109 protein-coding genes, 1 other RNA gene and 1 pseudogene (2 of these 111 running past the window's edge) are annotated in these 114,281 nt (G+C 53.2%); 43 read left to right on the forward strand and 68 right to left on the reverse strand.

Features of this window, described 5'->3' with window-relative positions; genetic code table 11:
* From ribH to nrdR, 3 genes are all read right to left on the reverse strand, one after another.
* A protein-coding gene (gene ribH / locus O1V65_RS14370; RefSeq protein WP_017489829.1) for a 6,7-dimethyl-8-ribityllumazine synthase crosses the window boundary here: on the reverse strand, positions 1-185 show its 5' portion. Its footprint begins 286 nt before the window's first position; only the first 185 of its 471 coding nucleotides appear in the window; it begins with the start codon at positions 183-185; its stop codon lies beyond the left edge, outside the window.
* A 179-nt stretch (positions 186-364) separates the two neighbouring features.
* On the reverse strand, positions 365-1,492 hold the full coding sequence (gene ribD, locus O1V65_RS14375; protein ID WP_017489830.1) for a bifunctional diaminohydroxyphosphoribosylaminopyrimidine deaminase/5-amino-6-(5-phosphoribosylamino)uracil reductase RibD: 1,128 nt from the start codon (positions 1,490-1,492) through the stop codon (positions 365-367).
* Positions 1,493-1,533: 41 nt separating this feature from the next.
* Positions 1,534-1,983 (reverse strand): transcriptional regulator NrdR, encoded by a 450-nt coding sequence (nrdR, locus tag O1V65_RS14380; protein WP_009638660.1) that lies wholly within the window; start codon positions 1,981-1,983, stop codon positions 1,534-1,536.
* Positions 1,984-2,133: 150 nt separating this feature from the next.
* Between nrdR and O1V65_RS14385 the strand changes: the two genes are divergently transcribed.
* On the forward strand, positions 2,134-2,697 hold the full coding sequence (locus O1V65_RS14385; protein WP_017489831.1) for a DUF3251 domain-containing protein: 564 nt from the start codon (positions 2,134-2,136) through the stop codon (positions 2,695-2,697).
* Between the two features lie 95 nt (positions 2,698-2,792).
* Here O1V65_RS14385 and secF read toward each other — a convergent pair whose 3' ends face one another.
* The 5 genes from secF to queA form a co-directional block, all read right to left on the reverse strand.
* Positions 2,793-3,707 (reverse strand): protein translocase subunit SecF, encoded by a 915-nt coding sequence (secF, locus tag O1V65_RS14390; protein ID WP_051040038.1) that lies wholly within the window; start codon positions 3,705-3,707, stop codon positions 2,793-2,795.
* 70 nt (positions 3,708-3,777) lie between these two features.
* Complete coding sequence (secD, locus tag O1V65_RS14395) at positions 3,778-5,625, reverse strand: protein translocase subunit SecD (RefSeq protein WP_165429745.1); 1,848 nt, start codon at positions 5,623-5,625, stop codon at positions 3,778-3,780.
* A gap of 27 nt (positions 5,626-5,652) precedes the next feature.
* Positions 5,653-5,985, reverse strand: coding sequence for a preprotein translocase subunit YajC (gene yajC, locus O1V65_RS14400; RefSeq protein ID WP_017489833.1), 333 nt, complete (start codon positions 5,983-5,985; stop codon positions 5,653-5,655).
* Positions 5,986-6,102: 117 nt separating this feature from the next.
* Entirely contained in the window at positions 6,103-7,227 is a 1,125-nt protein-coding gene (gene tgt / locus O1V65_RS14405; RefSeq protein WP_017489834.1) for a tRNA guanosine(34) transglycosylase Tgt, read from the reverse strand.
* 147 nt (positions 7,228-7,374) lie between these two features.
* The gene (gene queA, locus O1V65_RS14410; RefSeq protein ID WP_017489835.1) at positions 7,375-8,445 is read right to left on the reverse strand and encodes a tRNA preQ1(34) S-adenosylmethionine ribosyltransferase-isomerase QueA; all 1,071 of its coding nucleotides are present in this window, start codon (positions 8,443-8,445) and stop codon (positions 7,375-7,377) included.
* 268 nt (positions 8,446-8,713) lie between these two features.
* Here queA and O1V65_RS14415 point away from each other — a divergent pair, with 268 nt between their 5' ends.
* The 3 genes from O1V65_RS14415 (at position 8,714) to ggt (ending at position 12,034) form a co-directional block, all read left to right on the forward strand.
* Positions 8,714-9,295, forward strand: coding sequence for an ACP phosphodiesterase (locus tag O1V65_RS14415; protein ID WP_017489836.1), 582 nt, complete (start codon positions 8,714-8,716; stop codon positions 9,293-9,295).
* A 129-nt stretch (positions 9,296-9,424) separates the two neighbouring features.
* Entirely contained in the window at positions 9,425-10,027 is a 603-nt protein-coding gene (locus O1V65_RS14420) for a peroxiredoxin C (protein ID WP_017489837.1), read from the forward strand.
* A gap of 231 nt (positions 10,028-10,258) precedes the next feature.
* Positions 10,259-12,034, forward strand: coding sequence for a gamma-glutamyltransferase (gene ggt, locus O1V65_RS14425; protein WP_269129824.1), 1,776 nt, complete (start codon positions 10,259-10,261; stop codon positions 12,032-12,034).
* 122 nt (positions 12,035-12,156) lie between these two features.
* Here ggt and proY read toward each other — a convergent pair whose 3' ends face one another.
* The 5 genes from proY to phoB form a co-directional block, all read right to left on the reverse strand.
* Positions 12,157-13,545: a proline-specific permease ProY gene (gene proY / locus O1V65_RS14430; RefSeq protein WP_026110246.1), complete on the reverse strand. Its 1,389-nt coding sequence runs from the start codon at positions 13,543-13,545 to the stop codon at positions 12,157-12,159.
* Between the two features lie 163 nt (positions 13,546-13,708).
* Complete coding sequence (gene brnQ / locus O1V65_RS14435) at positions 13,709-15,028, reverse strand: branched-chain amino acid transport system II carrier protein (protein WP_269129825.1); 1,320 nt, start codon at positions 15,026-15,028, stop codon at positions 13,709-13,711.
* A 730-nt stretch (positions 15,029-15,758) separates the two neighbouring features.
* Entirely contained in the window at positions 15,759-16,859 is a 1,101-nt protein-coding gene (locus tag O1V65_RS14440; protein WP_269129826.1) for a cobalamin-independent methionine synthase II family protein, read from the reverse strand.
* Between the two features lie 308 nt (positions 16,860-17,167).
* On the reverse strand, positions 17,168-18,487 hold the full coding sequence (gene phoR, locus O1V65_RS14445) for a phosphate regulon sensor histidine kinase PhoR (RefSeq protein ID WP_084911962.1): 1,320 nt from the start codon (positions 18,485-18,487) through the stop codon (positions 17,168-17,170).
* 86 nt (positions 18,488-18,573) lie between these two features.
* Positions 18,574-19,263 carry a phosphate response regulator transcription factor PhoB gene (phoB, locus tag O1V65_RS14450; protein WP_017489843.1) on the reverse strand — a complete coding sequence of 230 codons (690 nt, stop codon included), beginning with the start codon at positions 19,261-19,263 and terminating at the stop codon, positions 18,574-18,576.
* 220 nt (positions 19,264-19,483) lie between these two features.
* On the opposite strand from phoB, the gene sbcD reads away from it, so the two are divergent.
* Complete coding sequence (sbcD, locus tag O1V65_RS14455) at positions 19,484-20,722, forward strand: exonuclease subunit SbcD (RefSeq protein ID WP_017489844.1); 1,239 nt, start codon at positions 19,484-19,486, stop codon at positions 20,720-20,722.
* Positions 20,719-23,973, forward strand: a complete 3,255-nt coding sequence (gene sbcC, locus O1V65_RS14460; RefSeq protein ID WP_269129827.1) for an exonuclease subunit SbcC — start codon at positions 20,719-20,721, stop codon at positions 23,971-23,973. The genes sbcD and sbcC overlap by 4 nt, the downstream gene beginning before the upstream one ends.
* Positions 23,974-24,018: 45 nt before the next feature.
* On the opposite strand, the gene O1V65_RS14465 is transcribed toward sbcC, so the two are convergent.
* The 3 genes from O1V65_RS14465 to O1V65_RS14475 form a co-directional block, all read right to left on the reverse strand.
* On the reverse strand, positions 24,019-25,083 hold the full coding sequence (locus tag O1V65_RS14465) for an O-antigen ligase family protein (RefSeq protein ID WP_227952583.1): 1,065 nt from the start codon (positions 25,081-25,083) through the stop codon (positions 24,019-24,021).
* Positions 25,084-25,502: 419 nt separating this feature from the next.
* Positions 25,503-26,516: an AraC-like transcriptional regulator QhpR gene (gene qhpR / locus O1V65_RS14470; protein WP_225741561.1), complete on the reverse strand. Its 1,014-nt coding sequence runs from the start codon at positions 26,514-26,516 to the stop codon at positions 25,503-25,505.
* Positions 26,517-26,764: 248 nt separating this feature from the next.
* Positions 26,765-27,775, reverse strand: coding sequence for a phosphotransferase enzyme family protein (locus tag O1V65_RS14475; protein ID WP_269129828.1), 1,011 nt, complete (start codon positions 27,773-27,775; stop codon positions 26,765-26,767).
* Positions 27,776-28,046: 271 nt separating this feature from the next.
* Between O1V65_RS14475 and O1V65_RS14480 the strand changes: the two genes are divergently transcribed.
* Together O1V65_RS14480 and eat are read left to right on the forward strand one after the other, a co-directional pair.
* Positions 28,047-29,360: an aspartate aminotransferase family protein gene (locus tag O1V65_RS14480; protein WP_084911976.1), complete on the forward strand. Its 1,314-nt coding sequence runs from the start codon at positions 28,047-28,049 to the stop codon at positions 29,358-29,360.
* 55 nt (positions 29,361-29,415) lie between these two features.
* Complete coding sequence (gene eat / locus O1V65_RS14485) at positions 29,416-30,780, forward strand: ethanolamine permease (protein WP_192503390.1); 1,365 nt, start codon at positions 29,416-29,418, stop codon at positions 30,778-30,780.
* 61 nt (positions 30,781-30,841) lie between these two features.
* Here eat and mak read toward each other — a convergent pair whose 3' ends face one another.
* A complete protein-coding gene (gene mak / locus O1V65_RS14490; RefSeq protein ID WP_017489851.1) occupies positions 30,842-31,762 on the reverse strand; it encodes a fructokinase in 921 nt (306 codons plus the stop codon).
* Between the two features lie 209 nt (positions 31,763-31,971).
* Here mak and rdgC point away from each other — a divergent pair, with 209 nt between their 5' ends.
* Positions 31,972-32,886 carry a recombination-associated protein RdgC gene (rdgC, locus tag O1V65_RS14495; protein ID WP_017489852.1) on the forward strand — a complete coding sequence of 305 codons (915 nt, stop codon included), beginning with the start codon at positions 31,972-31,974 and terminating at the stop codon, positions 32,884-32,886.
* An 82-nt stretch (positions 32,887-32,968) separates the two neighbouring features.
* Here the strand turns inward: rdgC and ppnP are convergent, their stop codons facing one another.
* The 9 genes from ppnP to O1V65_RS14540 all read right to left on the reverse strand — a co-directional run bounded on the left by ppnP (position 32,969) and on the right by O1V65_RS14540 (position 40,256).
* A complete protein-coding gene (gene ppnP, locus O1V65_RS14500) occupies positions 32,969-33,259 on the reverse strand; it encodes a pyrimidine/purine nucleoside phosphorylase (RefSeq protein ID WP_017489853.1) in 291 nt (96 codons plus the stop codon).
* A gap of 179 nt (positions 33,260-33,438) precedes the next feature.
* On the reverse strand, positions 33,439-34,116 hold the full coding sequence (locus tag O1V65_RS14505) for an AroM family protein (RefSeq protein ID WP_017489854.1): 678 nt from the start codon (positions 34,114-34,116) through the stop codon (positions 33,439-33,441).
* 4 nt (positions 34,117-34,120) lie between these two features.
* Positions 34,121-35,050: a DUF1177 domain-containing protein gene (locus O1V65_RS14510; protein WP_017489855.1), complete on the reverse strand. Its 930-nt coding sequence runs from the start codon at positions 35,048-35,050 to the stop codon at positions 34,121-34,123.
* A 147-nt stretch (positions 35,051-35,197) separates the two neighbouring features.
* Complete coding sequence (locus O1V65_RS14515) at positions 35,198-36,793, reverse strand: OPT/YSL family transporter (protein ID WP_017489856.1); 1,596 nt, start codon at positions 36,791-36,793, stop codon at positions 35,198-35,200.
* A gap of 119 nt (positions 36,794-36,912) precedes the next feature.
* Positions 36,913-37,677, reverse strand: coding sequence for an IclR family transcriptional regulator (locus O1V65_RS14520; protein WP_026110250.1), 765 nt, complete (start codon positions 37,675-37,677; stop codon positions 36,913-36,915).
* Between the two features lie 337 nt (positions 37,678-38,014).
* Complete coding sequence (locus tag O1V65_RS14525; RefSeq protein ID WP_017489859.1) at positions 38,015-38,206, reverse strand: YaiA family protein; 192 nt, start codon at positions 38,204-38,206, stop codon at positions 38,015-38,017.
* A gap of 102 nt (positions 38,207-38,308) precedes the next feature.
* Positions 38,309-38,833, reverse strand: coding sequence for a shikimate kinase AroL (gene aroL, locus O1V65_RS14530; RefSeq protein ID WP_017489860.1), 525 nt, complete (start codon positions 38,831-38,833; stop codon positions 38,309-38,311).
* A 119-nt stretch (positions 38,834-38,952) separates the two neighbouring features.
* Positions 38,953-39,531 carry a class I SAM-dependent methyltransferase gene (locus tag O1V65_RS14535; RefSeq protein WP_017489861.1) on the reverse strand — a complete coding sequence of 193 codons (579 nt, stop codon included), beginning with the start codon at positions 39,529-39,531 and terminating at the stop codon, positions 38,953-38,955.
* A gap of 449 nt (positions 39,532-39,980) precedes the next feature.
* Positions 39,981-40,256, reverse strand: a complete 276-nt coding sequence (locus O1V65_RS14540; RefSeq protein ID WP_017489862.1) for a YdgH/BhsA/McbA family protein — start codon at positions 40,254-40,256, stop codon at positions 39,981-39,983.
* A 375-nt stretch (positions 40,257-40,631) separates the two neighbouring features.
* Between O1V65_RS14540 and O1V65_RS14545 the strand changes: the two genes are divergently transcribed.
* Positions 40,632-41,555: a DUF808 domain-containing protein gene (locus O1V65_RS14545; protein ID WP_017489863.1), complete on the forward strand. Its 924-nt coding sequence runs from the start codon at positions 40,632-40,634 to the stop codon at positions 41,553-41,555.
* A 44-nt stretch (positions 41,556-41,599) separates the two neighbouring features.
* On the opposite strand, the gene O1V65_RS14550 is transcribed toward O1V65_RS14545, so the two are convergent.
* Positions 41,600-42,370, reverse strand: a complete 771-nt coding sequence (locus O1V65_RS14550) for a class I SAM-dependent methyltransferase (RefSeq protein WP_165429747.1) — start codon at positions 42,368-42,370, stop codon at positions 41,600-41,602.
* Between the two features lie 124 nt (positions 42,371-42,494).
* On the opposite strand from O1V65_RS14550, the gene O1V65_RS14555 reads away from it, so the two are divergent.
* From O1V65_RS14555 to sseA, 3 genes are all read left to right on the forward strand, one after another.
* Positions 42,495-43,292 carry a helix-turn-helix transcriptional regulator gene (locus O1V65_RS14555; RefSeq protein WP_017489865.1) on the forward strand — a complete coding sequence of 266 codons (798 nt, stop codon included), beginning with the start codon at positions 42,495-42,497 and terminating at the stop codon, positions 43,290-43,292.
* A gap of 100 nt (positions 43,293-43,392) precedes the next feature.
* Positions 43,393-43,944 (forward strand): GNAT family N-acetyltransferase, encoded by a 552-nt coding sequence (locus O1V65_RS14560; RefSeq protein WP_017489866.1) that lies wholly within the window; start codon positions 43,393-43,395, stop codon positions 43,942-43,944.
* Between the two features lie 38 nt (positions 43,945-43,982).
* Positions 43,983-44,822 carry a 3-mercaptopyruvate sulfurtransferase gene (gene sseA / locus O1V65_RS14565; protein WP_017489867.1) on the forward strand — a complete coding sequence of 280 codons (840 nt, stop codon included), beginning with the start codon at positions 43,983-43,985 and terminating at the stop codon, positions 44,820-44,822.
* Positions 44,823-45,080: 258 nt separating this feature from the next.
* On the opposite strand, the gene agp is transcribed toward sseA, so the two are convergent.
* The 6 genes from agp to purL all read right to left on the reverse strand — a co-directional run bounded on the left by agp (position 45,081) and on the right by purL (position 53,810).
* Positions 45,081-46,376 (reverse strand): bifunctional glucose-1-phosphatase/inositol phosphatase, encoded by a 1,296-nt coding sequence (gene agp, locus O1V65_RS14570; RefSeq protein WP_017489868.1) that lies wholly within the window; start codon positions 46,374-46,376, stop codon positions 45,081-45,083.
* Between the two features lie 141 nt (positions 46,377-46,517).
* The gene (gene pagP, locus O1V65_RS14575; RefSeq protein ID WP_165429748.1) at positions 46,518-47,129 is read right to left on the reverse strand and encodes a lipid IV(A) palmitoyltransferase PagP; all 612 of its coding nucleotides are present in this window, start codon (positions 47,127-47,129) and stop codon (positions 46,518-46,520) included.
* 270 nt (positions 47,130-47,399) lie between these two features.
* Complete coding sequence (locus tag O1V65_RS14580) at positions 47,400-48,167, reverse strand: molybdate ABC transporter permease subunit (protein ID WP_017489871.1); 768 nt, start codon at positions 48,165-48,167, stop codon at positions 47,400-47,402.
* Between the two features lie 29 nt (positions 48,168-48,196).
* Positions 48,197-49,153, reverse strand: coding sequence for an extracellular solute-binding protein (locus O1V65_RS14585; RefSeq protein ID WP_017489872.1), 957 nt, complete (start codon positions 49,151-49,153; stop codon positions 48,197-48,199).
* Between the two features lie 484 nt (positions 49,154-49,637).
* Positions 49,638-49,865 carry a hypothetical protein gene (locus O1V65_RS14590; RefSeq protein ID WP_269129829.1) on the reverse strand — a complete coding sequence of 76 codons (228 nt, stop codon included), beginning with the start codon at positions 49,863-49,865 and terminating at the stop codon, positions 49,638-49,640.
* Positions 49,866-49,919: 54 nt separating this feature from the next.
* Complete coding sequence (gene purL / locus O1V65_RS14595) at positions 49,920-53,810, reverse strand: phosphoribosylformylglycinamidine synthase (RefSeq protein WP_017489874.1); 3,891 nt, start codon at positions 53,808-53,810, stop codon at positions 49,920-49,922.
* A gap of 280 nt (positions 53,811-54,090) precedes the next feature.
* On the opposite strand from purL, the gene mltF reads away from it, so the two are divergent.
* Positions 54,091-55,557, forward strand: coding sequence for a membrane-bound lytic murein transglycosylase MltF (gene mltF, locus O1V65_RS14600; RefSeq protein ID WP_269129830.1), 1,467 nt, complete (start codon positions 54,091-54,093; stop codon positions 55,555-55,557).
* A 12-nt stretch (positions 55,558-55,569) separates the two neighbouring features.
* Here the strand turns inward: mltF and tadA are convergent, their stop codons facing one another.
* The 4 genes from tadA to murQ form a co-directional block, all read right to left on the reverse strand.
* Positions 55,570-56,130, reverse strand: coding sequence for a tRNA adenosine(34) deaminase TadA (gene tadA / locus O1V65_RS14605; RefSeq protein ID WP_017489876.1), 561 nt, complete (start codon positions 56,128-56,130; stop codon positions 55,570-55,572).
* 89 nt (positions 56,131-56,219) lie between these two features.
* The gene (yfhb, locus tag O1V65_RS14610) at positions 56,220-56,858 is read right to left on the reverse strand and encodes a phosphatidylglycerophosphatase C (RefSeq protein ID WP_026110254.1); all 639 of its coding nucleotides are present in this window, start codon (positions 56,856-56,858) and stop codon (positions 56,220-56,222) included.
* 4 nt (positions 56,859-56,862) lie between these two features.
* Positions 56,863-58,230, reverse strand: a complete 1,368-nt coding sequence (locus tag O1V65_RS14615) for a PTS transporter subunit EIIC (RefSeq protein WP_017489878.1) — start codon at positions 58,228-58,230, stop codon at positions 56,863-56,865.
* A gap of 51 nt (positions 58,231-58,281) precedes the next feature.
* Positions 58,282-59,175 (reverse strand): N-acetylmuramic acid 6-phosphate etherase, encoded by an 894-nt coding sequence (gene murQ, locus O1V65_RS14620; RefSeq protein ID WP_017489879.1) that lies wholly within the window; start codon positions 59,173-59,175, stop codon positions 58,282-58,284.
* A gap of 125 nt (positions 59,176-59,300) precedes the next feature.
* On the opposite strand from murQ, the gene O1V65_RS14625 reads away from it, so the two are divergent.
* Positions 59,301-60,149, forward strand: a complete 849-nt coding sequence (locus O1V65_RS14625; protein WP_017489880.1) for a MurR/RpiR family transcriptional regulator — start codon at positions 59,301-59,303, stop codon at positions 60,147-60,149.
* Positions 60,150-60,248: 99 nt separating this feature from the next.
* Entirely contained in the window at positions 60,249-60,509 is a 261-nt protein-coding gene (locus O1V65_RS14630) for a YfhL family 4Fe-4S dicluster ferredoxin (RefSeq protein WP_017489881.1), read from the forward strand.
* Between the two features lie 40 nt (positions 60,510-60,549).
* On the opposite strand, the gene acpS is transcribed toward O1V65_RS14630, so the two are convergent.
* The 8 genes from acpS to O1V65_RS14670 all read right to left on the reverse strand — a co-directional run bounded on the left by acpS (position 60,550) and on the right by O1V65_RS14670 (position 67,497).
* Positions 60,550-60,930, reverse strand: coding sequence for a holo-ACP synthase (gene acpS / locus O1V65_RS14635; RefSeq protein WP_017489882.1), 381 nt, complete (start codon positions 60,928-60,930; stop codon positions 60,550-60,552).
* Entirely contained in the window at positions 60,930-61,661 is a 732-nt protein-coding gene (gene pdxJ, locus O1V65_RS14640) for a pyridoxine 5'-phosphate synthase (protein ID WP_017489883.1), read from the reverse strand. Before pdxJ ends, acpS begins: the two co-directional genes overlap by 1 nt.
* 100 nt (positions 61,662-61,761) lie before the next feature.
* Entirely contained in the window at positions 61,762-62,499 is a 738-nt protein-coding gene (recO, locus tag O1V65_RS14645) for a DNA repair protein RecO (protein WP_017489884.1), read from the reverse strand.
* An 11-nt stretch (positions 62,500-62,510) separates the two neighbouring features.
* Complete coding sequence (gene era / locus O1V65_RS14650) at positions 62,511-63,416, reverse strand: GTPase Era (RefSeq protein ID WP_017489885.1); 906 nt, start codon at positions 63,414-63,416, stop codon at positions 62,511-62,513.
* The gene (rnc, locus tag O1V65_RS14655; protein ID WP_026110255.1) at positions 63,413-64,093 is read right to left on the reverse strand and encodes a ribonuclease III; all 681 of its coding nucleotides are present in this window, start codon (positions 64,091-64,093) and stop codon (positions 63,413-63,415) included. Before rnc ends, era begins: the two co-directional genes overlap by 4 nt.
* Before the next feature lie 213 nt (positions 64,094-64,306).
* On the reverse strand, positions 64,307-65,284 hold the full coding sequence (gene lepB / locus O1V65_RS14660) for a signal peptidase I (RefSeq protein WP_017489887.1): 978 nt from the start codon (positions 65,282-65,284) through the stop codon (positions 64,307-64,309).
* A 30-nt stretch (positions 65,285-65,314) separates the two neighbouring features.
* Positions 65,315-67,114, reverse strand: a complete 1,800-nt coding sequence (lepA, locus tag O1V65_RS14665; protein ID WP_017489888.1) for a translation elongation factor 4 — start codon at positions 67,112-67,114, stop codon at positions 65,315-65,317.
* Between the two features lie 137 nt (positions 67,115-67,251).
* Positions 67,252-67,497, reverse strand: a complete 246-nt coding sequence (locus O1V65_RS14670) for a LysR substrate-binding domain-containing protein (protein WP_269129833.1) — start codon at positions 67,495-67,497, stop codon at positions 67,252-67,254.
* Positions 67,498-67,679: 182 nt separating this feature from the next.
* On the opposite strand from O1V65_RS14670, the pseudogene O1V65_RS14675 reads away from it, so the two are divergent.
* Positions 67,680-67,934 (forward strand): annotated as a pseudogene (locus O1V65_RS14675) (carboxymuconolactone decarboxylase family protein); the annotation flags it as partial.
* A gap of 213 nt (positions 67,935-68,147) precedes the next feature.
* On the forward strand, positions 68,148-68,969 hold the full coding sequence (locus O1V65_RS14680; RefSeq protein WP_017489891.1) for a DUF6585 family protein: 822 nt from the start codon (positions 68,148-68,150) through the stop codon (positions 68,967-68,969).
* Positions 68,970-69,116: 147 nt separating this feature from the next.
* Here O1V65_RS14680 and rseC read toward each other — a convergent pair whose 3' ends face one another.
* Genes rseC through rpoE form a run of 4 tightly spaced genes read right to left on the reverse strand, consistent with a single transcriptional unit; the run spans position 69,117 to position 71,830 of the window.
* A complete protein-coding gene (rseC, locus tag O1V65_RS14685; RefSeq protein WP_192503382.1) occupies positions 69,117-69,584 on the reverse strand; it encodes a SoxR-reducing system protein RseC in 468 nt (155 codons plus the stop codon).
* Between the two features lie 36 nt (positions 69,585-69,620).
* Positions 69,621-70,577 (reverse strand): sigma-E factor regulatory protein RseB, encoded by a 957-nt coding sequence (rseB, locus tag O1V65_RS14690; protein WP_017489893.1) that lies wholly within the window; start codon positions 70,575-70,577, stop codon positions 69,621-69,623.
* Positions 70,577-71,224: an anti-sigma-E factor RseA gene (rseA, locus tag O1V65_RS14695; protein WP_017489894.1), complete on the reverse strand. Its 648-nt coding sequence runs from the start codon at positions 71,222-71,224 to the stop codon at positions 70,577-70,579. Before rseA ends, rseB begins: the two co-directional genes overlap by 1 nt.
* Positions 71,225-71,254: 30 nt before the next feature.
* On the reverse strand, positions 71,255-71,830 hold the full coding sequence (gene rpoE, locus O1V65_RS14700) for an RNA polymerase sigma factor RpoE (RefSeq protein WP_009636997.1): 576 nt from the start codon (positions 71,828-71,830) through the stop codon (positions 71,255-71,257).
* Positions 71,831-72,043: 213 nt separating this feature from the next.
* On the opposite strand from rpoE, the gene nadB reads away from it, so the two are divergent.
* Positions 72,044-73,645: an L-aspartate oxidase gene (gene nadB, locus O1V65_RS14705; RefSeq protein WP_192503381.1), complete on the forward strand. Its 1,602-nt coding sequence runs from the start codon at positions 72,044-72,046 to the stop codon at positions 73,643-73,645.
* A 13-nt stretch (positions 73,646-73,658) separates the two neighbouring features.
* On the opposite strand, the gene trmN is transcribed toward nadB, so the two are convergent.
* Positions 73,659-74,402 (reverse strand): tRNA(1)(Val) (adenine(37)-N(6))-methyltransferase TrmN, encoded by a 744-nt coding sequence (trmN, locus tag O1V65_RS14710; RefSeq protein ID WP_269129834.1) that lies wholly within the window; start codon positions 74,400-74,402, stop codon positions 73,659-73,661.
* 159 nt (positions 74,403-74,561) lie between these two features.
* Here trmN and srmB point away from each other — a divergent pair, with 159 nt between their 5' ends.
* A complete protein-coding gene (gene srmB / locus O1V65_RS14715; protein WP_017489897.1) occupies positions 74,562-75,878 on the forward strand; it encodes an ATP-dependent RNA helicase SrmB in 1,317 nt (438 codons plus the stop codon).
* Positions 75,879-75,929: 51 nt separating this feature from the next.
* Here srmB and grcA read toward each other — a convergent pair whose 3' ends face one another.
* Complete coding sequence (gene grcA, locus O1V65_RS14720; protein WP_269129835.1) at positions 75,930-76,313, reverse strand: autonomous glycyl radical cofactor GrcA; 384 nt, start codon at positions 76,311-76,313, stop codon at positions 75,930-75,932.
* Between the two features lie 205 nt (positions 76,314-76,518).
* Between grcA and ung the strand changes: the two genes are divergently transcribed.
* Positions 76,519-77,199 (forward strand): uracil-DNA glycosylase, encoded by a 681-nt coding sequence (gene ung / locus O1V65_RS14725; protein ID WP_017489899.1) that lies wholly within the window; start codon positions 76,519-76,521, stop codon positions 77,197-77,199.
* 76 nt (positions 77,200-77,275) lie between these two features.
* Here the strand turns inward: ung and grpE are convergent, their stop codons facing one another.
* Entirely contained in the window at positions 77,276-77,863 is a 588-nt protein-coding gene (grpE, locus tag O1V65_RS14730) for a nucleotide exchange factor GrpE (protein ID WP_017489900.1), read from the reverse strand.
* Positions 77,864-78,000: 137 nt separating this feature from the next.
* Between grpE and nadK the strand changes: the two genes are divergently transcribed.
* The 3 genes from nadK to bamE all read left to right on the forward strand — a co-directional run bounded on the left by nadK (position 78,001) and on the right by bamE (position 81,100).
* Complete coding sequence (gene nadK, locus O1V65_RS14735; RefSeq protein WP_017489901.1) at positions 78,001-78,879, forward strand: NAD(+) kinase; 879 nt, start codon at positions 78,001-78,003, stop codon at positions 78,877-78,879.
* Positions 78,880-78,977: 98 nt separating this feature from the next.
* Entirely contained in the window at positions 78,978-80,639 is a 1,662-nt protein-coding gene (recN, locus tag O1V65_RS14740) for a DNA repair protein RecN (RefSeq protein WP_017489902.1), read from the forward strand.
* Between the two features lie 113 nt (positions 80,640-80,752).
* Positions 80,753-81,100 carry an outer membrane protein assembly factor BamE gene (bamE, locus tag O1V65_RS14745; protein ID WP_026110257.1) on the forward strand — a complete coding sequence of 116 codons (348 nt, stop codon included), beginning with the start codon at positions 80,753-80,755 and terminating at the stop codon, positions 81,098-81,100.
* A 76-nt stretch (positions 81,101-81,176) separates the two neighbouring features.
* Here bamE and O1V65_RS14750 read toward each other — a convergent pair whose 3' ends face one another.
* Positions 81,177-81,461 (reverse strand): RnfH family protein, encoded by a 285-nt coding sequence (locus O1V65_RS14750; protein WP_017489904.1) that lies wholly within the window; start codon positions 81,459-81,461, stop codon positions 81,177-81,179.
* Positions 81,454-81,888, reverse strand: coding sequence for a type II toxin-antitoxin system RatA family toxin (locus O1V65_RS14755; RefSeq protein WP_017489905.1), 435 nt, complete (start codon positions 81,886-81,888; stop codon positions 81,454-81,456). Before O1V65_RS14755 ends, O1V65_RS14750 begins: the two co-directional genes overlap by 8 nt.
* A 157-nt stretch (positions 81,889-82,045) precedes the next feature.
* Here O1V65_RS14755 and smpB point away from each other — a divergent pair, with 157 nt between their 5' ends.
* Both smpB and ssrA read left to right on the forward strand, forming a co-directional pair.
* Complete coding sequence (gene smpB, locus O1V65_RS14760; RefSeq protein WP_017489906.1) at positions 82,046-82,528, forward strand: SsrA-binding protein SmpB; 483 nt, start codon at positions 82,046-82,048, stop codon at positions 82,526-82,528.
* 49 nt (positions 82,529-82,577) lie between these two features.
* Positions 82,578-82,958, forward strand: a transfer-messenger RNA (tmRNA) gene (ssrA, locus tag O1V65_RS14765).
* A 163-nt stretch (positions 82,959-83,121) separates the two neighbouring features.
* On the opposite strand, the gene bhsA is transcribed toward ssrA, so the two are convergent.
* Together bhsA and O1V65_RS14775 are read right to left on the reverse strand one after the other, a co-directional pair.
* On the reverse strand, positions 83,122-83,382 hold the full coding sequence (bhsA, locus tag O1V65_RS14770) for a multiple stress resistance protein BhsA (protein WP_084912873.1): 261 nt from the start codon (positions 83,380-83,382) through the stop codon (positions 83,122-83,124).
* Between the two features lie 543 nt (positions 83,383-83,925).
* The gene (locus tag O1V65_RS14775) at positions 83,926-84,840 is read right to left on the reverse strand and encodes an HNH endonuclease (protein ID WP_192503378.1); all 915 of its coding nucleotides are present in this window, start codon (positions 84,838-84,840) and stop codon (positions 83,926-83,928) included.
* A 475-nt stretch (positions 84,841-85,315) separates the two neighbouring features.
* On the opposite strand from O1V65_RS14775, the gene O1V65_RS14780 reads away from it, so the two are divergent.
* The 3 genes from O1V65_RS14780 to O1V65_RS14790 all read left to right on the forward strand — a co-directional run bounded on the left by O1V65_RS14780 (position 85,316) and on the right by O1V65_RS14790 (position 89,019).
* The gene (locus O1V65_RS14780; RefSeq protein ID WP_165429766.1) at positions 85,316-87,058 is read left to right on the forward strand and encodes a cytochrome c biogenesis protein DipZ; all 1,743 of its coding nucleotides are present in this window, start codon (positions 85,316-85,318) and stop codon (positions 87,056-87,058) included.
* Positions 87,059-87,198: 140 nt separating this feature from the next.
* Entirely contained in the window at positions 87,199-87,633 is a 435-nt protein-coding gene (locus O1V65_RS14785) for a GNAT family N-acetyltransferase (protein WP_017491401.1), read from the forward strand.
* A 63-nt stretch (positions 87,634-87,696) separates the two neighbouring features.
* Positions 87,697-89,019, forward strand: coding sequence for a histidine-type phosphatase (locus O1V65_RS14790; protein ID WP_269129837.1), 1,323 nt, complete (start codon positions 87,697-87,699; stop codon positions 89,017-89,019).
* A gap of 25 nt (positions 89,020-89,044) precedes the next feature.
* Here O1V65_RS14790 and O1V65_RS14795 read toward each other — a convergent pair whose 3' ends face one another.
* Complete coding sequence (locus O1V65_RS14795) at positions 89,045-89,524, reverse strand: GNAT family N-acetyltransferase (RefSeq protein ID WP_084912870.1); 480 nt, start codon at positions 89,522-89,524, stop codon at positions 89,045-89,047.
* Positions 89,525-89,743: 219 nt separating this feature from the next.
* Between O1V65_RS14795 and O1V65_RS14800 the strand changes: the two genes are divergently transcribed.
* Together O1V65_RS14800 and O1V65_RS14805 are read left to right on the forward strand one after the other, a co-directional pair.
* Positions 89,744-90,523: an ABC transporter substrate-binding protein gene (locus O1V65_RS14800; RefSeq protein WP_017491404.1), complete on the forward strand. Its 780-nt coding sequence runs from the start codon at positions 89,744-89,746 to the stop codon at positions 90,521-90,523.
* Between the two features lie 57 nt (positions 90,524-90,580).
* Positions 90,581-91,684, forward strand: coding sequence for a M14 family metallopeptidase (locus O1V65_RS14805; protein ID WP_017491405.1), 1,104 nt, complete (start codon positions 90,581-90,583; stop codon positions 91,682-91,684).
* Between the two features lie 44 nt (positions 91,685-91,728).
* Here the strand turns inward: O1V65_RS14805 and O1V65_RS14810 are convergent, their stop codons facing one another.
* A complete protein-coding gene (locus O1V65_RS14810; RefSeq protein ID WP_269129838.1) occupies positions 91,729-92,508 on the reverse strand; it encodes a HalD/BesD family halogenase in 780 nt (259 codons plus the stop codon).
* Between the two features lie 179 nt (positions 92,509-92,687).
* Here O1V65_RS14810 and O1V65_RS14815 point away from each other — a divergent pair, with 179 nt between their 5' ends.
* Entirely contained in the window at positions 92,688-93,407 is a 720-nt protein-coding gene (locus tag O1V65_RS14815; RefSeq protein ID WP_017491407.1) for a GNAT family N-acetyltransferase, read from the forward strand.
* 41 nt (positions 93,408-93,448) lie between these two features.
* Here O1V65_RS14815 and ada read toward each other — a convergent pair whose 3' ends face one another.
* Both ada and O1V65_RS14825 read right to left on the reverse strand, forming a co-directional pair.
* Positions 93,449-94,537 carry a bifunctional DNA-binding transcriptional regulator/O6-methylguanine-DNA methyltransferase Ada gene (gene ada / locus O1V65_RS14820; protein WP_165429770.1) on the reverse strand — a complete coding sequence of 363 codons (1,089 nt, stop codon included), beginning with the start codon at positions 94,535-94,537 and terminating at the stop codon, positions 93,449-93,451.
* Between the two features lie 77 nt (positions 94,538-94,614).
* Positions 94,615-95,136: a GNAT family N-acetyltransferase gene (locus O1V65_RS14825; protein WP_017491409.1), complete on the reverse strand. Its 522-nt coding sequence runs from the start codon at positions 95,134-95,136 to the stop codon at positions 94,615-94,617.
* Positions 95,137-95,210: 74 nt separating this feature from the next.
* On the opposite strand from O1V65_RS14825, the gene O1V65_RS14830 reads away from it, so the two are divergent.
* Together O1V65_RS14830 and O1V65_RS14835 are read left to right on the forward strand one after the other, a co-directional pair.
* A complete protein-coding gene (locus tag O1V65_RS14830) occupies positions 95,211-95,765 on the forward strand; it encodes a helix-turn-helix domain-containing protein (protein WP_269129839.1) in 555 nt (184 codons plus the stop codon).
* A 4-nt stretch (positions 95,766-95,769) separates the two neighbouring features.
* Positions 95,770-96,246, forward strand: a complete 477-nt coding sequence (locus O1V65_RS14835) for a GNAT family N-acetyltransferase (RefSeq protein WP_017491411.1) — start codon at positions 95,770-95,772, stop codon at positions 96,244-96,246.
* A gap of 1 nt (position 96,247) precedes the next feature.
* On the opposite strand, the gene O1V65_RS14840 is transcribed toward O1V65_RS14835, so the two are convergent.
* The 3 genes from O1V65_RS14840 to O1V65_RS14850 form a co-directional block, all read right to left on the reverse strand.
* On the reverse strand, positions 96,248-97,945 hold the full coding sequence (locus tag O1V65_RS14840) for a M28 family peptidase (protein WP_084912866.1): 1,698 nt from the start codon (positions 97,943-97,945) through the stop codon (positions 96,248-96,250).
* On the reverse strand, positions 97,945-98,748 hold the full coding sequence (locus O1V65_RS14845; RefSeq protein ID WP_017491413.1) for a transporter substrate-binding domain-containing protein: 804 nt from the start codon (positions 98,746-98,748) through the stop codon (positions 97,945-97,947). Before O1V65_RS14845 ends, O1V65_RS14840 begins: the two co-directional genes overlap by 1 nt.
* A 78-nt stretch (positions 98,749-98,826) precedes the next feature.
* Positions 98,827-100,014, reverse strand: coding sequence for a M20 family metallopeptidase (locus O1V65_RS14850; protein WP_017491414.1), 1,188 nt, complete (start codon positions 100,012-100,014; stop codon positions 98,827-98,829).
* Between the two features lie 186 nt (positions 100,015-100,200).
* Here O1V65_RS14850 and O1V65_RS14855 point away from each other — a divergent pair, with 186 nt between their 5' ends.
* The gene (locus tag O1V65_RS14855; protein WP_192503373.1) at positions 100,201-101,055 is read left to right on the forward strand and encodes a LysR family transcriptional regulator; all 855 of its coding nucleotides are present in this window, start codon (positions 100,201-100,203) and stop codon (positions 101,053-101,055) included.
* Between the two features lie 66 nt (positions 101,056-101,121).
* The gene (locus O1V65_RS14860; protein ID WP_017491416.1) at positions 101,122-102,399 is read left to right on the forward strand and encodes a lysine N(6)-hydroxylase/L-ornithine N(5)-oxygenase family protein; all 1,278 of its coding nucleotides are present in this window, start codon (positions 101,122-101,124) and stop codon (positions 102,397-102,399) included.
* Positions 102,400-102,403: 4 nt separating this feature from the next.
* Here O1V65_RS14860 and O1V65_RS14865 read toward each other — a convergent pair whose 3' ends face one another.
* Together O1V65_RS14865 and O1V65_RS14870 are read right to left on the reverse strand one after the other, a co-directional pair.
* A complete protein-coding gene (locus O1V65_RS14865) occupies positions 102,404-103,285 on the reverse strand; it encodes a PhzF family phenazine biosynthesis protein (protein ID WP_192503372.1) in 882 nt (293 codons plus the stop codon).
* Positions 103,286-103,338: 53 nt separating this feature from the next.
* Positions 103,339-103,863, reverse strand: a complete 525-nt coding sequence (locus O1V65_RS14870) for a class IV adenylate cyclase (protein WP_017491418.1) — start codon at positions 103,861-103,863, stop codon at positions 103,339-103,341.
* Positions 103,864-104,010: 147 nt separating this feature from the next.
* Between O1V65_RS14870 and O1V65_RS14875 the strand changes: the two genes are divergently transcribed.
* Positions 104,011-104,451 carry a DUF1198 domain-containing protein gene (locus O1V65_RS14875; protein ID WP_026110465.1) on the forward strand — a complete coding sequence of 147 codons (441 nt, stop codon included), beginning with the start codon at positions 104,011-104,013 and terminating at the stop codon, positions 104,449-104,451.
* Positions 104,452-104,504: 53 nt separating this feature from the next.
* Here O1V65_RS14875 and O1V65_RS14880 read toward each other — a convergent pair whose 3' ends face one another.
* Together O1V65_RS14880 and O1V65_RS14885 are read right to left on the reverse strand one after the other, a co-directional pair.
* On the reverse strand, positions 104,505-104,840 hold the full coding sequence (locus O1V65_RS14880) for a DUF2002 family protein (RefSeq protein WP_017491420.1): 336 nt from the start codon (positions 104,838-104,840) through the stop codon (positions 104,505-104,507).
* A gap of 169 nt (positions 104,841-105,009) precedes the next feature.
* Positions 105,010-106,206, reverse strand: coding sequence for an MFS transporter (locus tag O1V65_RS14885; protein ID WP_017491421.1), 1,197 nt, complete (start codon positions 106,204-106,206; stop codon positions 105,010-105,012).
* A 333-nt stretch (positions 106,207-106,539) separates the two neighbouring features.
* Here O1V65_RS14885 and O1V65_RS14890 point away from each other — a divergent pair, with 333 nt between their 5' ends.
* The 5 genes from O1V65_RS14890 to nrdF all read left to right on the forward strand — a co-directional run bounded on the left by O1V65_RS14890 (position 106,540) and on the right by nrdF (position 111,024).
* Positions 106,540-106,848: a DUF883 family protein gene (locus O1V65_RS14890; protein WP_017491422.1), complete on the forward strand. Its 309-nt coding sequence runs from the start codon at positions 106,540-106,542 to the stop codon at positions 106,846-106,848.
* A 383-nt stretch (positions 106,849-107,231) separates the two neighbouring features.
* Positions 107,232-107,471, forward strand: a complete 240-nt coding sequence (nrdH, locus tag O1V65_RS14895; RefSeq protein WP_017491423.1) for a glutaredoxin-like protein NrdH — start codon at positions 107,232-107,234, stop codon at positions 107,469-107,471.
* Between the two features lie 8 nt (positions 107,472-107,479).
* Positions 107,480-107,884 carry a class Ib ribonucleoside-diphosphate reductase assembly flavoprotein NrdI gene (nrdI, locus tag O1V65_RS14900; RefSeq protein ID WP_017491424.1) on the forward strand — a complete coding sequence of 135 codons (405 nt, stop codon included), beginning with the start codon at positions 107,480-107,482 and terminating at the stop codon, positions 107,882-107,884.
* Positions 107,866-110,016, forward strand: a complete 2,151-nt coding sequence (gene nrdE, locus O1V65_RS14905) for a class 1b ribonucleoside-diphosphate reductase subunit alpha (protein ID WP_017491425.1) — start codon at positions 107,866-107,868, stop codon at positions 110,014-110,016. Before nrdI ends, nrdE begins: the two co-directional genes overlap by 19 nt.
* 24 nt (positions 110,017-110,040) lie before the next feature.
* Complete coding sequence (gene nrdF, locus O1V65_RS14910) at positions 110,041-111,024, forward strand: class 1b ribonucleoside-diphosphate reductase subunit beta (protein WP_017491426.1); 984 nt, start codon at positions 110,041-110,043, stop codon at positions 111,022-111,024.
* Positions 111,025-111,282: 258 nt separating this feature from the next.
* On the opposite strand, the gene O1V65_RS14915 is transcribed toward nrdF, so the two are convergent.
* Entirely contained in the window at positions 111,283-112,674 is a 1,392-nt protein-coding gene (locus O1V65_RS14915) for a 2-hydroxycarboxylate transporter family protein (protein ID WP_017491427.1), read from the reverse strand.
* Positions 112,675-112,877: 203 nt separating this feature from the next.
* On the opposite strand from O1V65_RS14915, the gene O1V65_RS14920 reads away from it, so the two are divergent.
* On the forward strand, positions 112,878-114,281 hold the 5' portion of the coding sequence (locus O1V65_RS14920; RefSeq protein WP_269129842.1) for an ATP-binding protein. It continues 249 nt past the right edge of the window; only the first 1,404 of its 1,653 coding nucleotides appear in the window; the start codon lies at positions 112,878-112,880; the stop codon falls past the right edge of the window.

Raw genomic sequence — 114,281 nt, forward strand, 5'->3', positions numbered from 1 at the left:
AGCGGCAGTTCATAAGCACCTGGAACCCATACAACGGTGATGTTGTCGTCTGCAACTTGGCCAATACGTTTCAACGCATCAATCGCGCCAGAAAGCAGGCTGTCGTTGATGAAATTGTTAAAACGGGCAATCGCGATGGCTATTTTCGCGTTAGGAGTTGCTACAACACCTTCAATAACGTTCATAGAGTTTCCTTAGGATGGGTTAAATCATTATGTTTTTATTAAAAACTTAATACTAATAGCGTCGACCCAGCCCATGCTTAGCCGCAGGGGGGCGGATTCTATCATATTATTCCCCTGCCTGGACACACGGTTTTGTAAACCTGCTCAGACAGTGACAAATATGGGTCACGCGTCAAGCCTTAATAGACCGGTTTCATGCGTAAACGCAGATCGGGTCCTACCTGACGAACGTCGCTAAATTCGAAGGTGGGCGCATCGGCCAGTTTTTCGAGTCCCGGCAGCACGCACAGTCCGCGAGCGCTGTCGCCCAACAGTTTCGGCGCCATATAAACAATCAGCTCATCGACCAGTCCGGCCTGCAACAGCGCGCCAGCCAGCTCGGCACCGGCCTCGACCCACACCGAATTCACCTGACGCTTCGCCAGTTGCATCATCAGAATCACCAGATCGACGCGGTTGCTCGACGTCGCAGGCACCAGCAACTGCTGGGTGGATTCAGGCCAGACGTGGTCATCGGCCTGCAAGCGCGCCAGCAGCGTTTCACCGGGTTGCTGCACCAGCTTATGCTGAGGCGTCACGCGGTTTTGGCTGTCGACAATGACGCGCAGCGGCTGACGCACGCCCTCGGTGGAGGCAAACTCTGACGGATACTGGCGCTGCGTCTCTTCGCCCAGCTCGCTCCAGCGCACGGTCAGCGACGGATCGTCGGCCAGCACCGTCGCACTTGAACTCAGAATGGCCGAACTCTCCGCGCGAAAACGCTGCACGTCCTGACGCGCCGCTGCCGAGGTGATCCATTGGCTTTCGCCAGAGGCCATAGCGGTTCTACCGTCAATCGAAGCAGCCATTTTCAATTGGACGTAAGGGAAACCGGTGCGCATACGCTTGAGGAACCCGAGATTCACGCTTTCGGCCTGACTCAACATCAAACCATTGCTTACCTCGACGCCCGCCTCTTTGAGGCGATAGAGGCCGCGACCGGCAACCTCGGGGTTAGGGTCCTGCATGGCGGCCACCACGCGAGACACGCCCGCCGCAAGCAGCGCGTCGGCGCACGGCGGCGTGCGGCCATGGTGGCTACAGGGTTCTAGCGTGACATAGGCGGTCGCGCCACGAGCACGCTCACCGGCCATGCGCAGCGCGTGGACCTCGGCGTGTGGGCCACCGGCCTTAAGGTGGAAGCCTTCTCCAACGATTTCACCGTCGCGCACGATAACGCAGCCGACGTTAGGGTTTGGCGTTGTGGTAAAGCGCCCTTTGCGCGCAAGTTCAAAGGCGCGCGCCATATAGAAATCGTCGTTAAACATAGCCTTCCCTGTTGTGGTGAACGGAGTCGTAAGTAGCGGGATTAATCCTGAAGTCGCGCGATCTCTTCGCCGAACTCACGGATGTCTTCAAAGCTGCGATAAACGGACGCAAAGCGGATATAGGCCACTTTATCGAGGCCTTTCAACGCGTCCATCACCAGATTACCAATCATTTTGGCAGGCACTTCACGCTCGCCGGTGGCGCGAAGCTGAGATTTGATATGGCTGATCGCCATTTCAACGTCGTCCGAGCTGACCGGCCGCTTCTCGAGCGCCTTGAGGAAACCGCTACGAAGTTTATCTTCATTAAACGGTTCACGGACCTCGTTACTCTTGATAACCCGCGGCATCACGAGCTCTGCCACCTCAAAGGTGGTGAAGCGCTCGCTGCATACCAGACACTGGCGACGGCGGCGGACCTGTGATCCATCGCCCACCAGGCGTGAATCTATAACTTTCGTGTCAACGGCGGCACAAAATGGACAATGCATAGAACTTCCTGCTCGGATATTATCTGGACAGTAGTTTACCCCGAAGTGCCGCGACAACAAAGGCTGTCGCAACGTCGGCGCACTATCGTGATAAACTTTGGCACTAACTCTTGTATCAGTATAGAAATCTGAATAAAGGACATCAGGTCAATGACTCCCTCTTATCGTGCCATTCTCGCCTTAACCGCCCTGTTCAGTTTGGCTGGATGTGCGGCGCAAAATCCTGAAGTATCGACCCTGACGACCGAAGTTAATCAGCTGAATCAGAAACTTGATCGTCTGACCGATCTCGCGGGTGCGCTTGAGCATCAGACTACGCTCAATCGCCAGTCTACCAACGGTGTCTATTTGCTGCCGCAGGCCAAAACACCTGCCCTGCTGAACACCGATTTTGCCCAACTGAGCCTTTCACTGGACTCGATTGCGCAAGACAGTACCGGCACCAGCGCAGTATTAAAAATTAAGTCTACCTCGGGCAAAGCGCTGCCTGCCTTCAGCGCCGTCGTCGACTGGGGTCAGATTGACCAGGTGACCGGCAAGCCGCTGACCGTCGATATGCAGTCTCAGGTTATTACCGTTACTCCGAGACTGCTGCCGTCGAGCGAGCAGACCACCGAAGTACGCTTTAGCAATATCACACCAGAAACGCTGGGATTCGTTCACCTGCATCACCTGACGCTGATTCCAGAAGGCAATGCGGACGCCAAACCCTAACGCCGCTTTTGCCCAATAAAAAAGCCTCGCAGCGAACTGCGAGGCTTTTTTTTACATCAAATCAATCGACCCCTCCTGCGAGGGGCCTGCCGTGCTTAAGGAAGAAGTGAGGGCTGATCCGCCCCTTCCTTCTCGACCTTCTGCTGCAGCATATGTTCACGCTTCATGCCCAGCTTCAGAGCCAGCGCAGAGGCAACATAGATTGAAGAAACGGTACCGATGGTCACACCAATCAACATCGTCAGTGAGAAGCCTGCAAGCAGAGGACCCCCGAAGATGTAAAGCATCAGCACAACCATCAGCGTGGTCGCCGAGGTCATGATGGTGCGGCTTAGCGTTTGGGTCAGGGACACGTTCATGATTTCGTAAGAGTTACCGCGGCGGATCTTGCGGAAGTTCTCACGAATACGGTCCGATACCACGATACTGTCGTTCAGAGAGTAACCGATGACCGACATCAGAGATGCCACGATGGTCAGGTCAATTTCAATCTTAAACAGCGACAGCACGCCCATAGTAATGACGACGTCGTGCGCCAGTGCGATAACCGCCCCCAACGCCAGTCGCCATTCAAAACGGAAACCGACGTAAATCAGGATACAGATCAACGCAAGCAGCAGCGCCATGCCACCGGCCTGCGCCAGATCACTCCCGACGCTTGGGCCGACAAACTCGATACGTTTAACGGTCGCGGTTTTGTCAACATCGGCGTTAATCAGGCTGATGACCTTGTTACCCAGTTCCTGACCGGCACTGTCGGAAGACAGCGGTGGTAAACGAACTACCACGTCACGGCTGCTGCCGAAGTTCTGCACGATCGGGTCTTTGAAACCGGCCGTCGCCAGCGAATCTCGCATAGTGTCGAGATTAGCGGGCTGAGACAGGGTGATTTCAATGACCGTACCACCGGTAAAGTCCAGACCCCAGTTAAACCCGCGAACACCCATAATCGCGATAGAGGCGATTAACAACAGGCCTGAGATACAGAAAGCCACGTTGTCCCAGCGCATGAAGTCGATGACTTTACGGCCGTAGTTTAGTTGTTCAACAGTATATTCTTGCTGTGCCACAACGCACTCCTCAGATAGACAGCTTTTTGATGCGTTTGCCGCCGTAAAGCATGTTGACGATGGCACGTGTACCGACGATCGACGTAAACATAGAGGTTGCAACACCGATAGCGGTGGTGATTGCAAAGCCCTTAATCGATCCCGTACCGACCGCATACAGAATAATTGCCGTGATCAACGTCGTGACGTTTGCATCGACGATACTGGAGAACGCACCGCTGTAGCCCTCATGGATGGCCTGCTGAACGGAACGCCCGTTACGCAGTTCTTCCTTGATACGCTCGTTAATCAGTACGTTGGCGTCAACCGCCACCGCCAGCGTCAGTACGATACCCGCAATACCCGGCATGGTCAGCGTCGCGCCCGGCAGCAGGGACATGATCCCGACAATCAGCACCAGGTTGACGATAAGCGCGGTTGTCGCAATCACACCAAACTTACGGTAGAACACCACCATGAACAGGATTGATGCCAGCAGGCCCCACAGACAAGCTTCCAGACCCTGAGTAATGTTTTGCGCACCCATGGTTGGACCGATGGTCCGCTCTTCAACAATCTGAATTGGCGCAATCAACGCACCGGCGCGCAGCAGCAGTGACAGCTGACGAGCCTGATTTGGATCGTTCACACCGGTGATACGGAAGCTGTTACCCAGGCGTGACTGAATGGTCGCGACGTTAATAACTTCTTCCTGCTTCGCCAGAATGGCACGACCGTTAGCGTCTTTCTTGCCGCTGTCCTTGTACTCCACAAACAGGGTCGCCATCGGCTTGCCGATGTTGTCCTTAGTGAAGTTGGACATGATGTTACCGCCCGCGCTGTCGAGGGAAATATTAACCTGGGGTTGGTTATATTCGTCCTGACTTGAGGTGGAGTCGGTGATGTGGTCACCGGTCAAAATCACGCGCTTGTACAGCACAACCGGCTGGCCGTCCTGCATCTGCTTGACTTCGCTGTCGCCAGGGACACGTCCGCTGGCCGCTGCAGTAGCGTCAACGTTGGTGTTAACCAGACGGAACTCAAGCGTTGCGGTCGCACCCAGAATCTCTTTGGCACGCGCCGTGTCCTGAATACCCGGCAGCTCGACGACGATACGGTCAGAACCCTGACGCTGTACCAACGGCTCGGCAACACCCAGCTGGTTCACACGGTTACGCAGAATGTTGATGTTCTGCTGTACGGCGTACTCTTTGGCTTCGCTCAGGCGGTCATCGGTCATCACGATACGGATATCGTTGTCACCGCTGTTGGTGAATACCAGGTCACGATGGCGAGGCGCCAGATAGCCTGCAGCTTTGTCGCGGGTCGCGGAATCACGGAAGGTCAGCACCACGCCGTAGTTGTCGGCCTTACGAACCGTGGCATAAGGAATGCTCTGGTCACGCAGGTCGCTACGCATGTTGTCCATGGTCTGCTCTTGCAGTTTGCCCAGTGCAGTATCCATGTCGACTTCCATCAGGAAGTGCACGCCGCCGCGCAGGTCGAGGCCCAGTTTCATAGGCTCGGCACCCAGCATGGTCAGCCAAGAAGGCGTCGCAGGAGCCAGGTTCAGTGCAATAACAAATTTGTCACCCAGCGCCGCGGTGAGGGCATCGCGGGCACGCAGCTGAACGTCGGTGTCATTGAATCGCGCAAGGATTGAGCCGTTTTCTAGCGCAATAGACTTGCTGACGAGTTTATCTTTATTCAGTACATCTCTGACTTGGTCCAGCGTTGCAACACTGGCGTCGGAACCCCGAGCGCCAGTAATTTGAACAGCCGGATCCTCACCATAAAGGTTGGGAAGCGCATAAAGCAGTCCGACGATAATCACGAAGATCAGCATCAGATACTTCCACAAAGGATAACGGTTTAACACGGCAGTTCCCTTCGGGAAAATCAAAAATTAAAGCGCCTTCATCGTACCTTTCGGCAGAACGGCAGCCACGAAGTCACGCTTGATCATCACTTCCGTGGTGTCGTTCAGCGCGATAACAACGTAACCGGTTTCGGCTACTTTGCTTACGCGACCGATCAGACCGCCGGTTGTCATGACTTCATCACCTTTACCGATGGAGTCCATCAGTTTTTTGTGCTCTTTAGAACGTTTTTGCTGCGGGCGCAGGATCATGAAATAGAAAATCAGACCAAATACCACCAGCATGATGACCAGAGAGTAAGGACTTCCCTGTGACGGTGCGCCAGTAGCTGCGACGGCATCAGAAATGAAAAGACTCATTTAAATTCCCTCATTGTTGTTATAAAACAAGTTGTTAATAAAATACTAAAAAAAATCTTTGCCGCCGAACAGTCAAATCCTCTTACTCTAAGGAGAAAGAGGATCTCTTGCTCGACCTCAGAAGTTTAAAGGCGGAACCGGCTTGCCTTGTCGCTCGTAAAATTCAGTCACAAACTGCTCTAATTTACCTTCTTCGATAGCCTGGCGTAAACCGGCCATCAGACGCTGATAATAACGCAGGTTGTGGATGGTATTTAAGCGCGCACCCAGTATTTCGTTGCAACGGTCGAGATGATGCAAGTAGGCACGGCTATAATTGCGACACGTATAGCAATCACAGTGTTCATCTAGGGTCGAGGTGTCATCTTTATGCTTGGCATTGCGGATTTTCACCACCCCGTCGGTCACAAACAGGTGTCCGTTACGGGCGTTACGCGTTGGCATCACGCAGTCGAACATATCAACACCGCGACGCACGCCTTCGACCAAGTCCTGCGGCTTGCCCACGCCCATCAGGTAGCGCGGTTTGTCTTCAGGAATCTGCGGACAAACGTGCTCAAGGATACGGTGCATGTCCTCTTTTGGCTCGCCGACAGCCAAACCGCCCACAGCGTAACCATCAAAGCCGATATCTACCAGCCCTTTTATCGATACATCTCGTAAATCTTCGTAAACGCTGCCCTGAATAATTCCGAATAACGCATTGTTATTTTTCAGTTCGTCGTGGCGATCGCGACTACGTTTTGCCCAACGCAGGGACATTTCCATCGAACGTTTGGCGTAATCCCAGTCAGCAGGATACGGCGTACATTCGTCGAAGATCATCACGATGTCAGAACCGAGATCGTTCTGAATCTCCATCGACTTTTCAGGACTGAGGAACACCGGATCGCCGTTGATCGGGTTGCGGAAGTGCACGCCCTCTTCTTTAATCTTGCGCATTGCGCCCAGGCTGAACACCTGGAAGCCGCCGGAATCGGTCAGGATTGGGCCATGCCAGTTCATGAAATCATGCAGGTCGCCGTGAAGCTTCATGATTTCCTGACCCGGGCGCAGCCACAGGTGGAAGGTGTTACCGAGCAGGATCTGTGCGCCGGTGTCTTTGACTTCTTCCGGCGTCATGCCTTTTACCGTGCCGTAGGTGCCCACAGGCATAAAGGCTGGCGTTTCAACCACGCCACGTTCAAACACCAGACGACCACGACGCGCGCGGCCATCGGTAGTTTGTAATTCGTACTTCATTTTCACGTTCTTCTCCACACCGGAAAAACAGTCCGATAGCTTTATCCTCTATCTTTCAACACGCTGCGCGGTGGGCTGCATGTTGAAATATTTTGGATAATTTTGGGGATGTTCCCAAAGATAGCCCACCAATGGGCAGATAAAAAACTACTCGCCGACCACTTCTTGTGGTGCCAGCGGGTTACGGTGGATGAACATAGCATCACCATAACTAAAGAAACGGTACTCTTCCGCTACCGCCTGATGATAGGCGTTAATGGTATTTTTATAGCCTGCAAACGCGGAAACCAGCATGATCAGCGTCGATTCTGGCAGGTGGAAATTGGTGATCAGCACATCAATGACCTGGTATTCATAACCTGGGAAAATAAAGATACTGGTATCACCGTAGAAAGGGGCGATAAGACCGTCTTTGCAGGCGTTGGCCGCACTCTCGAGCGAACGTACCGAGGTGGTGCCTACGGCCACCACGCGATTACCGCGCGCCTTACAGGCAAGAACGGCATCGACGACTTCCTGAGGAACCTCGGCGTACTCGGCGTGCATCACATGCTTTTCAATGGTCTCGACGCGCACCGGCTGGAAGGTGCCTGCCCCAACGTGCAGCGTAACGAACGCCAGCTCGACGCCTTTCTCTTTCAGCGCGTCCATCAGCGGCCGATCAAAGTGCAGTCCAGCGGTCGGCGCCGCCACGGCGCCTAAACGCTCGCTGTAAACCGTTTGATAAAGCTCACGGTCGGCGTCTTCGTCCGGGCGATCGATATAAGGTGGCAGCGGCATATGGCCGATTTCATCGAGCAGAGTAAAGACATCTTTATCTTCATTAAATTCCAACTCGAACAGCGTGTCGTGGCGCGCGACCATGGTCGCCTTGATGTTTTCGGCGTCGCCCAGCAGCAGTTCTGCGCCCGGCTTGGGTGCTTTGGAGGCACGAACGTGTGCCAGCACGCGGTGTGAATCGAGAACGCGCTCGACCAGCACCTCAATCTTGCCGCCGCTCGCCTTGCGACCGAATACGCGCGCAGGAATAACGCGGGTATTGTTGAAAACCAGCAGGTCGCCCGGGTTCAGTTTATCCAGCACATCTGTAAAGATACCGTGCGTCAGTTCTCCGGTCGGTCCGTCCAGAGACAGTAAACGACACCCGCTGCGCTGACTTTGCGGGTAGCGAGCAATCAGGGACTCAGGAAGTTCGAACGTAAAATCGGCAACGCGCATAGCTGATATTTCCACATTAACTTAAGATATTAATCTTTTATCCAGACAGCTCGCGTTGCAAGAAGGCGGCAGGCTCGCCCCTCCCCAAGAGGTGACTCAAGTCAGTGACCAGGGTGAGCGGGCGTGGCCAACGCATCTGCTGCATGAGAGTTGCAGGATAAAACAGGCGGCTTAGTCTAGAGCTAGCGGGTTGCCCCTGCAAGCTTTCACCGGAATAAATCAGGAAACCCTGGGGTAATTTTCAGGATAAAGACGTTATACTGCCGGAATGAATTTTCTCGCACACCTTCATCTGGCCAAATTGGCCGACAGTTCGCTATTGGGAAACCTGATGGCCGACTTCGTTCGCGGCAACCCCGAGGGGCTTTACGCCAGCGCGGTGACTGACGGTATCCGCATGCATCGTCGCGTTGACGTGATGACCGACTCCCTGCCGGAAGTCAAAGTTGCCCGCGAGTTTTTCAGTGCCGATTACCGCCGCGTCGCGCCCATCACGCTCGACGTCGTATGGGACCATTTCCTGTCGCTGCACTGGGACAAACTGTGCCCTGACACGCCGCTGCCGCTCTTTATCAACCAGTGTCGGCAGCAAATCGAGCCAAACCTGGCCGAGACCCCAGAGCGTTTTCGTAACCTTAACCTCTACCTCTGGCCGCAGCGCTGGATGGAGCGCTATGCTGACTTATCCTTTATTAAGGATGTATTACAAGGCATGGCCAATCGACGCCCGAGGCTCGCAGCCTTAGCGGGCTCTTTTTATGACGTAGAGCGCGAATATGCCCAGCTAGAGCGACAGTTCTGGCAGTTTTATCCGCAAATGATGCAACAGGCGCGCGAGAAGCAGATCTAGATCACAGTTGATAGCCGAGTGCTATCTGATCGATTGGTCCCATGGGGTTTATTCCCCTACTCGTTGCCCTTATACTGACCGCTGATTTCATCACCCCTCTTCATTTACCTATACTAGAAAGGAGTTTTTATGGTTCTGGTAACGCGTCCGGCCCCAGATTTTACCGCAGCAGCTGTACTTGGCAGCGGCGAAGTTGTTGAAAACTTCAACTTTAAAAAACATACCGCGGGTAAAGCCACCGTTGTGTTCTTTTGGCCAATGGACTTCACTTTCGTGTGCCCATCCGAGCTGATCGCTTTCGACAAGCGTTACGAAGAATTCCAGTCTAAAGGCGTTGAAGTTGTTGGCGTTTCTTTCGACTCTGAGTTTGTTCACAACGCATGGCGTAACACCCCGGTTGAGAATGGCGGCATCGGCAAAGTGAAATACGCGATGGTTGCTGACATCAAACGTGAAATCCAGAAAGCCTACGGCATCGAACACCCAGAAGCGGGCGTTGCACTGCGTGGTTCTTTCCTGATCGATGATAAAGGTATCGTGCGTCACCAGGTTGTTAACGACCTGCCGCTGGGCCGTAACATCGACGAAATGCTGCGTATGGTTGACGCACTGCAATTCCACGAAGAGCACGGTGAAGTTTGCCCGGCTCAGTGGGAAAAAGGTAAAAAAGGTATGGACGCTTCTCCAACTGGCGTTGCTGCTTACCTGTCTGAGAACGCTGTTAACCTGTAATCGTTTCGATTATCGGCATCAGCCAATCCCCTTTTACCGAAACGGTCAGCCTTGCTGGCCGTTTTTTTATGCCCGGATAATTTTCGCCCCGCCACACTTTTGCCTTTCTGCTGATACTCCTGCTTGCCTTTATTCCTTAAATGTTAAATAACATAAGAGCTTACCGATGTTATTTCATTGGATCCGTTTTTTTCAAAAAAACACACTGACAGGGTATAAACAGGAGTTGTTATGTCTTTAAAGCTCTGGGCAAGGCCGTTAGCCGTACCATTAACCGTAGGCGCACTGCTGGTGAGTGGCGCTCTGCACGCGGCGTCAGCCCCGGCAGTTGAAGCCAAAAATGGTATGGTCGTTACTTCGCAATACCTGGCCTCGCAGGTTGGCGTTGATATCCTCAAAAAAGGCGGTAATGCTATTGATGCCGCAGTAGCCGTTGGCTATGCCGAAGCGGTGGTTAACCCGTGCTGCGGCAATATTGGCGGCGGCGGCTTTATGACCGTCCATCTGGCCGATGGAAAAGATACTTTCATTAACTTCCGTGAAATGGCACCTGCGGCTGCCAGCGCCAATATGTACCTCGACGCACAGGGGAATATCAAAAAAGGCGCCAGCCTGTACGGTTATCTCGCCGTCGGCGTGCCGGGCACGGTGATGGGTCTGGATCACGCCCAGCGTGAATACGGTAAACTCACGCGCGCCCAGGTAATGGCTCCGGCCATCAAGCTCGCGCGTCAAGGATTTGTGCTGACCCGCGCCGATACCGACATCCTCGACACCAAAACGGCCAAGTTCAAAGACCAGCCTGACGTGGCGAAAATCTTCCTGAGAAAAGACGGCACGCCTTTGCAGCCGGGCGATCGACTGGTTCAGAAAGACCTCGCCAACACGCTGGAAGCAATTTCAAAACGTGGCCCCGACGCTTTCTACAAAGGCAAAATCCCGGCCGCGGTCGAGGCAGCCTCCAAAAAAGGCGGCGGTATTATCACCGCCGCCGACTTTGCCAACTACAAGGTCACTGAAACCGCACCGGTCACCTGTAGCTATCGCGGCTACAAGTTTGTCTCTGCACCACCGCCGAGCTCAGGCGGCGTCACGTTGTGTGAAACTTTGAATATTCTTGAAGGTTACGACCTGAAGAGCATGGGCTTCAACTCGGCGGCGTCGATTCACTATTTGACTGAAGCAATGCGTCATGCCTACATGGACCGCAACACCTTCCTCGGCGATCCGGCGTTCGTGAAGAACCCGGTCGACCGTCTGCTGAGCAAGAGCTACGCGGCAGATATTCGCAAGAAGATTGAGGCCGATAAGGCAACGCCTTCTTCTCAGGTGCAGCCTGGCATGGAACCGCACGAGAAGCCTGAGACCACGCATTACTCGATTGTAGATAAAGACGGCAATGCGGTTTCAACCACTTACACCATTAATGGTCTGTTTGGTTCAATAGAGATTGCACCGGGTACCGGCTTCTTCCTTAACGACGAGATGGACGATTTCACCAGCAAGGTCGGTGAGAAAAACATGTATGGTCTGGTGCAGGGCAGCAAGAACGCCATTGCCCCCGGTAAGCGCCCACTATCATCGATGAGCCCGAGTTTAATCACTAAAGACGGCAAAACCTTTATGGTTCTCGGTTCACCGGGCGGGTCTCGCATCATCACCATCACGCTGGAAACGGCGCTTAACGTGATTGACTACGGCATGCCTCCACAGGAAGCGGTCAACGCCCCGCGCATTCACCACCAGTGGCTGCCTGACGAGGTCTATTACGAGCAGCGCGGGGTGTCGGCCGACAGCCTCAACCTGCTGCAGAAGATGGGCTACAAGATGGTCGAGCAGACCCCTTGGGGAGCAGCGGAGCTGATTATGGTCGGGTTGCCGGGTGCGGCGGGCGTGACCCCGCAGAGTTCGGGTAATGATGCGGCGGTATCGGGAAAAGTGCGCGAAGGCTATCTGTACGGTGCCAACGACGTACGTCGTCCGGCGGGCGCGGCGATCGGTTACTGATTGGCCGCGCGCGCTATGGGGTGCGCTCCCTAATCACAGCAACATAGATGACCCGATAAGCCATGTTAAAAAGGGAGGTAAGCACTTGCTTACCTCCCTTTCTTATTGCCGTGTTAGCGCCGTTATCCGGCTTTGTTGCGCGATTTAATCCAGTAGCTCACCAGCAGCGCCAGAACCCAAACACCGCCCGCGTAGAGCGACATACGGGTATCTGGGAAGTAACCAATCAGTCCGATGATGAAGAACAGGAAGATGATGGCCACAATCGAGGTGAAGATACCGCCGCGCATCGGGAATTCCAGCTCGGCAATCTGCTGACGGCTCAGCTTGAGGCGGAAGCCAATCTGCGAGAACAGAATCATTATCCATACCCACACGGTGGCAAAGGTAGCCAACGAGGCAATCACCAGGAACACGCTTTCCGGCATGATGTAGTTCAAGTACACCGCAACCAGCAGTGCAGCCATCATCACGATAACCGTCATAAACGGCGTACCGCGGCGGGAAACTTTGCTGAACACCTGAGGCGCCTGCCCCTGTACCGCCATGCCGTGCAGCATTCGGCCCACGCCAAAGATATCGGCGTTAATTGCCGATAGCGACGCGGTGATGACCACAAAGTTAAGAATCGTCGCGGCGGCAGCGATGCCCATATGCTGGAAGGTCAGTACGAACGGACTGCCCTGCGTCCCGACCAGGTTCCATGGGAAGATGGACATGATAACAAACAGTGTTCCCATGTAGAAAACCAAAATACGCCATGGCACGGAGTTGATGGCTTTAGGAATGGTTTTCTTTGGGTCTTCCGCTTCACCGGCGGTGATACCGATGATTTCGATACCGCCGTAGGCAAACATCACCATTTGTAATGACAGTATGGTCCCCATGATACCGTGGCTAAAGAATCCACCGTGGCTCCACAGGTTGCTGATGCCGGTCGGGTGACCGCCGTTGCCAATACCCCAGATAATGATGCCCAGACCGGCTGCAATCATCACGATGATGGTCAGAACTTTGAAGAACGAGAACCAGAACTCCAGCTCACCGAACACCTTGACGCTCATCATGTTGATACCGCCGATGATGAGCACTACGCTGAGCACCCACATCCAGTGCGGTACGTCGGGGAACCAGACCCCCATGTAGATGCCGAAGGCCGTCACGTCGGCGATGCCGACAATCAGAATTTCGAAGCAGTAAGTCCAGCCGGTGATGTAGCCAGCCAGCGGCCCCAGGTAATCCTGTGCATAGCGTGAAAACGAGCCGGTCTGGGGGTTATTCACCGACATCTCGCCCAGCGCGCGCATAATGATAAAAGCAATAATCCCGCCGACCAGATAAGCCAGCAGCACGCTTGGGCCTGCCATTTTAATAGCGTCAGCCGAGCCGTAGAACAGGCCAGTACCGATAGCCGACCCCAACGCCATAAAGCGAATATGTCGGGTGCTCAGTCCGCGTTTAAGCGAAGTTGAGGGTGTCTCAGCCGACTGTGTATCTAGAGAGTGTTGCATTCAAAAATTCCAAATCATAAAGCGCGGTCTAAAAACGAGATGATGGAGAAATTCCATCCCCCTGTGCCAACGAAAAAGCCACGGAAACAATTCCGTGGCCTAAATTGGCGAAAGCTTAATCAACGCTGTTGCCACTGATTATATGGCAGACAGTTAGCGCTCATTACTGATGCGCTGTCACTTTACGCTCACCGCACACCTTGTCGTAAACCGCAACCAGCACCAGCATCAGAATGGACGGCGGTAACCACGCCAGTCCCTGCTCTGCCAGTGGCAATTTCGTGGCCCATGCAGGCAGCATGGTGGCAAACGTTGAAGTCTTGATGCCGTCGATGATACCGAAAATCAGACTCACCAGCATTACCGGCGCGATAATACGCGACGAGCTATTCCACCAGCGCAGTGTAAAGCTCAGGACAATCAGAGCAATACACGGCGGATAAATGGCGGTCAGCACCGGAATAGAAATCTGGATCAGGTGGCTCAGACCCAGGTTTGAAACCAGCATAGAGAACAGGCCCAGAATAAATACCAGCGTCTTGTAAGACAGCGGCAGATACTGTGAGAAGAACTCGGCGCAGGCACAGGTCAGGCCAACAGCAGTGACCATACAGGCGATAAAGATAAGCGCCGCCAGGAAGAAGCTGCCGATGCCACCAAAGGTTTGCTGAACGTAGCTGTGCAGAATAACCGCACCGTTCTGCGCCTGAGGCACCAGGGAGGCGGTATTCTCACCCATTTTGAACAGGCTGAGGTATACCAGCAGCAGGCCCACACCGGCAATCAGGCCCGCCCAGATGGTGTAACGGGTCAGCAGTTTGGCGTCTTTCACGCCGCGAGAACGCGCCGCGTTAACGATAACAATGCCGAATACCAGCGCACCCAGGGTGTCCATGGTCAGATAACCGTTCACGAAACCGTTTGAGAACGGCTGGGTCTGGTAGGCTTCGGTGGCAGGCAGTGGCTGACCGGCAGGCCACAGGACGGCGGCAATACCCAGAACAGCCAGAGCAGCAATTTTCAGCGGTGCCAGAACGTGCCCAACGGTATCGAGCAGACGACCCGGATAGAGGGAGATGCCGATGACCAGCACAAAGTAAATCAGGCTGTAAACCAGCAGAGGGGTTGCACCGTCACCGGTCAGTGGAGCGATACCGACTTCAAAAGAAACGGTCGCGGTGCGCGGCGTGGCAAACAACGGCCCGACGGCCAGATAGCAGACGGTGGCCAGTAGCAGACCGGCTTTACGGCCAATTGGCGTACTCAGCGCGTCGATACCGCCACCCACGCGAGCCAGCGCGACCACGGTCATGACCGGTAGGCCCACGGCAGTAATCATAAAGCCGAATGCCGCCCACCAAACGTGGTGGCCAGCCTGCAAACCGACCATCGGTGGGAAAATGATGTTCCCCGCGCCGACGAATAAGGCAAAGGTCATAAAGCCCAGTGCCAGAATATCTTTGGTTGTTAAACGATGACTCATGATGGATGTCGTGATGCCTGTGCAAAATGAATAAAAGTGTCCGATGCTGACACTCGGCTCAAATTCCGAGGAGAATCCCTGAACCCTGGATGGCGCAAGTGGCCCAATCCAACGTACGAGAGTGAGCTGAAAACGCCTGACGATATGTTAAAAAACGACGTTATTATGCAGGGGTTGTGCGAGTGGCAGCGGCGCTAAGGTACGCTTTTATAGTGCATGAAGGCAAGTCTTGATCCCAAAAGCAGAGTCATCAACTGGATTTAAAAGGCACAACAGAGAGATTAACTGGATATAGACACAAAATCACCACATGATGCGTATGTTTTTTGAGCGACAAATGACTATTTTAAGCTTTAATGAAATGAAAAGTGCGTGAAACAACCAATTTATAGCCAATTCACGCACAATTATGCGGTGCATTCTTAACCATTACGCAACAACTCAATTTGCAATAGCCAAGTTTTTGATCTCCCTGCACTATTAAAGCGTAGACAAAGCGCAGAGATTTCGAGCTACAGCAAGGCAGCGACTAAGCTCATCCCCAGGAACTTACATCAGTAAGTGACTGGGGTGAGCGAAGGAAGCGAACGCCGCTGTAGTCCTCGCTTAAAGCGCAGAGATTTCGAGCTACAGCAAGGCAGCGACTAAGCTCATCCCCAAGAACTTACATCAGTAAGTGACTGGGGTGAGCGAAGGAAGCGAACGCCGCTGTAGCTCGAAAGATCAAGCTTTACCAAATCTTAGCGGCTAAATCGACCACTAGCTTCAGCTTATCCCACTGTTGCTTCTCGCTCAGACTGTTACCTTCTTCGGTAGAAGCGAAGCCACACTGCGGGCTCAGGCAGATCTGGTTGATGTCTAGATATTCGCTCGCTTCCTTGATACGTGCTTCCACGTCTTTCGCCTGCTCTAGCTCACCGGTTTTGGTGGTAATCAGGCCCAGTACTGCCTGCTGGTGACCCGGCTTGATGAAGCGTAGAGGCTCGAAGCCGCCTGCACGTTCGTTGTCGTATTCCAGGAAGAAACGGTCGATGTTTACGGTACCGAATAAGATTTCGGCTACCGGCTCATAACCGCCTTCGGAAATCCAGGTTGAGCGGAAGTTGCCGCGACACACATGCAGACCAATGATCAGGTCGTCAGGCTTGCCTTCAATCGCCTTGTTTAATACGCGCGCATAAGTTTTGGCCAGCACCTGCGGGTCATCACCGCGTGCCACAATCTGCTTCTTCTGATCTTCAGAGCACAGGTAGGCCCAGACGGTGTCGTCCAGCTGCAGGTAACGGCAGCCTGCGTCATAGAAGGCTTTAATCGCGTCACGGTAAACCTGCGCCAGATCTTCAAAGTAGTCTTCCAGGTTTGGATATACGTTTTTTACCGCATCGCGGTTATAACGAAAGTGCATCACGCTTGGGCTAGGAATGGTCATCTTCGCTACCGCGTCGCCGCTGATGCTTTTCAGGAAATGAAAATGCTCCAGCATTGGGTGGTCGCCAAAGGCAATCTTATCGACCACTTTGATACTGCGTGATTTAGTCTGCACGCCGTTGAACTGAATCCCCTGCTCTGCATCATAACCTTCAACGCCCTGCAGGCCTTCGAAGAAGTCAAAGTGCCACCACGCACGGCGGAATTCGCCGTCAGTGACCACTTGCAGACCGGCTTCGCGCTGCTGTTCTACCACACGACGGATTTCGGTGTCTTCCACCGCACGCAGCTGCTGCGCATCGATTTCACCGTCTTTGAACTGCTGACGGGCTTTTTTCAGTGCTTCCGGACGCAGGAAGCTACCAACAACTTCGGCACGATAGACTGGGTTTGGCTGTGACATTTTCAACTCCTGACAAACGCCTCGGCGCGTTACGCCGCTGCAATTAATTAAAGGGTAGCCCAAGGTCAAAGCGAGTTAGTTCACAATGTGAATAGTTACTTTGAGTGATATATAGACTTCTGGATGTCTAAACGGCTTAAAGGCTATGCTGCCATGAATAGTCTTCATCACAAAACGAGTAATTTTCACATCACTTGAAAAATATTCATGATCACGTGTGATGATTTCATTTTGAATGAAATCGACGAGGCATTTTGCGGGAGAGTGAAAAAGAAAACGGGCCATCAAAGGACCGTTTAAGGGAAGCGTCAGTGCTTAACACGCTGGTTCTCAGCGGGTGCGTTAGTGACTATCAGCCGGTTAGGCAGCGTGAACATAAAGCGGGTACCGACACCGACCTCACTGTCAATATCCAGACGGGAATGATGATGGCTCAGTGCGTGCTTCACGATAGCCAGCCCGAGGCCGCTGCCACCGGTCTGACGCGAACGCGCCTTGTCTACCCGATAGAATCGCTCGGTGAGACGCGGAATATGCTGCGGAGCAATGCCCGGCCCGTTGTCACTGACCTGAAACTGTGCGCCCTGCGCCGTCTGCTGCCAGCTCACCTCAATGCGCGTGCCGGGCGGCGTATGGTTCACCGAGTTATACACCAGATTCGATACCGCACTGCGCAGCTGCTCGTCGTTGCCAAACACCTTGAGATGTTCGTTAATCTTGAACACGATTTCGTGGCGTCCAGCGCTCAGCGCAGCAACCTCGTGCTCCAGCATGCCCAGCATGCCCGGGATATCGACTTTTTCCTGTAGATCGATATTAGTGGCAGCCTCGATGCGCGACAGCGTCAGCAGCTGTTTGACCAAACCGTCCATCCGCCGCGTCTGCTCCTGCATGGTGTCCAGTGCCTTGCTGCGGAAAGGCTCCTCCAGCGTGGAATCGTCCATCATCTCCAGATAGCCCTGCAAGACGGTCAACGGTGTGCGCAGCTCGTGGCTCACGTTGGCGAAGAAGTTGCGTCGGGCCCCTTCAAGCTGGCGCATTTGCGTCACGTCGCGAGCCACCATTAGCAGTTGTCCTTCCGAATACGGCATGATTCGAAACTCGACGTAGTGCTCATTATTAAGGTGCAGCGTCAGCGGGCGGGTAAAATCTCGACTCTGCACCCAAACACGCAGTTCAGGATAGCGCAGCAGGTTAAACAGGTGCTGGCCGTTGTCTTCCGGCCAGCGGAAGCCCAGAAGCTCCTGAGCCAGGCCGTTACACCAGAAAATATTGCCCTCTTCGGTGGTCAATACCACGGCATCAGGGAGCGATTCCGCCCCGCTGCGAAAACGTTTAATCAACAGCGCCAGCTCGCGTCGCCGGCGGCGATTTCGCATCTGCATCTGATTAAGGCCATAGAACAGCGGTTCCCAGCTCCATAGTCCACTAGGAGGGGTAATGCTGCGATCGAGCCACAGCCAGTGGGAAAGCTTTAGTTGGTTAAAATAGTTCCAACCCAGCGCCGCCAGCACGGAAGCCAGCAGCAGCCAGGGCAGATAACCAATAAAAATGGCGAGGATAAGCGCAGGACAGCAGAACATAAATAGTTCACCAGCCAGACGCCTCCAGGATAATCGTTCTAACACACAGTATCTCCGCTGTGAGTGATAGAGATGCCTACCCAATATCTTTCATGTTGCCTGCGCATCTGCAACATGAAAGATGAAGGGTATTAGTAGCGAGTCGAGAACCTGTAGCCTGTTCCGCGAACCGTCTGGATCATGCGGTCGTGCCCACTGGTTTCCAACGCTTTACGCAGGCGACGGATATGCACATCAACCGTGCGATCCTCTACATAAACGTTAGTGCCCCAGACGTTATTGAGCAACTGTTCACGGCTATAGACGCGCTCAGAGTGCGTCATGAAGAAGTGCAGCAGTTTGAATTCGGTTGGGCCCATGTCCAACGCCAGCTCGTTCGCCATAACGCGATGCGAGGATGGGTCAAGGCTAAGGCCTTGCATATCAATGACTTCCTCGACCGCCATCGGAGAGATGCGGCGCATAACGGCCTTAATACGGGCCACCAGCTCTTTGGGAGAGAAGGGTTTGGTAATGTAATCATCGGCGCCGACTTCGAGCCCACGCACACGGTCTTCCTCTTCACCTCTTGCTGTGAGCATCATCACCGGAATATCTCGGGTCAGCGCTTCGCGTTTAAGGTGTTTGATAAACTGAATGCCTGACCCACCGGGCAACATCCAATCCAGCAAAATTAACTCAGGGTAAGGTTCAATCAGACGATTGACCGCCGAGTCGAAATCTTCAGCTTCAATGGCCTGATAACCATTCTGCTCAAGCACAAAACAAACCATTTCACGGATCGGTGCTTCGTCTTCCACAACTAATATGCGTCTAGCCATTTTGATAGCCTGCCAAATAAGTTAGCGAACTTAATTTTGATTTCGGGCGTCATTATGCGTCACTTTTGTGACAGATTTATGAAAAGAATTTACGCTGCGTTTAAGTGTAGCCAAGGCGTTATTTTTGACCCAGGCATTTGTCATTGAAAAGGTTTTTCGGCGACAGCCACTACCCTCGGCGTTTATACTTATCGCCTGTTACCGCCACCGCGAGCCCCCCATGCGACTCATTCATACCTCTGACTGGCACCTCGGTCAGTACTTCTTTACCAAAAGCCGCGCTCCCGAACATCAGGCCTTTCTCAACTGGCTGATTGAACAGGTTGAACAACATCAAATAGATGCGGTGGTGGTCGCGGGGGATATTTTCGATACCGGCTCGCCGCCAAGCTACGCGCGCGAGTTGTATAACCGCTTTGTGGTCGACCTTCAGCGCACAGGCTGTCAGCTCATCGTCCTGGCAGGGAATCACGATTCCGTCGCCACCTTAAATGAATCGCGCGAGCTGCTTTCCTGCCTGAATACCCAGGTGATTGCCACCGTCGGCGAAGATCTGTCGCGTCAGGTGCTGACCCTGAAAAATCGCCAGGGGCAACCGGGGGCGATACTTTGCGCTATCCCGTTCCTGCGCCCGCGTGACCTGCTTTCAAGCCAGGCCGGACAGTCCGGCAACGAGAAACAGCTGGCGTTGCAGGAGGCCATCGCCGCGCACTATGCCTCGCTTTATCAGGCGGCCTGTGACAGGCGCGATGAGCTCGGCGGCGCCCTGCCGATTATCGCCACCGGGCACCTGACTACCGTGGGCGTCAGCACCTCCGACTCGGTGCGCGACATTTACATCGGTACGCTCGATGCATTCCCCGCGCAGGCCTTCCCGCCGGTCGACTACGTTGCGCTCGGGCACATCCACAAGGCGCAAAAAATTGCCAAAACTGAGCATATTCGCTACAGCGGCTCACCGATTCCGCTCAGTTTCGATGAAGCCAGCAATGAAAAGAGCGTTTACCTGCTCGATTTCACCGCCGAGAAGCTCAACGCCGTCGAGACGCTGGTTATTCCTCGCTCACAGCCGATGGAAATTATCAAAGGGACGCTGGCCGAAATCGAAAAACAGCTGCTGCCGTATGCCGGCCTCGAGAACGGGAAAGTGGTCTGGCTGGATATCGAGGTCGCGACACAGGACTATCTCAGCGACATTCAGCGGCGGGTGCAGCAGCTTACCGACCCGCTGCCGGTCGAAGTCGTACTGCTGCGGCGCAGCAAGGAGCAGCGCTTGCTGGGCCTGCAACAACAAGAGAAAGAGACCTTGAAAGAGTTGAGCGTTACCGAAGTCTTTGAACGGCGTCTGGCGCAGGAAAATGCTCCCGAAGAGGGTCGCCAGCAGCGCATCCGCACGCTGTTTTCTCAGGTGCTTGAACAGGTTGAGAGCGGTCATTCTGCGGAGGACGTCGCGCCGTGAAAATCCTCAGTCTGCGCCTAAAAAACCTCAACTCGCTGGAAGGTGAGTGGAAAATCGATTTCACCGCCGAACCCTTTGCCAGCAACGGTCTGTTTGCTATTACCGGCCCGACCGGGGCGGGGAAAACCACCCTGCTCGACGCCATCTGTCTGGCACTTTACCACCAGACGCCGCGCCTTGACGTCTCGCCGAGCCAAAATGAGCTGATGACCCGCCACACCGCCGAATCGCTGGCGGAGGTGGAGTTTGAGGTCAAGGGCGTTGGCTATCGGGCGTTCTGGAGCCAGCGCCGCGCGGGGAATTCTCCGACCGGCAACCTACAGGCCCCCAAGGTCGAACTCGCGCAGTTGGCCGACGGCAAGATATTGGCTGATAAGGTCCGCGACAAGCTGCCGGCTATCGCCGAATTGACCGGCCTCGACTTCGGCCGTTTCACCAAATCAATGATGCTCTCGCAGGGTCAGTTCGCCGCGTTTCTTAATGCCAAGGCCAACGAGCGCGCAGAACTGCTTGAAGAGCTGACCGGCACCGAGATTTACGGACGCCTGTCGGCTCAGGTTTTCGAGCGTCACAAGCAGGCAAAAGTCGAGCTAGACCTGCTGCACCAACGCGCCGCAGGTATCGAACTGTTGAACGACGAGCAGCGCCAGCAGCGGGAGCAGGAACTCGCGCAGTTGGGCCTGCAGGAAACCGAATTGAGTCAGCAAACGGCACTGCAACAGCACGGCCTGAACTGGTTGCAGCAATGGCAAAGTAACCAGCAAAAGCAGCAACAGTACCGCCAGCATGTTGCCGACGTGGCGCAGCAAAAACAGCAGGCACAGCCGCAGCTCGAGCAGCTTGCCCGCAGTGAACCGGCCGAAAAGCTCCGCCCGTTGCTCAACGAACGGTCGCGCTGTCAACAGCAGCAGACCGAGTTACAGCGTCAGATAACGCAGCTGAGTGAACGGCAACAACAGCTGCAACAGGCGAAAAACCCGCTCACTCAGGCGCTGGGTCAGGCGCTAGAGAACCAGCAACAGCAGGCCGCCGAGAAGCAGCGTCAGGAAGAGCTGATTGAGCAACAGGTTCAACCGCTGGACGTCAAAATAGAGGCTTTACAGGCGAAGCTAAACGAGGACCGCGAGTCTCATCTTAAGCAGCAAAATCAGCTGCATGCGTTGAACGAGTCGCGGAAAAAGTGGGTGTCCGAGCAGGCGGCGTCGGCGGAAAAAACCCGTCAGTTTCAGGCCACTGAAGAAGCACTCAAGGCCGCGTTAAACACCCAGACTCAGCAGCACAGCGTGCTCGAGGCTCAGTCTCCACAGGCCACTTTGCGCAGCCAACAGGCAGAGCTTGCCAGGCTGCGTCCGGTGCGCCTGCAACTTTCAACCCTACAGCCACTCTATCAACAACTGTCGCAGCGTATCGAAAGGCAGCGGCAGGAGTACGCGGCGCGCCAGAACGAACTGACCGAGTCAGAAAAGCAGCTTAGCGATGCACGCGAACAGTATAAAAAGCAGAAACAGCATCTCAACGATGTAGAAAAACTGCTGGCACAGGAGCAGCTGATTGTTAGCCTTGAAGCGGAACGCGCACGGCTACAAACCGGCTGTCCGTGCCCGCTGTGTGGCTCGACGACGCATCCGGCCATCGAGGCCTATCAGGCAGTCAGTCCCTCCGAAACTGCGCTGCGCGTACAGAAAATGCGTGAAGAAACCGACAGACTGCAGACCACCGGCACACAGCTGCGCACGCGCACCGAAGGACTGCTTGAGCAGCAAAAACGGCTACAAAGCGCCCTGCAACAGGACGAAAAACAGCAGGCTGAATATCTCGAACAGTGGCAGCAGGCCTGCGGATCACTGATCCTTGGCTTTACCCTGCAAGACGGCGAGGCGCTGCAACACTGGCTCAGGGAATGTGAAGAAAAAGAACAGCAGTGCCAGCAGTTGATCCGTCAGCATGATGACGTCGTGCAGGCCGTTCAACGCGCGAAGGAAGCGTTGTACGCAGCGCAGGCCGAACAGGCTCAGGTTAAAGAACAGGCCGTGGTTCAAAACGAACGTGCTCTGACGCTGCACAAGCAGCATGCCGAGGTTCAGCAGCAGGTCGAGCAGTTAGCCAAGACACTGGCCGAAAGTGAGCAGTTACTCACGCAACTGCGCAGCCAGCGCCATAGCCTGTTTGGCGAGCAACAGGTTAAACAGGTCCGCGAACACCTGCGCCAACAGCAACAGGCAGCAGAACGGGCGCGCCATCAGGCTCATGAGCAATTGCAGGCGGTGCAGCAACAGCTCGACCAGCTCGGCGGCCAAGTGCTCAGCCTGCAGCAGAGTCAGCGCCAGTGCGAGACCGACCTGCTACGGGCGCAAACTCAGTGGCAGCAGGCGCTGGCGTCCAGCGCGTTTGACGATGAAGAGGCCGTTAATGCGGCACTGATTGACGAGTCTTTACGCCAGCAGCTTCAGGCGCTGAAAGACCGGCTCAGCCAGCAGCAAGTCCAGAGTGAGGCGTTGTTGCAGCAGGCCAGCGAGCAGTTGGAACAGCATCTTCAGTCGCGCCCAGCCGGTATCGATCAACATACCAGCCGGGCCGATGCCCTGGCGGAACGGATAGCCGCGTTGAACGCCCAGCTGCGAACGATGCAGCAGCGTCAGGGCGAACTGCGCAGCCAGCTTGAGAGCGACAGCCAGCGCCAGGCCGGGCAACGGGCGCTGTTTACGCAGATTGCCCAGTCGCAGGAGCTGTATGACGACTGGAGCTACCTCAATCAGATTCTTGGCTCAAGCGACGGTGCCAAGTTCCGCAGGTTTGCACAGGGATTAACGCTGGAGCATCTGGTTTATCTGGCCAACAGGCAGATGGACAAACTGCACGGTCGCTACCTGCTGCAGCGCAAAACCAGCGATGCACTCGAGCTTGAAGTGGTCGATACCTGGCAGGCCGACGCAGTGCGCGATACCCGCACGCTCTCCGGCGGTGAGAGCTTCCTGGTGAGTCTGGCGCTAGCGTTGGCGCTGTCGGATCTGGTCAGCGACAAAACGCGCATCGACTCGCTGTTCCTCGACGAAGGCTTCGGCACGCTCGACGCCGACACGCTCGACACCGCGCTGGACGCACTCGACAGCCTGAACGCCAGTGGAAAAACCATCGGCGTAATTAGCCACGTCGAGGCGATGAAAGACCGTATTCCGGTGCAGATAAAAGTGAAGAAAGTAAATGGATTAGGGATCAGTCGGCTGGACAATGCGTTCAAGGTAAACGACTAGCTCATTGCGGGGGCCGCCGAATTCTCCTCGGCGGCCCCCCTTTCATCAGGCGTTTTCTTTCTCTGTTCGGCAACTCAGCGCCGACAGCAGAATCAGCGTTGAAAATAGCACAATGTACTCTTCAGAAATCAGCAGCACGTCGGTCAATCCATAAAGGAAGGCCGACAATGCCACCATAGACACCGGATTCAGCAGCAGCCCCGAAATGCCGTTACGGAAAATCAGCATACCGAAGAAGAACAACAGGGTCGCGATACCAAAAATCCCCGACAGAGAGGCAGTCTGAATAAACTCGTTGTGCAGGTGAACCTGGATGTAACGCAGCGCCCAAGAATTTGGCTGATTATGGCTCAGCAAATACTGTTCGATCCGCTGGTTACGCCCGGTCTCGGTTTGCCCGAACGGATGCTGTTCAAAGGTTATCAGCCCCATTTTCCACATCGTAAAGCGCGACCCCAAGGAGGTTTGATCATCGCCCTTCTCGTAGAGATGATACTCGCTCATCGTGACGTCAAAGCGTGACTGTACAATCGACCAGCGCGACCCTACCCCCACGACGGCTACCACTAATATAATCAGTATACTCAGTGATTTAGCGGTGAGTTTCTTGTCCTTCCACAGCATCGCCAGCACCAGCAGGACCACCAGCAGCAGATGTAATACCATCGCTGAACGCGTCTCGGTGAGGAAAATAACGTACAACGACACCAGCGACATCAGCAGAATAGCGAGATATTTTTTCGACGAGGTGCAGCTGCGGCCAATCAGCGTCATGACCGACAGCGCGAGCGCACTATAGGCATAGGCGGTCATCGTGGCGCGGTTGATGCCGAGGATGATGCGTTCGGGGTCAGTGAAATGTTGCCAGATGCCATAAACGCTGGCGGCGGCAAAGGCCACAAATAGCGACGCCAAGGCGCAACGTTGCAGCGTAGCCGCCGAAAGTCGCTGCTTTCGCGCGCCCCAACAGATATAAAGGGCTATCAGCCCGCTCAAAAACCAGCGTTTGGCCGAAGTGAACAACAGCCATTCGTTCGCTTTGTCAGTGGTGACATAAACCGCAAAAAGTGACCAGACGGCATACAGCGCTGCGAGGGCAAAAAGCGGCAAGGCGTAACGTGAAGAGAGGAATATTCCTTTGAATTCTTTATAATTTATAACGATGCCGGTTATTGATAAATAGCTGCAGAGGTAGAAAATCTCTCTGCTGGTTTTTTCATGTGTATAGCCGGAGGGTAAAATACAGATTAAAAGCGCTACTACGACAATAAAGAGATAGTGGTTAAATCTATCCCGCCCAATTAAGCCTGACGCCATGCTAATTTCCCATATTGCTCACAAAGATTTGCTATAAATTTAATGCTGTCAAGCGTAGCAGACTGCCATATTCGAGGGGTTTAATCGATTTTTATTGTTCCGAATTTATAATCTCGTAGCCCTACAGTTTAGGTTTAGTGCCGGCGCGCAAACTTCAGCCGTGAATGCGAAGAGCATCACGCAGCCTAGCGGACTGCGCCATGAGAGAGAATTTAGTGCTGCCTTTCCTGACGCCACTGCCGCGGACTGAGGCCAAACCAGCGGCGAAACGCCCGCGAAAAGGCACTGACCTCGGAGTAACCTAACAGCAGTGCCATCTCTGAAATCGGCAGCTGCTGTTGCTGAAGATAGTGCGTTGCCAGCTCGCAGCGCACCTTGTCCACCAGCAGGGTAAACGTCAGGTTTTGTTCACGCAGCCGGCGTTGCAGCGAGCTGGGTGACATGCCCATCTTGTCGGCCACGTCGTCGAGCACCGGCTCGCCGAGGGTCAAATTCTGTCTGACCTGCGATCTCGCGCGATCGACCACCGACTGCTGCGTCAGATTGTCGGCGTTCAAACGGCGGATAGCATCCTGCATCACCAACAGCAACGTTTGATCCTGCTCGGGCATCGATCGCTGAAGATCCCGCTTGGCGATGATCAGCGAGTTATAGGGTTGATCAAAATAGACTGGCGCGTCGAAGATCTTGCAGTGCTCGTGCCACTGCTCCGGCCTTGGATGCTCGAAATGCACCTCGCGCGGTGCCCAGTTTCTGCCTAAACCGTGGCGCAGCAGATTCAGGATCATCCCCAGCGTCAACTCGGCGTCCTGACGTTTACACAGGATGCCGCCGTGGCGAACCTGATAATCAAAGCGATAATACTCGCCCTTGTCGACCAAACGGGTCAGCGTATTGTGCTGATGAAACGGAAAGGCGTTCACCACGTTTTGCAACGCGGTTTCGGCCGAAGACGAACAAAGACCAATGTAACCAATCAAGCCTAATGACTGTGGTTTGAATTGCCTGCCGTAATGCAAACCGAAGTTATCACAACCCGACTGCCTGGCCGCCTCCTCCAGAACCTGACAATAGTTGGTCAGGCCGAGACTCAAGGTGGGACGCTGCAAAAGCTCGGGATCGATATGGCAGATCCCCAGCACGCGATCCACGTCGGCCCCTTTAGTAATAATAAAATCGCTCAGCCCACTGGCCGCCGCCGCCAATACGCCGCGATTGCTGTTCATCTCAGCCTCTGTGTAGCCTGACAAGGTTGACTGCCGCAATACGTCAATCTGCATACGCGTTTCCACTGTGGTTAATTTGTCTAGACGAGTTGCTGCAATTTTCATACCAGAGAAAGAATTATCAGGAAAAAATCAGGGGCTTTAAGGTCAGGCACTTAGCCGGTGCGGTGGTTTAAGGGGAGTTTGCTGGCATATCAAGGGAAAGTGCACACTGCACGCAAACCGTGCAGTGTGTCGTTAAATTACGCTTAACTCACCGCCAGCGCGCACTGCTCGGTTGCGAGGTAGGCTTGGCAAAGTTTCAAACTGTCGGCGACCCAATTATCGCCCAGACTCAGCGCCATCTCGGTCGTCGCGTGCGATCCCACCCAGGCCAGCAGCTGAATACGGCGCTGGATAATCATCGTCGGGATCACCGCCAAACAGTCCTCACTGAGGGCACAGACGCGCTGATACCCCGCCAGCCAGTGCTCCACCCACTCTGACGCACGGGGATGATGTTCGACGAAACTAATCGCCGCCGCCGCGTCGTGCATGTACCAGCCCATGCCGCAGTCGTCGAAGTCGATCACCCGCGTCTCTCCTTTGTGCAGCAGCAGGTTGGTGAGGCGCAGATCGGCATGGATCAGGCCATAGCGCTGACTGCTCTTGCCGTATTTTTCCAGAATGCGGCTAACGCGGCGCAGGGTCTCCTCGACGATCGGATGGTCTTTCGGCTGGAGACCCGGTGCATCCTGCCAGCGTCCCCAGTGGCCTTTTTCGCCGGTCATGGTCTGGTGGTCCCAGACGATACGTTTAAACCCGCTCGGTTTCTGCCAGCGCTGGCTGTGCTGATGCAGGCGTGCCGTCACTTCGCCGAGCTGAGCAAAGGCGCGCGGATCGATCTCTGTGGTGGGCATCTCCCCTTCAATCCATTTAAACAGCACCACGTGGCGGCTGGCACCTTCGCCCAGTGACAAAGTCTGCACACGCTCGCCGTCTTGCGTTACCAGCGCTTCTGGCACCTGAATGCCGGTTTCGCGCAGCGCGTCGAGCCACGCCAGCTCACTCTCTATCTCGTTACGCTGGTGATAGTCGTCGCGGTGCACGCGCAGCGCCAGACGATTGCCGTCGGCAAGCTTCACGACAAAGGTGGCATTTTCTGAACGGCAGATCAGGGTGAGTTCACCCTGTAGCGCATCGGGATAACGGGTTAACGCCTTGGCAGCGAGCTGTTGCAGGCTGGCGTTGTCCAGGGTATCAGACTGTTTTGCATTCATCAGGGTTCACTCCGGGCAGCTCAAATAGGGGGTTGTGCTATCAGAATGCGAGCGACAACGGTTCTTCGCTTGACCCGGGACGGCCAATTGTTGACTTCAGCACACCAAATTCGGCGTCGAGCGGTCAACTTGACTCTGGCGTGCAGGACTGAGCGCGCTGCGGTCAAGTTTTGTGAGGTAACGCGGTGCATTATCGAAACAACTTCACTCGCCGGATGACAGGGGTCAGCCGGAGAAAAATCGAATCGTACCCGTCAGGAGAGAACCTACCATGCTGAAAACTAATGCCTTTGATGCCGCATCCAGCTCAAACGTTTCACCCGAAGCGCTGGAGATGATCGAACGTCGCCGCCGCCTGCTCGGTCCTGCCTATCAGCTGTTCTACAAAAATCCGGTGCATCTGGTGCGCGGTGAAGGTGTGTGGGTATTTGACGCGGCGGGCAGACGGTATCTCGACGTTTACAACAACGTACCTTCCGTCGGCCACTGCCACCCTTACGTACTCGAGGCGCTGATTCGTCAGGCTTCTACTCTGAACACACACACGCGCTACTTACACGATAACGTGCTTAACTTCGCCGAAAAGCTGGTTTCGACCATGCCATCTGAACTGAGCCAGGTGATGTTTACCTGTACCGGCAGCGAAGCCAATGACCTGGCGCTGCGCATCGCCGAAGATTTCACCGGCGGGACCGGCGTGATCGTCACCGAATTTAGCTATCACGGCATGACCAAGGCGATCGCCGGCCTTTCAGCCTCGATGGGTCCTTACGTCAAGGTGAACGGCGATGCCCGCGTTATCCCTGCGCCGATTCATAACCCAGCCAACCCGGCAGAGGTAGGCAAGAAGTTTGCCGCCGACGTTCGCGCGGCGCTGGCCGATATGCACCGCCACGGCATCAAACCGGCGGCATTGATGATTGATACCTTCTTCACCAGCGACGGCGGCTTCTTTGACCCGGCCGGTTTCCTGAAAGAAGCGATCGACGAGATTCACAAGGCAGGCGCGCTGTATATCGCCGATGAAGTGCAGCCTGGCTACGGTCGTTCCGGTGAACACATGTGGGGCTTCCAGCGTCACGGCGTACTGCCGGACATCGTCAGCCTCGGCAAGCCGATGGGCAACGGACACCCGATGGCCGGCATCACTATCAAACCGCATATCCTCGAGCGCTTCGGCAGCGAGTCGAGCTATTTCAATACCTTCGGCGGCAACACCGTGTCATCGGCAGTTGGCCTGGCGGTGCTGGAAGTGATTGAACAGGAAGAGCTTATTCCAAGCGTCGGCCGTGCAGGCAAGGCTATCCTCGACGGCATCAGCGAACTGGCGACCCGTTTCCCGGCCATCGGCAGCGTGCGCGGCGCGGGGCTGTTTGTCAGCGTTGACTTCACCACGCCGGACGGCAAACCAGACTCAGAAACCGCGCTCGCCGTGGTCAATGGACTGCGTGAGGAGGGCGTACTGATCGGCGCTTCTGGCCCACACGCCAATATCCTGAAAATCCGCCCGCCGCTGGTGTTCACCGCCGAGCACAGCCTGATCCTGGTCGAAAGCCTGGAGAAAGTGCTGCGCAAAATGTACTGATTTTTTTCCGCCTGATTGGGCGGGCGTGCCGTTCATTTATCTTCAGGAGAGCAACATGACAACACAGCTTAAACCGACGCTAGGCACCCTGCACCTGTGGGCGATAGCCGTTGGACTGGTCATTTCTGGCGAATATTTTGGCTGGAGCTATGGCTGGGGCGTAGCCGGAACGCTCGGCTTTTTGGTGACCACGCTGTTGGTCGCCACCATGTATACCTGCTTTATCTTTAGCTTTACCGAATTGACTACCGCCATTCCGCACGCCGGCGGTCCGTTCGCCTACAGTCGCCGCGCCTTTGGCGAGACCGGCGGCCTGGTAGCCGGGATGGCGACGCTGATTGAATTCGTGTTTGCACCACCGGCAATTGCACTGGCGATTGGCGCCTATCTGAACGTGCAGTTCCCACACCTCAACCCAAAAGTTGCGGCACTGGGCGCTTACGTGCTGTTCATGGCGCTAAATATTCTGGGCGTCAAGCTCGCGGCTCTGTTTGAACTGGTGGTTACCGTGCTGGCAGTGCTTGAGCTGCTGGTGTTTATGGGGGTGGTGGCTCCCGGCTTTAGCATCAGCAATTTCGTGCTCAACGGCTGGTCCGGCGGCGAACACTTCGGACTGCCTGCGGTGTCGGGTATTTTCGCAGCGATCCCGTTTGCCATCTGGTTCTTCCTGGCTATCGAAGGCGCTGCTATGGCCGCCGAGGAAGCGAAAGATCCGAAACGTACGATCCCGAAAGCTTACGTCAGCGGGATCCTTACTCTGGTTGTGTTAGCGATCGGCGTGATGATCATGGCCGGTGGTGCAGGTGACTGGAGCAAACTTGCCAACATCAACGATCCTCTGCCTCAGGCGATGAAGATGGTGGTCGGTGAACATTCAAGCTGGATGCACATGCTGGTATGGATTGGGCTGTTCGGGCTGGTAGCCAGCTTCCACGGCATTATTCTCGGCTATTCGCGCCAGTTCTTTGCGCTGGCTCGTGCAGGCTATCTGCCGGCCGGACTGGCGACACTGTCGCGCTTTCAGACGCCACATCGCGCCATTATTCTTGGCGGTGTAATTGGTATCGCGGCAATATTTAGCGACGGCGTGGTGAATTTACAGGGCATGTCGCTGACGGCGGCGATGATAACTATGGCCGTGTTTGGCGCTATCGTAATGTATATCATGAGCATGCTCAGCCTGTTTAAGCTGCGCAGAACCGCCCCGGATCTGGCCCGCAGCTTCCTCGCACCGGGCTATCCTGTTGTGCCAGCCATTGCGCTTTGTCTGGCGGTGGTATGCCTGATTGCGATGGTATGGTTCAATCTGGAGATTGCCGGTATCTTCTTGGTCTTTATGCTGGTCGCCTACCTCTACTTCGGGGCGACCAAGGCACAGCGCAACGCGGCGGCACCGGATGCGATGCTTTCAGGGGATTAATCTGCGTTGAAATTTAAAAGGCCTGCGAACGTGGCAGGCCTTTTGGTTTTTGCAGGAAACGTTACAGGGAGAAGCGCCCTTCCGGCCATAGCCAGGCCGCACCGCGCACGCCACTTGAATCACCGTGAACCGCTTTAAGGATTGGCGTTTCACACTCACCGCCGAATACCCACTGTTTGAGCAGCAGAGGCAACGTGTGGTAGAGCCTGTCGACGTTACTCATCCCGCCGCCGAGCACGATGACGTCGGGATCGAGAATATTCACCACGTTGGCCAACGCTTTTGCCAGCCGGCGTTCGTAGCGGCCGAGAGCGAGATCGGCCACAGGATCGTCCTGCTCGACCAGCTCGATGATTTCAGAACCTTTGAGGCGCTGGCCGGAAAGGCGGAAATAGTCCTCGGCAAAACCGGTGCCAGAGACAAAGGTCTCCACGCAGCCCGATTTGCCGCAGTAGCACGGCACTTCCTGCTGGAAGCGGATTTCATCTTCGTCCTGCCACGGCAGAGGATTATGCCCCCACTCTCCCGCGATACCGTTGCCGCCCGCGTGGGCTTCGCCGTTCAACGCAATGCCTGAACCGCAGCCAGTGCCGATGATCACGGCGAATACCGTTTTCTTACCCGCGCCAGCGCCGTCGGTAGCTTCGGAAACTGCCAGGCAGTTAGCGTCGTTGGCGATACGCACTTCACGCCCCAGCAGCAGCGCCAAATCCTCATCCAGTTTCTGGCCGTTTAACCACACCGAGTTAGCATTTTTCACTTTGCCGGTGAACGGGGAAAGCGTGCCCGGAATGCCCAACCCGACGCTGCCACGGTGGCCGGTCGCCTTTTCGGCGTCGTTAATCAGTCCCTGAATCGCGTGCAGCGTTTTTTCGTAGTCGTTGCGAGGGGTATCCACACGTTTGCGGTACAACTCATGGCCTTCATCTGACAACGCGATGACTTCAATTTTGGTGCCACCGAGATCGATTCCTATACGCAAAATATTTCTCCATTGCAGGTTTTTTTATTTCTTCAGTTTATAACAAACTCATCACACTGCGGGGGGTAAGTGCTCTTAAAAGGCTCGGGATGCTCAACCTCACAGGCTACGAATTTTTCTTAGGGACTGATGCCGCTCAATTGGTTATCATGCCGCCCTGCTTACCATTTAATAGCACGCTGCGAGCGTGACAAGACAGGGATAACATCATGTTATGGTTTAAAAATTTACTGGTTTATCGCCTAAGCCGTGAAATCTCACTGTCTGCCGACGAGATGGAAAAACAGCTTAGCGCATTTACCTTTACCCCGTGCGGCAGCCAGGATATGGCGAAAACCGGCTGGGTTTCGCCGATGGGTTCTCAGGGCGGCGATGCCCTGACCCACGTTAGCGGCGGCCAGATCCTTATCTGTGCGCGCACCGAAGCCAAGATCCTGCCTTCTTCAGTGGTCAAGCAAGAGCTGAATGCAAAGATCGATCAGATAGAAGGTGAACAGCACCGTAAACTGAAAAAGACCGAGAAAGACTCGCTGAAAGATGAAGTGCTGCACACGCTGATGCCGCGCGCCTTCAGCCGCTTCAGCCAGACCTTTATGTGGCTCGATACCGTTAACGGCCTGATTATCGTGGATGCAGGCAGTGCCAAGAAAGCCGAAGACATGCTGGCGCTGCTGCGTAAGAGCCTCGGCTCGCTGCCGGTAGTCCCGCTGACCATGGAAAGCCCTATTGAACTGACGCTGACCGAATGGGTACGTTCAGGCGAACCTCCGGCCGGTTTTGCCCTGCAGGACGAAGCTGAGCTGAAAGCGATTCTGGAAGAAGGTGGAGTGATCCGCTGCAAGAAGCAGGCGCTGGTCAGCGACGAGATTGCCAACCACATCGAAAGCGGCAAGTTGGTCACCAAGCTGGCTGTCGATTGGCAGGAGCGTATTCAGGTGGTGTTGGCCGATGACGGCAGCATCAAGCGCCTGAAGTTTGCCGATACAATCCGCGAACAGAATGACGATATCGATCGTGAAGACTTTGCAGCGCGTTTTGATGCCGACTTTATTCTAATGACCGGCGAATTGGCGGCACTGATTGCGAATCTGATTGAGGCTTTAGGCGGAGAAGCGCAGCGTTAATTTTGACGCTCACACGATGAGTTGCGCGAGATGATTGGCGCGCAACTCATTCAAGTAAAAAGGTTAGCCGGAGCGAAGCCTTTTATTTAGACAGGTATTTGCAGAGGTAAGAGCTGGTCTCAGGCACTTGCAGATTGAATTCGCTGTTGCCCGGCACATAAAAAGTTTCACCCGCGGTGAAGGTTTGCCAGCCTTCTGAACCCGGCAGCAGAACGGTCAATGAACCGCTCACGACGGTCATCTCTTCCGGCTTGCCGGTCCCGAACGTGTACTCACCCTTCACCATAACGCCTACGCTAAGCGCGCCGAGGCTGTCGCTGTCGAAACCAATCGACTTAACTTTCCCGTCAAAATACTCATTATTTTTCAACATAAAGATGGGTCCTTCGCGATAAATATTCAAAAACTTAGAAACTCCATATTATGGGCAGAGGCAAGCTTCTGTCACTGATTTTTATCGCGGCGTAAGCGTCTGTCGAGCCAGCCCGCAAAGCGGCAACGGGCTGATTGATTTTGCGGTCTGCAGGTGCGACTCTGTGAAATTGTGCGATATCAATAAAGCAATTCGGCGGCGAGCTTTACCACCAGCGAATTAGACAGCACGACCGGCACGTCGAGCTGCTTCTGAATAATATCGCAGTGCGAACGCTGATAACCGATGCAGTCGAGCAGCACGACCTGTGCCCCTTGCTCTTTTAGAGACAGCGCAGCCTCGATAAGCGTCTGCTCGTCGGCCACATAAGGACTGGCGGTCGCGTAGCACGGCTTTTTGCTAAGCTTGCTCCACTTGCCTGCCTGATGTTCTATTTGCTCAACCACCGGCACCACTATCCCCACCTGATGCGTACCGACAATGCCGTTGATCAGCGGAGGAATGATCCTGTCGGGCTCAAGCAGCATCGCCTCTTTCGCACGCAGGTTATGGAACACGCCGGTGCAGAGCAGCAAAATGGTGTTGCATCCTTCGCTTTCCAGCCAGTCAATCTTCTGCTGCAACGCCTGCTCAACGCGCGGAGAGGCGAGCCTGACCTGAGTGCCGTCCAACAGGCGAGACACGAGCACGTCCTCTCCCGGCCCTGGGGAAAAACGTTGCTCGATTTGTGCCAGCGTCAGTCCGTCCAACAGTCCGGTATGGGTGACCATGTCAGGCGGCAGGTATTCGTCCAGCAGCGGCATTATGTCGCTGCGCGGTGCCTGGCCAATGGTCAGGGTAGCGAAGGAGGTCATCATCTTCTTAGTCTCTGCTTTGCAGGTGACGCAAGCTTCCGTACAGCGACAACAACAGTTGATATTCGTCGGCATCGTAGAAATGACAGGTGCCGCGTCCAAACTCTTTGGCCACTTCAACGGCGAATTTCACCGCTAGAGCGATGTCTGTTTCATGGCTGGCACCGGTACCGCAACCGGGTACGACGGATTCAGCGGTAATCGCTACGCCAACCACCGGCACGGTGGTCGCCGTCGAGGGTTGCAGAATGCTGTTCAGGTGATGAACGCCGTTGCCGTAAGGCGTGATGTCCTGCGTAGTAATAGGGAAGGTCACCGCCGGACGGCCACTGGTCATCTCCATAATGCGCAGCAGGTCTTCAGACACACGCAGGATATAGCCTTCTTTCACCGTAGGAGAAAGCGCATAACCTTTATGGTTGATGATACGGTTACCCTTGGTGGTATCGATAGAAAGGATGGCATCCACGCCGTCGACCACTTCGTTGTCGTTCATGGTCACATCATCGATAGGTGAGTCCATAAAGTCGACCGGATCGTGCGGACGCGTCGGCGCATTGGGACAGATGTGAGTCGTCACAATCACGTCACCGGCCAGCACATCGCCTTTACGTTGCATATCGGCAAGCTTCAGTGCACTGCTGATGGCAGCGATGGCGCCGTCACCGTCAGAAACCAGACCAATGCGCGTTGGGCGTGCACCGATGCCGCCAAGACGACCGATGATACCCAGCGTAGGCGCATCGCCCCCCAGGCTTTTACCGGCGCTGCCCGGAATGGTAATGCGGATAAAATCGGTTGCGCCCTTGGCACCAGACGCGCGATGCGTGCTGGCGGTCACGGAAGGATAGTCGGCAAACAGGTCGACGATATCCTGGCCGCTGACGTGCGCATTGTCGATCAGTTCAAATACGGTAAGGGTCTGTAGCAAACTCATGACATCTTCCTCAGCAACAACGCGGTTGACGCAACGCTGCGCAATAACCAAAACAACCGCGTTAATCTGACCTTCTTAGAAGGCCAGTTTATTTATCAATAATGGCTCATGGGAGCCCTGGTGTTAGCACAATATCTTTGGGTCTGATTACTTGCCTTTACTGCTGAAAACAGAGCTGAAGAAGCTGTAGAGTGCGTCTCCTGCGATAAATCCTGCGGCCAGAATTTCCATCGGCGTACGCCCCTTCTCACCCCAGATACGGATGATAAGGATACGCAGCACGATCCCCAGCACGACCGCATAACCCGCCATTACGCTGTTGATCAACAGGCCGGTTGCCAGCAGTACGCCAAGCTGACGTTTAGGTCCGCCCATCAGCTGGATAATTGCGCCCGGAATCGCCCAAATCAGCAGGCTGTGAGCGATACCCGGCTGTGCACCGGCCTGAATAGTTTTGGCATACACGCGTGCAACCGGCGGTACCAAGTCCTGCGCGAAATAGCCGATGTGGGCGAACCACACCACCGGAATCGCGATAAGGAAGGCAATCAATGCGGCGAAAAGCTGAATACGGCGACCGGCAAGCTCGACCTGCAAGTCTTTGCCATAGCCGCGAAGAATAAAGCCGGCTTTAAGGTCAAAGCCCATGTCGGCAAAGGCCGGCCCCGTCGCGGCGGTAAAGCCGGTGAGGATGCACAGTGCGACCGGCGGAAAACCAATCAGGATGCCGACAATCAGTGTGATAAGCGCGACGGCAAAGGCCGGGAACCAGCCTGAGTGCATCGCGGCGATACCGACGATAAGCTCGTGGAAGAACGCGGCGAAGGCGGCATAGATGATGAAACCAATCAACATACTCACCGTCATCTCGGTATAAATACCGCCCGCCAGCGCCAGCGCCGCGGCAATCGCGATATAGCCCACTGCGCCGAGTCCCAGCGCCTTACGAACTTCATTACCGGGCTGGGTAAAGGTGGCTTTGGCATCCGCACGTTTTTGGCGAATGACCTGAATAACCTGGAACAGCGACACCAGGCCCGCGCCGACCATCATGCCGTGTGGAATATACAAGGCATTGATATCGACACCGGCAATCGGTTGCGCATAGGCGCGAATCAGCAGGCCTATCCCGAACATGCCCAAGGCCCAGATATTGCCGATAAATGCGGTACCAAAGGCCGCCATCGGGATCTTGAGCATCGCACCGCCGAGGCCGACCACCACGCCAACGACCAACAGCCAGGCCTCACGCCCGCCCTTGTCTCCAGCCTTGATAGCCTCGGCGGCTGCCACCCCCGGCGGCCACGCATTGCTGGCAGGGAACACTTTAGTGTCAAACATACGGTAAAGCAGGTAGGCATCCAGTAGCATCGCGGCAGAAACGCCGAAAAACATGGGCAGAATCAGCTGCGGCTGCCCCATCACATAAGGGATAGCGATTGGCATCAGCAGGCTGTTGGCCGCACCAAAAGTGGCTGAAGAAATAACGGTTTGTGCGAGATTTTGGGTATGAATAGAGCGATAACGCTGGAAGGCTTTCATCGGGATGCGTGCCAGCAACATCGCAAACAGCGCACCGATGATTGAGGTATTAGGCGTAACGCCGAGAGTGGTAATTAGCTGGACGCCGATAATGGCGCCTAAAATCGAAAGCAGAATCATTACAGCCAGGGTGCCGATCTCTTTTAGTGGATTATAACTCCCGTCGGTCACCCTGCTGTCACTCCCAGTATTGCCTGTCATAAAGTCCCCTGATGTTGGCGAAAATGCAATGGTTTCCTGGTGTTGGCGCTATGATTTATATAAGTATTTGCGCTCTTTTATGGTCAAATTTTTTATGGTTCTTACGGCCCGTTATTGGTCTATAGCCAATACTCATCGCCTAATTTCTCTGCTACCTGGCGCGTCACTGCCACGATGCCTTCACGTATTTCGGCGGGCAAATCATTGCCGTCGAACGGCGACGGGAAAGACAAACAAAGGCCCACGGTTTCATTACGATGCTTATTAGAAATGCTCGTTGCTAACGTGCTAATCCCTTGTAAAGTCTCGTTATTAGCAAATGACCAACCCTTTTCGCGGATCTCGGCAAGCGTCGCCAGCAGCGCCTCAAGGGTCTGCGGCGAGTTAGGTGAACTCACCCGATACCCTTCGCGATACCTATCTATCACCTGTTGGTTAGTCTGTCTCGCTAATATCGCTCGTCCTATCGCCGTTTCTGCAGCAGGCAGTAAACTCCCGGCCGGTGTCACGACCTGAAGATAGGTGCGACCCGGAAACATCCGCATCACCATGATATCCCGACCTTCCAGCATCGAGATGTAGCCGGTGCACTGAGTTTGCTTACTCAGCTGCTGAATGTAAGGCGAACAGGCATCTACCAGCGGCGTAGAAAGATAATGACTCGACACCGCCAACAGCAGCTTTCCAATCTTGTACAGACGCGTTTCCGGGTCGCGTTCAAGCAAGCCCTGCGTCTCCATGGTCATCAACAAACGAGACACCGTGCTCTTTGGCAACCCCAACTGCTCGACAACGTCGCTAAAAGAAAGACCTGGATGACCCTGCCTTATCCCTTTTTGCGCGAATAGCTTTAAGACTGCGGAAGCGTTTTCAAGTGTTGTCACGGCGAAAGTTCCACTATTAGGAACTCAGTTCCTGATTAAGATGAATGAAAATTAATGCCGATACGTTAAAGCGTCAAGTTGTTTATTTTTTAGCAGGGGGGAGAAACCAGCGGATGATAGTTTTCACCACGCAGATAGAGGAAATTTTGTTCGCCAGCAAAACATGATTTAGTGATAAATTTCACTAAAGGCAAAAAATGGAGTGTATAACTCCGAATTTCGGAGAAACGTTTCGCTGACGATATATTTTAAAAGACGCTGCTCTGGTGACAGGGCAGCGTCGGGGCAATCATCATCGTACAGAGTGGCTAATGTATTTTGGGAAAAGCGTTGGCCTTCAGCTGATGTCTTCATCTTCGTAACGGCGTTTAGAATCCTCGGCCTCTTTCTTCGATTTATGTTCGCTAATCAGGGTATCAGGCTTTGGATGGTCGGCGCGTAATTCGTACCAGATTTCTGTTTGACCCGGCAGTCCTTTCTCAACGGTAATGATTTCAGCTTTACGTGGATAAGGGGGGTTAGAAGGCATAAGGAACTCCTGTAAATTATCTCGGTGACTTAAGTATAGACAACGAGGGGCTTTTACAGTGAGCAGGAGGCTCGGAAGCCTCCTAAAAACCGGCGGGGGTAACTAGCGGGCGAGCTGCAGGGCGAGCGCGTCGAGGATGTCCTCAACCACCATCGAAGGCGTATGCGTTCCATCGAGAACGAAATGAGCAGCTTGCTGGTATAAGGCTTCGCGCTCGTTCAGCACCTGAGTTATTTCTTCGTTAATTGGCCTGCCGGTCAACGTGGGGCGCTGATCTTCCTGAGGCGAGTCCTCAAGGCGGTGTGCAAGCGTGCTGGCCGGAGAGCGCAGGTAGATAACCTGGCCTGTCTCGCGCATGAACTGGCGGTTTTCGGCAGACAGGATTACGCCCCCGCCCGTCGCGACAACGGTGTGCGGAGCGCTAATATTTTGCAGAGCCTGAGATTCACGACGACGGAAACCTGACCAACCTTCACGGGCTACAATCTCCGCAACGCTAAGTTGTGAAGTTTGGAGCAGATAAATATCGGTATCGACAAAATCATACCCTAACGCTTGCGCGAGGGCTCTGCCGACCGTTGTTTTACCTGCGCCACGAGCGCCTATCATGAAAATGGGTTGCGTCATTACCGCTATCCTTATGTGCCAGAGACATCTTTGAACCTAAGGCATCATACCGATAAAAAATAAATTGGCAATCCCTGTAAACATGGCGTAAAGAAAAGATTACATCAATAACCTTTATATTATAATGGCTTACATACATACACCAAGGCCGGTGGAAAGTTTTTTACTACACGAATTTTTTTCCAGCTGAAATAGCGTGACAGTAGCTTCTCTGACAGATGGCTGTACTGAAACAGAATAAGCTCCCCGTCCTTTTCTCTCAGACGCTGTTGAGCGCGCTGCAATATCTTCATGCTCACCCGCGTGGGGATCGACAACAGCGGCAGACAGCAGAAGATGGCGTCAAAGTCGCCTTCCAGATGCTCAGCGGAATAGCCCATTACCTGCAACCGCCTGTCCTCGATAAGATTCAGTTTATGAATGAAGTTAGGCTGGATCTCGAACGCCTGAACCTGCGCGTCGGCGCGCATTTTATCAAGGATACGCTTGGTCAGGACTCCGTCTGCCGCGCCAAATTCGGCAATCTTCAACGTTTTGGTCCAGTCGACCTGATTCACCATGGTCTGACACAGCCAAGGCGATGAGGGCGCCAGCGTCCCGAAGGTGCGCGGCGACGAGATAAAGTTCTGCAAATAGGAAAACTGATTTTTGATGGTCAACCTTGTCGCATTGATAGTCAGTCTTGTCGCATTCAACATATTTATAACCCCCTGGGGATGTAGACCACTATCACATCGAAAAATTCTTAAGGAATAATTATTTGCGTTAATTATTTTAAAAAATCCTTTTAAATTAATTCTAAATAAGAAACGTCTTAATTCCTGTGATGTATGGAAATTTTCAGATGATTTAGCAAAAGATAACTCTACCCTCTCCTTTTCATTAATTGAGGTTAGGCAAAATAAGTCTTTCGAGCGGAGTAAAGGATAATAGCAGAACTAATCGATTGAATGGCTATAGAAAATATAGCGGAAAATTTAAAATAAGGAAAAAAAGCCGATGAGGGAGTTTACAGGCAGGCTAAATTTATCAGGTAAAAGGAAACCGTCGAGTGAGACACTGGGGACAGAAGCCGCTGGCGCAACCTCTGTTTGAGGGTAGTCCCCACACTCGACGGTCTGTTCTTGGTAATCGTAAAAAACTGAACTTAACGGTAAAGCTCAACGCTGGCGCGGGCCAGGCTTGAGTCACCCGGAGTGCTTACCCCGATAACGCGATAGTGAGTCGCCCCTTCCTGTGCGGCTTTCGCATTCACCGCAGCTTTCAGACTCATGTCTTCCGTATTGCCTTGAGCTACGTCAACGACGCCGAGTGATTGATAATTGTTACTTTGTGCCTGGGCTGCGTTAATTTCCGTTGCGGCCAGAGAAGAGAATGACGCGGTCGCAAACAGTGCTGCTGCAATGAGAGGTAAAATTTTCATGGTTTCCGCCTTAGACGTTTTTATGGCTAAACAGTGTCGGATAGCCTGACGATAATTAGTGAGCAGGATGTTCTCCTTGGTATTAATTATCGTTCATTAAACGAAAGGCGGAGTCATGGGGAGTAAAGTTGTTCAAGCTTTATGGCGAAAATGAGGAGGAAAGACTAAAAATTATTTCACTAGGCTCAATTAAGGAGGAAATGTAATAAAAAAGCGCGCCAATGGTGCACAGGAGAGAAACTAAAATAGCGATTTAACGGCGTGGGACAGCGTCGCACGAATCGACGCTTTATAGCAATCGCTGATATGATTCTTTTAACGATAGAAATTCTAAAAACATATCTCTAAAAATCATAACCTCCCGGGAGAGCTTTTATGGCAGGAACCAGCCTTTTGGCGTTGATAGACGACATCGCCTCTATTCTTGACGACGTTGCCGCAATGAGTAAGGTCGCGGCAAAGAAAACTGCCAGCGTGCTCGGTGACGATCTGGCGCTTAACGCCCAGCAGGTCTCCGGGGTCAAAGCAGACCGCGAACTCCCAATCGTCTGGGCCGTCGCCAAAGGCTCACTTCTCAACAAGGCAATTCTCGTGCCCCTCGCGCTGCTTATCAGCGCCTTTGCCCCCTGGGGAATAACGCCCCTGCTGATGATTGGCGGTGCCTATCTGTGCTATGAGGGCTTTGAGAAAGTCGCGCATAAGTTTATGCCGCATGACGAAGCGGCTGAGGCGGAAAAAAAGGCCAGGCTTAAGGCGGCAAGCCAGTCCCCGGAAGCACTGGCGAAAATGGAAAAAGACAAGGTTAAGGGTGCGGTCCGTACTGACTTCATCCTTTCGGCAGAAATTATCGTTATTTCGCTGGGTACCGTATCGAGTGCACCGTTTCTGGACCAGGTTATGGTGATGTGTGCGATAGCCGTCGTGATGACGCTGGGCGTCTATGGGCTGGTAGCCGGTATCGTGAAAATCGATGATGCCGGACTTTACCTCAGCAAGCTCAGCGGCAAGAGCGGATTCATGCGCGCAGTGCGCGGATTTGGCGGTGGCATCGTCAACGCGGCTCCCCTGCTAATGAAAACGCTGTCTATCGTCGGCACCTTCGCCATGTTTCTGGTCGGTGGCAGCATTATTAGCCACGGCCTGCCGTTCATGCACAGCCTGCTTGAAGGCTTTACGACAGGGCATCAGGGCTGGGTAAACTCACTGATAACCGGCGCAAGCGATCTGGCTGTGGGCATTGTGGTCGGCGCACTGGTGCTGGCCGTGGTGATGCTCGGCGGTAAGCTGTTTAAGAAATAACGCGATGGCGAGAAACGGGCCAGAAACCGGCCCGTTTTCATTGTTTAGATTTTACTCGCTTCGATGAACAGCGTATCAGTCTCAAAAGTGCCGTCCTGTGCGATAGCGAAATACTGTACGACCTCCTCTGACGACGCCTTTTGCAGCTCGCGAATAGCCACCACAAAATGCTCGGGAGTCTTCAGGCGAGCGACCCAGCTGCTAAACTCCAGCGTCAGCTTGCCGGTGGTTAAAGATTCGATACGGATCCCTGCCTCATTAAACATTTGCAACCATTCGCCGGTGGAATAATTACGCACGTGTGAGGTATCGCGCAGCTTCTCGATAGTCTGTAAATGCACGTCGAGCACCGGGTGCCCCGGCGAGGCGATATCCATCATCACCACTTTACCGCCCGGCTTGAGGATACGGCGAACCTCACGCAGCGCCGCGCCTACGTCGTGCCAATGGTGTGCCGAATACCGGCTGATCGCCACATCAACGCTTGCATCTTCAAAGGGCAGCGACTCGGCATAACCCTGCCGGGTTTCGATATTTTTCAACCCTCTGTCTGCGGCTGCATGCTTGACCACGGCCAGCATTTCGGCCGACAAATCATAGGCAATGACCTTTTTAACTGACTTTGACACCGCAAAACTGGCATGCCCTGCGCCACATCCCAGGTCGACTACCAGCGCATCGGAGTAAGGCGTGAGCAGCGCAGACAGCCGGGTCAAATCAGGTCCTTGGGCATGCACCGCGCTGGTTAAATAGTTTTGGGCATTCGGGCTGAACTGCTCGCTGACGCTTTGCGCATGGCTGTTTTTATTGTCCATTTATATTCCTTTTAATCATGGGATGTCTGGCTTAACAACACTGTATATCGGGTTTTATACGGGTACAATATGAGCATTTATACTAGTATTATGCAGTTCCCCTGTTAGCCTGATGAGCGTAACAATGTCGACAATAGAACCCTTGAATGGCCCAAAGGCATTAGGCGCGTTCCTGCGCGCTCACCGAGAAAAAACTACACCAGAGAGGGTAGGACTGCCGCACTCAACGCGCCGTCGCACCAGCGGGCTGCGCCGTGAAGAGTTGGCACAAATCAGCGGTATTAGCACCACCTGGTACACCTGGATAGAACAGGGCCGAGACGTTTCCATCTCGGCAGCAACGCTCGGCAGGCTCGCGCAGGCGCTACGTCTACAGCCTGCGGAGGAGGATTACCTTTTCAGTCTGGCCGGCATCAAAAATCCGCAGGCGTACGCGCCCGTGCGCTCGCCGAACGAACCTCTCACTCAGTGCGTGCATCAGCTCAATTGCCCCGGTTATCTGTTGGACAGCTGCTGGAATATGCTGGCCTGGAATGCCCAAACCGAGCAGCTTTTTTACGGCTGGCTGGACCGAGACGATCGTCCTAACCTGTTGCGGTTTATGTTCATTCACCCCTTGGCGCGCACGCTGTTAGTCAACTGGGAGGCGCGTGCGCAACGCATCGTCGCCGAATTTCGTGCCGAAACCAGTCACTACGCCCACTTAGATGAGATTCGCCAAACGGTGCTGAGCCTGCGTGAAGAAAGCAGCGTATTTAATCAATGGTGGATGCAGCAGGAAGTGCTGGCGCGTGAAGGCGGAGAACGGCTGTTCATGCACCCTTCACAAGGGCCGGTGCGTTATCTGCAACAAACCTTTTTCCCGGCCGGTAGCAATGAGTTAAAACTGGTCATGCTGGTCGAGCAAACCTCTGATTCATAAGCAGCTTCCGCGTTGTGCATCGCTCGATTGACATTATCTCAGTGAATGTGTGAGTCTGAATCTCACGCCGAGGAGGCGAGTAATGAGGGAGAGAAAGGAAATGACGAGCCGTCTGATTTATCAAGATGAGAGCATGGAGATACGCGTACCGACAGAATTGGAAGCGCCCTTGCACTTTGATGCTATTCAGTCTTCAATGGCAGATATTTCCGCATGGGAAAGCTGGTGTTCCACCGGCTATAGCCTTGAAGACAGCCGAACTTACCTCATTGACTCCTATGTAAAAAGGCAACGAGGGCAGGAGTATCGCTTCTGCCTTTTTGACCTCGCCAGCGGTAAAATAATTGGCTCTATAGCCCTTAACCGTATTGTTCCCGAATATAAAACCGCCAATATAGGTTACTGGATACGCAGTGATTTTACCGGAAGATCGCTGGCTGTGACCGCAGTGAAGGCCATTGCCCGTTTTGCCTTTAACGAGCTCGGCATGACGAGACTCGAGATAGTCGCCATGGAAAAAAATCATCGCAGCTGCCGAGTGGCCGAAAAGTCTGGGGCGGTCAAAGAAGGACTGCATCGCAACGGGCTTTACTTTCATGGACAGCCCAGCAACGCGTGGATTTACTCACTGATCCCCGGCGATCTGGCGTAATGTCGACACTACCACTATTAGAATAGGATCGAGGAATAATGAGTTCATCTATCGTTTCAACCGACTGGTTGGCTTCACATCTTGATCAATCAGGTCTGGTGATTATCGACTGCCGCAAGTCTAAGCCGGGAATTAACCCGCCCATTGATTTTCATGGTAAATACCTTGAGGCGCACATTCCTGGCGCAGTCTATATCGAGGTTGATGATATTTCTGATTGCAGCACTGGCCTGCCGCATATGCTGCCTGACGCTGAAGCATTCAGTAAGTCAATGAGCGAACGCGGAATAAGTAATAACAGCGCTGTCGTACTCTACGACGAAGGTGATCTGTTCAGCGCCCCGCGCGTGTGGTGGATGCTGACTCGCTTTGGCGCAAACAACGTGCGTATTCTGGACGGTGGCCTCAACGCCTGGCTCAAGGAAGGCAAGCGGACTGAAGGCGGGGAGCGTAAGCTGCCTCCCGCCAACTTCGAGGCCAGGCTGGAGAGCCAAGTGGTCGTCAGCGCCGAACAGGTCAAGCAGGCACTCGGGAAGGTGCAAATTATTGATGCACGTTCTCTGGGACGCTTCAGGGGCGAGCAGCCCGAGCCGCGTCCGGGACTGCACGGTGGCCATATTCCCGGTAGCCTCAGCGTACCCTTCACCGAACTCACTGAAAACGGTCGGATAAAATCACCCCAGGCATTGAAAGAGACCTTCTCGCGTCTTGGGGTTGATACTACGCAACGCACTATCTCCAGCTGTGGTTCAGGCGTTACCGCCGCCGCACTGCTGTTTGGTCTGCACCTGATTGGCGCTGAAGACGTGCTGATTTATGACGGTTCATGGGCGGAATGGGGCGACATCAATAAAGATTATCCGATTGAAACCCAATAAAAGAACGCTATTGCCCGCAGGCCATGCGCCTGCGAGTTTTACTCTCCTCCAGCACGCCCTCCCTTAAAAAGCCTTAGACGCATTTATTACGGGCAAAAAAAAGCCCGCACAGAGGTACGGGCAGAACAAACTGGTCTATCAGAGAGAGTCTTTCTTTCTTCTGGGGTGTCACTGGCAACCATTGTAGATCGAATCATTCACAATGTTGTTACTTAAATGTAATTAAATGAGATCCAAGTTGTTTAAATAAGGAAAAACTTAGTTTTTTAAGGAATCCTTCAGCACTTGATTGAAGACGTCCGCTGAACAAAATCCTTTATTATCAATAGGACAGCCCTCAGCTTGTAAAACAACGCGGTGTAACGGATTTTTTAAGCTATAAGTGCTGTTGTTACGGATTTGTATCGCAGTTGGATATACATATTCGATTTTTATCAGATCTTTGTCAGTTTTCTTATCATGCCAGCGTTGGAAAACCACGGCTCCGGCGATAGGTGTACGCTCATACTGACCCGGCAGAGTGAAATCTTTAATCTTGAGCGCCGAAACAAAGGCGGCAATATTCGAGTCATGACCGACTAACAACGTCACCCGAGCCTGCTGCGCCGCCTGCTGATCGGCGGTTTTAGCCTGCGATTTATCCAGCACGCCTGACATAAACGTCAGCGTTGGAGCTGCGGCATTCTTACCAATTTGCTCAGAGCTGAAGATGGCCTTCTGGTCTGCATTTTTGAATTCCTCAACCTGACGCCACTGCTCAGGCGTTTTTATCTGGCCCCACGCAACGTCCTTCTCCGGCAAACCCTCATAATATTGCAGCATGAAGGCATCGCTAATTCCGGTGCCCAACGACAGCGGTCCCGAAATCCCCGGTTCCTTGCCCTGATTGATCACCAGATTCGAAGGCTGTGCTGCAAGAGAGCAGACCTTATCCTGCTTGCAGGTTTTGGAATTTTTGAAATCCATGACCTTTTCAACCAACGCATAGTTCGGCGTCAGACGCTGATTCAGGCCATCGAGTCCGGCCTGTCCAGCTGACTTATTGGTGGCGTCGATCGCCGCCTGTTTAAACTGATCCGTAACGTCGGCGGTGATAATCGGATTAAACACCGGATCCATTTTCCCGACTTCAACGCGATTCACCACAGGAAGCGAGCAACCCGGAAATGCGCCGATGAGGAAATGTTTGGCAGTATCAATGGTACGCGGCAGGCTGTTAGCGTAGGTGAAAACCTCGCCCGGTTGCGGACACCCTTTGGCCGGCAGCAGATTATTTTTCGCTAACCACTGACGGTAATACTGCCCAACGTGCTCTTCAACCTGCCCGCCTTTCGGGGTCAGAAGTCCGCCTTCGGTGCTCCACGTTGGCCAGGTGTGGGTGGTCGCATTGCCCAACGCATTATTATAGTTAGAGAGCGGCGCGCGAATGCTGTGGCGGCTAAAGATAAGCACCTGTTCTAAAGAGAGATTATTGTCGGCAGCGACAGCAGGCAGGGAAGCAGAAATGACGCAGGCCAGGGTAGTTAAAAGCGCAAGACGGGACGTTCTTTTCACGTGTTTCTCCTGATGAATTAAATGACTTCTTAATGTTTATAGCGGGTTAAGGCTCATAAAAACAAGGGAAATCAAGCATAAAGGATCAGGCTGTGTCAGAGGGGGATCTGGCTCACAGCGCTGATTCCACAGGAGAAAGTTTTAGAACTGGAACCTTAACCAGCCAAAGAACACGTTGCCATTATTGTGTGTGCCCGGAATATAGGTCGCCTGGAAGGTCAGACGCTGATAGCCGATAGAGACCAGCGGCAGCACGAGTGGCAAAGGAATATATTTGTAGTTATCACGCGCAGTCATGGCGGCGGTATAGCCTAAACCGAGCCTGAAATTCTGACCCTGCACCGGACGCCAGATCTTCTCATAGCCATAACCACCAATGGGCTCCCATTGGTTAAATGAGTCTTTGAAAACCATCACGTAGAGACCGTGCCAGTCGCCGTTTTCATCATAGCGAGAAATACCGTAACCACCGCCCCAGGGACGCTCGTTGTATTTATCAATCTTGGCACGGTCGTAGGTGGCACGGTTATGCCAGGTAATGACCGGTAGGTAGAGATCCCGGTCGGGTGAGGCATTCCAGGTGCTCGAAACGTCGTTCTTCCACGAAGCCCACCCACCGTTGAATCCGGACTGCTGCGTCGCTGGTGGAGTTGTCGACATGGTCGAGTTGAGTGAGGAGGCGGCCATCCCCGGCGTGGCCGTCAGGCATAATCCAATAAATAATGTTTTGGAAATTTTTTTATTTATACGCATACAAACCATTTGGCTATCATTATTCAATACTACAGCACCTACAATAACGTAAAAATCCATGCAATATAATAAACAGCGTCTTTCATAACGCTTAAAAATTTAATTAACTGGAAGAAATAGGGATAATCATGATGACTGCGAGGGAATAAAAAATATTTCAATAAAAGGTTAGAATTGATAAAACCAAAAAATATAACCATTACTTTTTTTAAAAAACAATCGATATAGGAAAATTATTAATTAATCTTCGCAGGGAAATTATTGCGTTGTTCACTCTGCCAACGTCATATTGCCCTTCTTCCGATTTCCCATCCGCGAAAAACACCACAGAGGAAATGGCAGAGTAGTAATCAACAGTATCCACAGCAGAGAATAAACCGAATCTACGCCGTCATTTTGCAGGTTGATAAACAGTTTTACCGGAATCCCCTGGGGGAAGTAGCAAAACACCATCACAATGCCAAACTCGCCAATAACCCTCACCCAGGCTATCGCTAATCCCGTCGCCAGTCCGCGCGAGGCGATCGGCAGCGTCAGGCGGGTGAGGATCTGCCAGCGCGAGGCGCCCAGCGTTTTACCGGCCTCCTCAACGTCGGCAGGCACGCCTTCGAAAGCGGCGCGAGCAGACATCACAAAGTAAGGCAGCGCACCATAAACTTGCGCCAGCACAAAAGCGCCCGCGTTATTGGTCAGCGAAATACCCAACCGCGAGAGGTCTTCCCCAACAGTGCCGTAAGGACCAAAGGCGGATACCAACAGTATGCCCATCGCCAACGGCGGCGTCAGCAGCGGCACCATCACAGCGACCTCAACCCATGGACGCCAACGGCTCTGGCTGCGCGACATCCAAAGCGCAAGAGGAATGCCCAGTACCACGATAATCGGAATCGAAACCGCGCTTAGCCCCAACGAAATACTGACCGAATGCCAGTCGCCATAGGCAAGATGAAATCCTCGCCACGGTGTGACCGAGACGAGGGTGATAAAGGGAATAGCTAACAGGGCAAGGGCCGGGATGGCCAGCCACAGACTGATCATCCGGCGACCTTGGTTATGCACGATTCTGATTAATAATCATGGCCTTTAGGTTTATCGTAGCCATTTTCACTGAAAATTTTCTGCCCTTCTGCACTCTGCATAAAGGCGACAAAACGCTTCGCCGCCGCAGGATTTGGCGCATTCTTCAACACTGCGGCATAGAACACCAGCGGTTGGGTATGCAGGGTTTTCTCTTTGCCTGCGCTGTCCTTGATGTTGAAGCTAACACTGTCGTACCACTTGGCAGACATTTCAGGGTTGCTCAGGTTTATTTCGTCCGGCAACACAATATACGGCAGTTTAGCCGAACGCGTCGCGCTTTCGTAACCCGAGGCGGCATCAACCTGACCCGCCTCGAGACGAGTCAACAAACCGCCTTCAGCCAGCACTTGCGAAGGGTTTGTCGTCTCACCCAGCACTTTTTTAGTCAGACCCGGCTGATGATAGTATTTCTCGGCTAACATCATGGTGAAAATGATGTTTTGCCCCTGGGGATCCGTGGCGGGATCGGTGCGGCCAAAGTGCAGCCCCGGCGTTTGCAGCACCTTCCACCAAGGCTCTGCGCCAGGCTTGTGGTCTTTTATCGCCGCAAACAGTTGGGCAAACTTGCCCTTCGGATTATAGGCAATCACCATGCTGGTGCTCGCAACGGGTACCGAGGTGTCTACCAGACCGGCCTTTTTCAACACATCAATTGGACCCGGTGTGATTGAAACAAACACATCGGCAACCACTTTTTTAGACGCCAACAGGTTCGCCATGCCGTATGCACCCTGCCCCTGCCCCTGATAATTCAGTTTTTCCTGTTTGGCAAAGGTGGGCCCAAGGTATTTGTCCATTACCACGCCCATCGAGCCGGCGTAAGTCACGTTGATGTTGTCCTGCGCCATTGCCGATGCACTGGCGAATGCCATAGAAGCCAACATCAGGCCAGAACCGAGATTCTTTAATTTCTTATTGAGATTTTTATTGGAGAATTCACGCACGATAAGCCACCGTTATGCATTATGATATACAACGATAAAGTTTGAACTCTCAGAAATCAAGCGACATTTTGAGCAAAATTCAATATTCTAATTCGCCCAAATGGCCTATTTTATTGCCCCTCTTCCTTATTGTTTTTAAAATAAAAAAAGAGCCCGCATAATAATATCAAAAGAGAATTTAATGAGATCGACAGGCATTATTTCTGCTCTTGGCAATATCCTCTCCGCACCCTTTTTTCCGGTCAGCAATAATATATCGACGGTGTTCAATAATAATTTATGTCCTGCGTCATTGGATAAACTCTGTTATATCGATAATCGAATAAGTCCGTTGACGTGCCAGTATGATTTTAGGTTTACCCACCCATCCCTCTGAAAAATACAGCATCAAAACGCAGCTTAGAGCAAAACCAAAAGAAATATCAGATTCAAAGAGAGTATCTTAAAGAGGTGATTAACGATCTCCATTTTCTGGACGACGTGATCAGACCGCAAATATTTGAAAGCGAAATATCGCTGGCTCAAAGATTAAAAAGCGCGCTTCGACCAAAAATGCCTGACCCATTTCAACACTGCCGTTGAATATCCCGACTTCCCCGCAACCCGGGACATCGCCTATGAAGGCGTCATCCTGCATCGGAAGGAACTGATTGACACCTGCCGCTGTATGCTTCTCGAGCACGTAAAACTGGCCAACGCCTAAAGTTGGCAAAAAAAAATCCACAGGCCGTAGCGCTGTGGATTTTAGTATCAGCCCAAGGCGTTATTAGCCTAGCTGTTTACGGGCATTGCGGAATATACGCATCCAAGGGCTGTCTTCGCCCCAGTTTTCCGGGTGCCATGAGTTGCTGACGCTGCGGAATACGCGCTCTGGGTGCGGCATCATCACGGTTACGCGGCCCGAGAGGTTGGTCACTGCCGTAATCCCGTTCGGTGAGCCGTTAGGGTTCGCCGGATAGTTCTCGGTAACATGTCCGTTGTTGTCAACGAAGCGCAGCGCCACCAGATTCGCATGCTCAAGCTGAGACAGGTGAACGGCATCGCGCACTTCCACGTGGCCTTCACCGTGTGACACAGCGATTGGCATACGTGAACCGGCCATACCCTGTAGCAGCAGAGACGGGCTGGCGGTCACTTCAACCAGGCTGAAGCGCGCTTCGAAGCGGTCAGACAGGTTGCGAACGAAACGCGGCCAGTGCTCTGCGCCCGGGATAACTTCTTTCAGGTTAGACATCATCTGACAGCCGTTACACACACCCAGCGCCAGTGTCTGTGGACGATGGAAGAAGTCTTCGAACTCGTCGCGTACGCGGTCGTTGAACAGGATGGACTTAGCCCAGCCTTCGCCCGCACCCAATACGTCACCGTAGGAGAAGCCGCCACAGGCCACCAGCGTATGGAACTCTTGCAGGTCACGGCGGCCGGACAGCAGATCGCTCATGTGGACGTCAACCGCATCAAAACCGGCACGGTGGAACGCAGCGCCCATTTCAACGTGGGAGTTAACGCCCTGCTCGCGCAGCACGGCCACTTTTGGACGCGCGCCGGTTGCAATGTAAGGCGCAGCAATGTCTTCTTCCGGTGCGAAGGTCAGCTTGACGTTCAGACCCGGATCGCTGTTGTCTTTCTTGGCTTCGTGTTCCTGGTCGGCACACTCTGGATTGTCGCGCAGGCGCTGCATCTGCCAGGTGGTTTCTGCCCACCAGGTACGCAGCGTCGTGCGGCTTTCGCTGAACACCGGCTTGTCGCCAGAAGTTATCACGAAGCGATCGCCCTGTTCGACGCCGCCCAGGAAGTGCGTGCAGTCGGCCAGGCCATGTTTTGCCAGCACTTGCTCAACGTCGGCACGCTGGTCGTTACGTACCTGGATAACCGCACCCAGCTCTTCGTTAAACAGGGCTGCCAGTGCAGAGTCACCCAGTTTCGCGATATCGGCAGTCAGGCCACAGTGACCGGCAAACGCCATCTCTGCCAGCGTGACCAGCAGGCCGCCGTCTGAACGGTCATGGTAAGCAAGCAGTTTCTGCTCGGAGACCAGCGTCTGCATAGCGTTGAAGAAGCCAGCCAGCTGCTCGACGTTACGCACGTCGGCCGGTTTGTCGCCCAGTTGACGATAAACCTGCGCCAGCGCGGTTGCGCCCAGTGCGTTGTGGCCTGCACCCAGGTCAATCAGCAGCAGCGAGGTGTCGCCCTTGTCGGTACGCAGTTCAGGCGTCACGGTATGGCGTACGTCTTCGACGCGTGCAAAGGCGGTGATAACCAGAGACAGCGGCGAGGTCATCTCGCGCTGCTCGGTGCCTTCCTGCCAGCGGGTTTTCATCGACATCGAGTCTTTGCCTACTGGGATAGTAATACCCAGCGCCGGACACAGCTCTTCACCCACGGCTTTAACGGCTTCGTACAGGCCCGCATCTTCACCCGGGTGACCGGCCGCAGACATCCAGTTTGCGGAAAGTTTAACACGCTTGAGGCTACCGATTTCGGTGGCGGCAATGTTGGTCAGCGCTTCACCCACGGCCAGACGGCCAGAGGCGGCGAAGTCCAGCAACGCTACCGGTGCTCGTTCGCCGAGCGACATCGCTTCACCGTGGTAGCTGTCGAGGCTGGCGGTGGTCACCGCACAGTCGGCTACCGGAATCTGCCACGGTCCCACCATCTGGTCACGTGCAACCATACCGGTCACGGTGCGGTCGCCGATAGTGATCAGGAAGGTTTTCTCGGCCACGGTCGGCAGATGCAGTACGCGGTTCACCGCTTCGGCGATTTGAATATTTTCGCCCTGAAGCGTGTCACCGGTCGCTTTAAGGGTTTGCACGTCACGGGTCATTTTCGGCGTCTTGCCGAGCAGAACGTCGAGCGGCATGTCGATCGGCTGGTTGTCGAAATGACTGTCTTCCAGCGTCAAGTGCATCTCTTCGGTCGCTTCACCGATAACGGCATAAGGCGCACGTTCGCGTTGGCAGATAGCGTCAAACTGCGCCAGCTGCTCTGGCGCAACGGCCAGCACGTAACGTTCCTGAGATTCATTACACCAGACTTCGAGTGGGCTCATGCCCGGCTCGTCATTCAGAATATCACGAAGTTGGAAACGGCCGCCGCGTTCGCCGTCGCTTACCAGCTCAGGCATGGCGTTAGACAGTCCGCCCGCGCCCACGTCGTGAATGAACAGAATCGGGTTCGCTTCGCCCAACTGCCAGCAGCGGTCGATAACTTCCTGACAGCGACGCTCCATTTCTGGGTTGTCACGCTGTACGGAGGCGAAATCCAGGTCGGCATCGGACTGGCCGGACGCCATAGATGACGCTGCACCGCCGCCCAAACCGATGTTCATGGCCGGGCCACCCAGCACGATCAGTTTTGCACCAACGGTGATTTCACCCTTTTGCACGTGGTCAGCACGAATATTCCCAATTCCGCCCGCCAGCATGATTGGCTTATGATATCCGCGCAGTTCTGGTCCATTATGGCTGTTCACCTGCTCTTCATAGGTACGGAAGTAACCAAGAAGCGCGGGACGACCAAATTCGTTGTTGAAAGCTGCACCACCGAGAGGACCGTCGGTCATTATTTCCAGCGCGGTCACAATACGTTCAGGTTTGCCGAAGTTCTCTTCCCAAGGCTGTTCAAATCCAGGGATACGCAGGTTGGAAACTGAGAAGCCGACCAGGCCAGCTTTTGGCTTCGCGCCGCGACCGGTTGCGCCTTCGTCACGGATTTCGCCGCCGGAACCGGTGGCTGCGCCCGGCCATGGAGAGATAGCGGTCGGGTGGTTATGGGTCTCTACCTTCATCAGGATGTGCGCGTCTTCCTGATGGAAATCGTACAGGCCGGTTTCGGCGTTGGCGTAGAAACGGCCAACCTTTGAACCTTCCATGACGGCGGCGTTGTCTTTATAGGCAGACAGCACGTGGTCAGGGGTTTTTTCAAAGGTGTTTTTGATCATCTTGAACAGCGATTTAGGCTGTGCTTCGCCGTCGATAATCCAATCGGCGTTGAAGATTTTGTGGCGGCAATGTTCGGAGTTAGCCTGCGCGAACATGTACAGCTCGATGTCGGTCGGGTTACGGCCAAGGTTGGTGAAGGCATTGACCAGGTAGTCAATTTCATCTTCTGCCAGTGCCAGACCGAGTTTGACGTTAGCCTGTTCAAGCGCCACGCGGCCTTCTCCGAGGAGATCAACGTGCTGAACCGGAGCCGGTTGGTGCTGGGCAAACAGTTTTTCAGCGTCTGAAAGCTCGCTGAAGACGGTTTCCATCATGCGGTCGTGCAGCAGCGCACCGAGGGTTTTCCACTGCTCTTCGGTCAGTTCGGGAGCCTGAACGTAAAACGCCAGGCCGCGCTCAAGGCGTACAACCTGAGACAGACCGCAGTTGTGGGCAATGTCTGTTGCTTTGGAAGACCACGGCGAAATCGTGCCCGGACGTGGTGTAACCAGAATTAGGCGGCCAACGGGAGCATGTTCAGCGAGAGAAGGACCATATTTGAGCAGGCGTTGCAACTTGGTTTGTTCTTCCGTTGTCAGAGGTGCGCTGACATCGGCGAAGTGTACGAATTCGGCGTAGACATCGTTTACCGGAAGCTGAGCTTCCTGAAAACGGGAAAGCAGTTTATTAATGCGAAAAGCCGACAAAGCGGGCGAACCACGCAGTATTTCCATAATCAAATATCTCTCGTCTTCGAAGCAACTGACCGTAGGTGCTTCATTGGGCGCAACAGGGGGAAAACGCGGGCCATTATAGAGAATCCTCGAGCGCGACGAAACCGTTTGCGCACGGTTTATTGATAATAGATTTGTCCTTACAGTTTACAGGGGTTATTGGGAATAAAGTTGCAGATTGACGTTTTGTTGAGCAAAATGCGTCGGCACCGGGATTATAGCCCTATTTTCAGCACCATTTTAGCTTATTAAAAGAATAGCGCCGCAGAGAGATAACTATTTGAAGCGCATAAAAATTACTTACTTAGTTGTAGGTCTGATCACCCTGCTGCTGGCGCTCGCCCTTTGGCCGAGCATTCCATGGCAGCGTGGTTCCGGTGACCAGCTACAAAACATCCTGTCCCGTGGGGAGTTGCGCGTGAGCACGCTCGACGCTTCACAGACTTTTTTTAACGGCGCCACCGGTGACCGGGGATTTGATTATGAATTAGCCAGCCGTTTCGCCGATTATCTGGGCGTGAAGCTGGTATTGATACCGCACAAAGATTTTGACAGCCTGTTTAGCGATCTCAAAAGCAGCAAAGCCGATATGCTCGCTTCGGGTCTGGTCTACAACGCCGAACGTTTGAAGTCATTTCGTACCGGGCCGGAGTACTATACCGTTCTCCAGCAGGTGCTTTATCGTCAGGGTTCGGTGCGCCCGAAATCCTATGCCGATATTAAAGGTAATATGGTTGTCTCGGCAGGCTCGGCTCATATTTCTACCCTCGAAGACGCCAAGAAGAAGTTTCCCGATCTCAACTGGGGCGTCACCCGTCGTTATTCGCCTGCCGAACTGATGCAGCAGGTTGCCGAAGGAAAGCTCAAATACACCCTGGGCGACTCCGTGACCGTCGCCCTGCTGCAACGCGTTTACCCGCGCCTGGCGGTGGCGTTTGATGCCTCCGACGACGAGCCGGTAACCTGGTACTTTAGCAAGAAGGCCGATGACGACAGCCTATATGCCGCCATGCTCGACTTCTTTAGCCAAATCTCAGAAGACGGCACGCTGGAGAAGCTCGAGGAGAAGTATCTGGGCCACGTGGGTAACTTCGACTTTGTCGACACTCGTGCCTTCCTCAACAATATAGATGCCAAACTCAGCACCCTACAGCCATTCTTTGAAAAATATGCTGGCAACATCGACTGGCGTCTGCTGGCGGCCATCTCATATCAGGAGTCCCACTGGGATCCCGACGCAACCTCGCCAACCGGCGTACGCGGCATGATGATGCTGACCCGCGCAACCGCGCAAGGATTGGGGGTGAGCGATCGACTCGACACCGAGGAGAGTATTCGCGGCGGTGCGCTGTATCTGAATCACATTATCGATTCACTGCCCACCACCATCGACAATGACGACAAAATCTGGTTTGCGTTGGCCGCCTACAATATGGGTTATGGGCACATGCTCGACGCGCGCGCTATTACTGCGGCGCAGAATGGCAATCCCGACAGTTGGGTTGACGTCAAGCAGCGCCTGCCGTTGCTGAATCAGAAACGCTACTACAGCAAGACGACTTACGGCTACGCACGCGGTACCCAGGCGTTCAACTACGTCGAGAATATCCGTAAATACCAGATAAGCCTGGTGGGATACTTGATGGAGAAAGAGAAACAAAAAGCGCAGGCGCTGCTGTTACAGACCCAGCTTGGTGCGGGTTATCCGGCGGTCTCACTGAGCGCGCTAAAAAACGCGGGAGGCTAAGCCTCTCGCGCTCTATTCTGGCTGATGAGTCTCGTTGGCGGCCGCACGATGGGCCTGTCGCAGCGCCTTCTGCTGGCTGCGTCGCAGTCGGAAGAACTCGCTGAGCTGATGTGAACACGGGTCGGCTAGCACGCCGGAGGTGATATCAATCTGGTGATTCATGCCCGGATGGCGCAGCACATCAAGCAGTGATCCCGCCGCCCCGGTTTTCTTATCCGCAGCGCCATACACCAGACGACGAATGCGGCTATGCACCATCGCACCCGCGCACATCACGCACGGCTCAAGGGTGACATAGAGAACCGCATCGAGCAGTCGATAGTTTTTCACCACCCTGCCTCCCTGGCGCAACGCCATGATTTCGGCATGTGCGGTAGGGTCGTGATGCCCGATAGAACGGTTCCACCCTTCGCCAATCACTTCATTACCCAACACCAATACCGCGCCGACCGGCACCTCGCCTGCTTCCTGCGCCTTTAATGCCAGCGCCATGGCGTGCTGCATCCAGTATTGATCGCTGTATTGCTCTATCACGTAAACCTCACCCTGACTAAAACGGCGGCTATCATACACTGCGAGAACCTGCTTACACAGTATAGCGACCGGTTTTGTTAAGTATGAGCTTAACAAATGATCGGCGATTTTTAATCAATTGCGCCGCCTTACTCCAGTTGCTGTAGTTCGCCCTGCTTGCTGACGCGGAATCGATGTTCACAGAAAAACAGCAGCGGGTTGTCCTGCTTGCTGTCGCTGTAACCGCTGTAGAGCTTCAGCGGGGAACCGATGCGCTGCTCAAGCTGCACGACTTTTTCTTCGCCGAGGCAGCGCAGGGTCAGCACCCAACCGCCGTAACGACGAGCAATGCGGCTACCGACCAGTCTGACGCGCGGCAGGAAAGGTGAGGCGTTATACACCCCGCGCACCAGATTTTCCGGCGAACCGGTTATCAGCCATACCTCAGCGTCGTCGCGGTCGAGGTATTCACGCAGGCGCATTTGCACCACGGGAAAAGCCACCACTTTGTGACGGAACCAGTTCACAAATTCCAGCTCAAGCGCCTTAAGACGCGCCTCACCGTGCCCGAAGGTGATTGACCACAGCATCAGGCTCATTGGCCAGCGTTTGGCCCGCCCAAAAAGCACCATTCCTGCGCCGATAATCGGCAGTACAGGTATCACCAGCAGCAGGTTTTGCGGCATTTTTCGCAGCAAAAAGCGCATAAAAGTGCCGAACATATCCTGCTGATGCAACGTGCCATCGAGATCAAAAAATACCACCCGTCGATCCGTCCTCGCGCCCAATGCGTTACTCCTCGGGATCGTTGAACCCCATAATCCAGGTAAAAATAAAGCCGGCCACCAGCGTGATTAGCGCACCGGTCAGATACAGTCCCACTTTACCGGAGATAATAGTCAGCGCCAAAGGCAAACCCGAGATACCAAAGGTAATTACCGTCGCGACTTTCCAATAACATATTAGCGCCCCGCCCACTGCGCCGCCGAGGCAGGCGGCGATAAAGGGCCGTCCCAGCGGCAGCGTAACGCCAAAAATCAACGGCTCACCGATGCCGAGAATGCCGACCGGCAGCGCGCTTTTAATCACTTTTTTGAGCCGGGGATTGCGGGTTTTCAGCAACACCGCAATCGCCGCTCCCACCTGCCCGACGCCCGCCATCGCCAGAATGGGCAGCAGTGGGTTGGAACCGTGTGACTGAATAAGCTCGACGTGAATGGGCACCAGTCCCTGATGCAGACCCGAGAGCACCAGCGGCAGGAAGGATCCGGCCAACAGTGCACCGACCCACAGTCCGCCTCTGTCGATGGCAAGATTGACGCCGTGCGCAATGGCATCGGAAATCACGCCTCCCAGAGGCTGGAGAATAACGATAGCAAGCGTGGCGGTAATAAGCGTGGTGAAAAGAGGGTTGAGGATAAGTTCGACCGATTCGGGTAGCCACTGGCGCAGGCGTTTCTCAATCCAGCACATTAGAGCGACCACCAGAAGGACCGCGATAACCCCGCCACGGCCAGGCTGTAGCGCTTCGCCGAACAGGTGGATTTGTGCCAGCTGCGGGCTTGAAAGGATCCCGGCCATTACGCCGCCCATCGCCTGCGAACCACCAAAGACGCGAGCCGCGTTAACGCCGACCAGAATATTCATGATGGCAAATACCGCGCCGCCAAATATTCCGAGCAGTCCCAAGAGATTGGGGTAATCCAGCGCCAGACTGCCGGCGATGTCAGGACGTTTAAGCAGATTGATGATGCCGGTAATCAGGCCAGAGGCGATAAAAGCGGGGATAAGCGGAATAAACACGTTCGCCAGTTGACGCAGCGCGCCACTCATTGGCGCAGCATATTTCACTTTGGCCTGTGCCTTATTGTGTTCTAACCGTGCTTTAGCAAGGGGATCGGCGGAGGAAAGTCGCTCGCGCATAGCGTCAACCACTCTTCCCGCCGCACCGGGGCCGACAATCAGCTGATGCTGCTGCCCTTGCTTGACGTAGCCCTTGACCCCTTCAAGATTTTTCAGCGTAGGCAGGTCGAGCAGCTGTTCATCGTGGACCTGGATTCTCACCCGCGTCATACAGTTTTCGAGTCTGCTGATATTGCCCTCACCGCCCACGCCGCTGAGGATTTCCGTTGCCAGAACCCGCGTTTTATCCGTTGCCATTGCTCCTCCCCCTTTTTACCCTGTCAAACGTCAAACAAAGGCATCGCGCGACTATTCCGCCAACGCGGCGCGCAGGAACCCTTTATGGCGCTGTAAACGCTCTGCGGCTTGTTCGGCAGTGATCTGCGCGAGAATCATCAGGATGGCCGGTTTCACTTCAAATGCGGTCTGCTTCAGCGCATGCTCGGCCTCGGCACGATCGGCCCCGGTGGCTTCGACCACAATGCGGCAGGCGCGATCCACCAGCTTTACGTTGGTTGCCTTAACATCGACCATCAGGTTCTGATAAACCTTGCCAATCTTGACCATCGCGCCGGTAGAGATCATGTTGAGCACCAGCTTTTGCGCGGTACCCGATTTTAGCCGCGTGGATCCCGTCAGCGCCTCTGGCCCCACAACCGGCGAAATCGCCACTTGTGCCTCGTGAGCGATAGGTGAATCCGGGTTACAGGAAATGGCAACCGTGGCACAGCCCACTGCACGGGCATAACGCAGCGCGCCAATTACATAAGGCGTGCGGCCAGAAGCGGCCAGACCTACGACGGTGTCGGCGGCGGTCAACGACAGGTTTTTTAAATCCTCTTCACCGAGTGCTGGGTCATCTTCAGCACCTTCTACGGCCTTCAGCAACGCGCCGGGTCCGCCGGCAATTAACCCAACAACCAAACCGTGCGGCACGCCAAAGGTGGGTGGACACTCAGAAGCATCAAGAACGCCGAGACGCCCGCTGGTGCCTGCGCCGAGATAAATCAGGCGTCCACCGGCACTGAACGACGCCGCAGCCAGCTCAACCGCCTGCGCAATCTCGGGCAGCACCGCGTTGATAGCCTGCGGGACCTTTCGGTCTTCATCATTAAAACAGGTCACCATCTCCAGCGTGGACATTTCATCCAGACGAGACGTGGCCGGGTTGCGGGTTTCAGATACCAAAGCGCCTAAATTCATCATGACCTCTTGAATATTTAATTCGAAATTCATTTATCATATTTGAATAGTTTATTCAGCAAAGCGAGTTTTTTTTGCTAGTTTAGAGACATCACCACCAGGAACTCACGGCAGGACACAGGATCATGAGCTGTATGATACGCATCCGTCAGATGTACCCACAGCTGGCAGAGAATGATAAAAAACTGGCCGATTTTCTTCTTACGCAGCCAGAGAATGCACGACATCTTAGCTCGCAAAAACTGGCCGAACTGGCGGGCGTGAGTCAATCTGGCGTGGTCAAGTTTGCCCAGAAGCTCGGATATAAGGGCTTCCCGGCGCTCAAGCTGGCACTAAGCGAGGCGATGTCTGCCCCGCAGACGGACCCGGCTATCACGGTGCATAACCGGATACTCAGCACCGACAGCCTGTTGACCGTCGGCGAAAAACTGCTGGCAGAGAAGCAGGCGGCTCTGCGTGCCACGCTGGACGTCAACAGCGAGCAACGGTTCCAGCAGGCGCTGTTTATGCTCACTGATGCACGAAAAATCGTGCTGACCGGGCTAGGGGCATCGGGGCTGGTCGCCAAGGACTTCGCCTATAAGCTGTTGAAAATCGGCATCACGGCGATCGCAGAGTCGGATACCCACGTCCTGCTGGCAACGGTGCAGGCGCTTTCGAGTGAGGATCTGCTGCTGGCCATTTCGTTTAGTGGCGAACGGCGGGAAATCAATCTTGCGGCAGAGGTTGCCCGTAAGGCGGGCGCTAAAACGCTGGCGTTGACCAGTTTCTCTCCCAACACGCTGCAACAGCAGGCCGACCACTGTCTGTATACCCTCGCCGAACTGCCAGTCACGCGCGGTGCGGCAATTTCGGCCAGTACCGCACAGTTTTCGCTAACCGATATCCTGTTTATGGCGCTCATCCAACAAGACACCGAACATGCCCCAGAACGCATCAAACACAGCGAGGCGTTGGTGAAAAAGCTGAGTTGACCCAGATCAGCTTTGTTGCAGATAACGGGGCCGGAAGCTTATTAGCCCAGGGATGTTTGTTATAATTCGCGCCCGTTTAAATCCTGAGAATAAGACGCTATGGCGCTGCTAATCACCGCTAAATGCATCAACTGCGATATGTGCGAACCGGAGTGCCCTAATCAGGCCATCGCGATGGGAAGTGAGTATTACGAGATAGACAGCGAACGCTGTACAGAATGTGTGGGGCACTACGAAGCCCCAACCTGTCAGAAAGTATGCCCGATCGACAATACGATTATCATCGACCCGCGGCACGTCGAAACCAATGACCAGCTTTGGGACAAGTTCGTGGTGCTGCACCATTCTGCACAACGGTAAGTCGACAAAAGGATGCAGCGGTTAACGTTGTCGTGAAAGGCTAGTTCTCGATAATCACCGTTGCACAGGCGTAGTGGCGCTCATCGGCCAGCGTCACATGCACTGACTTCACGCCGAATTCGGCGGCCATCTCTGCCGCACGGTCGTGAAAAATCAGATTCGGTTTGCCCAACGCATCGTTGACCACTTCAAACTGCTCAAACGCCAACCCGTTGCGAATCCCCGTGCCAAGCGCCTTGGCAGCCGCTTCTTTAACGGCAAAACGCTTGGCCAGAAAACGCACCGGTTGCTGGTGATTCAGGTACAGCTGCCATTCATTGGCACTGAGAATACGTTTAGCCAGCCTGTCGCCACTGCGTTCAACCACCGCTTCGATGCGGACTATCTCGACAATATCGGTGCCCAGCCCAAGAATAGCCATTAGCGACGCGCTTCACGCATCAGGGCTTTCATCTCGCTTACCGCACCGGCCAGTCCGTCAAAAACCGCCTGACCGATAATCGAGTGACCGATGTTCAGTTCGTGCATCTCTGGCAAGGCGGCGATAGGCTGTACGTTTTTGTAGGTCAGACCGTGACCGGCGTTAACCTTCAGGCCTTTTGACGCGGCGTAGGTCGCAGCTTCTTTGATTCGCTTGAACTCTGCATCACGGTGAATGCCTTCAGGCGCTTCAGCATAGGCACCGGTGTGGATTTCGATGTAAGGCGCGCCCACGGCAACGGCAGCATCAATCTGGCGCACATCCGGGTCGATAAACAGAGAAACCAGGATCCCGGCCTGAGACAGGCGCTCAACCGCCACGGTCATCTTGTCTTTCTGACCCGCAACGTCCAGGCCGCCTTCGGTGGTCACTTCTTCACGCTTTTCCGGCACCAGGCAGCAGAAATGCGGTTTTATTTCACAGGCAATGCCGACCATCTCGTCAGTCACCGCCATCTCGAGATTCATGCGGGTTTGAATGGTTTCACGCAGGATTCGCACGTCGCGATCGGTGATGTGACGACGGTCTTCACGCAGGTGCACGGTGATGCCATCGGCGCCTGCCTGTTCAGAGACGAACGCTGCCTGAACCGGATCGGGATACGCAGTACCGCGCGCGTTTCTCAGTGTCGCGATGTGGTCAATATTGACGCCCAACAATAACTCAGCCATGAAACACTCCTAATTTTTTGATACCCAAGCAGGTTCTAGACGCAGCAGAACGTAGCAGATAGAGGCGGCATTTTACACGTTAACGCGTGCACAAACAAAATCAGTCGGCAGGATTTTCGGCGGGAGCTGCGGGCTTTTTCAGAACAAACTGGCGAAACAGCTCTCTGCTTTTCAACGGTTTACCACCGAGATAGGGTTTCAACGCCATGCGGGTAAAACGTTTTGCGGCGCGCAGAGTGGCGACATCGGGAAACTCACGACTCGCCAACGCCTTGAGGTCACGACCGGTAAAGCTCGCGTTATCAATGACCAGGCTGGCAATAAAGCCTTTTTCCTCACGATAGCGATAAGTCATGCTTTCACTGACCTCTTCCCCACTGCCCGCGCAATGCAGGAAATCGACGCCATAGCCAAGGTGATGCAACAGCGCCAATTCAAACTGGCGTAATGCCTGTTCGGGCGCAGTGCTGGCAGCAGCAAGATTTTGCAGGCAATGCAAATAGTCGAAAAACAGCGAAGAGTAGTTGGTTTCTTGCTCGAGCACGCGTGAGACCAGCTCATTGACGTAGAGCCCGCTGTAGAGAATCGAACCTGAAAGGGGGAGCGCCAAAGACACGGCCTCGGCGTTGCGCAGCGTTTTAACTTCACCGCGCCCGGTCCAGCGGACCAGTAAGGGAGTGAAAGGCTGTAAACAGCCTTTCAGATTGGACCGGCGGCCACGCGCACCTTTTGCCAGTATGCGTACCCGCCCTTGCCCTTCAGTGAAGAAGTCCAGCATCAAGCTGGTTTCACTGTAAGGTCGCCCATGCAAGACAAATGCGCGTTGCCAGCCTTCCATAGGCGAAGACCTTATAAGTCGTCTACGTAACCCAGACTGCGCAGCGCACGTTCGTCGTCTGCCCAACCGGATTTAACTTTGACCCACAGCTCAAGGTGCACTTTCGCTTCGAACATGTTTTCCATGTCCTGGCGTGCCTCGATACCGATAGTCTTGATCTTGGAACCTTTATTACCGATAACCATCTTCTTCTGGCCTTCACGCTCAACCAGAATCAGACCGTTGATGTCGTAACCGCCACGCTCGTTGCTCACGAAACGCTCGATTTCAACCGTCACGGAATACGGCAGCTCTTCGCCCAGGAAACGCATCAGTTTTTCACGGATGATTTCGGAGGCCATAAAGCGCTGTGAACGGTCGGTGATGTAGTCTTCCGGGAAATGGTGAATCGCTTCCGGCAGCTGCTTGCGCACTAACGCAGCGATAGTGTCAACATTGGTCCCTTTTTCAGCTGAAATAGGCACGATATCGGCAAAGTTCATCTGCTGACTCAAGAATTGCAGGTGCGGCAACAGCTTGGATTTGTCAGTGACGTTGTCGATTTTGTTGATAGCCAGTATCACAGGGCTTTTCAGATCACGCAGCTTGTTAACGACCATTTCGTCGTCCGGCGTCCAGTGAGTCCCTTCCACCACGAAGATAACCAGCTCGACGTCGCCGATAGAACTGCTTGCAGCACGGTTCATCAGGCGGTTAATCGCTCGTTTTTCTTCCATGTGAAGCCCCGGGGTATCAACATAGATAGCCTGGTAAGGACCTTCGGTATGGATACCCATAATCCGGTGACGGGTGGTTTGCGGTTTGCGTGAAGTGATGGAGATCTTCTGCCCCAGCAACTCGTTAAGCAGGGTCGATTTTCCGACGTTAGGTCGGCCGACGATTGCTACAAAACCACAGTAATTCTTTTCTTCGCTCATTCAAGCTCCAGCTGTATCAGCGCTTGTTCCGCTGCCGCCTGCTCGGCTTTACGGCGGCTTGATCCGGTTCCTACAACCGGTTGACTCAAGCCACTGACCTGGCAGTGGATGGTAAACTCCTGATCGTGCGCTTCACCGCGAACCTGCACGACCAGATAAGAAGGCAACGGCAGATGACGACCCTGTAAAAACTCCTGTAAACGGGTTTTTGGGTCTTTCTGCTTATCACCGGGACTGATTTCATCGAGACGACTACGGTACCAATCGAGGATCAGTCTTTCGACGGTTTGGATATCGCTATCCAGGAACACGCCGCCAATGAGTGCCTCCACCGTATCCGCGAGAATAGACTCACGGCGGAAACCACCACTTTTCAATTCGCCCGGGCCTAAACGCAGGCACTCGCCAAGGTCGAATTCACGCGCCATTTCTGCCAGGGTATTACCGCGTACCAAAGTTGCACGCATCCGGCTCATATCACCCTCATCAACACGAGGAAAGCGATGATACAGCGCATTGGCAATAACAAAACTGAGAATCGAGTCCCCAAGGAACTCCAATCGCTCATTGTGCTTGCTGCTGGCGCTGCGGTGAGTCAGTGCCTGCAATAAAAGCTCCTGCTGTTGAAAAGTGTAGCCCAGCTTTCGCTGAAGCCTGTTTATTACGATGGGATTCATGAGTTACCAATAGATCAAGAATGCGTCAAAAACTTCAGCATACGGAACAGGCCTGCTTCGCCAAAAGCCGATCCAAAGCTGTTTCGTTTGCAGTGGCTCCCTCTCTTTTATAAAAAGGGTAGCCAACTTTTATCGCTCGAAGAGATATTCTACAACGAGTGGAAATATAATGCTGCGTTAATATGCCCGGACTTTATAGTCACGGGCATAGCATTAATGAATTCCACCAATACGGCTTAAACGTATACCCGTTGGCCATTCGCCTTCTTGCTTCTTAAAGCTCATCCAAATACCTGAAGCTCTGCCCACCAGATCTTTCTCTGGCACAAAGCCCCAATAACGGCTGTCAGCGCTGTTATCGCGGTTGTCACCCATCATGAAATAATGACCAGGTGGAACAACCCAGGTACCGAGCGGTTGACCAGGCTGCTGATAATAACCACTCAGCTGATCGCGTGCGCCGGGAACGATAAGAATATTATGGGTAACATTGCCCAGAGTTTCCTTACGCGCGAGCAAACGAACGCCGTCCTGCGGAACCGGTGCAGAAGGATCCGTTTCAAAGAAACCGCTGGTTGCCTCTTCGCCAGAAGCCTGGCCAAAGGTTTGAACAAAGTTGCTTGGCTCATTGGCGGTATAGGTAATGGCTAATGCTTTATCACAAGCCTGTCCGTTATTGCACGCCGGTTGAACCGTCACTTCTTTACTCATTGGATCATAGGTGACTCGGTCGCCCGGTAATCCGACGAGACGCTTAATATAATCCAGCTGTGGATTCAGGGGATATTTAAATACCACCACGTCACCACGTTTCGGCTCACCGGTAGGGATAAGCTTGGTCTGGAAAATAGGATCTTTTAATCCATAAGCGTATTTTTCGACCACAATAAAGTCGCCAATCAGCAGCGTCGGCATCATTGAGCCGGAGGGGATTTGGAAAGGTTCGTAAATAAAGGAACGAACTACAAATACCACCAGCAGAACCGGAAATACGGAAGCACAGGTTTCCACCCAGCCCGGCTGCTTGGCAGCCTTGCTCAGGGTTTTCTCGTCTACCGCACCCGCCGTTTCGACTTTCAGACGCGCGATTTTTTCACGACGCGCAGGCGCCAGCTTAAAACGATCGATAGCCCAAATTATTCCTGACACTATCGTTGCGACGAACAGTATCGCGGCAAACATGTTAGCCATTCCTACTCCTTCACAAACTTATCCAAAGACTTACTTGCTGTCTTTACCTACGTGCAGAATGGCCAGGAACGCTTCCTGTGGCAACTCGACGTTACCCACCTGCTTCATTCTTTTCTTACCGTCTTTCTGTTTCTGCAACAGTTTTTTCTTACGGCTAACGTCACCGCCGTAGCACTTGGCCAAAACGTTTTTACGCAACTGTTTAACCGTTGAACGAGCAATAACGTGGTTGCCGATAGCAGCCTGAATAGCGATGTCAAACTGCTGACGCGGGATCAGCTCTTTCATTTTCTCAACCAGATCGCGACCACGGTACTGCGAGTTATCGCGGTGGGTGATCAGCGCCAGGGCATCCACACGTTCGCCGTTGATTAGAACATCAACGCGCACCATGTCTGAAGTCTGGAATCGTTTGAAATTGTAATCGAGTGATGCATAGCCGCGTGAGGTTGACTTCAGTCGGTCGAAGAAGTCCAGCACCACTTCCGCCATTGGAATTTCATAGGTCAGCGCAACCTGGTTACCGTGGTAAACCATGTTGGTCTGCACGCCGCGCTTCTCGATACACAGGGTGATCACGCTGCCCAGGTATTCCTGAGGCATCAGCATGTGGCACTCGGCGATTGGCTCGCGCAGCTCTTCAATGTTGTTCAGCGCCGGCAGCTTGGATGGGCTGTCAACGTAGACGGTTTCACCGGCAGTAGTCACAACTTCATACACAACCGTTGGCGCGGTGGTGATCAGTTCCAGGTCGTATTCACGCTCGAGACGTTCCTGAATGATCTCCATGTGCAGCAGACCCAGGAAGCCACAGCGGAAGCCGAAGCCTAACGCGGTAGAGCTTTCTGGCTCATAGAACAGCGAGGCGTCGTTCAGACTCAGTTTGCCCAGTGCATCACGGAAGTTTTCGTAATCATCGGAGCTAATCGGGAACAGACCCGCATAAACCTGTGGCTTAACTTTTTTGAAGCCCGGCAGCGCTTTGTCTGCCGGCTGGCGTGCCAGCGTCAGGGTATCGCCTACTGGTGCGCCAAGGATGTCTTTGATGGCGCAAACCAGCCAGCCTACTTCGCCGCAGTTCAGCACGTCGGTGTCTACACGCTTAGGCGTGAAGATGCCGAGACGGTCGGCGTTGTAAACCTGACCGGTGCTCATGACTTTAATCTTGTCGCCTTTGCGCATGGTGCCGTTTTTAATACGCACCAGAGAAACAACGCCGAGGTAGTTATCGAACCAGGAGTCGATGATCAGCGCTTGCAGTGGCGCTTCAGGGTCACCTTCCGGCGGCGGGATATCACGCACCAGACGCTCAAGGATGTCAGGCACGCCCACACCAGTTTTAGCCGAGCAGCGGACTGCATCGGTGGCGTCGATACCGACGATATCTTCGATTTCCTGAGAAACGCGATCCGGGTCGGCAGCGGGCAGGTCGATTTTGTTCAGAACCGGCACAACTTCGAGATCCATTTCCATCGCGGTATAGCAGTTTGCCAGCGTCTGGGCTTCTACACCCTGACCGGCATCAACGACCAGCAGTGCGCCTTCGCAGGCGGCAAGAGAACGAGAAACTTCATAAGAGAAGTCCACGTGTCCAGGGGTGTCGATGAAGTTGAGGTGGTAAGTTTCACCATTAAGCGCTTTATAGTCCAGCGTGACACTCTGGGCCTTAATGGTAATACCGCGCTCACGTTCGAGATCCATGGAGTCCAGGACCTGAGCGGCCATTTCACGATCGGTTAACCCACCGCAGATTTGGATAATACGGTCAGAAAGTGTCGACTTACCGTGGTCAATGTGGGCAATAATGGAGAAGTTTCTTATGTTCTTCATTTATAGATGATTTTCTCTAATTGATAGCGCTTAAACCTTTTTCATGGACACAGCAATGGACTCAACACCAAAACTACCCACGCAAATATGGGCGCATCTTACACTGTATGCGGGTTACACGAAAGGATACGATAGCTTTACCGCGTTTTACGCACTGGAAAACGTGACCGTAAAAAGTCAATAAAGGTGCGGACTTTCGGTGTTTGTTGCCTGCCTGGCAGGGTGAGAAGAGGCACGAATTTCGGCTCAGGAGCAAAATTGCTGAGCAAAGCGCGTAAATTGCCGTTTTTGAGGTCTTCAGCCAGTAAAATCTTAGGCTGCATAATAATACTCAGTCCACTCAGCGCCGCCATTCTCAACGTCTCGCCGATTTTGACCATCATGTCGGCGCGTTCATCGACGATGTCCAACGCTCTGTCGCTGAGGATCAGATCTACCGTCAGTTCTGGATTTTTGCCAAGGTAATCATCAAGAATCGGTGAAATCGCATGCCGCCGAACGAAACTGGAAAAATGACTCTGAATAATCCCCTTGGACGAGGTGTCTGGCTTTCGGCTAGCGCTTCGGCATCATACTCAACCGGCCAGGCCTCGACTTAATCACCCGCGAAGTGGTGGTGATTGGCGCTTGCGTTACGCTCGGTCATACCGTGCCTCAGCTTCGCGCTCATACGCAGGCAGCGTTGAATGCGGGTGCGACACGTGAGCAGATTATTGAGTCTCTTTTGCAGTTGTTATTTTATGCGGGTGGCGCAGCGGTGCGAAATGCACTGGTGAACGTCCGCGATATTCTTGGCCCAATTAATACATTAGATAAATAATATCAAACTGAATTATTAGGTTAGATAAATCCCTCCGATGCCTGCCTGATAAGGCTCCGGCAGTTTAGGAAAATGCTCATTTACTGGGCGGGCAAAATACAATTAACTAACTGTTATAAAAAATAAAGTTATGCGATGCACCACTCATATTTATCATTAATTTCTTTTAACTATTTCTAGATAAAACAATCAATCGGTCACAAGGTTAATGTCATGATCAATGAAGGTCGGCTGCTTAGCCGGCACGGCTTTGCAAAGGCAAACTCATGGATAACCATGGTTCTCGCTACGCTACTGATGGTCGCGGGTGCCGTGCAGCTTGTGTTTTTGCTTACCCTGGGAAAATCTGGCTACTTTGAGCAGCACGCCATTCTTATGTCCACGGTATTCAGTATTTCTTTAGGTATTGTTCTGATTATCCTGCGACAGTTTATTAAACCGCGCCAAATATTCCAGCTTTATGAAAATGGTGTTCTGGTCATTTCAAAACCTGATAATAAGAATAAATTTATTCCATTCGAGGGAATAAGCGACATTTACCGTTATCGCTCCGGAAAATATACCAGGAAGATATTAAATACCATGGCGTTTCGCGAAAACATCGACAAGCCGTGGTATAAAATATCCCCCAACATTGCCCATGCGGACAGGCTTATCGAAGTCATCAAGAATGAGCAACTGTTGTTTCGTGGCCCTCAGGCGCTCAATACTCTGGCTCAGGATGGCACCGTCAGCTTCAGCTATCTTACCGAGAGCAAGAGTAAGATACGGCGCTTTCTGCGCGGCAATTTTCTGATGATGAACGAGAAAAAGCTGCGCCTTTCTGCTCGTACGCTGGACTCTGACGACGGCCACCACGTGCCGATTGAAGAGGTGCATTTCATCAGCGGCGGCAGCAATAGCCAGACCATCAAATTGCTCGACATGCACGGCAGAGCCTTATTCTCGGTGCCCTACACCTCCCTGTTCAGCGCCGATCTGTTCATCGCGCTGATAGAGCACATGATCCAAAATCGTATCCCGATTCGACGCTAATGTTGGCCGTCGATTTATATCAGAGATTAAGGTTAGTCTGTTCTCGCCTGGCAAAAAGCGGCACCTCAGAAACGAAAAAAGCGCTCCTCACTCCCTTTGCTATTCATTAAGGGGTGAATGGAACGCTTTTTAGAACGCGGTCGGAAATTATTTGGTTTCCGGCTGGAAACGGAAAGCATTAGGCGGTAAACCTACCTGCAGAATGACTGGCTGATAGGCCGCTTTATCTGAAACCTTAGAAGCCAGATAACGTGCAGCAGCAAATCCAATTGCCCCTCCCGCCACGGCACCCATCAACGCATAAACATCAGCCTTGAATAAGCTTTGAAGTACACCGCCGCCGAAGATGACGCCAAACAGAGGCAGCATGTAGACGATGAGCGCGGAACGCAGCAGGCTGCCTTCCATAATGCCCAATTCAACCTTCTGACCTGGCTCCAGTGGCTCGGCGCTGCTGACCTGCAAATTGTGCTCGGTCTGTGGACCCAACTCGTTAAGCACGCGAGAACCACAACCTGAACGCGAATGACAGCTGCTGCAACCGGCCTGCGTTTCACAACGCAGTTCTGCAACACCATTTTGCCACGAGATTACGGTGGCCCATTCTTTCATCATCGGAGTACCCTGCCCTTACGCTAAAATGCAGACCCATTATTGCCCTGTGAAGACAATACTATCAGAAATACGTTTGGCTGTGGAAGGTGGTAACTCGCCGACTATGGTTATCTCATTGCCGTTACGCACGTCGGTTTGCACCGTTCTTCTGCCCTGACGCACTATCTGATCGGAAGTGACGCTGCTCGACGGATTCACGTTAATCGAGAAGCTGAACAGCCCGTCGCTATAAAGCCTTGATTCAATGGTAACCGGCATGTTTGGCAGGTTTCGTTTACTACGAGAAACTTCCTTCATGCCTTCAGGCAACCATTTCGGGCTCCAGCTAAACTGCGTCTTGCTTGAGTCTGGAATGCTCAGCACCGGGGGCAAATTAGCTTTATCAATACCGTTAAATGCTTCCGCCACATCAGGGTCGACGGTCAAGGAAATTACACGAAACTGCTCAAGCGTTTCGCCATCTTTGTCGAGCAAGTCGACGCGCAGCGGAAGCTTGTCTTTTTCGTCAATCCAGACGATATAGCTGAATCGGGTTCCATCACGTGACACCACGCGGATCACTTCACTTGAGCGATCGGCGGCGCGCGCCCTACCTACGGCAATAAAGTCGTAGAATTTGGAAAGATTGGCGATATCACTGAAGGCAAGTTCGGGGAGCGAGTCAACGATGTGATCGCCTGCCAAAGTGAAGGGCTGTAGTCCGGTCTCAAAATAGCTGATGTCGTTCCCGCGTTGCACAACTTCGCGACGCGGTCCGTCCATCAGCAGGAGATCGCCGAGCTGGGTGCCTTTCGTCTTCGCATGACGATAACGATATGAATCTATGCCCTGTTTCGTGATGTTGATAAAGGCAACTTCATAGTTCAATGATTGACTGGCAGCGCTCATTTGTTGCAATAACGCCTCGGGAGCGGGTGGATTCTCGGCCGAGGCGGTATTGATGGTGAGCATGCTGCACGTCAGTAGGGAAACACCGTACCAAATTTGCTTCATTACTGCGTTTGCGTTCCTAAAGACTGATTACCTGGGACCTGAATAGCTGCCTGTTGCGGAGTAACAGAGTCCAGCTGAAGCTGATCAGAATGCAATCTGCGCTGCAACTCGTAGTCCTGCAAAATAGCATTAATACGCTTGCGCTGTTCCTGCATATTTTGCGGGCCGCTCGCGACGCTGCCTTCATTTGGCACACCAAAACTAACAGGTGATGCTTTACCCATCATAGGAAGGGTATTGAACGCCGGAGTTTCCGGTGAAGCACCGGTCGCATCCTGCTGGCTGTAATGCTGCACGCCGACAATAACCGCCAGTGAAACACACGCCGCGACCCCGACCTGAGTAAGCTGACTCGCCCACGGGCGAACCTTGTGCCAGAACGGCATCTTTTGCCAGGTGTGTGGCAAGGGTTGTGATTCTTTGGTAGCGCCAGGAACGAGCTTGGCAGGTTCATTTGCCAAAGCAGCTGCCACTCTGTCTGCGATATCCAGATGTACAACAGTTCCAATGTCACCGCGCATAGAGTCACGGATCAAGTGATAACTCTGCCAACTTTCCTGAAGCTTTTTGTCATTTGAAAGCGAACTCAAAAGTTCGGAATCAATTGCTTCACCATCCATCAGAGCCGAAAGCTTTTCTTTCTGCATGCCTAAGTACCCTTTAAGTGTCCGCCATCGCTAACGCTGAATCAGCGGTTGAACTTTATTATCAATAGCTTCTCGAGCACGGAAAATACGCGACCTCACCGTGCCCACCGGGCAATCCATAATGGCGGCTATCTCTTCATAGCTCAAACCATCCAACTCTCTGAGAGTAATTGCCATCCGCAAATCTTCAGGAAGCGCTTCAATAGTCCGAAAAACAATCTGTCTCAACTCTTCAGACAACATCAAGTTCTCTGGGTTCGATATTTCTTTCAGTGCGCCACCATTTTCGAAGTTTTCGGCTTCGTTGGCATCGACATCGCTCGAAGGAGGGCGTCGACCCTGCGCAACTAAGTAATTCTTGGCTGTGTTAACGGCAATTCGGTACAGCCACGTATAAAAGGCGCTATCACCGCGGAACGAATCCAGTGCTCGGTAGGCCTTTATAAAGGATTCCTGAACCACATCAGGCACATCGCCCTGTGGAACGTAGCGGGAAACAAGGCTCGCCACTTTATGCTGGTAGCGTACAACCAGTAAATTGAACGACTTTTGATCACCCTTCTGGACCCGCTCGACCAGAACCTGATCTGCTAACTGCTCGCTCATCCGAGGTAATCTCTCCCCAAAGCTATCTCCACGCTAAAAGTCGTACTGCCAGCTTTCATCATTATTTTCCTGAGCAAGTACTGCTTGGAGTTCAAACTGAATGTTAAGTTCCATAAAACACAAAGTTTTTAAACGGATGTATGTGCTCGTGGCTTTTGCCAGTCCATTTAGGCTAACATGAATTTCCCTCTTCTTCTGCAAACATCATACGTTATGCAACCTTCATCAGACTTTGTTAGTGATGTATTGATTATTGGAAGTGGTGCCGCGGGCCTTTCATTAGCGCTACGCCTCGCAGACCACTGTAAAGTCACCGTTCTTAGCAAAGGGCCACTCAATGAAGGGTCCACTTTCTATGCCCAAGGCGGCATCGCGGCCGTATTCGACGAAACCGACAGCATCGGTTCACACGTCGACGACACGTTAATCGCGGGTGCGGGCCTGTGTGACAAAGAGGCCGTCGAATTTATTGCCAGCAACGCCAAACACTGCGTTCAATGGCTCATCGATCAGGGCGTGCTCTTTGATACAGAAACCGGCAACAGCGCAGAAGAACGCTATCACTTAACAAGAGAAGGCGGCCATAGCCATCGGCGTATTCTCCATACTGCTGATGCTACTGGTAAAGAAGTAGAAACCACGCTGGTAGGGAAAGCAAGGTCCCACCCCAATATTAGCGTAAAAGAACGCTATAACGCGGTGGATCTTATCACCTCGAGCAAACTTGGATTACCCGGCACACAGCGTGTGGTAGGGGCGTATGTCTGGAACCGCGACATCGAGCAGGTCGAAACCCTGCGCGCCAAAGCCGTGGTGCTGGCGACCGGCGGAGCGGCGAAAGTCTACCAATACACCACTAACCCTGACGTCGCCTCCGGTGACGGCATTGCCATGGCCTGGCGTGCGGGCTGTCGCGTCGCTAATCTCGAATTTAATCAGTTTCACCCGACCTGCCTTTATCATCCACAGGCGCGCAATTTCCTGTTGACCGAAGCCCTGCGCGGCGAAGGGGCTTATCTGAAGCGTCCGGACGGCACCCGCTTCATGCCCGACTTCGACTCGCGCGGCGAACTCGCTCCTCGCGACGTGGTAGCACGAGCTATCGACCACGAAATGAAACGCCTCGGCGCAGACTGCATGTATCTCGACATCAGCCATCGCCCGCCGGAATTCATTAAGCATCATTTCCCGATGATCGACGAAAAACTGCTTTCGCTGGGCATTGACCTGACTCGTGATCCTATTCCGATCGTGCCTGCCGCACACTACACCTGCGGCGGCGTGATGGTAGACCAGCACGGCAGAACCGATCTTGACGGCCTCTATGCCATCGGTGAGGTGAGCTATACCGGGCTGCACGGCGCAAACCGTCTGGCATCCAATTCGTTGCTGGAATGTCTGGTTTACGGCTGGTCGGCCGCCGAAGATATTCTCGAACGACTGCCGCGTATCAAAATGCCGAAGAGTTTACCGGCGTGGGATGAAAGCAAGGTCGATGACTCAGACGAGAAAGTGGTGATTCAGCACAACTGGCATGAGCTACGGCTGTTTATGTGGGACTATGTAGGCATTGTGCGCACCACCAAACGTCTGGAGCGCGCGCTGCGACGCATTAATATGCTACAGCATGAAATCGACGAGTATTACGCCAATTTCCGCATCTCGAACAACTTGCTCGAACTACGCAATCTGGTGCAGGTCGCCGAGCTCATTGTGCGCAGCGCGATGGCGAGAAAGGAAAGCCGAGGTTTACACTTTACGCTCGACTATCCCGATCTGCTTGACGATCCTCAACCCACTATTTTGCAGCCCTGATTTCAGAGAATACTCAGTAATTTAAGTAGAAATCAGTAATCAGACGTCTGAACTCCGTGCTGTAGACGTTAAGCTGCTCACGAAGTGCCAACTCGCGGTAGTCGGGTTCTCCCGGCTGTTTTGTCAACGCCAGCAGCATGCGGTTCAACGGTTTTCCAGGCCGATCACGAATGTCCATCCGCGCACGAGTATGCCAGCCTTGCGCCGCCGCAGCCTGTTCGAACGTCAGCCCAATCTCATAGGGCAAGACTACGCAAAAGGTGCCGTGAGGCGTTAACAGCCTGCTGGCGCAGCCTAACAGCGCCTCATGGGTCAGCGTTTCGGTATAGCGCGCGGCATTACGGGCTTCGTCACGGCAGGCAACCGCGGACTCAAAGTACGGCGGATTACTGACAACTAGGTCATAGCCCTGCGCCGCGTTTTGGGCGAAATGGTTCACATCCTCAGCAAAGACGTGAAGCCGGCCAGACCAGCGCGACTCGGCAAAGTTTTCTTTTGCCTGCTCCGCAGCGGCAGTTTCCAGCTCAACGGCATCGACGCGAACCTCATTCTGCGTTCTCTGGGCCAGCATCAGCGCGACAAGGCCGGTGCCGGTACCGATATCCAGAATACGCCTGGCACCCTCGACCGGTGACCAGGCGCCGAGCAATACGCCGTCGGTGCCTACCTTCATTGCGCACCTGTCGTGGGCGACGAAAAATTGTTTAAAGGTAAATCCGTTACCTCGAAGAGGCTTGCTGGCGCGGGCTTCAGTCACTACGCTTTCCTGTTGTTTTCACCGAAATATAAGGTGTTCATGGCATAATGCGCTAAGCATAAGACAAAGCCATTATGAGTAAAAGCGCCCCTTTACGCTTAAATAGGTGAAGTACGCGGCTAACACGTCTATAATCGGCGCCCCAAGTAGAGGTAGACCATGACTGTAACGAATTTTTCCGAACTCGAACTCGATGAACGCCTGATCGAAGCGCTGAGCGACAAAGGCTATAGCCGCCCTACTGCTATTCAGGCAGAGGCCATTCCGCCGGCGATGGACGGACGCGACGTGTTGGGTTCGGCGCCTACCGGCACCGGCAAGACCGCAGCATTCCTGCTGCCTGCTCTGCAACACTTGCTGGACTTTCCGCGTAAAAAGTCTGGTCCACCACGTGTTCTTATCCTGACGCCAACCCGTGAGCTGGCGATGCAGGTTGCTGACCAGGCTCGTGAACTGGCCGCACATACTGAATTAGATATCGCGACCATTACCGGTGGCGTAGCCTACATGAACCACGCTGAAGTCTTCAGCGAGAATCAGGACATCGTCGTCGCCACCACCGGCCGTTTACTTCAGTATATAAAAGAAGAAAACTTCGACTGCCGCGCGATCGAAACCTTAATTCTCGACGAAGCCGACCGTATGCTCGACATGGGCTTTGCTCAAGACATCGAGACCATTTCGGCCGAGGCCCGCTGGCGTAAGCAGACGTTGCTGTTCTCGGCAACGCTTGAAGGTGAAGCGATTCGTGAATTCGCCGAGCGTATCCTGACCGAACCGGTCGAGATCGAGGCCGATCCTTCACGCCGTGAGCGCAAAAAGATCCTGCAGTGGTACTACCGCGCAGACGACCTGAAGCACAAGACTGCGCTGCTTTGCCACCTGCTGAAACAGGAAGACGTGACCAAATCAGTGGTCTTCGTGCGTAAACGTGAGCGCGTGCACGAACTGGTTGGCTGGCTGCGTGAGGCGGGCATCAATTCCTGCTATCTCGAAGGTGAAATGGTGCAGGTTAAGCGTACCGAAGCCGTTAAACGTATGGTCGAAGACCGCGTTAACGTGCTGGTCGCCACCGACATCGCGGCACGTGGTCTGGACATCAATGACATTAGTCACGTGTTCAACTTCGATATCCCGCTGACTGCCGACACTTATCTGCACCGCATTGGCCGTACTGGCCGCGCGGGACGTAAAGGCACGGCTATCTCATTGGTCGAGGCACATGACCATCTGCTGCTCGGTAAAATTGAGCGCTATCTGGATCAGCCTCTGAAGTCACGCGTGATTGATGAGTTAAGGCCGCAAACCAAGGCGCCAAGCGCCAAGACGACCGGTAAACCGTCGAAAAAAGTGCTGGCCAAGCGTAAAGAGAAGCAGAAGCAAGAAGCCGAGAAGTCAAAAGTGAAGGTGAAAGTACGCCATCGCGATGCGAAAAACGTGGGTAAACGCCGCAAGGCGAAAACAGAAGAAAGTTAACTTTTGTTTTAATCCTGCTAAAAGCCCCGTTAATGACGGGGCTTTTTGTTTTTACAGGCTCTGAGTGAAAGTACGAGTGATCACGTCCTGCTGCTGTTCCGGCGTCAACGAGTTAAAACGCACGGCGTACCCCGAGACACGGATAGTCAACTGAGGATACTTCTCAGGATGTTTTATCGCATCTTCGAGCGTCTCACGACGCATGACGTTAACGTTAAGATGCTGCCCCCCTTCTACGCGAACCGTTGGCTGAATCTCTAGCGGTATTTCACGATATTCGAATTTACCCAATTCGCTAACCGGCACAGTTTGCCCTTCATGATAGCCTGATTTTGCACAAATACAGCGTGCCTCAAACTTTTCGTCATCCAGCAGCCAAAAAGAGTTTTTAAGCGCGTCGTTATTGGCCTGAGTGATTTGGATCCCGATGATCATAGTTTCTCTCCATTCTTAAAATTGAAACGAGCAAGCGATCGTCGTCTGATGAGGGCGGCAATCCTTCCTAAGCATGCTTCTGGTATATCAGTTGGCAGAGAAAGCCGTGTTGATAAAAATCAATTAGGACGCAGAGAGAGTATCTCTGGCGAGCCTGAGCAGGTAAGCTACGCAGATTAAAATTTCGTATAAATGGAGAGCGCTTATGGCAGTCCCGCTCACCTGGCACGACGTGATTGGCCAGGAAAAACAGCAGAGTTATTTTTTGGATACCCTGAAATTTGTCGCGACAGAACGTGCATCAGGGAAGACTATTTATCCGCCTCAGGAAGAGGTATTTAACGCCTTTCGCTCGACCGAGTTCTCACAGGTCAAGGTGGTTATTCTTGGGCAAGACCCTTACCACGGCCCAAATCAGGCCCATGGACTGTCCTTTTCCGTGAAACCTGGCATCCCAGCGCCTCCTTCCCTGGTCAATATTTATAAGGAGCTGGCGACAGACATCCCGGGATTTGAGCGCCCTCATCACGGGTATCTGCAAAGCTGGGCCGATCAGGGCGTGCTGCTACTTAACACCGTGCTCACGGTCGAGGCCGGGCAGGCGCACTCTCATGCCAAATTGGGCTGGGAAACCTTTACCGACAAGGTGATAAGCGTGCTAAATACGCATCGTGAAGGCGTGGTCTTCCTGCTCTGGGGATCGCATGCGCAGAAGAAAGGCAGCATTATCGACCCGGTACGACATCGCGTATTAAAGGCCCCACATCCGTCGCCGCTCTCGGCCCACCGCGGTTTTCTGGGCTGTAAGCATTTCTCGATGGCCAATCAGCTGCTTGAACAGCAGGGACTGCCGCCGATTGACTGGATGCCAAAACTGCCGGCATAAGCGATGACTCTATGTCGCAGACACAAAATAAAAAGGCACCCCGTGGGTGCCTTTGACGTTCTGGAACAGGGTCGAATCAGGCTTTAGCCTTGGAAACGGCAACCATTGCAGGACGAAGCAAACGGCCATTCAGGGTGTAACCCTTTTGCATCACCATGATAACGTGGTTCGGCTCGAGCTCTTCAGATTCCATCAGAGTCATTGCCTGATGCAATTCCGGGTTGAACGGGACATGGACGTCGTTAACGACTTCCAGACCGAATTTGCTCACTGCACCCAACAGAGATTTAAGGGTCAGCTCAACGCCTTCGATAGTTGAGGTGAGTTCTGCATTCGACTTGTCGGCCAAGTCCAGCGCGCGCTCCAGGTTATCGATAACCGGCAGCAGTTCGCCAGAAAACTTCTCAAGGGCAAATTTATGCGCTTTTTCGATGTCCAGCTCGGTACGACGACGAATGTTTTCCACTTCAGCTTTCGCACGCAGCAGGCTTTCGCGCTCGCGTTGCTGAGTTTCTTTCAGCTGGGCTTCCAGCTCGGCGATACGTGCATCACGCGGATCAACGACGTCAGCCGCCTGAGTTTCCACTTCCGCGTGCAGCTCTTGTTCCTGATTCAGTTCATCCGAGGCTTGCTCGTTAGGCGTCTTATGTTCTTTACTACTCATGAATATCTCCGCGTTTTAGCTTTAATCTTGCTAGTTGGCTTATTATGGGGATCAAAACTAGGGTTTCAAGGCCTGATATCTGATTTACAGGCCATACTCCAGGTGACACACATGCGGTTTCGAGGATAACCAAAGCAATGAACAAAAAATTTGAGTGTATTGGGATAGTTGGTCATCCCCGCCATCCTTCCGCTCTGGCTACCCATGAAATGCTTTATCACTGGTTGATCTCGAAAGGTCACCAGGTCATCGTCGAGCGTCAGGTGGCTCAAGATTTATCCTTGAAAGACGCGCAGACCGGGACGCTGGCCGAAATCGGCAAGCTTGCCTCTCTGGCCGTCGTGGTAGGCGGTGACGGCAACATGCTTGGTGCCGCACGCGTTCTCGCGCGTTACGATATCAAGGTGATCGGCATCAACCGTGGCAATCTGGGGTTCCTCACCGACCTCGATCCCGATAATGCCCTACAGCAACTCGACGACGTGCTGAAAGGCGAATATATCAGCGAACAGCGCTTCCTGCTCGAGGCAATCGTGCGCCGTGGCGACGAGCAGAGCCGGGTAAGCACCGCGATTAACGAGGTAGTGCTTCATCCGGGCAAGGTCGCGCATATGATTGAATTCGAAGTTTATATCGATGACAGCTTCGCCTTTTCCCAGCGTTCGGACGGGCTGATTATTTCAACGCCAACCGGCTCGACGGCCTATTCGCTCTCAGGCGGTGGCCCTATTCTGACGCCGACGCTGGACGCGATTGCGCTGGTGCCGATGTTCCCACATACCCTCTCGGCCCGACCGCTGGTTATCAACAGCAGCAGCACTATTTGCCTGAAGTTTTCGCATATGAGTATTGACCTGGAGATAAGCTGTGACAGTCAGATTGCCCTGCCAATTCAACAGGGTGAAGAGGTCATTATCAGACGAAGTGATTATTATCTGAATCTGATTCATCCTAAAGACTACAGTTATTTCAATACATTAAGCACGAAACTAGGCTGGTCAAAAAAATTATTCTGATTTTTTCATGAAATCAGAGACTCAGGGCTTTACTGTATATAAAACCAGTTTATACTGTACGAAATTACAGGTCTGTTGTTATATACAGGAAGGTGATCATGCTAGCGCAACTTACTATCAATAACTTTGCCATTGTTCGCGAGTTAGAAATTGATTTTCATGCGGGTATGACGGCAATAACCGGTGAAACCGGTGCAGGTAAATCTATCGCCATCGACGCTTTGGGCCTCTGTTTGGGCAGCAGAGCCGATGGCAATGCTGTTCGTCTCGGCACTCAACGGGCCGACGTCTGTGCTCGTTTTACGCTGGCAGATACCCCTTCCGCTAAACAATGGCTCATTGATAATCAGCTTGATGAAGGCCAGGACTGTATTCTACGCAGAACCATCAGCGCCGACGGCCGCTCTCGCGGTTTTATCAATGGCACGCCGGTTCCTCTGTCGCAAATGAGAGAAATCGGCCACCATCTCATTCAAATACACGGGCAACACGCCCACCAGATGCTGGTTAAGCCTGAGCACCAAAAACACCTGCTCGACGCTTACGCGGCGCAATCTTTTCTGCTTTCTCAGATGAAAACGGCCTATCAGAACTGGCATCACAGCTGCCGTATGCTGGCGCAGTTCCAACAGCAGGTTAATGAACGCGAGTCACGTCGTCAGCTTCTGCAGTATCAGCTGAAAGAACTTAACGAATTTGCCCCGCAGCAGGGCGAATATGAACAAATCGACGAAGAGTATAAACTGCTCGCAAACAGCGGCCAGCTTCTGTCATTAAGCCAGAGTGCCCTTTATCTGTTGAGCGACAGTGAAGATCAAAATATCAGCAGCCTGCTGTATACGGTTAAAAACAAGCTGACCGAACTCGCTGAACTCGATGAAAAAATGAATGACCTGATCGTCATGCTTGATGATGCTTCTATCCAGATAAGTGAAGCCAGTGACGAGCTCCGTCACTACAGCGAAAGGCTAGAGATGGACCCAAACCGTATGTTCGAACTGGAACAGCGTCTCTCTCGCCAAATGGCACTTGCACGCAAGCATCACGTAACGGCAGAAGAGCTTCCTGAGTTACATCGTCAGCTGCTCGAAGAACAAAGTGCGCTCGACGCGCAGGAAACCAATCAGGCCGAGTTAAGCGATGCCGTGCATCTTCACCACCAGCAAGCGCTGGATATTGCGCATGCGCTGCACCAGCAACGCCAGCACTTTGCCGATGAGCTCACTCAGCTTATTACACAGAGTATGCAAACCCTCTCAATGCCTCACGGTAAGTTTAATATTCAGGTACAGTTTATTCCTGAGAACCTGAGCATTGAAGGCGCAGACCGTATCGAGTTCCAGGTCACCACTAACCCCGGTCAACCCCTTCAGGCGCTGGCGAAAGTGGCCTCTGGCGGTGAGCTTTCCCGTATCGCTCTGGCGATTCAGGTTATCACAGCACAGAAAATGGAAACCCCAGCGCTTATTTTTGATGAAGTCGATGTCGGTATCAGTGGCCCAACCGCTGCGATTGTCGGTAAACTACTGCGCCAGTTAGGAGAGTCCACGCAGGTTATGTGCGTGACTCACTTGCCTCAGGTTGCAGGTTGCGGACATCAGCACTATTTTGTCAGCAAAGAAACTGACGGTGAAGTGACTGAAACCCAGATGAATCGGTTAGATAAAAAAGCACGTTTGCAGGAGTTGGCCCGTCTGTTGGGGGGGAGCGAGGTGACAAGAAACACCCTTGCCAATGCAAAAGAGTTGTTAGCAGCGTAATAAAGCTCAACTTTTTTACATTTCAGCGGTCATATTGGTGCCCTGCAAAGGTTTCAAACTGATGAAAGGTCTATTATCATCGGCATCTTATGCCCTAAAGGAATGTTAAGACTATGCGCTGTAAAACGCTAACTGCCGTCGCTGGAGCACTATTAATGCTGACCGCCGGTTGTTCAACTTTGGAAAAGGTTGTTTATCGTCCTGATATTAATCAGGGGAACTACCTGGCTCCTGCTGATGTTCAGAAAATTCATACCGGGATGACCAAGCAGCAGGTTGCTTACATCCTTGGAACACCGATGATGGATGATCCATTCGGTAACAACACCTGGTTCTACGTATTCCGTCAGTGGCCAAGCCACGAAGACGTACAGCAGCAGACGCTGACTTTGACCTTTAATGAGTCAGATGTGTTAACTAACATTAACAATAAGCCAAAGCTGGACGACCAGAAATCCTGATGTTCCAGCTTTGATGCCACGTTGGTGTCAAACAGTGAAGCTCTTTCAGGGTAAAAAATAAGGCGCCTAAGGCGCCTTATTTATTTGAGCGTTCTGCGCGTATTCTGCGTAGCTCTTTGGGGTCTGCAATCAGCGGCCGATAGATTTCAACCCGATCGCCATCGTTCACCACATCGCTCAATTTCACCGGGCGGCTATAAATTCCGACTTTATTGTTCTTGAGATCAATCTCGCGACGCTGCTCGAGCAGTCCTGAGGCGATTATTGCCTGCTCGACGCTACTTCCTTCGGCAATTCGCACCGTTTTTAGATACTGGCGCTCAGGTAAGGCATAAACAACCTCAACGGAAACGTCAGACACTGTAAACCTCTTTTGCACGCTGAGTGAAAGCCTGAACCATACTGCCCGCCAGCTCTTTGAAAATTTTGCCAAAAGCCAGTTCGATCAGCTTATTGGTAAACTCAAAATCTAGATTCAGCTCAACTTTACAGGCTTCAGGGCTGAGCGGCGTGAAATGCCATCCTCCCATCAGTTTGCGGAACGGACCGTCGACGAGCTGCATATCAATACTTTGATTGCTGGTTAACGTGTTTTTAGTGGTAAAAGTTTTACTGATACCGGCTTTTGCGACGTCAACCGCAGCAGTCATCGTGTTATCAGTTTTATCCAATACGCGGCTTCCCGTGCATCCGGGAAGAAATTGCGGATAGGCATCCACGTCGTTTACCAGGTTGTACATCTGTTCCACGCTAAACGGCACTAGCGCAGAACGGCTAATTTGAGGCATATCATTTTCCAAGTGTCATAAAACATACAGATCATATCATTTATCGCTCTTCGGGCAAAAAACTCGAGGCAGATAAAGCACAAGCTGTGAAAAAGCAGCCTCCGCAAACCCGCAGGGGATTTCATTCGGCAAGGCTTACAGTATAATAAGTGTCACTATGACAAAGAAAAAAGCACATAAACCCGGTTCCGCAACCATTGCAATGAACAAACGCGCTCGCCATGAATATTTCATCGAAGATGAAATTGAGGCAGGTATTTCTTTGCAAGGATGGGAAGTAAAATCACTGCGCGCTGGCAAAGCCAACATTGCTGATAGTTATGTGACCTTCAGAGACGGGGAAGCCTTCCTGTTTGGTGCGACCATTACACCACTGACCGTTGCTTCAAGTCACGTTGTTTGCGAGCCAATGCGTACCCGTAAACTCTTAATGAACAGGCGCGAGCTCGACAAGCTGTTCGGTAAGGTAAACCGCGATGGCTATACGGTAGTTGCTCTCTCAATGTATTGGAAAAATGCCTGGACCAAGGTCAAAATCGGCCTCGCGAAAGGTAAACAAGATCACGACAAGCGCGACACGGCTAAAAATCGCGAGTGGGCAGTTGATAAAGCACGTATTATGAAAAGCGCCAAACGTTAAGTCTCTGGCTTATCGGGGTAAAGTTCTGATATACTGCTGACAGTTCTTTGGGGCTGATTCTGGATTCGACGGGATTTGCGAAACCCAAGGTGCATGCCGAGGTGCGGAGGCCTCGTAAAAAACCGCAAAAAAAATAATTGCAAACGACTCGCAATTCGAATCTGCTGCTTTAGCAGCTTAATCAGTCTAATACACTGAAGGTTCCCTTTCTCCCTAGCCTCCGCTCTTAGGACGGGGATCAAGAAAGGTCAAACCCAAAAGAGCTCGCGTGGACATCCTGCCTGGGGTGAAAGCGTTAAAACCAATCAGGCTAGTTTGTTAGTGGCGTGTCCGTCCGCAGTTAACAGGCGAATGTAATGACAGGACTAAGCATGTAGTGCCAACGGCGTAGTAATTTCGGACGGGGGTTCAAATCCCCCCAGCTCCACCAAATAAGTTTTCGGCTATTACCAGATAAGGCCTTAAACGCAGAGAAAGCCCGCATCCCAAAAGGTTGCGGGCTTTTTCGTCTCTGGAATAATTCACTATTGTAGTCGTGTAAACAACGTCTATTGGTCGCCTACCTAACAGCGTATTCTTATCGGCTCAGAAAATTATTTATAGATCTCTGCTGAGCCTGATAAGTTATTTTCACCAACGGAAGTGATGATTCGGTATGAACGTGCGCCGTCTTGAGTTGCTTTAGCCGCTAATTTTGCGTTTAGCGCATCCACGTTACCACTGTCTACCGACGTACTAATCGTACCAGCGCTGTATTCACCCGCTGGAGCGGAGTTCACTTCGGTAGCGGCAAAGGTTGCAAACGAAGCGGTAGTCAGTGCAATAACGGAAAATACTTTAGTCAGGGTTTTCATAGTAGTTCCTTCAAATCTGGTTAATTTGTTATCACTAGTCCAGGCGTGGATTAGTTATCATTCGTTAATTAAATATTATACCCATCTGGAACTCGTGCAATTAAATTATGTAACGACCGTTAACTAAATGTACTGATCTTTGTCGGGAAGAGAGAGCGTAACCTGTGGGTCGAAAATAAATCCGCCACATTCAAGGTGTACACGAAAGGATGCGGGTTCAAAAAAGCATCAATATATAAGTTAGTTAGCTCTGTAAAAAAGAAATGACGATTCTCGTCCGTCGCGAACATCAATCGGTACTCAACTCGTCTATCTATTGTTTATTGGTATAATTTTTAGGCCCAGGCTGAGAGCTAGTCTGAAAACAAAGGCATTTATGGAAGGGTTTCTTGATACAGGGAATACACATCCGCTTACTTCTCTCGCGATAAGGTGTGACAGATGTGCAAGGAAGAGAAGACGGGCCATACTTCGATTAAACCCTCTCATCGAGTCGTGATGGCTCTGCGGGTAAAGCAACACCGTCAAAACTTATCATCACCACTAATACTTAAATTCAAACAGCTCTCGATGTCTCGAAAGGTAAGGCAGATTTTCTGGCTTTAAAGCAGAAATTTGTGAGTGCTTCGAGATACCTAGCTTATTGAGAACCTCATCGGTGATCGAGGTGCCTAGTAAAAGTTTTCCCTCATCGGTAAAACTAATTAGCCCCTTATCGAACAACTTATCCAGGTTAGGCGATAGCAGCAAACCGTTGTAAGGATCTATGCGTTCAAAGGATTCACATAGCGACCAAGGAACGATATGAGAGGCAACGAGGAGTTCTTCAAAAGCGAGTTCGGTTACAGAGCACTTGCCATTCCAAAGTTCGATGAGTTTCTTTCTATAAGGCCCCTGCCCAATTCTAGCCTTTATGATAGCTTCGCGGACAGTATCTATTTTGCTGCCTATTTTAGGCTCGGGACGAGGTTTGGGATCAAAATCATCGGCGATGTAATTAGTATCTTGAATATGACTCAAAATCAGTGCACCAGCACCTTTCGGCAGTGATGACATATAAAAGACCGAACAAATACCCTTAACGGTAAACACCTTTGGTGAGCACTCAGAGTTATACTTCTCAATAAAGAAATCGCAAAACTCACTGTCTCTAACCGGCTCAGGGATTTTTGTAATCTCAATGTCCACCTTCCAACCATTTTCATTCCACTGGTCAAAAGTTTTACCTTCAGGCCTAGGCGATGGATGGACGTCTTTTGTCGCTTTCGCTATGCAAACAATTTTGCTATCAAGATGACCAAAAATGATATCGCCCTTCTTGACCTTTGCGACTGAAGACCAGCCCTGATTAACAATCTTTGAACCATTTTTGTTGAAGGTAAATTGTGGTGCCCAGAGAAATTTGTTTTTAAAAACCTCTTTATGGCTCGTTCCTAAGTTAACCCAAAAAAAATTCATCCTGAGACTCTCTGTTATCAGTGAAAGACCTAACTTCTGGTTTTACTTAACTTTGTTAGTAAAACTTTAAGTTAGAACATTTTCAACCAATAACTGTCGATGTTCGAAGAATGTGAAATCTGGAATACTTATCGAGCACTGCGCTGGCCATTCCCTCAAACCATTAAGGATCCTATACCTCCTTTTAGTCCTCTCATGAGCATGCCGAATCGCAACTGGTAAACCGCGGTCATCCAATCGAGTCAAGAATAAGCAATGACGACACTCCTAACTCTCTGATGCTTTGCAATCCAGTGAGTGAACCTATGGAGGCAGAAGCGTTCAGAAAGTTTGACCGGTAGTGAGAAAAGCGGCGAAAAGGAATCAAAAATGACAATTTAGTCATTAAGCGGTCACCTTATTGGACTGGTTAACACGCTATTCTTAAAGGGTAAAAAGAGAAAAACCTTACCCCTATTCCGATCGAGAAAATGACATGCTAATCCTAATCCTTGCTTATCTTGGTGGCGTGCTGACTATCGCGAGCCCCTGTATCTTGCCGGTGCTGCCGTTCGTATTTGCACGCTCCGACCAATCCTTTGCCCGTACGGGGCTTCCTCTGCTGGCCGGTATGGCGCTGACCTTTACGCTGGTCGCTACCCTCGCGGCCGTTGGCGGAGGTTGGGTCGTTCAGGCGAATCAGTATGGCCGCTGGTTAGCCCTGATTTTAATGGCAATTTTTGGTATCACGCTGCTATTTCCTCGTATCGGTGAGCGTCTGATGCATCCGTTAGTCTCGGCGGGGAACCGCATGACGGATGCGCTAAGCGTGGGTAGAAAACCGAAGATCGGGACCTCCTTTTTACTCGGTATCGCCACCGGTCTCCTATGGGCACCCTGCGCAGGCCCGATTCTAGGACTGGTTCTCACCGGCGCCGCGCTGCAAGGTGCCAACGTAGGTTCGACGCTGCTGCTTTTAGCCTATGCGGCAGGCGCGGTGACCTCATTGACGCTGGCGCTCCTGATTGGCGGCAAGGTCTTCACGGCGATGAAAAAATCCCTCGGCGCAGGAGAATGGATCCGTCGCGGCATCGGTGCGGCAATGCTGCTTGGCGTAGTGGCTATCTCCCTTGGCCTGGATACCGGGATATTAGCCAGAATCTCAACGGCATCAACTGGCGGCATCGAGCAAACGCTGCTTAAAAAGTTTGGCGTAAACAATCCTGCAAATCCTGAAACGACGGCCGCCGCAGACAACGGTGCCTTGCCTACTCTTGCCGATCTGGGGCCGATGCCCTCACTGGACGGAGCTGTGCAGTGGCTAAATTCCCCGCCGCTTACCGCAGCCTCACTGCGTGGCAAGGTTGTACTGGTCGATTTTTGGACTTACTCCTGCATCAACTGCCTGCGCGCGCTGCCTTACGTGAAGGCCTGGGCGGATAAATATCGCAGTCAGGGACTGGTAGTCATTGGGGTACATGCTCCTGAGTTCGCCTTTGAACGCGACATCGACAACGTCACTAAAGAGTCAAAAAAACTGGGCATCGATTATCCAATAGCCATCGATAACGACTATAAAATCTGGCGCGCCTTCAACAATCAGTATTGGCCCGCACATTATTTTATTGATGCAAAAGGTGAGATCCGCCACACCCACTTTGGTGAAGGGGAATACGCTCAGTCTGAGCGTGTCATTCAAGAATTGCTGCGCGAAGCAGGTGCTAAAAATGTCGATACATCAATAAGTCAGGTGCAGGGCAAGGGCGTGGAACAAGCACCGGGGCTTGAGGGCTCAATTTCTCCCGAGACTTATCTGGGCTATATGCGCACCGAGAATTTTGCCTCCGATAATGCCGCGTCTGACGTTGCCGTTAACTATAAAGCCCCTGCTACGCTGGACCTAAACGCTTGGGCGCTTGATGGCAACTGGACAATCAATGACGAGAAAATTCAGCTCAACAGCGCTCCGGGACGGATCCTTTATCAGTTCCACGCTCGCGATCTGCATCTGGTGTTGGGCCCCGGCAAAGACGGCAAAGCGGTACGATTTAAAGTCTTGCTCGACGGTAAAGCCCCTGGCGCGATGCACGGCAGCGACACCAACGCAGACGGTGAAGGCGTTGTCACCGACCAACGTCTTTACCAACTGATTCGTCAGAAGGACAACAGCGGCAATCACACCTTCAGCATCGAGTTCCTCAACGGCGGCGTGAATGCTTACGCCTTTACCTTTGGATAATTAGCCGAACAATTCAGTATACCGGGGGGAGCATTTGCTCCCCCTTTGTCTATCTAGACAATAGTTTAACTTGACCATTTCTCACGCCCTCCCCCATCATCGGTTCAGTATTTAATCGTGATTTACTGACAGAGGCATTGATGGAAAAGTATCGGCTGCAAATGACGGATGTCATTGATGATGAAGCAAAAGCGATAATCGGCGACGGTCTCGACGATTTCAATACCGAAATGGCAGGCATCAAGGATAGACAACCGCTGGCGGTTTTGGTGAAAGATCCACAGACCGGTAAAGTGCTGGGCGGTATGCTCGGGCGTACCTCTCTCGGGCTGATGTTTATCGAGCTGTTCTATCTACCTCTCACGCTGCGCGGTTCGGGTCTCGGCTCGGAGATTCTGCGACAGTTTGAACAGGAAGGGGCGAGACGCGGATGCACTTCAGGCGTGCTCTACACCCTCAGTTTTCAGGCACCGAATTTCTACGCCAAATATGGCTGGCAGCGCTTTGGCGAGATCCCTTGCTCACCTGAGGGCTCGAGCCGAATATTTATGAGCAAAGCCTTAACGCCTCAGTAATCCTCATGTTTTCCTCATTCTTTTAAGACAATATCAGTTGAGTCAATTTAAAAAGGAAGCCCCATGTCGGTTAAGTCCCTCCCTCTTGTCGTTTCTGCGCTGCTGGCAGGCCTGAGTTTTCCGCTACTCTCTTTTGCCGATGACGCCCCGGCGACGCAAAATCTCCAGCTACAGCAGGCAGTCATTTTAAGCCGTCACGGCGTTCGTGCGCCGACCAAACAGACAAAAAAAATGGAACAGGTTGCCGCGAAAGACTGGCCAGTGTGGCCGGTAAAATTCGGTTATCTGACCCCGCGAGGTGAACATCTTGTCACATTGATGGGCGGCTATTACGGTGAGTATTTTCGTAAAGAAGGGCTAATATCCGACAAGTCTTGCCCTGCCAACGGTGCGATATTTGGCTGGGGAGACGTGGACCAACGCACGCGACTGACCACCCAAGCTTTGTTAAACGGCATTGCGCCGGGTTGCCACCTCGATGCCCATTTCCAAAAAGATCTCAAAAAAGCCGATCCTCTTTTCCATGCCTTGAAGGCAAAAGTATGCAAACTCGATGAGAAAACGGCGCAGCAGGCTATCGAGCAACAGGCAGGAGGCTCTCTTTCGGCACTCGACAAAACCTATGCGCCACAGCTGCAGCTGATGAGCAACGTGCTGGATTATCCGCATTCCGCCTATTGTCAGAAGATGCAGAAAAAAGGCCAGCAGTGCGAACTGGGCATCAATATGCCGTCATCGGTCAAGGTGAAGGAAAATGGTACCGACGCATCGCTTAAGGGCGCAATTGGCCTTTCTTCTACGCTGGCTGAAATCTTCCTGTTACAGGATGCACAGGGTATGACCGACCCCGCGTGGGGAAATATCAAAGACCAAAAAACCTGGCAAGGCTTGATGGCGCTGCACAATCTGCAATTTAGTCTGATGTCAGGAACGCCTTATTTGGCCAAGTCCAACGGCACGCCAATCCTGCAAGCGATTGATAGCGCACTGGGAGCACCAGAGAAACCGGCTTCCGGCTATACGCTCCCGACGGGCAATAAGCTGTTGATTCTCGGCGGACATGATACCAATATCGAAAACGTCGCGGGCGCGTTGGGCCTGAACTGGTCACTGGACGGGCAGCCGGACAACACGCCACCGGCTGGCGCATTAGTGTTTGAGCGCTGGCAGAGCCGCACCTCGCACCAGCAGTATATTTCGCTGAAAATGGTCTATCAGACACGGGATCAGATGCGATCACAGCAGGTTCTGACGCTAAACAACCCACCGAGCAGCATAGCAATCACCCTCCCCGGCTGTGAAAATATCGGCCCCAACAAGCTTTGTGCCATCAAGACCTTCCATCAGGTCATGACCAAGGCACAGCTGCCGCAGTGTAAGATTTAAGTCTCACTCGGCTGGGTAACGCATCCTAGGCGTTATCCAGCCAAATCATCTCGACGCAGTCGAGGTAGGTACCCGTCGAGTGAGAAAAATACTTGCCTTTGGCGACCACGCTAAACCCTTGTCGCAAATAAAACCCCACCGCGTTTGGCGTAGAAGAGAGCGTAAGCTGGCGAATGTTTAGGCTTCTGGCCTGCTGCTTGATTTGTTCAATGATGGCCGCCGCTAGCCCTTTACCTTGATACTCGGGCTGGGTGAAAACAGCCTCCACGTGACCCGTGACCAGATCGAGGTAACCGCAGGCAACAGGATTTTTTCCGTCTGAAGAATCTATGATAAAAACCTGATTTTCGGCGATTGTCTTGTTCATGCCTTCCGGCATGATATCGGGCGTAAACGCCTTCAGGGTGGGTTCATCATAAACCTGGACGCATCCGTACCTAAGCGCCGCGTTGCGCAGCCGCCATAATCCTTGAGCATCCCCTTTATTCGCGACTCTGATCTTCATTTTTCCCCCTCTGCCGTCAGATAAACCCGCCCTGCATTTTGGTGTAAACCCTATATTTACCCAGTTCTATCACCTTGAGATGGTGCAATAAACTGTTTTTATTCCCTGTGTTCTGTTACCTGGGTTACTCAGGTATTCTCGTTAATAATTTATAAAGATGGTACGCATCTTGCTGTAACTTGCTGAGAAAGGCCGTCAATCTACCCTGAGGAAACTATGATGAAGAAAAGCGCGTTGTTCACCCTACTGGCTCTGGCCTCGTTTAGCTCTCTGGCGAATGCCGACTCAGTCCTGCGCTTCGGTGTAGATCCTACGTTTGCGCCTTTTGAAACTAAAGCGCCCAACGGCAGCCTGGTCGGTTTCGACGTTGACCTTGGTAACGCCATTTGCCAGCAACTGAAGGTGAAATGCCAGTGGGTCGAAACCGGCTTTGACAGCATTATTCCGGCCCTAAACGCCAAAAAATTCGATGCCGTTCTCTCTGCCATGTCGGTGACACCAAAGCGTCAGGCACAGGTTGATTTTTCCGACATGCTCTACCACATTCCGAGCGTGCTGGTAGCCAGGAAAGGCAGCGGACTGATGCCTACCCCGGAATCGCTAAAAGGTAAAAGTATCGGCGTCGCGCAGGGCACCATTCAGGAAGCCTATGCGCAGGCGCTGTGGCAGAGCAAAGGCGTGAACGTCGTGTCTTATCAAAATCAGGATTTGGTGAATCAGGATCTTGAATCCGGCCGTGTCGATGCCACGCTGACCAACGCCGCCGCGGCGCAGTCGGGCTTCCTCGATACTGCCGCCGGTAAAGATTTCGCCTTCAGCGGTGAGATGCTGAATGACCCACGTTATCTGGGGGCCGGTACGGCAATCGGCCTGCGTAAAGGCGATAAAGAACATCAGGAGATGATCAACAAGGCGCTGGCGGCTATCCATAAAGACGGCACCTTCGATAAGATCTCAAAAAAATACTTCAGTTTTGAAGTCTATAATAAACAGCCATAATCATCGCTGGCCGTCGTAATACGGCCGGTTCGCACAGTCTTAAACAAGGAGATAAGGATGCTGCAGGGTTACTCTCAATTGCCTGATTTTACGGTGCAGCGTGAGCGCTTCCTCGCCGCTGCCAGACAAGCAGGCGCTAAACTCACGCAGTATCCTCATCCCCTGAAAGGCCCCAAGGGAGAAGCGTTAGCTACCGACGTGGCGGTGCTTGGCAACCCACAGTCTTCGCGACTGTTCGTGGTGGTATCAGGCACGCACGGCGTGGAAGGTTACTACGGATCCGAATGTCAGATTGACTGGCTGGCCGTGAATCACGCTAATACGTTGCCCGCCGATACCGCCGTGGTCATGATCCACCTGCTCAATCCGTGGGGCACTGCGCACCTGAGGCGGGTCAATGAAGACAACATGGATCTTAACCGCAACTTTATCGACTTTAGTAAGCCGCTGCCGGTGAATGCCCGCTATGAAGATCTGCATGATATTTATCTGAGTAAAGACTTAAACGGCCCTGAGCGCGCCGCCGCCGACGACCTGATGGACAAGTACTCGCAGGAGTCAGGCTGGAGTGAGATCAAAAAAATCGTCGAGGCGGGTCAATACACCCATGCTGACGGGATCTTTTTCGGCGGCCAGCAGCCGAGCTGGTCTAACCGCACGCTGCTTACCATCATTCAAACACATTTGGCACATGCCAAAGCGATAGTCAGTTTTGATCTGCATACCGGCGCGGGAGCCTATGGTCACCCGATGTTGATGGCGATTGCCGAAAAAGCTTATCCTTCGCTGCAACCGGCGCGTGAGGTGTTTGGCCCCTGGCTGTACGTGCTGATAACCGGCAAGAATATTGGCAGTAATACCGGCGTAACGGCGACGGCAACCGGCTACCTGTCTCAGTTTATGCTCGACAACTTACCCGATACTCAGCTGATTCAACTGGTGGTCGAGTGCGGCACCTATGACGGTGAAACCATGCATCATCTGGTCCGCGACGACCACTGGCTGCATCTGTATGGCGATCCGCAGAGTCCGCAGGGCAAGAAAATCAAGGGTGAGCTGTTTGAAGGATTTTATCCGCAGGATAAAGACTGGCAGCAGTTGGTACATCTGCGCACCCAGCAAATCTTTAATCGCGCCTTTAGCGCGTTGGCATCTCTTTAATACTTTGCGCATTGCCCAGACTGAGAGCAGCTTGGGCAATGCGTTTATACGCGTCCGTAGAAGGTCATACGCGCCGTTTCAGAAAGTGAAATATCGGGCTGTGAATTATAGGCCAGCACCGCCAGCATTCGGGTTACCTCGCCTTCGGTTGGCGTCACGCGGTGAATCGCATTACGCCCGCGAAACAGCACTAAATCTCCCTCTTCGATGCCCAGCTTTTTCGGCTCGATAGCTTTATCCAGCAGCTGTTCCAGGGCGGAATAGTTCATATCGCCGCCGTCTGCATCGCGTAAATTCTCAACGTATTCAAACACTCCGCCCGCCTGCGGTTTCTGTACCAGCAGCGTAATAGCAAACGAGGAGTTATCAAAATGCCAGCCCAACTCCTGACCGGCGCTGGCATAGTGCAGATTAATGGATGAGAGCGTGTCGGCATACGGATACAGTCGTTCTTCGCCCAGCACGGCGCACAGAAAAGCACGGAATTCCGGCGCATCGTAAAGCGCACGCAGGGCCGATGCCTGAGGAATTTCCTCGTCAGTAATGCAGCCTTTAGAGGAGACAATCTGGCGGTTCCTTGGATGCGTCGCCGGCAGGCTGTCGTCAGGTTTCAGCAGATAGACGTTATGATTGCTGCGGGTGTAATACGCCAAATGCCGATTTTCATCCCCTTCCTGTTTAATCGCGGCAAGTGCCGCAGGGGTGAGGAACTGGTTCAAAACCAGCGCCCCCTTTTCATCCAGCGTTTGCTTGCACTGCGCCAGAAAATTAGCGTCCAGAATGGGATTTGCAGCGAGGTTTACAATCTTGTCGAGTGGTTGCATTGGAGCCCTCAGGAATTAATCAGGAAAAAATCAGTTGCTTCCACTTTAACCAACCCGCTCGCGGTTAGGAAACGAAATAGCGTGATGATTAACCTTTTTGTTAATCGGTTGCGACAAATGAAAACTTCTGATTTTATGAGGGTTAGTTCACAATCCCTTCAGGCACTACGGAAAATAAGATGACAACATTAAATCATTTTGGACAACCGATCGGTGACGAGATCCCCGGCTGGCAAACGCGCCCTCTTCCAGAGCCTATTACGCTGCAAGGAAGCTATTGTCATCTTGAGCCACTGGACGTTGGCAAGCACAGCAAATCTCTGTTTAACGCCTGGCACAGCATTGATGATGACCGAGACTGGACCTATTTCTCGATCAATCGCCCTGCTAGCCAGAAAGAGTGCGACACCTACATTACCAAGATCTCCAGCCTGAAGGATCCGCTCTATTTCGCGGTAATTGATAACGCCACCGGCGACGCGATCGGCGGTGTGTCATTAATGCGTATTGATGCGGTAAACGGCGTGGCGGAAATTGGCTGGGTCAACTGGTCCCCGCTGATGAAACGCTCGCGTTTCGGCACCGAGGCTATCTACCTGCTGCTGAGCTATCTGTTTGATACGCTGGGGTATCGCCGCTGTGAGTGGAAATGCAACAGCCTGAACGATGCCTCTAACGCCTCGGCCAAACGTTTTGGCTTCACGTTCGAAGGGACGTTTCGTCAGGCGCTTATCACCAAAGGCAACAACCGCGATACCTGCTGGTATTCAATCATTGACGGCGAATGGCCGCCTATCGGTGCGGCGTTCAGGCAGTGGCTAAGCGCAGATAACTTCACGACTGAAGGCCTGCAAAAGCAAAAGCTTGAAGCCTTCATGCCTAAACCTAAAGCTGAGTAAATCTGAAAAATAACTGAGTCAATTTAGAACAATGCGCCTCGCTAACGAGTCTTGAGCCGCTCAGGCCGTTGCTCTTTCTCCAGCAGGCGTTTTTTTCGCTCTACGCCCCAGCGATATCCGGAAATATTGCCGTTGTTCTTCACGACCCGATGACAAGGAATGGCGACCGCTAAAAGATTGGCGGCACAGGCGCCGGCCACCGCTCGTACGGCACGAGGCGAACCGATTTTTTCCGCCACCTCGGAATAGCTGAGCGTTTCACCTACCGGGATAGCCCTCAGCGCATGCCACACCCGCTGTTGAAAAGCGGTACCGCGAATATCCAGCGGCAGCGCCAGTTCGCTTTGCGGACTGTCAACAAACCCCACCACGGTTGCGATACGTTTTTCGAAATCCTCATCATTGCCGAGCAACGTGGCGTGTGGAAAATTATCCTGTAGGCTTTCTACCAGCCTTTGCGGGTTATCGCCAAGCAGGATTGCGCAGATCCCGCGCGGACTTTCGGCAACCAGGATATCGCCCAGCGAGCAACGCCCGACGGCAAACCAGACCGCAGTGCCTTTACCCCCGGCGCGATAAGCGCTTGGCGTCATGCCCAGACTTGCACCCGAGCTAGCGTAGAAGTTACCGTTCGAGGCATATCCGGCCTCAAGAATAGCCGAGGTGACCGACTGAGTTTCAACCAATTTTTCCCGTACCCGCTGCTGCCTTTTCGCCACTGCATAGGCGCGCGGCGTCAGGCCGGTGTGGGACTTAAACACGCGATGAAAATGGTAGGCGCTCAGCCCAACCTCTCGGGCCAGAGCCTCGAGAGTGGGCGTTTTTTCACTGGACTCAAGCAGGCGGCAGGCCTGCTCAACCTGCTGAATCTGCTGTTGGCGCAGGGAAATACGCCCCTGACGGCAACGCTTGCAGGGGCGATAACCGGCGGCCTCCGCCTGCTTGGCCGCGGCAAAAAACTCGACATTTTCACGATTAGGCTGGCGCGACGGACAGGACGGCGCACAGTAAATTCCCGTAGTCCTGACGGCATAAACAAACTGCCCATCGGCCGCAGCGTCACGGCCGACAATCGCCTGCCAGCAGGCGTCAGCATCGGCTAAGCGAATATTTTTATCATCACGTTTCATGGTCAGTCTCACTCATCGGATAGAATAACCCAACCTTACCCCCCTTAACGACGCTGAACACTCTGCGGCTTGCTTTTTCATTCCGCCAGCGGATGCGCCGGTGTCGCCAGAATAAGCTGGTAGAAGGCTAAATCCAACCAGTTATCGAACTTGTAGGCCGCCTGTCTGATGATGCCTGCCTCGACGAATCCGGCCTTGGTATGCAGGGCAATACTGGCCTGATTGGTGGCATCAATCCCACCAATTAGCGTGTGCACCTCACGGCGTTTCGCCTCGCCGATAATGGCATTGAGCAATATTTTGCCCAGCCCTTGCCCGCGATGTTCTGGGTGAATATAAATAGAGTGCTCGACGGAATATTTGTAGGCCGGCCATGCGCGGAAGGTCCCATAGCTGGCAAAACCGAGCAGCTTGCCGTCAGTGTCCTCCAGGCCGATGACCGGAAAATTACCGTTGCGCTTCGCGGCGAACCACGGCCACATGCTTTCCAGCGCCCGGGGTTTGTAGTCGTACAGCGCGGTTGAGTTAAGGATTGCCTCATTGAAAATCTCTAGTATTGCGACGGCGTGCTGCTGTTCGGTGCATTCGATCAAATTCATGATTATCCCCTTGTGGCTTTCAATTCCAATATAGTAGAATTAATTCTACAAAAGTAAACACAGAGAAACATAAAATGTTAATCGATGAAATAATTGCCGGCCGTCTGCAGGCGTTACGCAAAGGAAAAGGCCTGAGTCTCGAACAGCTGGCCGCGCTTTCTGAGGTCAGCAAGGCGATGATTTCCAAGATTGAGCGTCAGGAAAGTAGTCCGAGTGCGACGGTTCTCGGCAGGCTGGCGGCCGGTCTGGGAATTTCCGTCACCCAACTGCTGTCAGAGGAAAACGCCGAAGCTAAAAATCTGCGTCGCCTCAAGCAGCAGGAAATCTGGCGCGACCCGGACATTGGCTATCTTCGCCGCCAGGTTTTGCCGCCCGAACCGTCGAGCGGGCTTGAGTTGATTGAAATCACGCTGCCCGCCGGGGCCAGAGTCAGTTATCCAAGCTGGGGAAACCGCGCCTATCGGCAGCGGCTGTGGCTGATTGAGGGGCAGTTGGCCATTGACTACGGCGAGAGTCGCTATGAATTAGCGACCGGAGACGTGCTGACGTTTGGCGTTGATTTAGCCGTCACTTTTGATAACGTGGGGTCTGAAGCCTGCCGCTATTTATTGGTGATTAATCAAGGATAAGGAAATGCCAGTATCCATTATCAGTCTTACTACGGTGCTTGATGCCCGTTTTATCGCCTTGGTCAGCCAGCTTGATGCCTATCAGAGCGTGCTTTATCCGGCGGAAAGCGACTACAGTATGCCACTCGATCAGATGGCCGCCTTTGAGCACTATCCGTTTATCGCCGAAATTGACGGTGTCGCCGTCGGCTGTGCCTGTTTGTTTATTTGTGCCAACGGTCTGGCGGAAGTGAAACGCGTCTACGTCAATCCTGACTATCGCGGGCAACGCATCGCTGAGCGACTGATGGATGCCGTTGAATCTCAGGCCCGACAGCTTGAACTGCCAAGCCTGTATCTTGAAACCGGCGTCGATCACCATGCCGCCATCGGCCTTTATCAGAAATGCGGCTTCACCCTGACCGAATGTTTCGGTGACTATCAGTACGATCCGCTGAGCGTTTACATGGTCAAGGTGCTGGCCTATCGGCAGGTCGTCTGAGTCATGGGTCTATTTCAGCCAGCGCCTGGTGGACCTTTCGCAGCAGCCACATCGCACGGTCACGCTGGCGACGATACTGAGTCATCATCATGAGTCCGCTTTCAGGCGTAGTTTGCGATAAATCCGCCGCCAGTTCCTGGAAGCCGGGAAATGCGCCGCCGCGATAGCTGAGATCATAGTGAAAATCATCGGTCGAGCTGTAGCGCAGACGATGTAAATCACCCACGACGCGGCTCAGCAACGGCTGCCAGCGCGTCGGTTCTTCGCTTGCCCGCTGCGTAAGTCTTGCGACAGGTTCGCTCAGCGCCAGCAAACTCTTTTCGATTTCCCCCAAGGCAAAGCGAGCATCCACCCGCTGGCTAAGCGCATTGAGCGCCAACGCCATTTTGGCGAGATAGTCGGTCACGTCTAGAGGCAATATCGCCTCATGAAGTAATACCTCCAGCCAACGCACGTGGATCAGGCAGTCGCGCCAAAGAAGGGTTAAATCGACCTTATCATAGCCGTCGTGCTCGGTGTGCCACCACCAGCCGCCGCCGCTGCCGGGTGAATGGCTGGTTTTTTCGAGTGGCACTTCGCGCAGCGCGAAATGCAGCGGTACACCGCTGCCCCAGAATGACTGGTCACCGCCTTTGCCCAATGGCGCAATCCATCGCGCAGGCCTGTCGGTAACCGCCTCGACCGCCTGATTTAGAAAGGCTTGCGACTCCGCGCCGCTGGCATTGATGACCACCTGAACCGCGTCTTTACAGCCCGGTGAATCTACGTTGATGTGTGCCACGCAGTGCTGGCCGAGCTGTTGTCGATAGTTATCGGCATACCAGGTTGAGCCGCCGTAGCGGGCGTTAGAATGCCCCGGCCACCACGCGATGCGCAGGCCGCGCCGCAGCATTGCCGCTTGCGGTTTAAAATGCAGCGCCATCGCCAAACAGAGCGCATTACCGGTGGCATTGTCGGTGACCCCCTCATGCCACGAGTCATAATGTGAAGAGAGCAGCACAAATTCCGGACTCTGCCCGGCAATCTCGACCAGCGGCAGACTGCATGTTTTCACCTGCCGTTGTACCTCGGTGCTTAAAACGGCGTGAACCGGTGTGGTCACCAGATTGCATAGGCCGAGCAGGTTCTGACCGTCGTGATAATTAATCGAAATCACCGGCAGGCGCGGATAGCGCTGCTGGTCATCCGGGGTCGGTGTGCCCCAGATAGGCCCCACCGTCTCTTCGTGCAACGCGTTTTCGGTCGATCCCCAGATATGCACCAACCCAACGGCCTGCGCCGCATCCAGGCGCTGAACGTAATCCTCAAACCCCTGATCGGCAATGACAATCTTGCCCCTGACCTGTTCGGCCCACCGCTGCCACTCCCTGTCGGAACGCGCACGGGTTGAGTCGGCATCGTAAAATAGCGCCGCACTCACTCCCTGCGGGCAGTGTGCGGAAAAAGAACGCGTCTTGGCCCGGCAATGCCATTCCGGGAATTCGGGCAGCGCCAGCCGACCGGACAGCGGATCGCTCAGCAACAGTGGAATGTGTTCAATACGCGCATTCAGGCCGTGCGACTGAAGTTGATCCACCAACAGCGTGGCAGAACGCTCAGCATCTTCGCTGCCGGACAGACGATGCAGCTGCGAAAAAGCCAGCAGCAGGTCATCCATCACCGGCATCAGTTGGTCATATTCCGGGGGCGTAAAGGCCATTATTTCGCGCCTGATGCCTGATGCACCGCAATATCCAGGTCACCAAAGTACTTCACGCGGATCTTGTCCCAGGTGCCGTCGGCAACGATCTTCGCCAGCCCCTGATCGAGCAGCGCTTTCGTTTTGTCATCGCCTTTGCGGACGCCGAAGGACGATCCTACGCTAAACAACTTATCGTCCCGCACCTCAGGCCCGGTCAGGGTAAAATCTTTACCCTGCGGCTTATTGAGGAAACCGTAGGTAACCGCCACCGCCGGGCTCAGCGCCGCGTCGAGACGACCCGCCGTCAGATCCTGATAGATAGTATCCTGATCCGCATAGGGCACTACGTCGACGCCCTTCGGCAGCCAGTAGGCGTTGGCATACATTTCCTGAATCGAACCTTGCTGCACCGCCACGCGTTTACCTTTAAGCGACTCGGCGGTCGGCAACAGCGGACTGCCTTTCTGTACCACGAGCTTGGTGGGAATGTGATAAACAAAATCGCTGAAATCAATAACTTTACGGCGTTTATCCGTCGCCCCCTGCGGCGAAATGAAATCGACTTTTTTGGCGATCAGCGAAGGAATTTCGGCGTCAAAACTGGTCACCACATAGTCGCATTTCACCTGCATCTCTTTGCAAATGGCGTTGGTGACATCAATTTCGTAGCCGCTCGGCGTCCCTTTTGCATCGCGGAACTGGAAAGGCGGATAGCTCAGGTCGGCCGCAACGCGCAGCGTCTCCTCGGCGTGGGCAGCACCGGCGGAAAGCGTCAGCCCCATCAGGGCCAGCGTCAGCATGCTTTTCGTCATCTTGTTCATTGATTCACTTCCTGTCTATTGTGATGTCTTGTTGTTATTTGTTTATTGAGGCATTGGGTGATGCAAAAGCGTCTAGATTCAGTTCTGCGCCTTCCAGCTCAGGAACTCCTCCCTGACCGCGCGCAGCATTTCTGGGCTCTCGATCAGGTCAACTGCCGTCATCGCCAGCGCCTTGGCTGCGTTGAGCATCGCCGCCAGACCCGCCTCGGAACCGGCGGCCTCGGCAAACTCCGGCGTATGCGGCATGACGTCACCGATGCGCAGATAAGGGTGGATAGCCGCCGTTATCTGGCTCACGTTGCCGATATCCGACGAGCCTATACCGCCGCTGCGCGGAGGCGGAACCACCTCAATGCCCAGCGCGTCAAGGTTCTGCCTGAAAAACTCGGCCAACGTGAGGTTGTTGTTACGTTCGGCATAGGTCAGCCCCTCTTCGATTTCGAGGCGCGCACCGCTCATATCGGCCGCGCCCTGCGCCGCCGCAAAGACTTTGTCACGTACCGTGCGTAGGCCTTTTACCGTATTGGCGCGCAGCAGGAATTTGGCTTCGGCATAGGCGGGAACGATATTGGTGGCGCTGCCGCCGTGGGTAATAATGCCGTGCACGCGCACGTCGTCGGTAAACAGCTGGCGCAGGGCGTTAATGCCGACAAAGGTGTGGATCACCGCATCAAGCGCACTAATGCCGTTTTGTGGCGCTGACGCCGCGTGCGCCGCCTTGCCGTAAAATTTGAACACCGCATCGACGCAGGCCAGTCCTCCACGTACTACCATGGTCTTGTCGCGTGGATGGAACATCATCGCCGCGTCGTGGTGGTCGAAAAACCCCTTCTCGGCCAGGATAATTTTACCGCCGCCCTCTTCCTCGGCCGGGGTACCTATGACCTCGATACGCCCGCTAAGCTCAGGAAAACCGGTCTTTAGCGCCAGCGCAGCGGCTATCGATGCGGTCCCGATCAGATTATGACCACATGCGTGGCCGAGGTCTGCCAGCGCGTCATACTCCGCCAGTAGTGCAATAGTCGGGCCGGGTTTGCCGCTGTCGAAGGTGGCGCGAAAGGCAGTAGGCAGCCCCCCCAGCCCTTCCTCAATCTCAAACCCCGCCTCGCGCAGCGGGGCAATAAGCGCTGCCGCAGAAGCGACCTCCTCAAAACTCAGTTCAGGATTGGCATGAATATGCAGAGCGAGCTGCTTTAACCGGGGAGCAAGGTTATCGAGGGTATAAATAATTTTATTCTTTTGTTCTATTTTGGTGCATTCCGACATGATATTTCCCTGAGCTGGTGCAGAGTAATTCCTGATATAGGCTTAATCTGGCGGCCTTTGTGGCGTGATTAGCGGTAAACATCAGAAATAGGGGATTTTCTGCCTGCCGTCCAATTAAGTGTTTTTATCTCACGCCCCTTTCATGCAAAAATTCTTTTATGGCTTGAATAAACGGCGGTATCAATCGTGAATGAAAAAGACTGGCTCATTATTCACAGCGTCTATCAGCACAAAAATATTACCCGCGCCGCAGAGCAGCTTTACACCTCGCAACCGGCCCTGAGTTATCGGCTTAAACAGATCGAGCGCAAGCTTGAGATTCGGCTGTTTGAAGAGGGCCATAAAGGTCTGGTGTTCAGCGCACAGGGTGAATATCTGGCGCAGCACGCACAGAAGGTGTTACGCGACCTACAGCAGCTCAAGGAGAATCTGCACAGTCTGGAGATGGCGCAACAGGGTGAAATAGCCATTGGCGTGTCGAGCAACTACGCCGCTTATCGCCTGCCGCCGCTGTTGAGCCGTTTTCGGCAGTCGCATCCCGGGATTCGTATCAATCTGATGAGCGGCCTGAGCGAGGAGATTTTCACGCTGTTGCAGCGCGGCGAGATTGATATCGCCATCGTTAAAGATGACTACCACTGGAAAGAAGGCAAGGAACTGATTGATGAGGACGACTATCTGCTGATCGGCCAGCAAGACTTTGATTTTGCACTATTGCCCCACCTGCCGCAGATTCGCATTGTTCACGGCCAGCACGTCACACAGTTGCTCGAACGCTGGTGGAACGCCAATTTTTCTCACGCACCGAATATTGCGATGACCGTTGATAAACTTGAGGTTTGTCTCGGTATGGTCACCCATGGGCTGGGCTACGCGATTATTTCAAGCTATCTCCCATTACCTGACAGCCTGTATCGTCGCCCCATTACCCTCGAGGGCCAACCGGTGAAAAACCGCACCTGGCTGCTGTATCGCTATAATCTTCAATCTTCGCCGATGATGCAGTCATTTATTAATATTCTAAAAAGTAACCAGCCATAGCGCGCGGGGCAAAAAGCCGATTTCTATCGTCTATGATTAATAGACCTTAATCAGCGAGCAACGGATATGACTCTTGATCTTATTGGGGTCGGTATTGGCCCTTTCAATCTCAGTCTGGCAGCGATGGCAAAGGACAGTGGCCTGATACGTAGCGCTTTTTTCGATGCCAATAGCGAATTTGGCTGGCATCCCGGCATGCTGCTGCCCACGGCCACGATGCAGACTTATGTTTTGCAGGATTTAGTCACCACGGTCTCTCCGCGCAGTGAATTCTCGTTCATCAACTATCTGGTCGAGCGCAAAAAAATTTATCGTTTTCTGGCAACCGAGCAGTTAATCATTAGCCGCGACGAGTTTTCAGATTATCTGCGATGGGCATGCGATAAGATGCCAAATCTGCACTTCTCACACCCGGTAGAGCAGATTGATTTTAATGACAGCGAGGGGTGTTTTGAGGTACAGACTTCGCAAGGAAAATTCCAGTCACAGCATATCTGTTTAGGCACCGGTCACGCCCCCTGGGTGCCGAAAGCGGCGCAGTCGGCGCTGGGGAAAAATTGCTTTCACGCGGCAGAAATCGCCCTGCTGGAGCCGGACTTTACCGGCAAAAGGGTGATCATCGTCGGCGGCGGCCAAAGCGGCGCTGACGTAATGCTCAACACGCTCGACGGCCACTGGGGAGAACCGGCAAACCTGAGCTGGCTGTCGCGTCGCCCCAATTTTCAGCCGCTGGACGAATCAATCTTTACCAATGAGTACTTCACCCCGGAATACGTAAACTATTTTTATACTCTGCCGGAAGAGGTTCGCCAACAGGAGATAAGGACGCAGAAACTGCCGTCGGACGGCATCAGCTACCATACGCTGGAGAAAATCTATCAGCATCTTTATCACAAGTTTGATGTGCTGCAACAACCGCGCAACGTCTCCCTGTTGCCGCATCGTGCCTTGAAAAGCGTCATCCGCCGCGCCGAGGACCGCTTTGAGTTGAAGGCTGAGCATGGGCTGAGCCAATGCGATGAGCATTTTGAGGCTGACATCGTGATTTTAGCCACCGGCTATCGTCCCGGACTGCCCGAGTATCTCAAACCGCTATTGGAGAGAATCCCTTACGATGGGGAGCAGCATCTGCCGCTGGAGGCGAATTTTAATCTTCGCTGGAACGGACCGGATACTCACCGTATTTATGCGGTCAATGCCGGGATCCACAGCCACGGCAGCGCCGAGGGCCAGTTGACGCTCACCGCCTGGCGCTCGGCAAAAATCATCAATCACCTGTTGGGCAAGGCGCATTACGACATAAGCCCCAGCCAGTCATTGGTGCAGTGGTGGCCGGGGAAATAGCGTTTTACAGCCTGATACTGCCGTCGATGAGGGTGACTGTTTCACCGCCAATCCACGGTTGCTGCTGCTCATAGCGCACAAAAACTCGACCATCGCGGTGACGCTGCGTGCCCTGACGAACGCGGTAATGCTTCGAGGTCTCGCCGCCGTCCGGGAAGTTAAGCTGCTGAAGTACGCGCGCCAGACAGGCATTGGCGCTGCCAGTAACCGGGTCTTCCACCAGCTGGTTTTGCTCAACCAGCAAAGCTCTTACTTCATAGTCTACCGCTGCCCCTGGCGGATGCGGACCATAAATTGCCAGGCCATTTACGCCAGCCTGCTTTTGCAGTGCGGCAAGTGCGTCGATGTCGGCCTTAACCCGCAAACAGGCTTCGGCGTCAGGCATTCTGACCACCAACCAGCTGATGCCCATCGTGACGACCCAGGCGTCAACGTTAGTCTGGCGACCGCCATGCTGCATGGCGTCATCAAGCAGCGAATAGAGCGACGCGGGCAATACTGAAATCTCGGCGCTCGGCGCGGCAAACGCCAGTCCGCCCTCAGGAAGAAGCTTAACGGAAACCAGGCCGACGCCGCACTCCTGAATCAGCGTACCCGGCGTTTTAGGGACCAAACCAGACTCCAGCAGCGCGTGCGCCGTCCCCAGCGTCGGGTGGCCGGCGAACGGGAACTCGGTATCGGGGGTGAAAATGCGCACGCGGTAATCGGCGCGCGGGTCGGTAGGCGGCAAGGCGAAGGTCGTCTCCGACAAATTTGTCCAGCGGGCAAAGGCCTGCAACTGCGCGTCGCTCAAGCCCTCGGCATCAAGAACAACGGCCAGCGGATTACCCTTCAGGGGCTCGGCGGTAAAAACATCGACCTGCTTAAAACGGCGTTTAACGGACATAAAATAGGCTCTTAAGAAAATATTTAGAAAGTAAACGGCTTGATTAAGACGACTCAGCGCGGGTGTTGCTGTTTGCGGAGCAAATCGACGTAGGCTTGATCTACCAGCTCCTGACGCTGAATATCGAGTCGTTCGAGTAAATCTTCGGCGATGGCAATCCCCTGCTCTTCGGTCTCATGGTCTTCGAGTACGACTTCAAACTCGAGATAGTCGCCGAGATGCTTGACGCGATCCAGATGCAGCCGGGTCTGCCCGACCATGAACAGCGTACGCTGTTTTATCACCCGACCGGCGCTGCCGTAGGCCAGCGTCAACGTTTCACGAAGCCCGTCAGGGTCCTGTGTTTCAGAAAGCGAATAGAAACTGGTTTTCGGACCCGCACGATCGGCGCGCTTGTAAAAAATCAGCTCACCGCTGTCGGGCCCCAGCTTGCGCAGCTTGAGGCGGCCGTGCGGACAAACAAAGAAAGTGTCATCCTGGTCGATAAGCTCTGGCACACCGTCGGCCAGCAGCGCTATCTTGGCGTACAGCGCAGAAAAATCATCAATCCGTGCTTTGATTTCAACATTACGAGCCATGGCAAACTCCATAAACAGCGGGGAATAACTCAGTCTATCACTGCAATATGAAGCTATCAGTTTCAACCACTTTTTGCAGTTGATAATGTGCAGTAACCCTATAAACTCATTGGCATTACGCACTAAGGCCGGAGGCCCAAGTCAAGAATGATATGGATTATGATTGCTGCACTGGTTGTCGTTTTTGTGGTGGGATACTGGTTCATGACCGCGGATACGCGAAAGGCCAATGACTCGCTGGCCAGCCTGTTAAAAATCAAGCCGGTATATATTGATTCCATGCTGCTGGAGATGGGTAAACGTCAGAGTGCGATGTTTATTCGCTCGATTAGCGGGGGCTACGCGGAAGAAATTCGTAAGGCGGCGTATATTGTTTTTATCTATCACACTTTTATCAAAGATGCCTCGGACGAAAACATTGCCCACTGGCGTAACGTGCTGGTGCGCGCGCATCTCGATCCGGTGCTGACCAGCGAACACGCGGAGCTGGCGCTGTTTTACTTCTCGGAGCTTGATATCGAGCCTTTCGAGCTGGCACAGTTTCGCCGCAGCTACAATGAGACCTTCAACCAACTGCATCTGGTGTAGCAAGACGGCCTGGTCTGCTTCCCCCAAGACGTTGGGGGAAGGGACAAAACCGATTATCTGAAAACGTTGTCCAGATAATTGGCGAGCAACTGGCGTGAGCTAAAGCCGTGGCAGATGCCGTAGTACGCGGTCACTTCGCTCTCAAGATCGAGAGGAAACTGGGTGTAGACACCGCTGCTGCGAAATGACGCGGTCGGTTCGGCAAAGCGTTCGCTGCGCTCCTTCATCGCCGGATGAATCACCAGCGCCGTGCGACCAAAACGTGCTTCGCGGTTTACGTAAACGTAATGATCCCCACGGCGATAGCCATAGGCTTTATCGTCGACAAAATCCCGTTCAAATCCTGATGTTTCTAAAACTTTTGCCACTTCGTCGGGCCGTAAATACATGGTTTATCCTCGCTCTCAAAACTGCAAAGCGACCTTACCGCAATAAACCTGCCAAACAATGCATTTACGTCTTAATGAGGGGAATTTAGGATTTATCTAAGCTTTTCCCGGCAGGATCTCACCTTCCTGCCGGGAATGTTTAACAAATTACCGTCTTTTTAGATTTAACTTATTGACCGTCATTTTGCATTTGCGCATCACGCATCATCTTCAGCGTAATAAGCATCGCCAGCAGGACCATAAAGGCGGCAGCGAGATAGATAGACGGGGTACCGAAATGTGAAATAACCAGTCCGGCAACCGGGCCGGTAATGCCCAGCCCGAGATCCAGAAACGCTGAGTAGGTTCCTAACGCCGTGCCCTGATTCTGCTGAGGTACCTGTTTCACCGCCTCGACGCCGAGCGCAGGAAACACTAGCGAGAAGCCAGAACCTGTCAGGAACGCGCCAATTTCAACGCTGAACGGGCTGTGCCCGTGCCAAATCATCAGCAGGCCAATGATTTCAATCACAAACGACACCACGGAGACTTTCAGGCCGCCGAAACGAGCAATATTGCTCCCGAAGATCAAGCGCATACCCACGAATCCAAGACTGAAGACGGTCAGCGTGAACGCCGCGCCCGACCAGCCTTTGTCGGCATAATAGAGGGTGATAAAGGTCGCGATTACCCCGAAGCCGATGGTGCCGAAGCCTAATCCCAGGCCGTGCATCCAAATTTTGCCGACCACGGTACGAAACGCCAGACGTTTACCGGTGACGACAGTAATGGCCGGCTTGGTGCTCGCCAGCGCAATCGCCAACGCGGCAATAATCAGGATAGTGACGGCGACCCCCACCAGGCCCCAGTGCGCGTTAAGGAAGACGCCTAAGGGCGCGCCCGCCGCCATCGCGCCATAGGTGGCCACGCCGTTCCACGAAATCACGCGTCCGGTATGAATCGGATTGGTTGCGCCGATGCCCCATAGGATAGTGCCGGTGGCGGCAAAGCTCTCCCCTACGCCCAGAAATACGCGGCCCACGCAGAGCAGAATCAGGCTCAGCATCGGTGTGGCGGTGGTTAACGAGGCAAATACGTACATTAAGCCACTTATTCCGCAGCAGGAAAGGCCAAAAATAACCACTTTCTTGGGACCAATGTGGTCAGCGTAACGCCCTGCATGAGGTCGGCTGGCCAGGGTCGCGAAATATTGCACGCTGATAATCAGGCCCGCGAGAACCGAATTAAAGCCAAGTTTGCCGTGTACGAATCCGGGCAATACCGCGAGCGGTAAACCGATACTCAAATAGCAAACGAAAGTAAAAATAACTATCGACAGTATGCGTTTATTCAACTGTAAATTAGTTTGGAACTTAGTGGGTGACATTGACTGGCCTGGATGGTGATCACAGTTTTGAGGAATTCACAGCATAAACAGGTTTTTCCGCCCTGCAAATGAAAATACGTTTTAAAAATGTCATCAATTGTCACACCGGCCGCTTTTTTGCAGATAAATCTGAGTCATAGGCTGCAATCCCGCGCCAGCCCTGAAGAAAATCACACTGCGCAAGGTACAAAAAAGCTGATTTTCATCTTCAGATTGCGCATTAAACACTCAGATACACGTGATATCGGTCACAGGGCATTATATTGGGCTATGCTTAATTCAAGTCTTAAAACCAGGCTTCAAAATAAAAGAGTTCATAACAAGGAGAGCTTAATGTTTAAGAAAACAGAGAAATTTGAACGTAATGCCGATGAAGATATTACTTTGCTGGCTGACACCTTGGATGAAGTATTGAAATCCGGTAATTCAAAAACCAAGGAAGAGCTGGAGAAAATTCGCGGCAAGGCAGAAGGCGTATTACGCGATGCCCGTTCCCGCTTTAACGGCAACACAAATTTGACCCAGCACGCTCGAGACGCTGCCAGCCAGGCCACCGATTATGTGAAAGAGAATCCATGGCACGGTGTCGGAGTCGGTGCCGCCGTGGGTATCGTCTTAGGGGTTTTACTGGGCCGTAAATAAGGCCTTTCGACCACGCCAAAATAATCTTTCGCGTTAAAACGCCCCAATGCAGGTGATGCCGCATTGGGGCGTTTTTTTATTGCGGCAAAGACAATCAGCTTAATATGTGAGCGATTTCACCTTTACAAAAATTCTTTAAAAAATCGAAAAAAAGCTAAGCCTGATTCCACGCGGCCTGTCGGCCTTTTCCGTATGTTCGGTAATCAATCATGCAAAAAGCCTATATCTAGGCGGGTTGATAAATACAGCCACTACATCTAGTATTCTTTTCATCGAATACGGATAACCCTTCGATACTCATCTTACGGCTTATCTCCTGCAAGATACGCGGAATATAAGCCGTAAACGTTTCAGTCATCTTACCCTAAAGGTAAATGCGAATCATGAGCATAATCATTTACAGCAAGCCAGACTGCGTGCAATGCAACGCCACTTACCGTGCTATGGATAAACATGGCATTGATTACCAAGTTGTCGATTTAACGCAGGACGCTCAGGCATTAGGTCAGGTTCGTGCGCTGGGTTATCAGCAAGTTCCCGTCATTGTCGCCGGTGATGACCACTGGTCAGGTTTCCGTCCTGATAAAATCACCGCGCTGCGCCAACTGCAAGAAACACACTGAGGCAGGCCATGAGCTGTCTGGTGTATTTTTCGAGCAAGTCGGAAAACACCCACCGCTTTGTCGGCAAACTGGGTTTGCCCGCAGTCAGAATACCGATTGCACCTCAAGGCGAAAAACTGCGAATGGATTGCCCCTACATTTTGCTGGTCCCCAGCTATGGCGGCGGAACAGCGGTCGGGGCAGTCCCCAGACAGGTGATCCACTTCCTCAACGACGAACACAATCGTTCACTCATTCGCGGCGTTATTGCCGCGGGTAACACTAATTTCGGCGCAGCGTACTGCATTGCCGGTGAAATCGTCTCGCAGAAGTGTAAGGTCCCCTACCTTTATCGCTTTGAGCTGCTGGGCACACCGGACGACGTTGCAAAGGTCAAGCAGGGAGTAACTGAATTTTGGCAGCGACAGAACTAGCAATCACCGATCCGGGCGTCGGCACACCGGACTATCACGCGCTTAACGCGATGTTAAATCTGTTCGATGCCGAAGGTAAAATTCAGTTCGACAAAGACAGACTGGCCGCACGTCAGTATTTTCTTCAGCATGTGAATCAGAACACGGTGTTCTTCCACAATCTGGCGGAGAAGCTGCGTTATCTGGTCGAAGAAGGCTATTACGACGCTGAAGTCCTCGATCAATACGACTTTGAATCGACCAAGCGTCTGTTTAAACAGGCTTACGCTAAAAAATTCCGCTTCCAGACTTTCCTGGGCGCATTCAAGTATTACACCAGCTACACGCTGAAAACCTTTGACGGCAAGCGCTACCTTGAACGCTACGAAGACCGCGTGTGTCTGGTCGCCATGACGCTGGCGCAGGGTGATATCAAGCTCGCCAGCCATCTGGTCGACGAAATCATCAGCGGCCGTTTCCAGCCTGCGACACCGACCTTCCTTAACTGCGGCAAGAAACAGCGCGGTGAACTGGTCTCGTGCTTCCTGCTGCGTATCGAAGACAACATGGAGTCGATTGGCCGCTCGGTAAACTCTGCCCTGCAGCTGTCAAAACGCGGCGGTGGCGTGGCCTTTATGCTGACCAACATCCGTGAGGTCGGTGCGCCTATCAAGCGTATCGAAAATCAGTCATCGGGGGTGATCCCGATTATGAAGATGCTGGAAGACGCCTTCTCCTATGCTAATCAGCTGGGTGCACGTCAGGGGGCTGGCGCGGTCTATCTCAACGCGCACCACCCGGACATTCTGCGTTTCCTCGACACCAAGCGCGAAAACGCCGACGAGAAGATCCGCATAAAAACGCTGTCTCTCGGCGTGGTTATTCCGGATATCACCTTCGAGCTGGCGAAAAACAACGAAGACATGTATCTGTTCTCGCCGTATCACGTCGAGAAGGTTTACGGTGTGCCGATGTCTGAAATCAGCATCAGCGAGAAGTATCGCGAAATGGTCAACGACAAGCGCATCCATAAAACCAAAATCAACGCCCGCGAGTTCTTCCAGGTGTTGGCTGAGATTCAGTTTGAATCCGGCTACCCTTATATGATGTTCGAGGATACGGTGAACCGCGCCAACCCTATCAAGGGCCGCATCAACATGAGCAACCTGTGCTCGGAAATCTTGCAGGTCAACTCGGCGACGGTGTACGGCGAAGACTTGTCCTACGAGAAAATCGGCAAGGACATCTCCTGCAACCTCGGCTCACTGAATATCGCCGCCGCGATGGACTCGCCGGATCTGGGCCAAACGGTTGAAATGTCGATTCGCGCGCTGACTGCCGTGTCCGATATGAGCAACATCCGTTCGGTGCCGTCGGTAGAACAAGGCAACAATGACTCTCACGCCATCGGGCTCGGCCAGATGAACCTGCACGGCTATCTGGCGCGTGAACGCATCTATTATGGTTCGCCAGAAGCGCTTGACTTCACCAACCTCTATTTCTATACCGTAGCCTATCACGCGGTGCGGGCATCAAACCTCTTGGCCATCGAACGCGGCCAGACGTTTAAAGGCTTTGAAGACTCCACCTACGCCAGCGGCGGCTATTTTGACAAGTATTTGCAGGACATCTGGCATCCGAAAACCGAACGCGTACGCCAGCTGTTTGACGACGCAGGCATTGCCGTGCCGGGCGTTGCCGAGTGGACGGCGCTGAAAGAATCAGTGATGGCGCATGGCCTGTACAACCAGAACCTGCAGGCGGTGCCGCCGACCGGTTCTATCTCTTACATTAATAACTCGACCTCAAGTATTCACCCGATTGTCTCACGGGTAGAAATCCGTAAAGAGGGCAAAATCGGCCGCGTTTACTATCCGGCCGCGTTTATGACCAATGACAATCTGGAATACTATCAGGACGCCTACGAGATTGGTCCCGAGAAGATTATCGATACCTACGCCGAAGCCACGCAGCACGTGGATCAGGGCCTGTCGCTGACACTGTTCTTCCGCGATACCGCCACCACGCGCGACATCAACAAGGCGCAAATCTACGCCTGGCGTAAGGGCATCAAGACTATCTATTACATCCGTCTGCGCCAGATGGCGCTGGAAGGTACCGAAGTTCAGGGCTGTGTGTCTTGCACGCTTTAACGGGAACAAATTTAAGGAAATCGCATGAGCTCGGTTAAACAACTGCTGCCGGCACAGCCAATCAGCAAAGCCATTAACTGGAACAAGATCCAGGACGACAAAGATCTCGAGGTGTGGAACCGTCTGACCTCCAATTTCTGGCTGCCGGAAAAGGTCCCATTATCCAACGACATTCCTTCCTGGGCGACGCTGAGCGCCAAAGAGAAGCAGCTGACAATTCGCGTGTTCACCGGCCTGACGCTGCTCGATACGGTGCAGAACATTGTCGGCGCGCCCACGCTGATGAAAGACGCCGTCACCCCGCATGAGGAGGCGGTTTACTCGAATATCTGCTTCATGGAGGCGGTGCACGCACGCTCCTACAGTTCGATTTTCTCGACGCTGTGCATGACTTCGGACGTTGACGACGCTTATCGCTGGAGTGAGGAAAACGTTGCGCTGCAAAACAAGGCCGCGATTATCCTCTCTTACTACAACGGCGAAGATCCGTTGATGAAGAAAGTCGCCAGCGTGTTCCTGGAGTCATTCCTGTTCTATTCAGGCTTCTATCTGCCAATGTACTGGTCGAGCCGCGCCAAGCTGACCAACACCGCCGACCTGATTCGTCTGATCATTCGTGACGAAGCGGTGCACGGTTACTACATTGGCTACAAATTCCAACAGGCGTTGAAACTTGAGAGCGAGGAGCGTCAAAGGCAGGTTAAGGATCAGGCGTTTGACCTGATTCAGGACCTGTATGACAACGAAATTCGCTATACCGAAGAGCTGTATGACGGTGTGGGTTGGAGCGAGGACGTTAAGAAATTCCTGCATTACAACGCTAATAAAGCGCTGATGAACTTGGGTTACGAGGCGCTGTTCCCAGCCAGCATGGCGGAAGTTAACCCGGCAATTCTGTCGGCATTATCGCCAAACGCCGATGAAAACCACGACTTCTTCTCAGGTTCCGGCTCTTCTTACGTTATTGGTAAAGCGGTCAATACCGAAGACGAGGACTGGGATTTCTAATTCTCGTCTTCTCAGTTAGCCTCATAAAAAAGCCTCCTCGGGTCCAGTACGCGGCCCGATAGGCCTTACCGCGGTAGGTTACCTGATTGCCCTTTTCGTCGATCAGATGATTACCGGTACGCCCGGGCACCACGCAGTTATGCGACATATCTTTAGGCGGCGTTATTCCTTCCCGCTTTGGTGATGAAATATTTGAAATTGGTGGTGGCATGAGGCGCGGTCCACGTCCGACAACAATCGGAGATGGACCGTTAAGGGTCAGGAGAAGAACTTGGCCAGCACCAGCAGACCCACGGAGACGTTGATGGCACCGCCGATACGGGTCGCAATCTGCGCGAACGGCATCAGCGTCATACGGTTGCCCGAGGTCAGGATCGCCACGTCGCCGGTGCCGCCCTGCCCGCTCTGGCAGCAGGAGACGATAGCCACGTCGATAGGATGCATGCCAATCTTTTTACCGACGATGAAACCGGTGCCCACCAGCGCGCACACCGTCGAGATGATAACCACCAGATTCTGAATCGTGAAGGCATCCATCAGTTCCTGCCAAGGGGTAATCGCCACGCCTACGGCAAACAGAATCGGATAGGTCACCGCCGTGCGGAAGAATTTATAGACCGCCATCGAGCCGTGCTGAATGGTCGGTGACACCCCGTGCATCAGCTTGACTGCCACCGCCGCAAACAGCATGCCGACCGGCGCAGGCAGGCCAATCAGACGCTGACCGAGCATCCCCACCATGTACAGCAGAATCGCCAACAGCGCACCGCAGGCCAGCGCGTTGATGCCCGGCGTTCCCTCAAACTCGTCGTTACCGTTGGCAATCGCGCCTTTTTTGGCTGGCATCAGAGAACCTTCACCGGTCAGATGCGGAAAACGTTTACCCAGCTGGTTGAGGATCCCGGCGAGCACGATGGCCGTCAGGCCGCCGAGCATCACTATCGGCAGGATCTTGCCGAGCGCGACACCCTGCTCCATGTGCAGCAGCGCCGCATAACCCATCGACAGTGGGATCGCCCCCTCACCCACGCCCCCGGCCATGATAGGCAGGATCAGGAAGAAGAAGATCTGGAACGGCGGCAACCCCATCGCCATACCCACGCCCATTCCCACCAGCATGCCGACGATTTCACCGCACAGCATCGGCACAAAGATCCGCAAGAAGCCCTGGATCAGCGCCTGGCGGTTCATGCTCATGATGCTACCCACGATAATGCAGCAGATATAAAGGTAGAGGATATTGGTTGATTTATAGAACTTGGTGGTTGATTCGACGACAACGTCGGGCAGCAGGCCGTAGTGCACCATCGCGGAAGGGATAAAGGTGGCGCAAATCGCGGCTGCACCGAGTTTACCGAGTAGCGGCAGACGTTTGCCAAATTCTCCGCAGGCAAAGCCGAAGAACGCCAGCGTCGCGACCATTACCACGATGTCGCTCGGCAGTTTACCGCTCAGGCAGTCGAGCAGAATGAGTACGCCGGCAAGAAGAAAGAACGGCAGTGGGATGATACCGACCTTGTAGTTGTCCAGCACGCGCCACCATTTGTCGCGCAGGGCGGTTTGACTCACCAATTGGCGGGCAGCGGCGAGCTCCTTTGCCACGGGATCTTTTTCCTTTACGACAATGTAGGAATCGTCTGTTGTGCTCATAACAAGGTCCTCTTTCTTCATTCTTGTTGGTCTTAGAAAGAGAGGATAGAAATCGGCGACCTGCGGAGCTGTGACAGTATTCAAATTAAAACCGCAGTGTTAAAGGTTCTTATGGTTTTTATGGAGTTAATGTTAATAATCGTATAATCATTCCTGTTTTTTTAGTAAAAAGACCCGTTCCCCTAAAATATCGAGTCAGGCAGATGCGCGCGAAGTTCAGTTTTCAAATAAAATTATTCCTCTGCCTGGTGGCCTTTTCCTGCGTGCTCCTGATGGTGCTCGGTGCATTTCTGTTTCACATTGTCGACCGACAGATGCACCGCGACTTAGGCAATCGAGCCAAGGTTCAGGCCAGCGAGATTGCGCTGATCCCCAACCTGCCAGCGCTGGTCGAGGCAAAGGATACGGCTGGCATCTCGCGTCTTATTACCCCGCTGAGCCAGCACAGCGACGCCAGCTATATCGTGATTGGCGACAGCCACGAGATTCATCTCTACCACTCGAGTCAGCCGCAGAGCGTCAATCATCCGATGGTTGGGGGTGACAACGCCGAAGTGCTGGCGGGCAAAACCATTATCTCGATTAGACAGGGTGGAATCGGCGTGTCGCTGCGCAGCAAAGCGCCGATTGTTAATGCACAAAATCAGGTGGTTGGCATCGTCTCGGTGGGCTATCTCACCTCCTACATCAACGACATCACCCTGCGTCAGCTGGCGCAGGCGCTGCTGTTTGGCCTGCTGCTGCTGTTGGCGCTGTTCCTCTTCTCATGGTTGTTTAGCAAAAACCTGAAAAAGCAGATGTTCTGGCTTGAGCCACGTGATATCTCTTTGCTGGTACGCCAGCAAAAGGCACTGATGGAAGCCATCTATGAGGGCGTAGTCGCCATCGACGATCGGCTGAATATTCTGACCATCAACCGTGCCGCACGCGAGTTACTGGGGCTCGAGCAGCCGGAAGCGCAGCTCATTGGCCAACCGATTACTGATCCCATTGCCACCGCGCCAGATTTCTTCACCGCGCAGGCTGCAACGGGAGAACGCCACGATGAGATGGCGCTGTTCAACCAGCGTCCGGTGATTGTTAACCGCGTACCGCTCGAATTGCCCCCTCCGGCGCTGCACGGCTGGGTGTTTAGCTTCCGTGATAAAAATGACATTAATACCCTGAGCAGCCAGCTGAGTCAGGTGACACGCTACGCCGATAACCTTCGCATCATGCGCCACGAGCAGCTCAACTGGACCGCCACCCTCGCCGGCCTGCTGCAAATGCAGCGTTATGATGAAGCGCTGCGCTACGTGCAGGCGCAGTCAGAGGGTGCCCAAGCGGTGCTGGACTTCGTCTCGCAGCGCTTCAAATCGCCCGCGCTGTGCGGTCTGCTGCTCGGCAAATACGTCAGCGCCAAGGAAAAGGGCATCGAGCTGGACTTTGATCCCGGCTGTCAGCTCGCACACCTCCCCGCCGCGCTTGGCGAAAACGAGCTGATGTCGATAGTCGGCAATCTTATTGATAACGCGGTGGAAGCCAGCTTAAAAGTTGATGCGCCGCACGCGCCGGTTGAACTTTATTTGACCGATAGCAATGACCAGCTGATTATTGAGGTCGCGGAC

Source organism: Rouxiella badensis (assembly GCF_026967515.2).
Lineage (GTDB): Bacteria > Pseudomonadota > Gammaproteobacteria > Enterobacterales > Enterobacteriaceae > Rouxiella > Rouxiella badensis.

What these genes read in the sequence shown, in the direction of transcription:
- nrdR (WP_009638660.1), bottom strand. Translation starts at nt 1,983, where the DNA reads ATGCATTGTCCATTTTGTGCCGCCGTTGACACGAAAGTTATAGATTCA.
- rdgC (WP_017489852.1), top strand. Translation starts at nt 31,972, where the DNA reads ATGTTATGGTTTAAAAATTTACTGGTTTATCGCCTAAGCCGTGAAATC.
- O1V65_RS14480 (WP_084911976.1), top strand. Translation starts at nt 28,047, where the DNA reads ATGCTGAAAACTAATGCCTTTGATGCCGCATCCAGCTCAAACGTTTCA.
- recN (WP_017489902.1), top strand. Translation starts at nt 78,978, where the DNA reads ATGCTAGCGCAACTTACTATCAATAACTTTGCCATTGTTCGCGAGTTA.
- O1V65_RS14755 (WP_017489905.1), bottom strand. Translation starts at nt 81,888, where the DNA reads ATGCCTCAAATTAGCCGTTCTGCGCTAGTGCCGTTTAGCGTGGAACAG.
- nrdI (WP_017491424.1), top strand. Translation starts at nt 107,480, where the DNA reads ATGAGCTGTCTGGTGTATTTTTCGAGCAAGTCGGAAAACACCCACCGC.
- rpoE (WP_009636997.1), bottom strand. Translation starts at nt 71,830, where the DNA reads ATGAGCGAGCAGTTAGCAGATCAGGTTCTGGTCGAGCGGGTCCAGAAG.
- ggt (WP_269129824.1), top strand. Translation starts at nt 10,259, where the DNA reads ATGTCTTTAAAGCTCTGGGCAAGGCCGTTAGCCGTACCATTAACCGTA.
- queA (WP_017489835.1), bottom strand. Translation starts at nt 8,445, where the DNA reads ATGCGCGTTGCCGATTTTACGTTCGAACTTCCTGAGTCCCTGATTGCT.
- O1V65_RS14795 (WP_084912870.1), bottom strand. Translation starts at nt 89,524, where the DNA reads ATGAAGATCAGAGTCGCGAATAAAGGGGATGCTCAAGGATTATGGCGG.
- bamE (WP_026110257.1), top strand. Translation starts at nt 80,753, where the DNA reads ATGCGCTGTAAAACGCTAACTGCCGTCGCTGGAGCACTATTAATGCTG.
- O1V65_RS14805 (WP_017491405.1), top strand. Translation starts at nt 90,581, where the DNA reads ATGCTGCAGGGTTACTCTCAATTGCCTGATTTTACGGTGCAGCGTGAG.
- O1V65_RS14555 (WP_017489865.1), top strand. Translation starts at nt 42,495, where the DNA reads ATGTCGACAATAGAACCCTTGAATGGCCCAAAGGCATTAGGCGCGTTC.
- O1V65_RS14440 (WP_269129826.1), bottom strand. Translation starts at nt 16,859, where the DNA reads ATGTCACAGCCAAACCCAGTCTATCGTGCCGAAGTTGTTGGTAGCTTC.
- O1V65_RS14560 (WP_017489866.1), top strand. Translation starts at nt 43,393, where the DNA reads ATGACGAGCCGTCTGATTTATCAAGATGAGAGCATGGAGATACGCGTA.
- O1V65_RS14420 (WP_017489837.1), top strand. Translation starts at nt 9,425, where the DNA reads ATGGTTCTGGTAACGCGTCCGGCCCCAGATTTTACCGCAGCAGCTGTA.
- O1V65_RS14475 (WP_269129828.1), bottom strand. Translation starts at nt 27,775, where the DNA reads ATGAATGCAAAACAGTCTGATACCCTGGACAACGCCAGCCTGCAACAG.
- O1V65_RS14785 (WP_017491401.1), top strand. Translation starts at nt 87,199, where the DNA reads ATGGAAAAGTATCGGCTGCAAATGACGGATGTCATTGATGATGAAGCA.
- ung (WP_017489899.1), top strand. Translation starts at nt 76,519, where the DNA reads ATGGCAGTCCCGCTCACCTGGCACGACGTGATTGGCCAGGAAAAACAG.
- lepA (WP_017489888.1), bottom strand. Translation starts at nt 67,114, where the DNA reads ATGAAGAACATAAGAAACTTCTCCATTATTGCCCACATTGACCACGGT.
- O1V65_RS14875 (WP_026110465.1), top strand. Translation starts at nt 104,011, where the DNA reads ATGATATGGATTATGATTGCTGCACTGGTTGTCGTTTTTGTGGTGGGA.
- O1V65_RS14415 (WP_017489836.1), top strand. Translation starts at nt 8,714, where the DNA reads ATGAATTTTCTCGCACACCTTCATCTGGCCAAATTGGCCGACAGTTCG.
- O1V65_RS14835 (WP_017491411.1), top strand. Translation starts at nt 95,770, where the DNA reads ATGCCAGTATCCATTATCAGTCTTACTACGGTGCTTGATGCCCGTTTT.
- smpB (WP_017489906.1), top strand. Translation starts at nt 82,046, where the DNA reads ATGACAAAGAAAAAAGCACATAAACCCGGTTCCGCAACCATTGCAATG.
- ada (WP_165429770.1), bottom strand. Translation starts at nt 94,537, where the DNA reads ATGAAACGTGATGATAAAAATATTCGCTTAGCCGATGCTGACGCCTGC.
- O1V65_RS14385 (WP_017489831.1), top strand. Translation starts at nt 2,134, where the DNA reads ATGACTCCCTCTTATCGTGCCATTCTCGCCTTAACCGCCCTGTTCAGT.
- O1V65_RS14505 (WP_017489854.1), bottom strand. Translation starts at nt 34,116, where the DNA reads ATGATGACCTCCTTCGCTACCCTGACCATTGGCCAGGCACCGCGCAGC.
- O1V65_RS14825 (WP_017491409.1), bottom strand. Translation starts at nt 95,136, where the DNA reads ATGAATTTGATCGAATGCACCGAACAGCAGCACGCCGTCGCAATACTA.
- aroL (WP_017489860.1), bottom strand. Translation starts at nt 38,833, where the DNA reads ATGACGCAACCCATTTTCATGATAGGCGCTCGTGGCGCAGGTAAAACA.
- O1V65_RS14670 (WP_269129833.1), bottom strand. Translation starts at nt 67,497, where the DNA reads ATGATGGTCAAAATCGGCGAGACGTTGAGAATGGCGGCGCTGAGTGGA.
- brnQ (WP_269129825.1), bottom strand. Translation starts at nt 15,028, where the DNA reads ATGAGTCATCGTTTAACAACCAAAGATATTCTGGCACTGGGCTTTATG.
- pagP (WP_165429748.1), bottom strand. Translation starts at nt 47,129, where the DNA reads ATGCGTATAAATAAAAAAATTTCCAAAACATTATTTATTGGATTATGC.
- O1V65_RS14525 (WP_017489859.1), bottom strand. Translation starts at nt 38,206, where the DNA reads ATGCCTTCTAACCCCCCTTATCCACGTAAAGCTGAAATCATTACCGTT.
- grpE (WP_017489900.1), bottom strand. Translation starts at nt 77,863, where the DNA reads ATGAGTAGTAAAGAACATAAGACGCCTAACGAGCAAGCCTCGGATGAA.
- sbcD (WP_017489844.1), top strand. Translation starts at nt 19,484, where the DNA reads ATGCGACTCATTCATACCTCTGACTGGCACCTCGGTCAGTACTTCTTT.
- ppnP (WP_017489853.1), bottom strand. Translation starts at nt 33,259, where the DNA reads ATGTTGAAAAATAATGAGTATTTTGACGGGAAAGTTAAGTCGATTGGT.
- sseA (WP_017489867.1), top strand. Translation starts at nt 43,983, where the DNA reads ATGAGTTCATCTATCGTTTCAACCGACTGGTTGGCTTCACATCTTGAT.
- O1V65_RS14625 (WP_017489880.1), top strand. Translation starts at nt 59,301, where the DNA reads ATGAGCTGTATGATACGCATCCGTCAGATGTACCCACAGCTGGCAGAG.
- O1V65_RS14515 (WP_017489856.1), bottom strand. Translation starts at nt 36,793, where the DNA reads ATGACAGGCAATACTGGGAGTGACAGCAGGGTGACCGACGGGAGTTAT.
- rseA (WP_017489894.1), bottom strand. Translation starts at nt 71,224, where the DNA reads ATGCAGAAAGAAAAGCTTTCGGCTCTGATGGATGGTGAAGCAATTGAT.
- O1V65_RS14845 (WP_017491413.1), bottom strand. Translation starts at nt 98,748, where the DNA reads ATGAACAAGATGACGAAAAGCATGCTGACGCTGGCCCTGATGGGGCTG.
- O1V65_RS14680 (WP_017489891.1), top strand. Translation starts at nt 68,148, where the DNA reads ATGATCAATGAAGGTCGGCTGCTTAGCCGGCACGGCTTTGCAAAGGCA.
- O1V65_RS14850 (WP_017491414.1), bottom strand. Translation starts at nt 100,014, where the DNA reads ATGTCGGAATGCACCAAAATAGAACAAAAGAATAAAATTATTTATACC.
- O1V65_RS14615 (WP_017489878.1), bottom strand. Translation starts at nt 58,230, where the DNA reads ATGGCAACGGATAAAACGCGGGTTCTGGCAACGGAAATCCTCAGCGGC.
- O1V65_RS14790 (WP_269129837.1), top strand. Translation starts at nt 87,697, where the DNA reads ATGTCGGTTAAGTCCCTCCCTCTTGTCGTTTCTGCGCTGCTGGCAGGC.
- O1V65_RS14815 (WP_017491407.1), top strand. Translation starts at nt 92,688, where the DNA reads ATGACAACATTAAATCATTTTGGACAACCGATCGGTGACGAGATCCCC.
- lepB (WP_017489887.1), bottom strand. Translation starts at nt 65,284, where the DNA reads ATGGCTAACATGTTTGCCGCGATACTGTTCGTCGCAACGATAGTGTCA.
- ribD (WP_017489830.1), bottom strand. Translation starts at nt 1,492, where the DNA reads ATGTTTAACGACGATTTCTATATGGCGCGCGCCTTTGAACTTGCGCGC.
- secF (WP_051040038.1), bottom strand. Translation starts at nt 3,707, where the DNA reads ATGCGCTGGGACAACGTGGCTTTCTGTATCTCAGGCCTGTTGTTAATC.
- O1V65_RS14860 (WP_017491416.1), top strand. Translation starts at nt 101,122, where the DNA reads ATGACTCTTGATCTTATTGGGGTCGGTATTGGCCCTTTCAATCTCAGT.
- O1V65_RS14880 (WP_017491420.1), bottom strand. Translation starts at nt 104,840, where the DNA reads ATGTATTTACGGCCCGACGAAGTGGCAAAAGTTTTAGAAACATCAGGA.
- phoB (WP_017489843.1), bottom strand. Translation starts at nt 19,263, where the DNA reads ATGGCTAGACGCATATTAGTTGTGGAAGACGAAGCACCGATCCGTGAA.
- O1V65_RS14885 (WP_017491421.1), bottom strand. Translation starts at nt 106,206, where the DNA reads ATGTCACCCACTAAGTTCCAAACTAATTTACAGTTGAATAAACGCATA.
- bhsA (WP_084912873.1), bottom strand. Translation starts at nt 83,382, where the DNA reads ATGAAAACCCTGACTAAAGTATTTTCCGTTATTGCACTGACTACCGCT.
- O1V65_RS14810 (WP_269129838.1), bottom strand. Translation starts at nt 92,508, where the DNA reads ATGCAACCACTCGACAAGATTGTAAACCTCGCTGCAAATCCCATTCTG.
- O1V65_RS14775 (WP_192503378.1), bottom strand. Translation starts at nt 84,840, where the DNA reads ATGAATTTTTTTTGGGTTAACTTAGGAACGAGCCATAAAGAGGTTTTT.
- eat (WP_192503390.1), top strand. Translation starts at nt 29,416, where the DNA reads ATGACAACACAGCTTAAACCGACGCTAGGCACCCTGCACCTGTGGGCG.
- O1V65_RS14510 (WP_017489855.1), bottom strand. Translation starts at nt 35,050, where the DNA reads ATGAGTTTGCTACAGACCCTTACCGTATTTGAACTGATCGACAATGCG.
- grcA (WP_269129835.1), bottom strand. Translation starts at nt 76,313, where the DNA reads ATGATCATCGGGATCCAAATCACTCAGGCCAATAACGACGCGCTTAAA.
- rseC (WP_192503382.1), bottom strand. Translation starts at nt 69,584, where the DNA reads ATGATGAAAGAATGGGCCACCGTAATCTCGTGGCAAAATGGTGTTGCA.
- era (WP_017489885.1), bottom strand. Translation starts at nt 63,416, where the DNA reads ATGAGCGAAGAAAAGAATTACTGTGGTTTTGTAGCAATCGTCGGCCGA.
- purL (WP_017489874.1), bottom strand. Translation starts at nt 53,810, where the DNA reads ATGGAAATACTGCGTGGTTCGCCCGCTTTGTCGGCTTTTCGCATTAAT.
- O1V65_RS14540 (WP_017489862.1), bottom strand. Translation starts at nt 40,256, where the DNA reads ATGAAAATTTTACCTCTCATTGCAGCAGCACTGTTTGCGACCGCGTCA.
- O1V65_RS14830 (WP_269129839.1), top strand. Translation starts at nt 95,211, where the DNA reads ATGTTAATCGATGAAATAATTGCCGGCCGTCTGCAGGCGTTACGCAAA.
- pdxJ (WP_017489883.1), bottom strand. Translation starts at nt 61,661, where the DNA reads ATGGCTGAGTTATTGTTGGGCGTCAATATTGACCACATCGCGACACTG.
- murQ (WP_017489879.1), bottom strand. Translation starts at nt 59,175, where the DNA reads ATGAATTTAGGCGCTTTGGTATCTGAAACCCGCAACCCGGCCACGTCT.
- nadB (WP_192503381.1), top strand. Translation starts at nt 72,044, where the DNA reads ATGCAACCTTCATCAGACTTTGTTAGTGATGTATTGATTATTGGAAGT.
- rnc (WP_026110255.1), bottom strand. Translation starts at nt 64,093, where the DNA reads ATGAATCCCATCGTAATAAACAGGCTTCAGCGAAAGCTGGGCTACACT.
- O1V65_RS14890 (WP_017491422.1), top strand. Translation starts at nt 106,540, where the DNA reads ATGTTTAAGAAAACAGAGAAATTTGAACGTAATGCCGATGAAGATATT.
- nadK (WP_017489901.1), top strand. Translation starts at nt 78,001, where the DNA reads ATGAACAAAAAATTTGAGTGTATTGGGATAGTTGGTCATCCCCGCCAT.
- O1V65_RS14865 (WP_192503372.1), bottom strand. Translation starts at nt 103,285, where the DNA reads ATGTCCGTTAAACGCCGTTTTAAGCAGGTCGATGTTTTTACCGCCGAG.
- tgt (WP_017489834.1), bottom strand. Translation starts at nt 7,227, where the DNA reads ATGAAGTACGAATTACAAACTACCGATGGCCGCGCGCGTCGTGGTCGT.
- qhpR (WP_225741561.1), bottom strand. Translation starts at nt 26,516, where the DNA reads ATGAACAGCAATCGCGGCGTATTGGCGGCGGCGGCCAGTGGGCTGAGC.
- recO (WP_017489884.1), bottom strand. Translation starts at nt 62,499, where the DNA reads ATGGAAGGCTGGCAACGCGCATTTGTCTTGCATGGGCGACCTTACAGT.
- O1V65_RS14780 (WP_165429766.1), top strand. Translation starts at nt 85,316, where the DNA reads ATGCTAATCCTAATCCTTGCTTATCTTGGTGGCGTGCTGACTATCGCG.
- O1V65_RS14550 (WP_165429747.1), bottom strand. Translation starts at nt 42,370, where the DNA reads ATGGACAATAAAAACAGCCATGCGCAAAGCGTCAGCGAGCAGTTCAGC.
- nrdF (WP_017491426.1), top strand. Translation starts at nt 110,041, where the DNA reads ATGAGCTCGGTTAAACAACTGCTGCCGGCACAGCCAATCAGCAAAGCC.
- O1V65_RS14840 (WP_084912866.1), bottom strand. Translation starts at nt 97,945, where the DNA reads ATGGCCTTTACGCCCCCGGAATATGACCAACTGATGCCGGTGATGGAT.
- yajC (WP_017489833.1), bottom strand. Translation starts at nt 5,985, where the DNA reads ATGAGTCTTTTCATTTCTGATGCCGTCGCAGCTACTGGCGCACCGTCA.
- rseB (WP_017489893.1), bottom strand. Translation starts at nt 70,577, where the DNA reads ATGAAGCAAATTTGGTACGGTGTTTCCCTACTGACGTGCAGCATGCTC.
- O1V65_RS14580 (WP_017489871.1), bottom strand. Translation starts at nt 48,167, where the DNA reads ATGATCAGTCTGTGGCTGGCCATCCCGGCCCTTGCCCTGTTAGCTATT.
- O1V65_RS14915 (WP_017491427.1), bottom strand. Translation starts at nt 112,674, where the DNA reads ATGAGCACAACAGACGATTCCTACATTGTCGTAAAGGAAAAAGATCCC.
- nrdH (WP_017491423.1), top strand. Translation starts at nt 107,232, where the DNA reads ATGAGCATAATCATTTACAGCAAGCCAGACTGCGTGCAATGCAACGCC.
- acpS (WP_017489882.1), bottom strand. Translation starts at nt 60,930, where the DNA reads ATGGCTATTCTTGGGCTGGGCACCGATATTGTCGAGATAGTCCGCATC.
- O1V65_RS14630 (WP_017489881.1), top strand. Translation starts at nt 60,249, where the DNA reads ATGGCGCTGCTAATCACCGCTAAATGCATCAACTGCGATATGTGCGAA.
- O1V65_RS14800 (WP_017491404.1), top strand. Translation starts at nt 89,744, where the DNA reads ATGAAGAAAAGCGCGTTGTTCACCCTACTGGCTCTGGCCTCGTTTAGC.
- O1V65_RS14870 (WP_017491418.1), bottom strand. Translation starts at nt 103,863, where the DNA reads ATGGCTCGTAATGTTGAAATCAAAGCACGGATTGATGATTTTTCTGCG.
- O1V65_RS14535 (WP_017489861.1), bottom strand. Translation starts at nt 39,531, where the DNA reads ATGTTGAATGCGACAAGACTGACTATCAATGCGACAAGGTTGACCATC.
- srmB (WP_017489897.1), top strand. Translation starts at nt 74,562, where the DNA reads ATGACTGTAACGAATTTTTCCGAACTCGAACTCGATGAACGCCTGATC.
- O1V65_RS14545 (WP_017489863.1), top strand. Translation starts at nt 40,632, where the DNA reads ATGGCAGGAACCAGCCTTTTGGCGTTGATAGACGACATCGCCTCTATT.
- proY (WP_026110246.1), bottom strand. Translation starts at nt 13,545, where the DNA reads ATGCAACACTCTCTAGATACACAGTCGGCTGAGACACCCTCAACTTCG.